The sequence below is a fragment of the Microbacterium sp. 2RAF4 genome (genome assembly GCF_052115285.1).
Lineage (GTDB): Bacteria > Actinomycetota > Actinomycetes > Actinomycetales > Microbacteriaceae > Microbacterium > Microbacterium oxydans.
Genome location: NZ_JBFRGI010000002.1, coordinates 564,410 through 670,953, shown reverse-complemented (window position 1 = coordinate 670,953; position 106,544 = coordinate 564,410). Strand labels below are relative to the sequence as shown.

General features: G+C 66.3%; 130 protein-coding genes, 4 tRNA genes and 1 pseudogene (2 of these 135 running past the window's edge). 87 read left to right on the top strand and 48 right to left on the bottom strand.

Annotation, left to right across the window (positions count from 1 at the left end):
* The 9 genes from AB4070_RS07600 to AB4070_RS07560 form a co-directional block, all read left to right on the top strand.
* A protein-coding gene (locus AB4070_RS07600) for a DNA polymerase III subunit gamma and tau (protein ID WP_441979570.1) crosses the window boundary here: on the top strand, window positions 1-1,187 show its 3' portion. Its footprint begins 1,087 nt before the window's first position; the window shows 1,187 of its 2,274 coding nt (coding positions 1,088-2,274); its start codon lies off the left edge, out of view; its stop codon occupies window positions 1,185-1,187.
* Complete coding sequence (gene recR, locus AB4070_RS07595; RefSeq protein ID WP_046747905.1) at window positions 1,187-1,780, top strand: recombination mediator RecR; 594 nt, start codon at window positions 1,187-1,189, stop codon at window positions 1,778-1,780. The genes AB4070_RS07600 and recR overlap by 1 nt, the downstream gene beginning before the upstream one ends.
* Window positions 1,777-2,694 carry a DMT family transporter gene (locus AB4070_RS07590; protein WP_441979569.1) on the top strand — a complete coding sequence of 306 codons (918 nt, stop codon included), beginning with the start codon at window positions 1,777-1,779 and terminating at the stop codon, window positions 2,692-2,694. Before recR ends, AB4070_RS07590 begins: the two co-directional genes overlap by 4 nt.
* Before the next feature lie 100 nt (window positions 2,695-2,794).
* Window positions 2,795-4,075: an aspartate kinase gene (locus AB4070_RS07585; protein ID WP_046747949.1), complete on the top strand. Its 1,281-nt coding sequence runs from the start codon at window positions 2,795-2,797 to the stop codon at window positions 4,073-4,075.
* Between the two features lie 180 nt (window positions 4,076-4,255).
* A complete protein-coding gene (locus AB4070_RS07580; protein ID WP_441979568.1) occupies window positions 4,256-5,326 on the top strand; it encodes an aspartate-semialdehyde dehydrogenase in 1,071 nt (356 codons plus the stop codon).
* Between the two features lie 82 nt (window positions 5,327-5,408).
* On the top strand, window positions 5,409-6,881 hold the full coding sequence (locus AB4070_RS07575) for a malate:quinone oxidoreductase (RefSeq protein ID WP_046747908.1): 1,473 nt from the start codon (window positions 5,409-5,411) through the stop codon (window positions 6,879-6,881).
* A 9-nt stretch (window positions 6,882-6,890) separates the two neighbouring features.
* Window positions 6,891-7,544, top strand: coding sequence for a thymidine kinase (locus tag AB4070_RS07570; RefSeq protein WP_282847329.1), 654 nt, complete (start codon window positions 6,891-6,893; stop codon window positions 7,542-7,544).
* A gap of 104 nt (window positions 7,545-7,648) precedes the next feature.
* Complete coding sequence (locus tag AB4070_RS07565; protein ID WP_441979567.1) at window positions 7,649-8,371, top strand: FadR/GntR family transcriptional regulator; 723 nt, start codon at window positions 7,649-7,651, stop codon at window positions 8,369-8,371.
* A gap of 10 nt (window positions 8,372-8,381) precedes the next feature.
* Window positions 8,382-9,641, top strand: a complete 1,260-nt coding sequence (locus AB4070_RS07560) for an alpha-hydroxy acid oxidase (protein WP_441979566.1) — start codon at window positions 8,382-8,384, stop codon at window positions 9,639-9,641.
* Between the two features lie 38 nt (window positions 9,642-9,679).
* On the opposite strand, the gene AB4070_RS07555 is transcribed toward AB4070_RS07560, so the two are convergent.
* The 8 genes from AB4070_RS07555 to AB4070_RS07520 form a co-directional block, all read right to left on the bottom strand.
* Window positions 9,680-10,522, bottom strand: a complete 843-nt coding sequence (locus AB4070_RS07555) for a DUF1295 domain-containing protein (protein ID WP_441979565.1) — start codon at window positions 10,520-10,522, stop codon at window positions 9,680-9,682.
* A gap of 52 nt (window positions 10,523-10,574) precedes the next feature.
* Entirely contained in the window at window positions 10,575-11,330 is a 756-nt protein-coding gene (locus tag AB4070_RS07550) for an HAD-IIB family hydrolase (protein ID WP_441979564.1), read from the bottom strand.
* A complete protein-coding gene (locus AB4070_RS07545; RefSeq protein ID WP_441979563.1) occupies window positions 11,327-11,803 on the bottom strand; it encodes a VanZ family protein in 477 nt (158 codons plus the stop codon). The genes AB4070_RS07550 and AB4070_RS07545 overlap by 4 nt, the downstream gene beginning before the upstream one ends.
* A 66-nt stretch (window positions 11,804-11,869) precedes the next feature.
* Window positions 11,870-11,946 (bottom strand) — tRNA-Pro (locus tag AB4070_RS07540).
* Window positions 11,947-12,001: 55 nt separating this feature from the next.
* On the bottom strand, window positions 12,002-12,286 hold the full coding sequence (locus AB4070_RS07535; RefSeq protein WP_441979562.1) for a hypothetical protein: 285 nt from the start codon (window positions 12,284-12,286) through the stop codon (window positions 12,002-12,004).
* Window positions 12,287-12,570: 284 nt separating this feature from the next.
* Window positions 12,571-13,158 (bottom strand): hypothetical protein, encoded by a 588-nt coding sequence (locus AB4070_RS07530; protein WP_441979561.1) that lies wholly within the window; start codon window positions 13,156-13,158, stop codon window positions 12,571-12,573.
* Between the two features lie 35 nt (window positions 13,159-13,193).
* Complete coding sequence (locus AB4070_RS07525) at window positions 13,194-14,129, bottom strand: metallophosphoesterase (RefSeq protein WP_441979560.1); 936 nt, start codon at window positions 14,127-14,129, stop codon at window positions 13,194-13,196.
* Window positions 14,120-16,681, bottom strand: a complete 2,562-nt coding sequence (locus tag AB4070_RS07520) for a transglycosylase domain-containing protein (RefSeq protein ID WP_441979559.1) — start codon at window positions 16,679-16,681, stop codon at window positions 14,120-14,122. Before AB4070_RS07520 ends, AB4070_RS07525 begins: the two co-directional genes overlap by 10 nt.
* 89 nt (window positions 16,682-16,770) lie before the next feature.
* Here AB4070_RS07520 and AB4070_RS07515 point away from each other — a divergent pair, with 89 nt between their 5' ends.
* Complete coding sequence (locus tag AB4070_RS07515; protein ID WP_021199127.1) at window positions 16,771-16,995, top strand: hypothetical protein; 225 nt, start codon at window positions 16,771-16,773, stop codon at window positions 16,993-16,995.
* Window positions 16,992-17,450, top strand: coding sequence for a RidA family protein (locus AB4070_RS07510; protein ID WP_378874324.1), 459 nt, complete (start codon window positions 16,992-16,994; stop codon window positions 17,448-17,450). Before AB4070_RS07515 ends, AB4070_RS07510 begins: the two co-directional genes overlap by 4 nt.
* Before the next feature lie 91 nt (window positions 17,451-17,541).
* Here AB4070_RS07510 and AB4070_RS07505 read toward each other — a convergent pair.
* Window positions 17,542-17,826, bottom strand: a pseudogene (locus tag AB4070_RS07505) (AMP-binding enzyme); the annotation flags it as partial.
* Window positions 17,827-17,855: 29 nt separating this feature from the next.
* Between AB4070_RS07505 and AB4070_RS07500 the strand changes: the two are divergent.
* From AB4070_RS07500 to AB4070_RS07490, 3 genes are all read left to right on the top strand, one after another.
* Window positions 17,856-19,460 (top strand): recombinase family protein, encoded by a 1,605-nt coding sequence (locus AB4070_RS07500; protein WP_441979558.1) that lies wholly within the window; start codon window positions 17,856-17,858, stop codon window positions 19,458-19,460.
* Between the two features lie 195 nt (window positions 19,461-19,655).
* Entirely contained in the window at window positions 19,656-20,783 is a 1,128-nt protein-coding gene (locus AB4070_RS07495; RefSeq protein ID WP_441979557.1) for an ImmA/IrrE family metallo-endopeptidase, read from the top strand.
* The gene (locus tag AB4070_RS07490) at window positions 20,780-21,241 is read left to right on the top strand and encodes a DUF4411 family protein (protein ID WP_441976497.1); all 462 of its coding nucleotides are present in this window, start codon (window positions 20,780-20,782) and stop codon (window positions 21,239-21,241) included. Before AB4070_RS07495 ends, AB4070_RS07490 begins: the two co-directional genes overlap by 4 nt.
* A gap of 36 nt (window positions 21,242-21,277) precedes the next feature.
* Here the strand turns inward: AB4070_RS07490 and AB4070_RS07485 are convergent, their stop codons facing one another.
* Entirely contained in the window at window positions 21,278-22,090 is an 813-nt protein-coding gene (locus AB4070_RS07485; RefSeq protein WP_441979556.1) for a restriction endonuclease, read from the bottom strand.
* A gap of 82 nt (window positions 22,091-22,172) precedes the next feature.
* Between AB4070_RS07485 and AB4070_RS07480 the strand changes: the two genes are divergently transcribed.
* Window positions 22,173-22,976 carry a hypothetical protein gene (locus AB4070_RS07480; protein ID WP_441979555.1) on the top strand — a complete coding sequence of 268 codons (804 nt, stop codon included), beginning with the start codon at window positions 22,173-22,175 and terminating at the stop codon, window positions 22,974-22,976.
* Window positions 22,977-23,033: 57 nt separating this feature from the next.
* Here AB4070_RS07480 and AB4070_RS07475 read toward each other — a convergent pair whose 3' ends face one another.
* Complete coding sequence (locus AB4070_RS07475) at window positions 23,034-23,969, bottom strand: recombinase family protein (protein WP_441979554.1); 936 nt, start codon at window positions 23,967-23,969, stop codon at window positions 23,034-23,036.
* A 240-nt stretch (window positions 23,970-24,209) separates the two neighbouring features.
* Between AB4070_RS07475 and AB4070_RS07470 the strand changes: the two genes are divergently transcribed.
* The 4 genes from AB4070_RS07470 (at window position 24,210) to AB4070_RS07455 (ending at window position 27,599) form a co-directional block, all read left to right on the top strand.
* Window positions 24,210-25,031, top strand: a complete 822-nt coding sequence (locus tag AB4070_RS07470) for a hypothetical protein (RefSeq protein ID WP_441979553.1) — start codon at window positions 24,210-24,212, stop codon at window positions 25,029-25,031.
* A 62-nt stretch (window positions 25,032-25,093) separates the two neighbouring features.
* Window positions 25,094-26,185, top strand: a complete 1,092-nt coding sequence (gene arsB, locus AB4070_RS07465; protein ID WP_441979552.1) for an ACR3 family arsenite efflux transporter — start codon at window positions 25,094-25,096, stop codon at window positions 26,183-26,185.
* Window positions 26,182-27,177: a metalloregulator ArsR/SmtB family transcription factor gene (locus tag AB4070_RS07460; protein ID WP_441979551.1), complete on the top strand. Its 996-nt coding sequence runs from the start codon at window positions 26,182-26,184 to the stop codon at window positions 27,175-27,177. The genes arsB and AB4070_RS07460 overlap by 4 nt, the downstream gene beginning before the upstream one ends.
* A gap of 14 nt (window positions 27,178-27,191) precedes the next feature.
* Window positions 27,192-27,599 (top strand): arsenate reductase ArsC, encoded by a 408-nt coding sequence (locus AB4070_RS07455; RefSeq protein ID WP_441979550.1) that lies wholly within the window; start codon window positions 27,192-27,194, stop codon window positions 27,597-27,599.
* Window positions 27,600-27,650: 51 nt separating this feature from the next.
* Here AB4070_RS07455 and AB4070_RS07450 read toward each other — a convergent pair whose 3' ends face one another.
* Window positions 27,651-28,979, bottom strand: a complete 1,329-nt coding sequence (locus tag AB4070_RS07450; RefSeq protein WP_441979549.1) for an NAD(P)-binding domain-containing protein — start codon at window positions 28,977-28,979, stop codon at window positions 27,651-27,653.
* 75 nt (window positions 28,980-29,054) lie between these two features.
* On the opposite strand from AB4070_RS07450, the gene AB4070_RS07445 reads away from it, so the two are divergent.
* Window positions 29,055-29,411, top strand: a complete 357-nt coding sequence (locus AB4070_RS07445; protein ID WP_441979548.1) for an ArsR/SmtB family transcription factor — start codon at window positions 29,055-29,057, stop codon at window positions 29,409-29,411.
* Window positions 29,408-29,917: a GNAT family N-acetyltransferase gene (locus tag AB4070_RS07440; protein WP_441979547.1), complete on the top strand. Its 510-nt coding sequence runs from the start codon at window positions 29,408-29,410 to the stop codon at window positions 29,915-29,917. Before AB4070_RS07445 ends, AB4070_RS07440 begins: the two co-directional genes overlap by 4 nt.
* 1,426 nt (window positions 29,918-31,343) lie before the next feature.
* On the opposite strand, the gene AB4070_RS07435 is transcribed toward AB4070_RS07440, so the two are convergent.
* Entirely contained in the window at window positions 31,344-31,649 is a 306-nt protein-coding gene (locus AB4070_RS07435; protein WP_441979546.1) for a hypothetical protein, read from the bottom strand.
* Window positions 31,650-31,738: 89 nt separating this feature from the next.
* Window positions 31,739-32,014: a hypothetical protein gene (locus AB4070_RS07430; protein WP_441979545.1), complete on the bottom strand. Its 276-nt coding sequence runs from the start codon at window positions 32,012-32,014 to the stop codon at window positions 31,739-31,741.
* 97 nt (window positions 32,015-32,111) lie between these two features.
* On the opposite strand from AB4070_RS07430, the gene cmtR reads away from it, so the two are divergent.
* Both cmtR and AB4070_RS07420 read left to right on the top strand, forming a co-directional pair.
* The gene (gene cmtR, locus AB4070_RS07425; RefSeq protein WP_441979544.1) at window positions 32,112-32,471 is read left to right on the top strand and encodes a Cd(II)/Pb(II)-sensing metalloregulatory transcriptional regulator CmtR; all 360 of its coding nucleotides are present in this window, start codon (window positions 32,112-32,114) and stop codon (window positions 32,469-32,471) included.
* A complete protein-coding gene (locus AB4070_RS07420) occupies window positions 32,468-33,160 on the top strand; it encodes a cation diffusion facilitator family transporter (RefSeq protein ID WP_441979543.1) in 693 nt (230 codons plus the stop codon). The genes cmtR and AB4070_RS07420 overlap by 4 nt, the downstream gene beginning before the upstream one ends.
* A 313-nt stretch (window positions 33,161-33,473) precedes the next feature.
* Here the strand turns inward: AB4070_RS07420 and AB4070_RS07415 are convergent, their stop codons facing one another.
* The 3 genes from AB4070_RS07415 to AB4070_RS07405 all read right to left on the bottom strand — a co-directional run bounded on the left by AB4070_RS07415 (window position 33,474) and on the right by AB4070_RS07405 (window position 35,858).
* On the bottom strand, window positions 33,474-34,448 hold the full coding sequence (locus AB4070_RS07415; protein ID WP_441979542.1) for a hypothetical protein: 975 nt from the start codon (window positions 34,446-34,448) through the stop codon (window positions 33,474-33,476).
* A gap of 190 nt (window positions 34,449-34,638) precedes the next feature.
* On the bottom strand, window positions 34,639-35,580 hold the full coding sequence (locus AB4070_RS07410; RefSeq protein WP_441979541.1) for a hypothetical protein: 942 nt from the start codon (window positions 35,578-35,580) through the stop codon (window positions 34,639-34,641).
* Window positions 35,580-35,858, bottom strand: a complete 279-nt coding sequence (locus tag AB4070_RS07405) for a hypothetical protein (RefSeq protein ID WP_441979540.1) — start codon at window positions 35,856-35,858, stop codon at window positions 35,580-35,582. The genes AB4070_RS07410 and AB4070_RS07405 overlap by 1 nt, the downstream gene beginning before the upstream one ends.
* 1,191 nt (window positions 35,859-37,049) lie before the next feature.
* Here AB4070_RS07405 and AB4070_RS07400 point away from each other — a divergent pair.
* Complete coding sequence (locus AB4070_RS07400; protein ID WP_441979539.1) at window positions 37,050-38,210, top strand: hypothetical protein; 1,161 nt, start codon at window positions 37,050-37,052, stop codon at window positions 38,208-38,210.
* Between the two features lie 245 nt (window positions 38,211-38,455).
* Here AB4070_RS07400 and AB4070_RS07395 read toward each other — a convergent pair whose 3' ends face one another.
* Entirely contained in the window at window positions 38,456-38,755 is a 300-nt protein-coding gene (locus AB4070_RS07395; RefSeq protein WP_441979538.1) for a hypothetical protein, read from the bottom strand.
* A gap of 136 nt (window positions 38,756-38,891) precedes the next feature.
* Here AB4070_RS07395 and AB4070_RS07390 point away from each other — a divergent pair, with 136 nt between their 5' ends.
* Together AB4070_RS07390 and AB4070_RS07385 are read left to right on the top strand one after the other, a co-directional pair.
* Window positions 38,892-39,131 (top strand): hypothetical protein, encoded by a 240-nt coding sequence (locus tag AB4070_RS07390; protein WP_441979537.1) that lies wholly within the window; start codon window positions 38,892-38,894, stop codon window positions 39,129-39,131.
* A gap of 67 nt (window positions 39,132-39,198) precedes the next feature.
* Window positions 39,199-39,363 (top strand): hypothetical protein, encoded by a 165-nt coding sequence (locus tag AB4070_RS07385; protein ID WP_441979536.1) that lies wholly within the window; start codon window positions 39,199-39,201, stop codon window positions 39,361-39,363.
* Window positions 39,364-39,556: 193 nt separating this feature from the next.
* On the opposite strand, the gene AB4070_RS07380 is transcribed toward AB4070_RS07385, so the two are convergent.
* From AB4070_RS07380 to AB4070_RS07365, 4 genes are all read right to left on the bottom strand, one after another.
* Window positions 39,557-39,745: a hypothetical protein gene (locus AB4070_RS07380; RefSeq protein WP_441979535.1), complete on the bottom strand. Its 189-nt coding sequence runs from the start codon at window positions 39,743-39,745 to the stop codon at window positions 39,557-39,559.
* 45 nt (window positions 39,746-39,790) lie between these two features.
* Window positions 39,791-40,066, bottom strand: a complete 276-nt coding sequence (locus AB4070_RS07375) for a hypothetical protein (RefSeq protein WP_441979534.1) — start codon at window positions 40,064-40,066, stop codon at window positions 39,791-39,793.
* A complete protein-coding gene (locus tag AB4070_RS07370; RefSeq protein ID WP_441979533.1) occupies window positions 40,063-40,545 on the bottom strand; it encodes a hypothetical protein in 483 nt (160 codons plus the stop codon). The genes AB4070_RS07375 and AB4070_RS07370 overlap by 4 nt, the downstream gene beginning before the upstream one ends.
* Before the next feature lie 71 nt (window positions 40,546-40,616).
* Window positions 40,617-41,069 carry a hypothetical protein gene (locus tag AB4070_RS07365; RefSeq protein WP_441979532.1) on the bottom strand — a complete coding sequence of 151 codons (453 nt, stop codon included), beginning with the start codon at window positions 41,067-41,069 and terminating at the stop codon, window positions 40,617-40,619.
* Window positions 41,070-41,583: 514 nt separating this feature from the next.
* On the opposite strand from AB4070_RS07365, the gene AB4070_RS07360 reads away from it, so the two are divergent.
* Complete coding sequence (locus AB4070_RS07360) at window positions 41,584-42,087, top strand: Lsr2 dimerization domain-containing protein (RefSeq protein WP_441979531.1); 504 nt, start codon at window positions 41,584-41,586, stop codon at window positions 42,085-42,087.
* 161 nt (window positions 42,088-42,248) lie between these two features.
* Here AB4070_RS07360 and acs read toward each other — a convergent pair whose 3' ends face one another.
* Window positions 42,249-44,228 (bottom strand): acetate--CoA ligase, encoded by a 1,980-nt coding sequence (gene acs / locus AB4070_RS07355; RefSeq protein ID WP_441979530.1) that lies wholly within the window; start codon window positions 44,226-44,228, stop codon window positions 42,249-42,251.
* A gap of 415 nt (window positions 44,229-44,643) precedes the next feature.
* On the opposite strand from acs, the gene AB4070_RS07350 reads away from it, so the two are divergent.
* From AB4070_RS07350 to AB4070_RS07290, 13 genes are all read left to right on the top strand, one after another.
* Window positions 44,644-45,651 carry a TadA family conjugal transfer-associated ATPase gene (locus tag AB4070_RS07350; protein WP_441979529.1) on the top strand — a complete coding sequence of 336 codons (1,008 nt, stop codon included), beginning with the start codon at window positions 44,644-44,646 and terminating at the stop codon, window positions 45,649-45,651.
* A complete protein-coding gene (locus tag AB4070_RS07345; protein ID WP_441979528.1) occupies window positions 45,651-46,547 on the top strand; it encodes a type II secretion system F family protein in 897 nt (298 codons plus the stop codon). Before AB4070_RS07350 ends, AB4070_RS07345 begins: the two co-directional genes overlap by 1 nt.
* A 62-nt stretch (window positions 46,548-46,609) precedes the next feature.
* Window positions 46,610-46,807 (top strand): DUF4244 domain-containing protein, encoded by a 198-nt coding sequence (locus tag AB4070_RS07340; protein ID WP_046746461.1) that lies wholly within the window; start codon window positions 46,610-46,612, stop codon window positions 46,805-46,807.
* Window positions 46,808-46,827: 20 nt separating this feature from the next.
* Window positions 46,828-47,202 (top strand): TadE family type IV pilus minor pilin, encoded by a 375-nt coding sequence (locus AB4070_RS07335; protein ID WP_441979527.1) that lies wholly within the window; start codon window positions 46,828-46,830, stop codon window positions 47,200-47,202.
* The gene (locus AB4070_RS07330; RefSeq protein WP_441979526.1) at window positions 47,202-47,528 is read left to right on the top strand and encodes an Rv3654c family TadE-like protein; all 327 of its coding nucleotides are present in this window, start codon (window positions 47,202-47,204) and stop codon (window positions 47,526-47,528) included. The genes AB4070_RS07335 and AB4070_RS07330 overlap by 1 nt, the downstream gene beginning before the upstream one ends.
* An 80-nt stretch (window positions 47,529-47,608) precedes the next feature.
* Entirely contained in the window at window positions 47,609-50,455 is a 2,847-nt protein-coding gene (gene topA / locus AB4070_RS07325; RefSeq protein WP_441979525.1) for a type I DNA topoisomerase, read from the top strand.
* On the top strand, window positions 50,452-51,081 hold the full coding sequence (tmk, locus tag AB4070_RS07320; RefSeq protein ID WP_441979524.1) for a dTMP kinase: 630 nt from the start codon (window positions 50,452-50,454) through the stop codon (window positions 51,079-51,081). The genes topA and tmk overlap by 4 nt, the downstream gene beginning before the upstream one ends.
* Before the next feature lie 59 nt (window positions 51,082-51,140).
* The gene (locus AB4070_RS07315; RefSeq protein ID WP_441979523.1) at window positions 51,141-52,298 is read left to right on the top strand and encodes a DNA polymerase III subunit delta'; all 1,158 of its coding nucleotides are present in this window, start codon (window positions 51,141-51,143) and stop codon (window positions 52,296-52,298) included.
* Entirely contained in the window at window positions 52,295-53,848 is a 1,554-nt protein-coding gene (locus AB4070_RS07310; RefSeq protein ID WP_441979522.1) for an alpha/beta hydrolase, read from the top strand. Before AB4070_RS07315 ends, AB4070_RS07310 begins: the two co-directional genes overlap by 4 nt.
* 69 nt (window positions 53,849-53,917) lie before the next feature.
* Window positions 53,918-53,990 (top strand) — tRNA-Thr (locus tag AB4070_RS07305).
* A gap of 67 nt (window positions 53,991-54,057) precedes the next feature.
* Window positions 54,058-54,639, top strand: coding sequence for an isochorismatase family protein (locus AB4070_RS07300; protein ID WP_282847347.1), 582 nt, complete (start codon window positions 54,058-54,060; stop codon window positions 54,637-54,639).
* A complete protein-coding gene (locus AB4070_RS07295; protein WP_441979521.1) occupies window positions 54,636-55,169 on the top strand; it encodes a DUF1697 domain-containing protein in 534 nt (177 codons plus the stop codon). The genes AB4070_RS07300 and AB4070_RS07295 overlap by 4 nt, the downstream gene beginning before the upstream one ends.
* Window positions 55,170-55,399: 230 nt before the next feature.
* On the top strand, window positions 55,400-55,915 hold the full coding sequence (locus AB4070_RS07290) for a CGNR zinc finger domain-containing protein (protein ID WP_441979520.1): 516 nt from the start codon (window positions 55,400-55,402) through the stop codon (window positions 55,913-55,915).
* Window positions 55,916-55,923: 8 nt separating this feature from the next.
* Here the strand turns inward: AB4070_RS07290 and AB4070_RS07285 are convergent, their stop codons facing one another.
* The 3 genes from AB4070_RS07285 to AB4070_RS07275 form a co-directional block, all read right to left on the bottom strand.
* A complete protein-coding gene (locus AB4070_RS07285; RefSeq protein WP_441979519.1) occupies window positions 55,924-56,469 on the bottom strand; it encodes a type 1 glutamine amidotransferase domain-containing protein in 546 nt (181 codons plus the stop codon).
* A 141-nt stretch (window positions 56,470-56,610) separates the two neighbouring features.
* Window positions 56,611-56,683, bottom strand: a tRNA-Lys gene (locus AB4070_RS07280).
* A 136-nt stretch (window positions 56,684-56,819) separates the two neighbouring features.
* Window positions 56,820-57,482, bottom strand: a complete 663-nt coding sequence (locus AB4070_RS07275; protein ID WP_441979518.1) for a fasciclin domain-containing protein — start codon at window positions 57,480-57,482, stop codon at window positions 56,820-56,822.
* A gap of 172 nt (window positions 57,483-57,654) precedes the next feature.
* On the opposite strand from AB4070_RS07275, the gene sigK reads away from it, so the two are divergent.
* The 4 genes from sigK to AB4070_RS07255 all read left to right on the top strand — a co-directional run bounded on the left by sigK (window position 57,655) and on the right by AB4070_RS07255 (window position 60,777).
* Window positions 57,655-58,242, top strand: coding sequence for an ECF RNA polymerase sigma factor SigK (sigK, locus tag AB4070_RS07270; protein ID WP_045262427.1), 588 nt, complete (start codon window positions 57,655-57,657; stop codon window positions 58,240-58,242).
* Window positions 58,239-59,027: an anti-sigma factor gene (locus tag AB4070_RS07265; RefSeq protein WP_441979517.1), complete on the top strand. Its 789-nt coding sequence runs from the start codon at window positions 58,239-58,241 to the stop codon at window positions 59,025-59,027. Before sigK ends, AB4070_RS07265 begins: the two co-directional genes overlap by 4 nt.
* Window positions 59,028-59,056: 29 nt before the next feature.
* Window positions 59,057-59,686: a DNA-directed RNA polymerase subunit beta gene (locus tag AB4070_RS07260; protein ID WP_441979516.1), complete on the top strand. Its 630-nt coding sequence runs from the start codon at window positions 59,057-59,059 to the stop codon at window positions 59,684-59,686.
* Between the two features lie 206 nt (window positions 59,687-59,892).
* Window positions 59,893-60,777, top strand: coding sequence for an aminodeoxychorismate lyase (locus AB4070_RS07255; protein WP_441979515.1), 885 nt, complete (start codon window positions 59,893-59,895; stop codon window positions 60,775-60,777).
* 232 nt (window positions 60,778-61,009) lie between these two features.
* Here the strand turns inward: AB4070_RS07255 and AB4070_RS07250 are convergent, their stop codons facing one another.
* From AB4070_RS07250 to AB4070_RS07215, 8 genes are all read right to left on the bottom strand, one after another.
* Window positions 61,010-61,861, bottom strand: coding sequence for a type IV toxin-antitoxin system AbiEi family antitoxin domain-containing protein (locus AB4070_RS07250; protein WP_441979514.1), 852 nt, complete (start codon window positions 61,859-61,861; stop codon window positions 61,010-61,012).
* 271 nt (window positions 61,862-62,132) lie between these two features.
* The gene (gene pstB, locus AB4070_RS07245; protein ID WP_028503355.1) at window positions 62,133-62,912 is read right to left on the bottom strand and encodes a phosphate ABC transporter ATP-binding protein PstB; all 780 of its coding nucleotides are present in this window, start codon (window positions 62,910-62,912) and stop codon (window positions 62,133-62,135) included.
* A gap of 28 nt (window positions 62,913-62,940) precedes the next feature.
* Window positions 62,941-64,044, bottom strand: coding sequence for a phosphate ABC transporter permease PstA (gene pstA, locus AB4070_RS07240; protein ID WP_441979513.1), 1,104 nt, complete (start codon window positions 64,042-64,044; stop codon window positions 62,941-62,943).
* Window position 64,045: 1 nt separating this feature from the next.
* Window positions 64,046-64,996, bottom strand: coding sequence for a phosphate ABC transporter permease subunit PstC (pstC, locus tag AB4070_RS07235; protein ID WP_021199103.1), 951 nt, complete (start codon window positions 64,994-64,996; stop codon window positions 64,046-64,048).
* Window positions 64,997-65,088: 92 nt separating this feature from the next.
* Window positions 65,089-66,195 carry a phosphate ABC transporter substrate-binding protein PstS gene (gene pstS, locus AB4070_RS07230; RefSeq protein WP_441979512.1) on the bottom strand — a complete coding sequence of 369 codons (1,107 nt, stop codon included), beginning with the start codon at window positions 66,193-66,195 and terminating at the stop codon, window positions 65,089-65,091.
* Window positions 66,196-66,365: 170 nt separating this feature from the next.
* The gene (locus tag AB4070_RS07225) at window positions 66,366-67,355 is read right to left on the bottom strand and encodes an NUDIX hydrolase (protein WP_441979511.1); all 990 of its coding nucleotides are present in this window, start codon (window positions 67,353-67,355) and stop codon (window positions 66,366-66,368) included.
* A complete protein-coding gene (locus AB4070_RS07220; RefSeq protein WP_046746479.1) occupies window positions 67,352-69,517 on the bottom strand; it encodes an RNA degradosome polyphosphate kinase in 2,166 nt (721 codons plus the stop codon). Before AB4070_RS07220 ends, AB4070_RS07225 begins: the two co-directional genes overlap by 4 nt.
* A gap of 49 nt (window positions 69,518-69,566) precedes the next feature.
* Window positions 69,567-70,250, bottom strand: coding sequence for a winged helix-turn-helix transcriptional regulator (locus tag AB4070_RS07215; protein ID WP_441979510.1), 684 nt, complete (start codon window positions 70,248-70,250; stop codon window positions 69,567-69,569).
* A gap of 71 nt (window positions 70,251-70,321) precedes the next feature.
* Between AB4070_RS07215 and AB4070_RS07210 the strand changes: the two genes are divergently transcribed.
* From AB4070_RS07210 to ygfZ, 3 genes are all read left to right on the top strand, one after another.
* Window positions 70,322-70,612 carry a hypothetical protein gene (locus AB4070_RS07210; protein WP_282847361.1) on the top strand — a complete coding sequence of 97 codons (291 nt, stop codon included), beginning with the start codon at window positions 70,322-70,324 and terminating at the stop codon, window positions 70,610-70,612.
* A 183-nt stretch (window positions 70,613-70,795) separates the two neighbouring features.
* Window positions 70,796-71,398, top strand: coding sequence for an FABP family protein (locus AB4070_RS07205; RefSeq protein WP_282847362.1), 603 nt, complete (start codon window positions 70,796-70,798; stop codon window positions 71,396-71,398).
* Window position 71,399: 1 nt separating this feature from the next.
* Window positions 71,400-72,530 carry a CAF17-like 4Fe-4S cluster assembly/insertion protein YgfZ gene (gene ygfZ, locus AB4070_RS07200; RefSeq protein ID WP_441979509.1) on the top strand — a complete coding sequence of 377 codons (1,131 nt, stop codon included), beginning with the start codon at window positions 71,400-71,402 and terminating at the stop codon, window positions 72,528-72,530.
* A gap of 20 nt (window positions 72,531-72,550) precedes the next feature.
* Here ygfZ and AB4070_RS07195 read toward each other — a convergent pair whose 3' ends face one another.
* The gene (locus AB4070_RS07195; protein ID WP_441979508.1) at window positions 72,551-73,378 is read right to left on the bottom strand and encodes a class I SAM-dependent methyltransferase; all 828 of its coding nucleotides are present in this window, start codon (window positions 73,376-73,378) and stop codon (window positions 72,551-72,553) included.
* A gap of 59 nt (window positions 73,379-73,437) precedes the next feature.
* Between AB4070_RS07195 and AB4070_RS07190 the strand changes: the two genes are divergently transcribed.
* Window positions 73,438-74,187 carry a phosphoglyceromutase gene (locus AB4070_RS07190; protein ID WP_046746485.1) on the top strand — a complete coding sequence of 250 codons (750 nt, stop codon included), beginning with the start codon at window positions 73,438-73,440 and terminating at the stop codon, window positions 74,185-74,187.
* Between the two features lie 72 nt (window positions 74,188-74,259).
* Here AB4070_RS07190 and phoU read toward each other — a convergent pair whose 3' ends face one another.
* Window positions 74,260-74,970 carry a phosphate signaling complex protein PhoU gene (gene phoU / locus AB4070_RS07185; protein ID WP_045263357.1) on the bottom strand — a complete coding sequence of 237 codons (711 nt, stop codon included), beginning with the start codon at window positions 74,968-74,970 and terminating at the stop codon, window positions 74,260-74,262.
* A gap of 216 nt (window positions 74,971-75,186) precedes the next feature.
* Here phoU and AB4070_RS07180 point away from each other — a divergent pair, with 216 nt between their 5' ends.
* Together AB4070_RS07180 and AB4070_RS07175 are read left to right on the top strand one after the other, a co-directional pair.
* Window positions 75,187-76,410: a sensor histidine kinase gene (locus tag AB4070_RS07180; RefSeq protein WP_441979507.1), complete on the top strand. Its 1,224-nt coding sequence runs from the start codon at window positions 75,187-75,189 to the stop codon at window positions 76,408-76,410.
* Complete coding sequence (locus AB4070_RS07175) at window positions 76,407-77,090, top strand: response regulator transcription factor (RefSeq protein ID WP_045263359.1); 684 nt, start codon at window positions 76,407-76,409, stop codon at window positions 77,088-77,090. Before AB4070_RS07180 ends, AB4070_RS07175 begins: the two co-directional genes overlap by 4 nt.
* An 87-nt stretch (window positions 77,091-77,177) precedes the next feature.
* On the opposite strand, the gene AB4070_RS07170 is transcribed toward AB4070_RS07175, so the two are convergent.
* Window positions 77,178-77,711 carry a restriction endonuclease subunit M gene (locus AB4070_RS07170; protein WP_046746524.1) on the bottom strand — a complete coding sequence of 178 codons (534 nt, stop codon included), beginning with the start codon at window positions 77,709-77,711 and terminating at the stop codon, window positions 77,178-77,180.
* Window positions 77,712-77,848: 137 nt separating this feature from the next.
* Here AB4070_RS07170 and AB4070_RS07165 point away from each other — a divergent pair, with 137 nt between their 5' ends.
* The 6 genes from AB4070_RS07165 to AB4070_RS07140 all read left to right on the top strand — a co-directional run bounded on the left by AB4070_RS07165 (window position 77,849) and on the right by AB4070_RS07140 (window position 83,386).
* On the top strand, window positions 77,849-78,331 hold the full coding sequence (locus AB4070_RS07165) for a CarD family transcriptional regulator (RefSeq protein ID WP_017201416.1): 483 nt from the start codon (window positions 77,849-77,851) through the stop codon (window positions 78,329-78,331).
* 69 nt (window positions 78,332-78,400) lie between these two features.
* Window positions 78,401-79,582, top strand: a complete 1,182-nt coding sequence (gene ispD / locus AB4070_RS07160; RefSeq protein WP_441979506.1) for a 2-C-methyl-D-erythritol 4-phosphate cytidylyltransferase — start codon at window positions 78,401-78,403, stop codon at window positions 79,580-79,582.
* 68 nt (window positions 79,583-79,650) lie between these two features.
* The gene (locus AB4070_RS07155; protein ID WP_441979505.1) at window positions 79,651-80,241 is read left to right on the top strand and encodes a short chain dehydrogenase; all 591 of its coding nucleotides are present in this window, start codon (window positions 79,651-79,653) and stop codon (window positions 80,239-80,241) included.
* Between the two features lie 71 nt (window positions 80,242-80,312).
* Window positions 80,313-81,713 carry a cysteine--tRNA ligase gene (gene cysS / locus AB4070_RS07150; RefSeq protein ID WP_441979504.1) on the top strand — a complete coding sequence of 467 codons (1,401 nt, stop codon included), beginning with the start codon at window positions 80,313-80,315 and terminating at the stop codon, window positions 81,711-81,713.
* Window positions 81,706-82,707 (top strand): 23S rRNA (guanosine(2251)-2'-O)-methyltransferase RlmB, encoded by a 1,002-nt coding sequence (gene rlmB / locus AB4070_RS07145; protein ID WP_441979503.1) that lies wholly within the window; start codon window positions 81,706-81,708, stop codon window positions 82,705-82,707. Before cysS ends, rlmB begins: the two co-directional genes overlap by 8 nt.
* 37 nt (window positions 82,708-82,744) lie before the next feature.
* The gene (locus AB4070_RS07140) at window positions 82,745-83,386 is read left to right on the top strand and encodes an NAD(P)-dependent oxidoreductase (protein ID WP_441979502.1); all 642 of its coding nucleotides are present in this window, start codon (window positions 82,745-82,747) and stop codon (window positions 83,384-83,386) included.
* 26 nt (window positions 83,387-83,412) lie between these two features.
* Here AB4070_RS07140 and AB4070_RS07135 read toward each other — a convergent pair whose 3' ends face one another.
* Entirely contained in the window at window positions 83,413-84,717 is a 1,305-nt protein-coding gene (locus AB4070_RS07135; protein ID WP_441979501.1) for a DUF4032 domain-containing protein, read from the bottom strand.
* Window positions 84,718-84,801: 84 nt separating this feature from the next.
* Entirely contained in the window at window positions 84,802-85,905 is a 1,104-nt protein-coding gene (locus AB4070_RS07130) for an ABC transporter ATP-binding protein (protein WP_441979500.1), read from the bottom strand.
* A gap of 230 nt (window positions 85,906-86,135) precedes the next feature.
* Between AB4070_RS07130 and AB4070_RS07125 the strand changes: the two genes are divergently transcribed.
* Together AB4070_RS07125 and AB4070_RS07120 are read left to right on the top strand one after the other, a co-directional pair.
* Window positions 86,136-87,080 (top strand): thioredoxin domain-containing protein, encoded by a 945-nt coding sequence (locus tag AB4070_RS07125; protein ID WP_441979499.1) that lies wholly within the window; start codon window positions 86,136-86,138, stop codon window positions 87,078-87,080.
* Window positions 87,081-87,125: 45 nt separating this feature from the next.
* Window positions 87,126-87,198, top strand: a tRNA-Thr gene (locus AB4070_RS07120).
* 81 nt (window positions 87,199-87,279) lie between these two features.
* Here the strand turns inward: AB4070_RS07120 and AB4070_RS07115 are convergent.
* Genes AB4070_RS07115 through AB4070_RS07105 form a run of 3 tightly spaced genes read right to left on the bottom strand, consistent with a single transcriptional unit; the run spans window position 87,280 to window position 89,493 of the window.
* A complete protein-coding gene (locus AB4070_RS07115) occupies window positions 87,280-88,443 on the bottom strand; it encodes a tyrosine-type recombinase/integrase (RefSeq protein WP_441979498.1) in 1,164 nt (387 codons plus the stop codon).
* Entirely contained in the window at window positions 88,436-88,933 is a 498-nt protein-coding gene (locus AB4070_RS07110; protein ID WP_441979497.1) for an ImmA/IrrE family metallo-endopeptidase, read from the bottom strand. The genes AB4070_RS07115 and AB4070_RS07110 overlap by 8 nt, the downstream gene beginning before the upstream one ends.
* A gap of 14 nt (window positions 88,934-88,947) precedes the next feature.
* Window positions 88,948-89,493 carry a helix-turn-helix domain-containing protein gene (locus AB4070_RS07105; protein ID WP_441979496.1) on the bottom strand — a complete coding sequence of 182 codons (546 nt, stop codon included), beginning with the start codon at window positions 89,491-89,493 and terminating at the stop codon, window positions 88,948-88,950.
* 111 nt (window positions 89,494-89,604) lie between these two features.
* On the opposite strand from AB4070_RS07105, the gene AB4070_RS07100 reads away from it, so the two are divergent.
* The 8 genes from AB4070_RS07100 (at window position 89,605) to AB4070_RS07065 (ending at window position 93,665) form a co-directional block, all read left to right on the top strand.
* Entirely contained in the window at window positions 89,605-89,832 is a 228-nt protein-coding gene (locus AB4070_RS07100) for a helix-turn-helix domain-containing protein (RefSeq protein ID WP_441979495.1), read from the top strand.
* Window positions 89,833-89,873: 41 nt separating this feature from the next.
* The gene (locus tag AB4070_RS07095) at window positions 89,874-90,056 is read left to right on the top strand and encodes a helix-turn-helix domain-containing protein (protein ID WP_441979494.1); all 183 of its coding nucleotides are present in this window, start codon (window positions 89,874-89,876) and stop codon (window positions 90,054-90,056) included.
* Between the two features lie 119 nt (window positions 90,057-90,175).
* On the top strand, window positions 90,176-90,373 hold the full coding sequence (locus tag AB4070_RS07090; RefSeq protein ID WP_441979493.1) for a hypothetical protein: 198 nt from the start codon (window positions 90,176-90,178) through the stop codon (window positions 90,371-90,373).
* Window positions 90,370-91,155: a phage antirepressor gene (locus tag AB4070_RS07085; RefSeq protein ID WP_441979492.1), complete on the top strand. Its 786-nt coding sequence runs from the start codon at window positions 90,370-90,372 to the stop codon at window positions 91,153-91,155. Before AB4070_RS07090 ends, AB4070_RS07085 begins: the two co-directional genes overlap by 4 nt.
* Window positions 91,156-91,218: 63 nt before the next feature.
* Window positions 91,219-91,542, top strand: a complete 324-nt coding sequence (locus AB4070_RS07080; protein WP_441979491.1) for a hypothetical protein — start codon at window positions 91,219-91,221, stop codon at window positions 91,540-91,542.
* Entirely contained in the window at window positions 91,539-92,528 is a 990-nt protein-coding gene (locus tag AB4070_RS07075; RefSeq protein ID WP_441979490.1) for a hypothetical protein, read from the top strand. Before AB4070_RS07080 ends, AB4070_RS07075 begins: the two co-directional genes overlap by 4 nt.
* Window positions 92,521-93,234 (top strand): hypothetical protein, encoded by a 714-nt coding sequence (locus AB4070_RS07070; protein ID WP_441979489.1) that lies wholly within the window; start codon window positions 92,521-92,523, stop codon window positions 93,232-93,234. The genes AB4070_RS07075 and AB4070_RS07070 overlap by 8 nt, the downstream gene beginning before the upstream one ends.
* Complete coding sequence (locus AB4070_RS07065; RefSeq protein WP_441979488.1) at window positions 93,231-93,665, top strand: hypothetical protein; 435 nt, start codon at window positions 93,231-93,233, stop codon at window positions 93,663-93,665. The genes AB4070_RS07070 and AB4070_RS07065 overlap by 4 nt, the downstream gene beginning before the upstream one ends.
* 4 nt (window positions 93,666-93,669) lie before the next feature.
* Here the strand turns inward: AB4070_RS07065 and AB4070_RS07060 are convergent, their stop codons facing one another.
* The gene (locus AB4070_RS07060) at window positions 93,670-94,146 is read right to left on the bottom strand and encodes a hypothetical protein (RefSeq protein ID WP_441979487.1); all 477 of its coding nucleotides are present in this window, start codon (window positions 94,144-94,146) and stop codon (window positions 93,670-93,672) included.
* Between the two features lie 27 nt (window positions 94,147-94,173).
* On the opposite strand from AB4070_RS07060, the gene AB4070_RS07055 reads away from it, so the two are divergent.
* From AB4070_RS07055 to AB4070_RS07035, 5 genes are read left to right on the top strand one after another with little or no spacing between them, the layout of a single operon-like run.
* Window positions 94,174-94,572 carry a hypothetical protein gene (locus tag AB4070_RS07055; protein WP_441979486.1) on the top strand — a complete coding sequence of 133 codons (399 nt, stop codon included), beginning with the start codon at window positions 94,174-94,176 and terminating at the stop codon, window positions 94,570-94,572.
* Window positions 94,569-94,781, top strand: coding sequence for a hypothetical protein (locus AB4070_RS07050; protein WP_441979485.1), 213 nt, complete (start codon window positions 94,569-94,571; stop codon window positions 94,779-94,781). The genes AB4070_RS07055 and AB4070_RS07050 overlap by 4 nt, the downstream gene beginning before the upstream one ends.
* Window positions 94,778-95,239, top strand: coding sequence for a hypothetical protein (locus AB4070_RS07045; protein ID WP_441979484.1), 462 nt, complete (start codon window positions 94,778-94,780; stop codon window positions 95,237-95,239). The genes AB4070_RS07050 and AB4070_RS07045 overlap by 4 nt, the downstream gene beginning before the upstream one ends.
* Window positions 95,236-95,538 (top strand): hypothetical protein, encoded by a 303-nt coding sequence (locus AB4070_RS07040; RefSeq protein ID WP_441979483.1) that lies wholly within the window; start codon window positions 95,236-95,238, stop codon window positions 95,536-95,538. Before AB4070_RS07045 ends, AB4070_RS07040 begins: the two co-directional genes overlap by 4 nt.
* Window positions 95,535-95,777 (top strand): hypothetical protein, encoded by a 243-nt coding sequence (locus AB4070_RS07035; protein ID WP_441979482.1) that lies wholly within the window; start codon window positions 95,535-95,537, stop codon window positions 95,775-95,777. Before AB4070_RS07040 ends, AB4070_RS07035 begins: the two co-directional genes overlap by 4 nt.
* 91 nt (window positions 95,778-95,868) lie before the next feature.
* Here the strand turns inward: AB4070_RS07035 and AB4070_RS07030 are convergent, their stop codons facing one another.
* On the bottom strand, window positions 95,869-96,003 hold the full coding sequence (locus tag AB4070_RS07030; RefSeq protein WP_441979481.1) for a hypothetical protein: 135 nt from the start codon (window positions 96,001-96,003) through the stop codon (window positions 95,869-95,871).
* Between the two features lie 95 nt (window positions 96,004-96,098).
* Between AB4070_RS07030 and AB4070_RS07025 the strand changes: the two genes are divergently transcribed.
* Genes AB4070_RS07025 through AB4070_RS06975 form a run of 11 tightly spaced genes read left to right on the top strand, consistent with a single transcriptional unit; the run spans window position 96,099 to window position 100,573 of the window.
* Entirely contained in the window at window positions 96,099-96,719 is a 621-nt protein-coding gene (locus AB4070_RS07025; protein ID WP_441979480.1) for a hypothetical protein, read from the top strand.
* Window positions 96,703-96,879 (top strand): hypothetical protein, encoded by a 177-nt coding sequence (locus AB4070_RS07020; RefSeq protein WP_441979479.1) that lies wholly within the window; start codon window positions 96,703-96,705, stop codon window positions 96,877-96,879. The genes AB4070_RS07025 and AB4070_RS07020 overlap by 17 nt, the downstream gene beginning before the upstream one ends.
* Window positions 96,876-97,175: a hypothetical protein gene (locus AB4070_RS07015; RefSeq protein ID WP_441979478.1), complete on the top strand. Its 300-nt coding sequence runs from the start codon at window positions 96,876-96,878 to the stop codon at window positions 97,173-97,175. The genes AB4070_RS07020 and AB4070_RS07015 overlap by 4 nt, the downstream gene beginning before the upstream one ends.
* Window positions 97,176-97,177: 2 nt before the next feature.
* Entirely contained in the window at window positions 97,178-97,447 is a 270-nt protein-coding gene (locus AB4070_RS07010; RefSeq protein ID WP_441979477.1) for a hypothetical protein, read from the top strand.
* Window positions 97,447-97,917: a single-stranded DNA-binding protein gene (locus AB4070_RS07005; protein WP_441979476.1), complete on the top strand. Its 471-nt coding sequence runs from the start codon at window positions 97,447-97,449 to the stop codon at window positions 97,915-97,917. The genes AB4070_RS07010 and AB4070_RS07005 overlap by 1 nt, the downstream gene beginning before the upstream one ends.
* A 52-nt stretch (window positions 97,918-97,969) precedes the next feature.
* Complete coding sequence (locus AB4070_RS07000; protein WP_441979475.1) at window positions 97,970-98,233, top strand: hypothetical protein; 264 nt, start codon at window positions 97,970-97,972, stop codon at window positions 98,231-98,233.
* Window positions 98,226-99,167 carry a hypothetical protein gene (locus AB4070_RS06995; protein ID WP_441979474.1) on the top strand — a complete coding sequence of 314 codons (942 nt, stop codon included), beginning with the start codon at window positions 98,226-98,228 and terminating at the stop codon, window positions 99,165-99,167. The genes AB4070_RS07000 and AB4070_RS06995 overlap by 8 nt, the downstream gene beginning before the upstream one ends.
* Window positions 99,164-99,376, top strand: a complete 213-nt coding sequence (locus AB4070_RS06990; RefSeq protein ID WP_441979473.1) for a hypothetical protein — start codon at window positions 99,164-99,166, stop codon at window positions 99,374-99,376. The genes AB4070_RS06995 and AB4070_RS06990 overlap by 4 nt, the downstream gene beginning before the upstream one ends.
* A 3-nt stretch (window positions 99,377-99,379) precedes the next feature.
* The gene (locus tag AB4070_RS06985) at window positions 99,380-99,760 is read left to right on the top strand and encodes a hypothetical protein (protein WP_441979472.1); all 381 of its coding nucleotides are present in this window, start codon (window positions 99,380-99,382) and stop codon (window positions 99,758-99,760) included.
* A complete protein-coding gene (locus AB4070_RS06980; RefSeq protein WP_441979471.1) occupies window positions 99,757-100,173 on the top strand; it encodes a hypothetical protein in 417 nt (138 codons plus the stop codon). The genes AB4070_RS06985 and AB4070_RS06980 overlap by 4 nt, the downstream gene beginning before the upstream one ends.
* Window positions 100,166-100,573 (top strand): hypothetical protein, encoded by a 408-nt coding sequence (locus AB4070_RS06975; protein ID WP_441979470.1) that lies wholly within the window; start codon window positions 100,166-100,168, stop codon window positions 100,571-100,573. Before AB4070_RS06980 ends, AB4070_RS06975 begins: the two co-directional genes overlap by 8 nt.
* Window positions 100,574-101,120: 547 nt before the next feature.
* Here the strand turns inward: AB4070_RS06975 and AB4070_RS06970 are convergent.
* The 4 genes from AB4070_RS06970 to AB4070_RS06955 all read right to left on the bottom strand — a co-directional run bounded on the left by AB4070_RS06970 (window position 101,121) and on the right by AB4070_RS06955 (window position 102,594).
* On the bottom strand, window positions 101,121-101,300 hold the full coding sequence (locus AB4070_RS06970) for a hypothetical protein (RefSeq protein WP_441979469.1): 180 nt from the start codon (window positions 101,298-101,300) through the stop codon (window positions 101,121-101,123).
* 79 nt (window positions 101,301-101,379) lie between these two features.
* Window positions 101,380-101,916, bottom strand: coding sequence for a hypothetical protein (locus tag AB4070_RS06965; RefSeq protein WP_441979468.1), 537 nt, complete (start codon window positions 101,914-101,916; stop codon window positions 101,380-101,382).
* Window positions 101,917-102,046: 130 nt separating this feature from the next.
* Window positions 102,047-102,235, bottom strand: a complete 189-nt coding sequence (locus tag AB4070_RS06960) for a hypothetical protein (protein ID WP_441979467.1) — start codon at window positions 102,233-102,235, stop codon at window positions 102,047-102,049.
* Between the two features lie 59 nt (window positions 102,236-102,294).
* A complete protein-coding gene (locus AB4070_RS06955; RefSeq protein WP_441979466.1) occupies window positions 102,295-102,594 on the bottom strand; it encodes a hypothetical protein in 300 nt (99 codons plus the stop codon).
* Window positions 102,595-103,028: 434 nt separating this feature from the next.
* Between AB4070_RS06955 and AB4070_RS06950 the strand changes: the two genes are divergently transcribed.
* The 5 genes from AB4070_RS06950 to AB4070_RS06930 all read left to right on the top strand — a co-directional run.
* Complete coding sequence (locus AB4070_RS06950; RefSeq protein WP_441979465.1) at window positions 103,029-103,334, top strand: hypothetical protein; 306 nt, start codon at window positions 103,029-103,031, stop codon at window positions 103,332-103,334.
* 16 nt (window positions 103,335-103,350) lie between these two features.
* Window positions 103,351-103,716, top strand: a complete 366-nt coding sequence (locus AB4070_RS06945) for a hypothetical protein (RefSeq protein WP_441979464.1) — start codon at window positions 103,351-103,353, stop codon at window positions 103,714-103,716.
* Between the two features lie 166 nt (window positions 103,717-103,882).
* Entirely contained in the window at window positions 103,883-104,326 is a 444-nt protein-coding gene (locus tag AB4070_RS06940) for a hypothetical protein (protein ID WP_441979463.1), read from the top strand.
* The gene (locus AB4070_RS06935; RefSeq protein WP_441979462.1) at window positions 104,256-105,845 is read left to right on the top strand and encodes a hypothetical protein; all 1,590 of its coding nucleotides are present in this window, start codon (window positions 104,256-104,258) and stop codon (window positions 105,843-105,845) included. Before AB4070_RS06940 ends, AB4070_RS06935 begins: the two co-directional genes overlap by 71 nt.
* A 15-nt stretch (window positions 105,846-105,860) precedes the next feature.
* A protein-coding gene (locus AB4070_RS06930; RefSeq protein ID WP_441979461.1) for a phage portal protein family protein crosses the window boundary here: on the top strand, window positions 105,861-106,544 show its 5' end (the start). The gene runs 744 nt beyond the window's last position; only the first 684 of its 1,428 coding nucleotides appear in the window; the start codon lies at window positions 105,861-105,863; its stop codon lies off the right edge, out of view.

The window sequence follows — 106,544 nt, the reverse complement described above, 5'->3', positions numbered from 1 at the left end:
TCATGGTCGCGCGCGTGCTCGCCGGAGCGACCGACACCGTCGCGTCGACGCCCGTGCAAGGAGGCGAGCGCGCGGCGATGGCGTCCGCCCGTCCGACCGCGGCAGCTCCAGCCCCGGTAGCACCGTCTGCACCCGTGGCAGCTCCGGCTGCTCCGGCACCGGAGCCTGCCGCAGCACCGGACCCCGCCACAGCCGACCCCGCCACAGCCGACCCCGCACCCGTCGAGCCCGCCCCCGCCGAAAAGCGCCCGGCAGGTGCGCAGGGAGGAGGCGAGCAGGGCGCGGGCGAGACGGCCGGCGTCGCTCCCGAGGCAGCAGCCCCCGAGCCCGCTGCCCCGCAGGGGCCGGTCACCTTCGAACGGATCCGTGCAGCGTGGCCGGCTGTGCTCACGCGTCTCGAGAGCATCAGCCGCACGTCCTGGTTGCTGGCCACGGCCGTGCAGCCGCTGGCCTACGTCACCGAGACCGAGGTGTTGACCCTCGGGTTCACCAGCCAGCACGACGTGGCGAAGTTCAAGGGCACGACCCCCGGCTCCGGTCCCTCCGATCACCTGCGGTCGGCGATCGAGAACGAGCTCGGCGTACGCGTGAAGTACCTGCCAGCACCCATGCCGGCGGGAGGTGCTCCGCGTCAGCCCTCGCCGTCCGGGGCGTCGACGCCGGCGGATGCCGCTCCCGCATCGGAGCCTGCGTCAGCGGGTTCCCCCCGTCCGCAGGTCCGCAGCGCCTCCGCCTCCACGGTGACGGAATGGGCTGTCGCGCCGATCCCGACCGCGACCGAGCGGCCGGTGCACGAGGCTCCGGTTCCGACGGCGCCCCTCGCCGTCGACGACGAGCCCGAAGAGGTCGAGGCTGCCGCTTCGGCTCCCGCGCCCCCCTCCGACGGTGCGGTGGACCGAGACGAGCCCCCGTTGCCCGGCGATGACGAGGCTCCGGCCTTCGACGACGAGCCACCGTACGACCCCTCGTACGAGCCGCCCGCAGAGTCGCCGCTCCCGCGGCAGGCGTCTCCCGCGCGGTCCGCACCGCAGACGCCGCGCACCGCTGTCGCCGCCCCGCCGGTCGTCGTCGAGCGCCAGCCCTCCGCCGGGGGAGTGCAGCGCTACGGTGAGGCCGTGATCCGCCAGGTGCTCGGCGCGACGTTCGTGCGCGAAGAGCCCTACGAGCCCCCGACGAGGTTCTCCTGATGTATGACGGCATCGTCCAAGAGCTGATCGACGAGTTCGGACGGCTTCCCGGTATCGGGCCCAAGTCCGCCCAGCGCATCGCATTCCACATCCTGCAGACGCCGACGTTCGATGTCGCGCGTCTCGCCGAGCTGCTCGGCGAGATCCGCACCCGCGTGCGGTTCTGCGAGGTCTGCGGCAACGTCGCCGAGCAGGAGCGCTGCGCCATCTGCCGCGATCCGCGCCGCAGTCAGGCGCTGATCTGCGTGGTCGAAGACGCGAAAGACGTCGCGGCCATCGAGCGCACCAGGGAGTTCCGCGGGCTCTACCACGTACTCGGCGGAGCGATCAGCCCCATCGCCGGCATCGGTCCGGACGATCTGCGCATCGCCCAGCTGATGACACGCCTCGCCGACGGCACGGTGCAGGAGGTCATCCTCGCCACCAACCCGAATCTCGAGGGGGAGGCCACCGCGAGCTACCTCAGCCGTCTGCTCACGACGATGCAGATCACGGTCTCGCGCCTCGCTTCCGGGCTGCCCGTCGGCGGCGACCTCGAGTACGCCGACGAGGTCACCCTCGGCCGTGCCTTCGAGGGCCGGCGCATCCTGTGAGCCCGAACGCGGGCTTCTCGCGGCGCGGCTGGCTCCTCTTCGGGGCCATGGCGCTGCTGTGGGGAGTGCCGTATCTGTTCATCAGCGTCGCGGTCGAGTCGTTCTCCCCGCCGGCGATCGTGGCGGGGCGCACTCTCATCGCGGCGCTGCTGCTGCTGCCCTTCGCGATCCGCAGCGGAGCGCTGCGAGCTGCTCTGAAGCACTGGCCGTGGGTGCTCGCCTTCGGTGCCGTCGAGATGGCAGGGCCTTTCGTGCTGCTCGGGCATGCCGAGATGACGCTGCCCTCAGGCATGACCGGTCTGCTCGTGGCGACGGTGCCGCTGTTCGCCGCCCTGATCGCCCTGGGCGGCGGTGACCGCGGAGTGCTGCGGCCCGCCCGCGGCATCGGACTGCTGGTGGGCTTCGTTGGCGTGGCGGTCGTGGTCGCCGGTCCTGGACTCTTCGGCGGCGAGGTCAGCCTTCTCGCCGCGGGCGAGGTGCTCCTGGTCGCCGTGCTGTACGCGATCGCGCCGTTCATCGTGGCGCGCAAGCTCAACGACGTCCCCTCGCTCGGCACCATCACCCTGTCCCTGCTGATGATCGGGATCTTCTACCTGCCGATCGGAGCGCTCACCCAGCACGAGGTGCCCACACTGCCGTCGATCGCCGCTCTTCTCGCACTCGCAGTGATCTGCACGGCCGTGGCGTTCCTGGCGTTCTTCGCGCTCATCCGCGAGGTCGGCCCGGTGCGCGCCCCGCTGTTCACCTACGTGAATCCGGTGGTCGCGATCGTCCTCGGTGCCATCGTCCTCGCCGAACCCCTGACTCCCGGTCTGCTGCTCGGCTTCCCTCTGATCATCATCGGTTGCTGGTTCGCTGCCACCGGCGGCCGCCTCCGTCCGGTCTCGCCCCAGGCACTCCCGCCCTCGCTCTAGCCGCCGGGCTCGGGCGTCCGCCGTCACATGCGCGGCGGGGCATACGCGCCGATCGTAGAATGAGCGTGGGCGGATCCGCCCGTCATCCCAGGGAGTGATCGTGGCCCTCATCGTGCAGAAGTACGGCGGCTCGTCCGTCGCCGACGCAGAGAGCATCAAGCGCGTCGCCAAGCGCATCGTCGACACGCGTCGGGCAGGACACGACGTCGTGGTCGCCGTGAGCGCCATGGGCGACACCACAGACGAGCTGCTCGACCTCGCGAACGAGGTCGCACCGATCCCCGCTCCGCGCGAGCTGGACATGCTGCTCTCCAGCGGAGAACGCATCTCGATGGCGCTGCTGGCCATGGCGATCCACTCGATGGGCTTCGAGGCGCGCTCCTTCACGGGCAGCCAGGCGGGCATGATCACCGACTCGCAGCATGGTGCCGCCCGCATCGTCGACGTGACGCCCGTGCGCCTGCGTGAAGCCCTCGACGAAGGGGCGATCGTGATCGTGGCCGGGTTCCAGGGCTTCAACCGCGACACCCGCGACATCACGACCCTCGGCCGTGGGGGATCCGACACCACCGCCGTCGCGCTCGCCGCCGCGCTCGACGCCGACGTGTGCGAGATCTACAGCGACGTCGACGGCATCTTCACCGCCGACCCGCGTGTAATCCCGAAGGCGCAGAAGCTCGATCACGTCTCGAGTGAGGAGATGCTCGAGCTCGCAGCCAACGGGGCCAAGGTGCTGTATATCCGCGCCGTCGAGTACGCACGCCGCCACGGGGTCCTCATTCACGCCCGGTCGACGTTCTCGTCGTCCGAGGGCACGTACGTTCTGGGCGAGGGCATGAAGAACCCTCGCGAAGCCGAGGGAGCAGTCATGGAAGAACCGATCGTCGCCGGCGTCGCCACCGACTTCAGCCAGGCCAAGATCACGGTCGCGGGTGTGCCCGACGTGCCGGGCAAGGCCGCCGAGATCTTCAAGATCGTCGCGAAGTCGGGTGCCAACGTCGACATGATCGTGCAGAACGTGTCGGCGACCGGACGCACCGACATCTCCTTCACCGTGCCGAAGGCGGATGCCGCCGGCGCCCTCAAGGCCCTCGCGGGGGAGCAGACCGAGGTCGGGTTCCAGAACCTGATCCACGACGACCAGATCGGCAAGCTCTCGGTCGTCGGGGCGGGCATGCGCACGCACTCCGGTGTCTCCGCGACGCTCTTCGAGGCGCTCTCCGCCGGAGGTATCAACATCGAGATGATCTCGACCTCCGAGATCCGCATCTCCGTCGTGCTCCGCGACACCGACCTCACCGAGGCCGCTCGCACCGTGCACACCGCCTACGGGCTCGACGGCGACGCCGAGGCCACGGTCCACGCCGGCACCGGCCGCTGATCTCTGCCGTTCCCCCTCGTTTTCCTGCCGACCACTCGAGTGCGGGGAGCGTAGGGCCGGCACTCCTCCCGGTCGCGGTAGACTCACCGCAACCCTGACACCGGCGCCAGGCGCAGCCTCAGCACCCCGACGCCGCGCCCGAAGCCTCGTACGCAGTACCGCACGACGCCAAGGAACATCATGACCCGCATCTCCGATTCAGGACTCTCCGTCGCCATCGTCGGCGCCACCGGCCAGGTGGGCACCGTGATGCGCGAGATTCTCGCCGAGCGGTCGTTCCCGATCCGCGACCTGCGGCTGTTCTCCTCCGCGCGCTCTGCCGGAACGGCGATCGAGTTCGGCGGTGCGACGGTCATCGTGGAAGACGTCGAGACCGCGGACCCTGCAGGCATCGACATCGCCCTGTTCTCGGCAGGCGCCACGGCGAGCCGTGCCTACGCGCCCCGCTTCGCCGCAGCCGGCGCCGTGGTCGTCGACAACTCCAGTGCCTGGCGCATGGATCCCGAGGTGCCGCTCGTGGTCAGCGAGGTCAACCCGCACGCGATCGACGAGCGCCCCAAGGGCATCATCGCGAACCCGAACTGCACCACGATGGCCGCGATGCCCGTGCTGAAGGCGCTGCACGCCGAGGCCGGTCTCGAGCGTCTGATCGTCTCCACCTACCAGGCCGTCTCCGGGTCCGGTCTCGCCGGTGCCCAGGAGCTCCTCGGCCAGGTCGAGGGGGTGCTCGCCCAGGGCGACACGCTGCGCCTCGTGCACGACGGATCCGCGGTCGACTTCCCCGAGCCGGAGAAGTACATCGCGCCCATCGCGTTCGACGTCATCCCGTTCGCCGGCAACCTCGTCGATGATGGCGACAACGAGACGGACGAGGAGAAGAAGCTCCGCAACGAGAGCCGCAAGATCCTCGAGCTCCCCGATCTCCGCGTCGCCGGCACCTGCGTGCGCGTCCCCGTCTTCACCGGGCACTCGCTGTCGATCAACGTCGAGTTCGCCGACGACATCACGCCCGAGCGTGCACGCGAGGTCTTGAGCGCTGCGCCCGGCGTCGTGCTCGATGAGGTGCCGACGCCGCTGCAGGCTGCAGGGCAGGATCCGAGCTTCGTGGGTCGCATCCGTGCCGACCAGTCCGCCCCCGAGGGCAAGGGGCTCGTGCTGTTCCTCAGCAACGACAACCTGCGCAAGGGCGCCGCACTGAACGCGGTGCAGATCGCCGAGATTCTGGCCGAGCGCCTGGCGGTCATAGCCTGACGGTATCCCCGTCATGTGGAAGCGGTCTGGTCGAACGGGCCGCATGGTCGGCGGCAGCGCGCCCGCGAACTAGACTGGCTCGGTGACTGAAAACGTCGATGTCGTCCTGATCGGCGGTGGCATCATGAGCGCCACCCTGGGTACTCTCCTGCACGAGCTGCAGCCGGAGTGGAAGATCGTCGCCTTCGAGCGACTCTCCGAGGTGGCTCAGGAGAGCTCCAACCCGTGGAACAACGCCGGCACGGGCCACGCCGCCCTGTGCGAGCTGAACTACATGCCCCAGCAGGGCGACGCTCCGCTCGATCCCGCCAAGGCGGTGTCGATCAACGAGCAGTTCCAGCAGAGCCGTCAGTTCTGGTCTTCTCTGGTGGAGAGGGGCGTGCTCGACGAGCCGTCGACCTTCATCAACGCGACACCGCACATGACGTTCGTGCGGGGCGAGAAGGATGTCGCCTATCTCAAGAACCGCTACGAGGTGCTGAAGAAGCAGCCGCTGTTCGCGGGCATCGAGTACAGCGAGGACTCTCGCGTCATCAACAAGTGGGCTCCGCTGCTCATGCAGCAGCGGCGCAAGGGCGAGCCCTTCGCCGCGACGCGTGTGCCCGCCGGTACCGATGTCGACTTCGGCTCCCTCACGCACCAGCTCTTCGACCACCTGACCGACGCCGGCGTGTCGTTGCGCACGAATCACGAGGTGCGCAGCCTGAAGAAGCAGAAGGACGGCACCTGGCTGGTCAAGTACCGCAACAGCATCGGTCACACCCCGAGCGAGGTCAGGGCCCGCTTCGTGTTCGTCGGTGCGGGGGGCTGGGCTCTCAAGCTGCTGCAGAATTCCGGTATCCCCGAGATCAAGGGCTACGGCGTCTTCCCGATCGGCGGGCAGTTCCTCAAGACCACGAACCCGACCATCGTCGCTCAGCACAAGGCGAAGGTGTACTCGCAGGCGTCCGTCGGCGCTCCGCCCATGTCGGTCCCGCACCTCGACACCCGTGTCGTCGACGGCGAGGCCTCGCTCATGTTCGGACCGTTCGCGACCTTCAGCCCGAAGTTCCTGAAGAACGGCTCGATGCTCGACATCGTCACCCAGGTGCGTGCGCACAACCTGCTGCCGATGCTGCAGGTGGCGGTCAAGAACCCCGACCTCATCACGTATCTCGTGAGCGAGTTGCTGAAGAACCATGCCAAGAAGGTCGACAGCCTCCGCACCTTCATGCCCACGGCGAAGGATGAGGACTGGACCCTCATCGACGCCGGTCAGCGCGCCCAGGTGATGAAGAAGGACCCCAAGAAGGGCGGCATCCTGCAGTTCGGCACCGAGGTCGTCGCGGCGGCCGATGGTTCCATCGCGGGCCTGCTGGGGGCGTCGCCCGGAGCATCCACCGCCGTCCCGATCATGCTCGACCTGCTCAAGAAGTGCTTCCCGGCGGAGTACCCGGGGTGGGAGCCGGAGCTGCGTGCCCTGATCCCCACATTCGGTGAGAAGCTGAACGAGAACCCGGAGCTCGCGGAGAAGTCGACCGAAGCCACGGCAGCCGTCCTCGGCATCAACGTCTGAGATCGTCCCGTGGCGAAGCTCTACTTCCGCTACGGCGCGATGAACTCGGGCAAGTCGACTGCTCTGCTGCAGGCTGCCTACAACTACGAGGAGCGTGGGCAGCGGGTGCTGCTCGCGAAGCCGGCGATCGACACCAAGGGCGCGTCCGAGATCGAGAGTCGGCTGGGCGTCACACGCGCGGTCGACTTCCTCATCGCCCCCGACGACGATGCACGCAGGGTGTTCGCGAAGCATCGTGAGCGGATGCAGCATGCGACCGACGACGAGCTGCTTCCCGAAGGCCCGCGCGACGTGGCGTGCCTGCTGATCGACGAGGCGCAGTTCCTCACCCCGACTCAGGTCGACGATCTCTTCCGGATCGCCGTCGTCGACGGCATCCCGGTGATCGCCTACGGCATCCGCAACGACTTCCTCACCCACGCCTTTCCCGGTTCGGCGCGGCTGCTCGCGATCGCGCACTCGCTGGAGGAGCTCAAGACCATCTGCCGGTGCGGACGGAAGGCCGTGTTCAACGGCCGCGTCGTGGGCGGGCGCTTCGTGTTCGACGGCGATCAGGTCGCCATCGACGAGGGCGCGACCGGGTCGGCGTCGCCCGAGCTGACCACGTACGAGTCGCTGTGCGGCACCTGCTACCTCGAGGAGTCCGGCGGACGCCTGGGCTGAGCCCGCCGCCCTCCACCCGCGCCCGGCGCAGCGGGTGCGTCGGCGACCCTGTTTGCGTGGTCTGACCACACGCGATACTCTGTGGTCAGACCACAGGAGGATCGATGGCGGACCAGCCGGCACGCGCATGGCGCCTCGTGCTCGAGCACATCGAACGCGACCTGCTCGACGCGCGCCTCGGTCCGGGTGACCGACTGCCGTCCGAGCGGGATCTCGCCACCGAACTCGGGGTCGGGCGCTCGAGCGTCCGTGAGGCCTTCCGAGTGCTCGAGGTGATGGGACTCATCCGCACCGCAACCGGTTCCGGTCCGCAGTCCGGGGCGATCGTGATCGCGACGCCCACGGGAGGCATGTCAGCGCTGCTGAGGCTTCAGGTCGCGGCGCAGGGCTTCCCCCTTGACGATGTGGTCCGCACTCGCCTGGTGCTCGAGGACGCGGTCGTGGCGGCGATGGCCGGCGCACCGGAGCGTGACACGAGCCGCGCGCGGGAACTGCTCGCCGCGATGGACGAACCCCTGCTCTCGCCATCGGAGTTCCTCGCCCTCGACGCTCAGCTGCACCTCTCGCTCGCGGAGGCCAGCGGCAACACGGTCATCGCCGCGATGATGGCAGGCCTGCGTTCCTCGATCGAGTCCTACGTGCAGGCGGGGGTCGCCACCATCCCGGATTGGGAGGCGATGTCGACCCGGCTGCGTGCCGAGCACCGCGCACTGGTCGCCGCGATCGACGCCGGCGACGTGGATGGCGCGCGGTCCCTGATCCACACACACATCACCGGCTACTACACGTCCACGGGCCTCACCCGTGAGATCCACCCCCAGATCTGAGAGGCACATCATGGTGCAGCGCCAGTTCCCGAACCCCGCCGAACTCCTCGAGCTGATGAAGTTCAAGAAGCCGGAGCTCGACGGCCGCAAGCGACGGCTGGAGGGGGCCCTCACCATCGATGACCTGCGCCTGATCGCCAAGCGACGCACGCCCAAGGCGGCCTTCGACTACACCGACGGAGCTGCGGAGGGCGAGCTGTCCCTCACCCGGGCTCGTCAGGCTTTCCGGGACGTGGAGTTCCACCCCGGCATCCTGCGTCCGGCTCCCACGATCGACACGACCGTCGACATCCTCGGCGGTCGGTCCGCTCTGCCCTTCGGGATCGCGCCCACCGGCTTCACACGCCTGATGCAGACCGAGGGGGAGACCGCCGGTGCGGGAGCCGCCGCGGCCGCAGGCATCCCCTTCACGCTCTCCACACTCGGCACCACCTCGATCGAGGGCGTCAAGGCCGCCAATCCGCAGGGGCGCAACTGGTTCCAGCTCTACGTCATGCGCGACCGCGAGATCTCCTACGAACTCACCCGTCGTGCGGCGGCGGCGGGCTTCGACACTCTCCAGTTCACGGTCGACACCCCGGTCGCCGGCGCACGCCTTCGTGACAAGCGCAACGGTTTCAGCATCCCGCCCCAGCTCACGCTCGGCACGATCATCAACGCGATCCCGCGGCCGTGGTGGTGGTACGACTTCCTCACCACGCCGAAGCTCGAGTTCGCCTCCCTCAGCACCACAGGGGGCACGGTGGGGGAGCTGCTGGATGCGGCGATGGACCCGACGATCAGCTACGACGATCTCGCGGTCATCCGCGACATCTGGCCGGGCAAGATCGTCATCAAGGGCGTGCAGAACGTCGAGGACTCGGTGCGTCTGCGTGACGCCGGAGTCGACGGCATCGTCCTCTCGAACCACGGAGGACGCCAGCTCGACCGCGCGCCGATCCCCTTCCACCTGCTGCCGGAGGTGCGTCGGGCGGTCGGCGACGACTTCACCGTCATGATCGACACCGGCATCATGAACGGCGCCGACATCGTCGCCGCGGTGGCGCTCGGCGCGGACTTCACGCTGATCGGGCGGGCCTACCTCTACGGTCTGATGGCGGGCGGACGTCAGGGCGTCGACCGCACGATCGCGATCCTGCGCAGCGAGATCGAGCGCACGATGCGCCTGCTGGGCGTCGCGTCGCTCGCCGAGCTCGAGCCCGCGCACGTGACCCAGCTGACCAGGTTGGTCCCCGTCGCACGGGCCGCGGCAGAGGCCCGCGTGAGCTGAGATCCTGCCGGATCGTCAGTATCCGGTGGGCGCCGGCTTCAGGACTGCGTGGCCACGGATCGCGCGCGTGGAGGCCACGGCACGAGCATCGATGTCGTGCGGCGGTAGTCGGCGTATGCCGGGTACTTCGACGCGGTGATCGACTCGGTGAAGATCGTCGAGCCGATGAACAGCACGGTGAGGAGCGCGGGACCGATGATCGTCGGGTTCAGCACGCCCCCGATGACTCCGGCACCGCCCGCGACAGCTGCCGTCGCACCGATCGCGTAGAAGGCCCACCACTGCGCCTGCTCGAAGAAGAAGTTGGGGTGCCTGCTGTACCGGAACAGTCCGGTCGTGGCAAAGCCGGGAGGGAGGGTGCCGCCCGCCTTCTTCTTCCGCTGATGGAACACCCACTGCTGCTGGTCGGCGATCGTCTCGCCGACCAGGAACGCGAGGAATGCGGCGATGAACAGTGCGTCCCATCCGGTGAGCGCCGACGGATTCTGGGCGGCGAGGGCGGCCGGCAGAGTGATGAGCACGAGCAGCGTCATCTGGTAGCAGATGATGAACAGCAGGTTGAAGATCTGGAACTGCCAGGGACGCATGCGACCTCGGAGGATCGCCCAGCGGTAGTCCTCCATCCCGGTGTAGCCGCCCTTGCGGGCGAAGTTGAAGGTCAGCCGGGCTCCCCACGCCGTCGCCAGGACACCCATCAGGACGACGCGTGCCGAACCCTCGCCGTTCACGAAGGCGCCGGCGACGAAGATCCACACATAGGCGACGGGGACGATCGACCAGGCGCGATCGACCCAGGAGGTGTCACGGGTGATCAGGGAGAGCACCCAGCAGACCGCACTGGAGACCGCGGCGACGACGATGACGATCAGCAGGGCATCCATGACGCCATGCTAGGACCATGCGGCGGTGGCGGGCCGCACGACACCATGCGGATCAGAGGGTCAGCAGCAGTGCGTCGAGTCTGTCGGCCGTGTCTTCCCAGCCTTCAACGGCGATGGAGGGCACGCCGATCGCGAGCACCGGATAGTCGTTCCCGCCCTCGTCGAGCCGGTCGCCGTAGAACAGCATGTCGGTGAGGGCGATGCCGGTGTGTTCGGCGAGCTGCCGCATGCCGAAGGCCTTGTCGATGCCCGCCTGGGTGATGTCGATGGAGGTCGATCCACCGGAGCGGACCTCGAGGCCGGGCAGACGCGCGGCGACGGCGTCTCGCAGAGCACTCCGCTTGGCGCCCGTCGGGTCCCAGTCGTGCTTCGCCTCGCGCGGTGCGCGCTGTCCGAGTGCTGAGAACGTGATCTGGGATCCGCGGTCTTCGAGGATGTCACCCCACGGATCGGCCTCCCACAGCCCGAGGCGCTCAGCCTCCTCGCGCAGAGCCGTGAGAGCCGCCTGCTTGTCTGCGTCGCTGAGATCGTGCGCGTAGACCGGTGCGAAGTCCGTGCCGTCGTGGCGGAGGTAGCGGGTGCCGCAGGTGGGAAGGAGGTGCAGGCGCGCGAGGTCAGCGGCATCCGCATCGCCGAGTCGGGCGACGACCTGCGAGCGGAACTGCGCCTCGTTGCCGCCGGAGATGATGGCGACGTCGACCGTGCGCAGGAGTGCGCGCAGCAGATCGGCGATCCTCGGGTCGATCAGACCCTTCGAAGGGGCGAGCGTGTCATCGAGATCGAAGGCGACGAGTGTGGGCGTGGTCATGATGTCTCCAGCCTAGAAGGTGGACGCTGAGAGGATCTCGGGGCGAGCAGCAGGGTGACGGCGACCGCGACGACGACGCCGAGGATCGCGCCCGTCGAGTTGGCCACGACATCGTTCACCGTCGCCGCGCGGTGGGGAAGAGCCACGCGCTGAGCGGTCTCGATCATCGCGGACAGCAGCGGTCCCACCAACAGCGCGAGGAACCACACGCGACGGGGGAGGAGCAGGAAGGCGAGGATGCCGACCGGCACGAAGACCAGCACGTTCGCGATGATCTCGAGCCGCGTGAAGTCGAGCCACTCCCAGCCGAGACGGTGTGTCGTCGTGAGGATGACGTCGAGCAGATTCGGCATCGAGTCCTCGACCTTCGACGGCGTGAGGGTGAGGGCGGCGAGGCCGATCAGGAAGGGGACGCTGAGGGCGAGCGCCCATACCCGGGTGAAACGGCGCGGCGGTGGGAGCAGAGAGCTCATGCGTTCCCTTCGTGCACGGTCCCGGTACAGAGAAGGCCGCCCCTGAGGGCGGCCTTCCGGTGTTACTGGTCGGGGTGACAGGATTTGAACCTGCGACCTCTTCGTCCCGAACGAAGCGCGCTACCAAGCTGCGCCACACCCCGTTTGCAACCCTCCGAGTCTACAGGGAAATGTTCCCCGCGCCGAATCGAGGCCGGATCACACCTGTGCGGTGATGCGTACGGTGATGAGCGCGACGATCAGGAGCAGGAGCCCTCCGCCCGTGGAGGCCGCGAGCGTGATGAGGCGCGCACGCCCGCGTGGCAGAGCTATGCAACTGGCGGTGACCAGGATGGGCCAGACATTCGACGTCGTCAACACCCACACGGACAGCATCCTGACGGCACTTTCGCTGTTCCCTCCGCTGGCGCCCAGACCGATGGCCCACGCGACGATCACACCCCAGATCAGCGTGAACAGGAATGCGAGAGTGGCGAGAAGCACGCGCGCAGGGGACGCACGAGCGAGCGGATTCCGCGGAGGAGGGCCATCGCGGGCAGCAGTACACCGATGATGAACACAGCGAGCAGAATAAGGGCGGATCGAGGCCAATCTGCCAGTCCGAGCGGGGGACGCGTGGCCTCACTGACGAGGGGCAGAGCGAGCACCGAGAACGTCAGCGGGACCAAGAGATACATCGCGCTCGCCCCGAAGGCCGCGGTCCGTGACGTCTTCGCCTCGCCCGGCTGAACCATCTGCGTCACCCGCTCTCCGTCCGTTGCGAATGACTATGTTCGACTTAGTATTGCCGCTTCGAAGCCGAGGCCGATCTGCTTAGCCTCTTCGGCGGTGGGGGCCGGGCGGCCGTCCAGGAAGTGACTGAGCGGATAGCTTAGCCCGACGAACCACGAGACGAACACGTGCTCCGCGGCCTTGGCCGCTTTGCCTGGGCTTGCCCCGAAGCGCTCAACGTAGAACTGGCGGTATCTCCAGTTCGGGTCGGACCTGCAGGCGACTTCAATCTCTCGCACGCAATCGGCGATCGGACGGTAGCCGGGGCGTGCTCGGTTGTATGTGAGATATGCGTCGACGTCGCAGACTAGATCGAGTTCGTCGAAGCGCTCGTTGGTTGAGGTGGAGCCGATATGTGCGAGGAACCAATCAGAAATGCTGCCAGCGAATCCAGAGCTCGCGCGATAGTCCACGAATTGGCACCACAGGTTTATCAGGTCCCCGGCCCAGCCCGTGAGTTCGCCCACCTGGGCTTCGGCGTTGTTAACGGCGGGAAGAAACCACGTGGTGTGACCGCGCAGAGCGGCCGCCCAGTGTGTCAACCGGGAGAAGTTCCGCGTCCCTGACACAAGCGCGGGTGTCACGGTGCTTGCTTCCGTGTAGAAGCTCGTCCGAGCGCCTATGCGGTGAGCGTGAGAAGCGTCGCTTCCGGTCGGCAGGCGAAGCGGACCGGCGCGTAGATGGAGTGTCCGCACCCCGCGCTCACGTTGAGCGGCACGGTACGGCCGTCGTGCGACCAGGTGCTGAGCCCCTTGGCCTGCTTGAGCGGGATGTCGCAGTTCGCCACGAGAGCCCCGTACCCGGGAAGACACACCTGACCGCCGTGTGTGTGGCCTCCGAGGATCGCGTCGGCGCCGAGATCGGTGAAGCCGTTGAGCACCCGCTGATAGGGCGCGTGCGTGACGCCGAGGACGGGCGTCGCCGCGTCACGAGCGCCGAGTGCCGAGATCGCGTCGGGAAGCTCGTCCAGCCGGTCCCAGTCACGGTGGGCGTCGTCGACGCCGAAGAAGTCGACGTCGGTGCCTGCGATTCGCAGCCGTGCTGCGGCATTGTTCAGGTCGGTCCAGCCCAGCTCATCCGTGAAGTACCGGTCCATCGCGTCGGTGTCGAGCAGCTCGGGTTTGTGGTTCTTCTTGGAAGGACCGAGGAAGTAGCGGAAAGGGTTCCGCGGAGACGGCGCGGCCACGTCGTTCGAGCCGTGCACGAACACGCCGGGGATACCGGCGAAAGGAGCGAAGGCACGCCGGATGCCGTCGAGTCCCTTCTCATGGCCGAGATTGTCCCCGGTGTTCACGATGAGGTCGGGCTTCAGCTCGGCGAGGGAGGCGAGCCAGTCCTGCTTGCGATGCTGCCACGGTGCCATGTGCGCATCGGAGATGTGCAGGATGCGCAGGGGAGCTGTGCCGGGCGGGAGGGCCACTGCTGAGGCCTCGCGCACCGTGAACAGGTACCGCTCGATGCCGATGCCCCAGATCGCAGCGCCGGCACCCACGGCCCCCACCGCGCCGAGCGCGATGAGGGCCGGGTGTGCGCCGCGGCGTGCCGCTACTGGCACGTCACACGCACGGCGGTGGACTTGCTGGCCGCAGTGCCCGGCGCAGGATCGGAGCTGCCCACGACGGATGTCGGCGGATTGCACGAGTTGTCGAACTCGATGTCCGTGAAGCCGGCGGCACCGAGCGCAGCGGTCGCCTGAGCTCTCGACATCCCCACGAGGTTCGCGGGGACGGTCGTGCCCTGGCCGTTGCTGGTCGTGAGCGTGACCGTCGCGCCGTTCGCAGCTTCCCCTGTGGGGTCCTGACCGGCGACCAGACCGGCAGCGAGATCGCTGTCGACCGCCCCTCCGACGGAGACCTGGAAGCCGGCGTCGGTCAGGATGCCGGTCGCCTCCTCGACAGACTTGCCCACGACGCTCGGAACCGTCGTCAGCTGCTGTCGGGTCAGCTTGCCGTCCGGCTTCGGGAAGGCGTCTCCGCCGTACGCGGCGTTGGCTGCTCCCTGCGCTGCCCTGGCCAGGGGGTATCGCATGTCGTTGAGGTTCCAGCCGTTGGCCCGCTTCTGGTAGATGTTGGCCTGACCCTGCCAGCGACCCGCCCAGACGGCGGTGGTGACCTTGGTGCTGGACTCGATCATCATGGTCGACCAGCGGTCGTGCGTACCGGTCTTGCCGATGAGGGGAGTGCCGTCGTTCGGGTTGGCGCGGGATCCGGTGCCGCCGCCGCCCATCACGCTCTGCAGCGCGAAGGCAGCGGTCGCGGCGATCTCGGGCTGAAGGACCCCATCGGTGCAGGACGATGCCGGCAGCTCGCGGTCCTTGCCGTCAGCTCCGACCACACGGTCGATCGCGCGCGGCGAGCAGTACTTCCCACCGCTCGCGACGGTCGCGTAGGCGTTCGCCATCGCGAGGGGGGAGATGTTCTTCGGGCCGAGCACGTCGAACGGCACGTTCTCGTCGGTGACCTTGCCGCCGTTCGCCAGCGTGACGCCCATGCGGTCGGCGACCTTGTTGATGTCGCAGACATCGAGCTTCGACGCCATCGCGAAGTACCCACTGTTGAGCGAGTTCTTCGTGAAGTTCAGCACCGAGCTGGTCCCGCCGCCGCCGCCGCCGAAGTTGCCGATCTTCTTCGTGTCGGTGCTCTGCTTGGCGCCGCACACGGGGATCCTCAGATTCGTCTGGACGCTTCCGTTGAGCACCTCGTTGACGGAGTGGCCCTTCTCGAGCCAGTCGATCAGCGTGAACAGCTTGTAGGTCGATCCGACCTGGAAGCCCCCCGAGTTGCCGTGGTCCTTATCGCCGGCGAACACCAGCGATGTGTAGGCCTGGTCGTCGGTGGGCGTCTCGGTGAACATGGTGTTCTGCGTCATCGAGAGGATTCGTCCGGTGCCGACCTCGACCGAGACGCCGGCGGCGCCGAAGTTCTGGTTGTCGGCGTTGGCGGGCACGATCTCGGACATGCTCTCGGCTGCCGGGTTCTGGATGCGGTAGTCCAGCGTCGTGTAGATCTTCAGGCCACCGCGGCGGAGCAGGTCCGTCCGCTCCTGCTGCGTCTTCCCGAAGGCCTCGTCGTTCAGGACGATCGACTTCACGTACTGGCAGAAGTACGCGCTGGTTCCTGCGGATGCACACCCCTGCGTCGGGGGGTTGAGCGCGGGCGTGATCTCCGATGCGTCGGCCTCGTCGTACTGCGCCTGCGTGATCTTGCCGTCGGCGAGCATGCGGCCGAGCACGTAGTGACGGCGATCCTTCGTGAGCGCGTACCCATCCGCTGCCGTGTTCAGCGCCACGCCCTCGGAGTTGGTGATCGTGCCTTCCGGCTTGTCGATCCGGTAGGTGTTGGGGTTCTGCACGATGCCGGCGAGAGTCGCCGACTGCGCGACCGTGAGGTTCGCGGCCGTCGTGGAGAAGTAGTAGTTCGCGGCCGCCTCGATGCCGTACACGGTTCCACCGAAGTTGGCGATGTTCAGGTAGCCGAGGAGGATGTCGTTCTTCGAGAAGTCCTTCTCGATCTGGATCGCGTAGCGCATCTCCTGCAGCTTGCGCTCGATGCCCTTCGCCCCTGTCGCGTTGGTGGCGTCGAGCCAGCACTGCTGGAGGTCTTCCGAGTAGGTGTCAGACGTGGTGTCGACGTCCTGCTCGCATTTCTGGATCAGCACGTTCTTCACGTACTGCTGGCTGATCGTCGATGCACCACGGCTGGAGGTGCCTCGTACGTTGTCGACCAGGGCCTTCACGGTCGCGCCGATGTTGACGCCGCCGTGACTGTAGAAGTTCTTGTCCTCACTCGACAGGATCGCGTCGTAGAGGGTGGGGGAGACCTGCTCGTAGGTCACCGGCACGCGGTTCTGCTCGTAGAACGACGCGAGCTCGACCTGCGAACCGTCGGGGGCGGTCGCGTAGATGGTCGACTGCTCCATCGGCGTGCTCGGGTCGAGGCTCTCGGGGAGCTGATCGAAGAGGGTGAGAGCCTGGGTGCCTGCGAGGCCGGTCATCGCGAGCACCGGGGTGACGCTGGCCGTGACGAGGAGACCGGCGACGGCGCTCAGGCCGACGAGCCCGACGAGACCGCCGAGCACGCCTCTCACCGTGCGATTCTTTTGGGGCATACGCTTGATCGTAGGGGAGTTCCCTGAATACCGCCTTTGACGAGCCCGCCCCGGATTTCGGGTGCCGCGCCCCGATCGACAGGAGTGCCATGACCACGTGGGAGTACCTCACCACGCCGCTGCTGATCCACAACACGGCAGCCATCCTCAACAACTGGGGCAAGCAGGGCTGGGAGCTCGTGCAGGTCGTGCAGGGGCCCGAAGGCGGGCTCGTCGCCTACCTGAAGCGCCCCGTCACGTCCGACGCGTCGACGAATGCCGGCCTCGCCGCCGCAGAACAGGCCGCCCGTCAGTTCGAGGGAGGCCAGGCATGAGCGTCTCCGCCCGCCTCGCCGAGCTCGGCATCGAGCTGCCTGCGGTCGCCGCCCCGGTCGCCGCCTACGTCCCTGCGGTCGTGCACGGGGGCCTCGTCTACACCTCGGGCCAGCTGCCGTTCGTCGACGGTGCGCTGCCGGCCACGGGCAAGGTGGGCGCCGACGTCTCCGCCGAGGATGCGAAGACCTACGCCCGCACGTGTGCGCTGAACGCTCTGGCCGCGGCGGCGGATGCCGCGGGTGGCGTCGACCGCATCGGTGGCGTGCTCCGCGTCGGCGGGTTCGTCGGATCCGCGGACGGCTTCACGGGGCAGCCCGCCGTCATCAACGGCGCGAGCGAGGTGCTCGGTGAGATCTTCGGTGATGCGGGGCGCCACGCACGCGCGGCTGTCGGCGTCGCGGAGCTCCCGCTCGGCAGCCCGGTCGAGGTCGAGGTGACGTTCCTCCTCGCCTGAATGCGTCCCGGCGGCGTCCTCCGTCGTGTCCGCAAGACAAACGCGCCTCCCCGGGAAGGGGAGGCGCGTTTTCTCGTCCGTGCTGCTCGTCCTACTTCACCTGCGCCGAGATGATGCTCATCACGGCGGTGTCGGCGAGCGTCGTCGTGTCTCCCACCTCGCGGCCCTCGGCCACATCGCGGAGGAGGCGACGCATGATCTTGCCGGAGCGGGTCTTCGGCAGTTCGCCGACGATGTAGACGTCGCGCGGACGGGCGATGGCGCCGATCTGCTCGCCGACCCACAGGCGCAGCTGCTGCGCGAGGCCCGCGGGCTCGTGCGCGGCGAGGTAGCTCTCCTTGATGATGACGAACGCCACCACGGCCTGGCGCGTGGTTGTCAAATCATGCATTACGATGTGGGCGTATGGATGTCAGTGCCAATAGTGTGCCCAGGGAACAGCTCTGTGCGATCTATACCCGGATCAGCGACGACCGGGAAGGGGACGAGCTGGGCGTCCAGCGTCAGCAGGAGGACTGTGAGGCGAAGGCCGCCGAACTGGGGCTAACGGTCTTCCGGAGCTACTCGGACAATGACATCGGAGCTTCGGACAGGACTTCGAAGCGAAAGGTTCGCGAAGAGTACTTGGAGATGCTTGCCGCAGCGCGGGCCGGTTCCTTTCAGCACATCATTGCTTACTCGAACTCCCGGATCACCCGACGCCCACGGGAGCTTGAAGATCTCCTAGAACTCCACGCCGAGACTGAGAGGAAGTTCGGGAGGAAGAAGGGGGTGATCGTCCAGACGGTCGTTTCTGGCCATAAAGACGACCTCTCTTCGGCAGACGGGCGCATGGTCGCCCGCATCAAGGCCGGAGTGGACGCGGGTGAGGTCGAGAGGCTCGCCGAGCGCGTACAGCGTAAGAACCTTCAAAAGGCCATGCAGGGGGAGCCAGCGAAGCAGCATCGCCGTCCCTTCGGCTTCGAAGATGACCACATCACCCATAGGTCGGAGGAAGCCGCCGCAATCAGGGAAGCTGTGCTGGAGATTATTGGGGGAGCGTCGATCACCAGCATTCGGCGGAAGTGGAATCAGCAGGGGATCAAGACATCCGACGGGAAGACCAACTGGGGGTGGGCGCCCGTCCATCGCGTTCTTCTCGGGTGGCGAACCGCTGGGGTGCGGGTCTATCAGGGCGAACCCCTTTACGGAGAGGACGGAGAGCTCGTCAGGGGGAGCTGGGAGCCAATCATCTCCTTGAAGGAGCGGGAAGCCGCGCTCGCCAAGCTGGAGGAACGGAGCAGAAGAGGGGTGCGAGAAGGGAAGTGGCTGCTTCAGGGCCTTCTCCAGTGTGGGATCTGCGCGCGAAATCTCTACGGTGCACTGCAGTCAAAGGACGGCAAGCGGCCGAGTTCCTACACCTGCACCGGCAGCGGCACCACTCACCTCGGGATCTCTGCCGAACGAGTCGAGCACTACATCGAGCGTGTCGTTCTGCGCTATCTCCTCGATAAGGCGATCCACGGTGTGCCGGTAGAGACGCCAGCGGAAAGTAAGGTCTGGCCCGGCGAAGATCGGCTCAGAGATGTGGCTGAGCGGATCGGCGAACTGATGAACGCCCACAGCTCCGGGGAACTCGACAGCCGCGAGGTCTTCCCGCAGGTGCGGAAGCTTCGGCGGGAACGAGACGAGTTGGAGCGGGAACGGAGTAGATTCAACGCCGATCAGCTCGCTAGGCCGACCAGGGTGTCCACGATCGACGATGCGTTGGGTTGGTTCACGGGCAAGCTCGAGCGGAGCTTCGAGGAGCGCCAGCAGGCGCTCCGGGAGGAGATCGAGTTCATCGTGATCTCCAAAGGCAGCAAGGGCTACGGAGGGAACACCCCGGAGGTCGCGCGACAGGCCGGTATCGAGAAGCGGATATCCATCGTGTGGAAAGAGCCGCACTACGAGTACAACGGGCTCACCTCGGAAGAGGCCGTCGAGACTCCGTTCAAGCTTCCGGGACATCTCATGGCTGACGCCGACTAACCGCGTCGGCTTCGAGGGATTGATTGCGGGGATTGAATCAGTGCATTGAAGGTGGAGCGGATCGAAGACCAGATGCAGTGTCGTGCGCGCCTCGAATCGCGTAGTCGACCTGGCGAACGAGAGGGTCGGGGGCTACCCCTAGAATGACAATCATTCGGCGGCGCGCACCGCGCCCGGGGGCCAGGAGGTGGAGCGATGGCGAGAGCGCCTATCAATCCGTTGGCTCTGGCTTGGGCTCGCGAGGTCAATCATGTGACCAAGGAAGACCTCGCCCATGCTGTCGGTGTCAAGCCTGACCGCGTCGAGGAGTTCGAGAGCGGCGACGCGCTTCCGACTTTCCGACAGCTGACGCTGCTCGCCACCAAGCTGGATCGGCCCCTCGGATTCTTCTTCGCTGCCCCTCCAGCGGTTCCCGATGTTCCCGACACCGCCGACTTCCGTGGACGAGCCCACGCCAACCTCCCTGCAGATCTGGCGAAGGAGATGCGCCGGGCGGAGCAGCATCGCGACGCCATGCTGGACCTCGGCGGCCGACCAGAACGGCGGCTCAAAGGAGGGTCCATCGGGTGGAGCAACATCCCAGTTCGAGCGCGGGAGCTGCGGAAGCAGTTCGGGCTAACAGATGTGTTCGTGCCTCCTGAGTCCGCGAATAGTCAGGTCTTCAACTTCTGGCGCGGGTTGCTCGAAGATCATGGCGTGCTGGTCTTCCAAACCACCAAAATCTCCCTGGACACTTTCCGCGGTCTCTCCGTCCACCACGACGAACTTCCAGTTGTGATGGTCAACGGCGGCGACAGCCCAGCTGGCCGAACATTCACCTTGTTCCACGAAGTCGCCCACCTCATCAACCGGACAAGCGGGCTGTGCGCTCTTCGGGAGACGGTCGATGAAGAAGCTATTGCCAACAACTTCGCGGCGAACTTCCTCATGCCGGAGGCCGCTGTGCGAGCGAACTTGAAGTTCGCAGATGACCCCTTCGCGGCATCTGAGCACCTGGCTCGACACTTCAAGGTGAGCAACCTCGCCGCGGCCGTCCGACTTCGTCGCCTCGACTTCATCGACGACGAAGATCTCGACGAAGTTCGAGCAGCCAGCGAAGAGACCTGGGAGCGGGCAAGAGAGGCACTCAAGCAGAAGGATGGCTTCGTGCCGCCTTGGCGACTGCGCTATCGAGATCTAGGCTCCACCTACATCGGAACAGTTGCTCGGGCGCTTGAAGACCGCCGTGTCGACCTTGTCGACGCTACATATCTGCTCAATGCACGGCTTCCGATGGTGGAGCAAATGCTCAGCGAGTACTACCGGACAGGTGGTGCTGAATGAGCTACACCCTCGACACCAACATCCTGATCGGGCTGGTGCAGCGCTACCCGCGTGACATCTTCCCTGCGATGTGGGACAACATCGAAGCGACGGTCGCTGCCGGTGAAAGTTGCATCTGTGAGGCCATCCTTCGCGAGGTTCATCGCGGTGGAGACGAGCTTCACGATTGGGCGAAGAACCTGCAGGGGTTCGTATGTCCGATCACAGACGAGGAGCTGATCACCGTCGCTGAGATCGGCGTAGCTCACCCTGGCTGGGTTCAGGGCCAGCTCAATGAGGCCGACCCCTTCGTGATCGCACACGCAAAGTCGGAGCGGTCCACCATCGTGTCCGAGGAGAACCGCAAGGGACCGGGGACCGAAGACAAGAACCAGAAAATCCCGAACATTGCCGATGAGCACCGGGTGCGAACCATCAAGTTCTTCGACTACATCCGGGCCTATGGCTGGCAGTTCTGAGAACTCGCTCGCGGCCGTGCGAGGTCAGGGATGAACCTAACTGTCGAGGTTGTGCCAGTCGTCACCGAGCACCCAGCGGATAGCTGAAGCCCGCCCGGATAGATATCCCCAGTCCCAGTCGGACGCGACATCTTTCTCGAGGACATCCACGCCATACTCCTTCTCTGCCATCCGCTTGCCCTCGCGGACTGCCGCTTTGATGTCCTCCGACCAGTCGTTGGCGGCAAGATCTTCATCCGTGGGCTTTCGCCCGTACCAGAGGCGTTCAGTGAGCTCGGACTCCGCCGCGAGGATCTCCGACACTCGCCGGAGAGTGCTCGTGCCTACATCGTGTTTGAAGGCGAGATCCAGGTGCTTCTCGACCAGCTTGAGGAGTTGAGGCTTCTCCCACACCCTGATTCGGAACGGCGGGCGATTGGTGCGCTCGTACTCTGCGATCCAGTCCTTAGCTCCATTGGTGAGGTAGCCGGAAGCGATGAACAGCACGACCGCGGGGCGGTCGGCGCTAGCCCAGGCAAGGGTGCCCTGGAGCGCGTCGGGTGGAACACCTCGCTTGTAATGCTTGCAATCGACAAACCAACGCTCTTCGTACTCGTGGCCATCTATATCTGTGAGCGTCTTTCGCGCCACGATGTCCCGGCCTCGGTCTGAGGGTGAGGACGAGAGAGGGGTTCCCTTTCTCCAGTCCACATTGGAGAAGCCGGTCCCCGACATCAGATCGAAGCAGAACTCCTCAAAGTCGGTGGGGGAGAGTCCGTCGAAGTCCAGAGAGCCGAGCGCGAAGTCGTCTTCTGCATCCTGCGGTTCGGGGATCTGCTCTTCCGATGGCTCCGCAGGCTCGTTCTCCATGCCCCGAGTATAGGGATGACAAGATCCGGGACTGGCCCGGGCGTTCACATACCCAGGCGCGCTCCACGGAGAGAATGGCGTCATGCATCTGTATCTCGTAGACGAGGTAAATCCGGAGTATGCCGAAGGGAAGTTTTTCCTTCTCGGTGGCCTTGTGCTCTCCGCCGATCAGATTCCCCAGGTCGACGCCGCGGTGAAAGCACGACGAGACGCAGCGGGATACGAAAACGGCGACAGCTTTAAGTTCCACACGAGGAGCTACCCGAAGCATGTGGGGCAGGAGAACTTCCGCGTCGCCAAAGCCGGACTACTTGAAGACCTCGCCGAGATCGGCGTGCGCTTCATCGCGACCGCCGTCTTGCATGACATCGCAGTCAACGATCACTCGAAGCTGATGTCTTGGGGCCTCCCCAACATTGGGGAAGCGTACCGGCGGCTATTGATTCAGGATGATGCGCAGGGCTTGATGCTGATGGATCGGGATACGAAGCAGTTCGACCTCATGGCCGACTTCCACCAGCACGGATTCAAGTATCCGAGCGGCGGAACGACGCAGGTGCAGGATCGGATCGTGCTCTTCGGCATGACGAACAACAACGCGTCGCATCTCTCGTCTGCGACGGACATCGCCATGGGAGCTTTCAGCTTCTGTGTCGAGGCCGCACTGGGAAATGCCAAGGAGGAGATCGCGATCGAGATGTTCCGCAGTTTTCGGCGGATGGTCTGGATGGATGTACCTGAGATCGGCAGGCCGAAGGCGATCGGCTATGGCTACCTTCCGTCCCCGAGGCCTGATCGTGTTCTCTCGACCGCATACAAGGCGCAGTACACGAAGCTCAGCGACGGCCTCGGCAGGTTCTCGAAGGCAGCAAAAGAGGTGGAATAGAGGAATGGTGGCCGGGGTCAAGACTGAACCGCGGCCACCGTCGTGTCGCACACCCGCTCAAGTGTTCGCGGACACCTTGGCTGCTTCCCATTCGTCCAAGGTGATGTACGGCGGAAGTGAGGGGTAGATCCCAAGCACGCGGCCGACGAGCGACTTCGACACCTTCCAGTCCTTCGCGAGCTGGTCAGGCGTGGCTCCCGTGGCGTAGGCAGCCCGGATGGTCTCAACCGCGACCTTGGTGAGCTTCGGCTTCTTGCCGACCTTCAGCCCCTTTGCTTTCTTGGCGGCTAGCCCTTCGTCCATCCTGCTTCGAATGAGAGAACGCTCAAACTCTGCGAGCAGCCCTAGGAGGCCGAGGAAGAGTTTGCTCATCGCGCTGTTGGCGTCATAGACGAAGGCCTCATCGATCGCGCGGAAGCTCACGCCAAGTTCACCCAGCTCCTTAACGCTGATGAGCAGGTCCTCGAGGGAACGGGAGAAGCGATCGAGCTTGGACACGCAGACTTCGACCTCATGGCCTTCAGCCCTCAGCTCCTCCGCTCGCTTCATCAGAGCCACGAAGCCAGGTGCGGTTCGGTTGCCGGCGCCCGAGGTTGCGGGATCCTCGAAGATCTCGATGCAGCGAGCCTGCTTGAGCTTTTCCATCTGGAGTTCGGTCTTCTGGTTTGCTGTGGAGACTCGGGCATAGCCGAGCCGGTAAAGATCGAGCGCACCGTCAACTTCGAGCTTGGTGAAGAAGTAGCCGTCTGCGGGTACCTTCGCAGCATGCTCTGCCTTCAGCCCCGATAGCCGAGCTTGGAGCCCGCCGATGCTCGGCGTTTGGCCGGTTGGCAGCAGCTCGTTCCACTCGAAGGTGAAGTATGCGGCGCAGTACTCACACCCGTGGCACGGGCCGCAAGCGGCTCGCAGCCAGCCCTCCAGAATGTCTATGCCTCGTCTGGACTTCCGGATCAACGCTTCGAGTTCTACGACTTCATCGAGCTTCGATGGCATCACTGCCTCCTTCTTTTCGGTGCCGAAGTGCTCGGCTCAAGCACCAATATCAAAACGCGGTTTTGAAACTGTCGACGGGGCAGCGAACGGAGGAGTTCGGAAACTGTAGATAGCGAAATGCGGGGACCGCGCGCTACCTGGCGCCCGGGACGCTCAAGAGCGCGGGTGTGCGACACCACGAGTCACAGGACAGGCCGAGGGGCCAGAATCAGGGCCCTGAAGCTGAGATACCGTCAATGCATGGATCTGCAACAAGTGCTCGATACCCGCGAGGGGCCACTCGCGGAGCGCTGGGCCCAACAGCACATCGAGCACTCCCGTGTGCTGCTCTTCCACACGATGAAGCGCAGCAGAGCGCTACCGCCGCCGACACCGGCGAGCTGGCTCGGGAAGCTGGACACGCGCACAGAGCCCTTCGAGACATCTCAACAGGTTCGCGTGTTCGCCCAGGTCGCTGCTGAGAACCTCCAGGAAGTGAACAACGCGCTTAAGAAACGGCTCCCGCTCTACTCGCTGTACTCGATGATCCGTGCCGCCATGGAGTCGGCTTCACTCGGCCTCTGGATTCTTGACTCCAAGAACGATCAGATCGCGGCGAGCAGGACGCTGAGGATCTATCGGCAGAACATCGAATCAGATCGAACGCTCTGGAAAACCGTCGTCGGTCGGAACTCAGGGCAGCACGACAAGCTCTCTGAGAAGGCTGAAGAGGCTCACCGGAAGCTGAAGGGCATCAACCCGGCGGATTTCGAAAAGGCCGTGAAGTCTACCGATGTGATCGCCGCCGTTGATCGACTGCACCCCGCGCAAACCACCGAGTTCGATGTCTTCACCGGGCTTGAAGTCTGGAGGATCTGTAGCGCGGTAACACACGCTAACCAGGTCTCTCTTATCAACATCATGGAGCGGCACCCGGAAGGAGCCCTCGGGGAGTCAGTGACCCGGACCTCACGGCTGAGCTTCGTGGCGTCGTTCTACTCGACGGCGCTGTTCCGAGCGAAGGCGCTTCTTGACAGCTTCGAGGAAAGAAGCCTGCCGCCGAAGCCGCCGCTTCGAAGTTGAACATGCGGTGAACGCCCTTCGTAGAAGTTGCGGTTTGATTCGATGGCATTCAATATAGAAGAATGTCGATACAGGCCGAGACGGCACAACCCCCAGCAACTCGACGGCTGTCGACGCTCGACCGGTGGCTTCCCGCGTGGATAGGCCTGGCTATGGTGGCCGGTCTTGTTCTCGGGCGCTTCATCCCCGGGCTTGCTGATCTCCTCTCTCGACTTGAGGTCGGCGGTGTCTCGGTGCCCATCGGCCTCGGCCTGCTCGTCATGATGTACCCGGTGCTCGCGAAGGTTCGGTACGACAGAGTGGCCGCGGTCACGGGCGATCGGAAGCTCCTGATCTCCTCGCTCTTGCTTAACTGGCTGGTCGGGCCTGCCGTGATGTTTGCCCTCGCTTGGATGTTCCTGCCGGATCTGCCGGAGTATCGGACGGGACTGATCATCGTGGGCCTTGCACGCTGCATCGCCATGGTGGTGATCTGGAACGATCTCGCGTGTGGTGACCGGGAGGCGGCCGCAATCCTGGTGGCGATCAACTCTGTCTTCCAAGTAGTGGCCTTCTCGCTTCTCGGCTGGTTCTATCTCAGCGTGCTCCCCGGATGGCTAGGCCTCGACGCCCAGGGCCTCGAGGTTTCTGTCTGGCAGATCGCCCTCAATGTGCTCGTGTTCCTAGGGGTACCTCTCGTCGCAGGATTCGCCTCGCGGTGGATCGGTGAGAAGCGCCGCGGACGGGACTGGTACGAGGAGAGCTTCCTTCCTAAGATCGGCCCCTGGGCTCTCTACGGCTTGCTCTTCACCATCGTCTTGCTCTTCGCGCTCCAGGGCGATGCCATCGCTTCGCGACCACTCGATGCCGTGCGGATCGCTCTGCCCCTGCTGGTCTACTTCGGGGTGATGTGGTTCCTCGGTCTGCTGCTCGGGAAGGGGCTGGGCCTCAGCTATGCCCGGTCCACCACACTCGCCTTCACAGCAGCGGGCAACAACTTCGAGCTCGCCATCGCCGTAGCGATCGGCACCTTCGGCGCTGCGTCCGGCCAGGCGCTCGCCGGAGTAGTGGGACCGCTCATCGAGGTTCCGGTACTCGTTGGCCTCGTCTATGTTTCGCTCTGGGCTGCCAGAGCCTGGTTCGACACCGACCCCTACGAAGGGACCGCACCGTGACCACCACCCTGAGTGCAGAGGACTGCGCTCCGACCGCGACTCATGCCATCGGCTCGGAGGCTGCCTCCACCCTGTCGGATTCGCTGAAGGCTCTCGCTGATCCGCTCAGGATTCGGATGCTCTCGGCTATCGCGACGGACCCCCGGGGGGAGTGCTGCGTCTGCGATCTCTCCGAACTTGCGCAGGTTTCTCAGCCCACGATCTCCCATCACCTCAAGGTGCTCAAGGAGACGGGAATGCTCCTCTCCGAGCGGCGCGGAACCTGGGTTTACTACCGGATCGCCCCCTCCCGTCGAGCGGCAACGGCAGCTCTCCTTGATGCCTTCGCTCCCGCAGTGGTGCTCGAATCTCCCGAGCAGCCCGCCGATCGGGAGGAAGCCCTACGAACGATGGATGCTCGCGTCTCGCGGCTTGCCGACGAGCTCGCGGATGAGCTGACCGATGTCAGCAGGGATCTCGTCGTGGCAATCGTTAGGGAGTCCTACGCTGGCCTCGTCCGCTCCGCCAAGCTCACTCAGCACATGATTCCCCTGACTGAGCGCTTCGCCAGGCAAAGGCTCACGGATCTCAATCGCGATCGGAAGGCCGGAGTGCCGCAGGTACTCTTCGTCTGCGTCCAGAACGCAGGACGGTCCCAGCTCGCTGCGGCCATCGTCAATCAGCTTTCGGGTGGCAAAGTCATCGCCCGTTCCGCAGGCTCGACACCGGCCACAGATGTCCACCCCCATGTGCGCTCGCTGCTCTCGGAGATCGAGGGCAGCGAGCAGGCCGGCGAGGCCTATCCGAAGCCCCTGACTGATGATGCGGTGCGAGCCGCTGATGTGGTCGTCACTATGGGTTGCGGCGATGTGTGTCCGATCATCCCAGGGGTTCGCTACGAAGACTGGGCTGTCGGCGATCCGGCGCTCGCCTCTCGCGAAGGCGTCGAGGCGATTCGGGGAGACATCGAGGTCCGGGTCCGAGACCTCCTGGAAACACTCGCAACTCACTGAGCAAAGGAACCCCAATGACAACAACGCAGAAGCCTTCGGTGCTCTTCGTCTGCGTCCACAACGCTGGTCGCTCCCAGATGGCTGCGGGCTATCTTCGCCATTTCGGTGGAGACCGCATCGAGGTGCGCTCCGCCGGGTCGATGCCCGCCGAACAGATCAACCCCATCGCCGTCAAGGCAATGCGGGAGGAAGGGATCGACATCACCGCAGAGGAGCCGAAGGTGCTCACCACTGAGGCTGTCGAAGCTTCAGATGTGGTCATCACCATGGGCTGTGGTGATGCCTGCCCGTTCTTCCCCGGCAAGCGCTACGAAGACTGGAAGCTCGACGACCCTGCAGGGCAGGGCATCGATGCTGTCCGCCCGATCAGAGACGAGATCAAAGCCCGGATTCAAGCCCTGGCTTCTGACCTCCTCGATTGAGCACTACGCGCAGAGGGGGTCAAGGAGCATCCTTGACCCCCTCTCTCGCTGTTAGCGAGACGCTGGCGCCGTGCCGAGCTGGATGAGCTGCGGCGCAGGTGCGCAGCATGAACCCGCGCTGTCCTCCGGGGCATCAAAGACACCGGCCCCACCGCACACGCCCGTATCTGGAAGCGTCAGCTCCACCCGAGCAGCGGCGTCCCTGTCTCCGGCGAGTTCCGCGACCACGCTCCGAACCTGCTCGAAGCCGGTGAACGCAAGGAAAGTAGGCGCCCGCCCGTAGGACTTGGCCCCCACGATGTAGAACCCAGGCTCAGGGTGAGCAAGATCCGCTGCGCCCGTCGCCCGCACCGAACCGCAGGAATGAATGTTCGGGTCGACCTCTGCAGCGATCCGCGCAGGAGCCTGGAGCCTCACATCGAGATCAAGACGGACCTCCGAGAGGAACGAGAGGTCAGGGCGGAAACCAGTGAGCACGAAGACCTGATCCGCCGGGGCGAGTTGGCGGCCATCTTCGGACACGAGCACAGCCCGACCATCCTCCGTGCGGACGCTCTCTGTGCGGAAGCCAGTGACGAGATCCACCGCCCCGCTTTCAACGGCTTCCTTCGCCCGCTGACCGAGCAAGCCGCGCTCGGGAAGCTCATCCGCCGCGCCACCACCGAAGGTATTGCCGACTGCTCCACGCCGAAGAACCCAGGAGACCCGGGTGCCTGGCTCTCGTTTAGCGATCCGGGCGAGGGCATTCACAGCCGTTGCCGCCGAATGGCCGCTGCCGACCACGACTACATGCTTGCCCGCAAGCTCGGACGCATCCGCGGTGCTCGGAATCCTGTAGTCGAGGAGGCCTGCTTCTCGGGCTTGCGTCTCTCCAAGTGCCGGAAGTCCATCAGCGCCCGCGGGGCTCGGCCTACGCCAGGTGCCGGAGGCATCGATCACTGCGGAGGCTTCGATGCGCTCCTCGGAGCCGTCGGCGTTCTGCACATGGAGCACGAACGGCTGTTCCCCCCGGCCCGCGTCGACCGAAAGATCCCGGCCCTTTCGGCCGACCCCGACCACAGGGGAGCCGTAGACGACTCGACTTCCAAGCTGCTCCGCGAGAGGGGCGAGGTAGCCTTCGATCCACTGCGCCCCGGTGGGGTATCCGCTGGTGGGTGCCGTCCAGCCGGTCGATTCGAGCATCCTTCGGGCCGCCGCGTCCGTCAGCTCCGGCCAGGGCGAGAAGAGGCGCACATGACCCCAGTCAGCAACGGCGCTGGCCGGGCCCGCTCCCGCCTCCAGCACCAGCGGATTCATGCCCCGCTCCAACAGGTGAGCTGCGGCAGCAAGGCCCTGGGGGCCAGCACCGATGACGGCAACGGGATACATCCCAACCTCCATAGATTGATGATCTTCGATGTGTCACAGCATGATGGATAGATCGACAGATGTCAATGTGTCGGGCACAATAGATCCATGACTACTCTCCCCGTCATCGTCGAACCTGCCAGCAGCGGCGCATCATGCTGCGATCCGGCGAGCGGCGGCGCTATCGATGACGGCACGGCACAGAACCTCGCCAGAGTGTTCAAGGCGCTGGCGGATCCCGCGCGAGTAAAGCTGTTCTCGCTCATCGCCGGGAGCCCGCAGGGTGAGCTGTGCGCTTGCGATCTCACCGAACCCGTCGGCCTTTCGCAGCCGACTGTTTCCCACCACATGAAGCTCCTCGTGGAAGCGGGACTCGTGAGCCGCGAGCAGCGTGGGCGCTGGGCCTACTACAGTCCCACGACCGGTCCCCTCGTGGACGCGGCGAAGAGCCTAACTGCCCGATGATCGAGCTGGAGTTTCGGCCGATGGCTCCCGAGGACTGGCCCGCCGTCGAGGAGATCTATCGAGCCGGTATCGCCACGGGACAAGCGACATTCGAGGCTGCGCCGCCAGCGAGCTGGGCTGATTTCGATAACAGCAAGCGTCCTGATCTTCGTCTCGTAGCGGTGGAGCCCAGCGGCAAGCTCCTTGGATGGGCCGCAGCCTCGCCCGTCTCGGCTCGGACGGTCTATCGCGGAGTCGTCGAGCACTCGATCTACATCCGTCCGGAAGCGTCGGGTCAGGGCGTCGGAACGCGTCTCCTCAGAGCGTTCCTTGAGCTGGCCGACCGTGCTGGCGTCTGGACAGTTCAATCCTCGATCTTTCCGGAGAACGCCGCGAGTCTTCGGCTCCATGAGTCTGCGGGGTTCCGGGTAGTGGGCCGGAGGGAGCGCATCGCCCAGATGAGCCATGGACCGCATCAGGGCGACTGGCGAGACACTATCCTCATCGAACGGCGAGCGGAGAGGTAGGTGCGCGCACACCTCTGGCCGCTATTCTCCCGTCCGAGGAGAAGGTCGGTGCGTGATCGCACCGATGTGTGACACCACGGCGAGGGATTCGCCGCGCCACTCTCCGAGGGCCGCTCCGCGCGGCCTCCCGGGGACCTAATCCGGCCCCCGAGCCCCCGGCTCTTCTGGAGCGCTCCGGGCTTCGCCCTCCGGCTTCAGAAGGAGAGCAGCACCCTCGGGTGGGGCGGAGAGTCCTGCCCGGCGGGCCATCCGATGGAAATACCTCAGCGCCTTCGGCGCAGCCCCTCCGGGGCTCCCTCAATCGAAATCCAGAGGAGAGCCCCTCGTTAGCCGCGGTAGTTGAGATGCAGGTCCGGAATCCACCGCGGCCTCGGTGCTGAACCTCTCGCGTGGTAGGGGTGAGTCAGCGCCAGCTGCTCCGGGAGAGGAGAGGGAGGCGCTTCTTCCAACAGAGATCCAATCTCAAACCCGTGAGGGGCGCCGAGGCCCGGGGGCCGAGGCTTGAGTCTGGCGGGTGTGCACCCGAGCAGGAGGCGTCGAGCCGGAGGCAGATCTGCGTGAGCGGCAGCGAGCGTTTCTGCCCGATGGCGTTCTCGCCAGAGCTCAAGGTGATCCAACGCACCTGCGTTGGCAGCCTCGCTGCAAGAGCCCTCGGAGAGCCCTCGGAGAGGCGGGGGAGCAGCAGGCGGATGATCGCCTCAGCGCGCGGGTTGTTTCCGTCGGCCTGGCGATCCTGTAGTCATCTGTTGAGCAGCGGCTGTTGGCAGGGGAGTCTTCTCCCAGTTCTTCCTCAATGCTCCAGCTCCGGGAAGAAGCCGGAGATCTGCTCTCCGTCCGCATCAGGAACTCAGTCATCCAGCTGTCTAGCCTGCCCAGCAGGGGCGCTATTTCGGCGTCTGGATTGGAAGCTGTATCTGCGACCGGTTCCCACTCACAGTCGTTTCTACCTCGTGAGTGCCCCACTCTTTTTCAGCGGTGGGGTACATATAGCTGAGGACCATCTGAGCTGGGGCAGAAGACTTGCTGCCCGGCCTCTCGCGCTTCCAGTTGGTTTTCCTCTTGGGGCTGGTGAACCCCCGCACGCTTTTCTCCGGATCTCGACACCCGGCAACCCACCTACTGGGACCTTGTTTATTTGGAGATCCTGGGCGGCAAGCAAATCGAGGCCCGGCGATCTGAGTCTCCAGGCCCGAGATTCAGATCACCGGGCCGAGCGATTCGTAGTGCTATATCAAAGCGGCGGCGGTCGGTGGACGGTGCGGCAGTTTCTCGGGCGTGTCTTTCCGGCGTTCATTGCCGGGGTCACTCCCGTCCGTCAAAGCCTTGTTTTAGTCCCGCTCCCCAACGCCTTGTTCTTGTCTCGAGGCTCGACGCCATGGAGTGAGCGAGACGGCGAGCTTAGATCGACGACTCGTGGGCCTCAGGCTCACTGATCGAAGTCGAGCAAATCGGGACCGTAGGTTGTCGCAGACAGGTCGATGGCGTTGATCTTGTTGGCCACATCCTTCCCAGCCTTCGAGATGTTTCCGTTCTTGCCGAAGAGGTCGCCGCCGAAGAAGACGAAGAGAGCGGCGAGCACGGCCATCGCCGCGAAGGTCAGGAAGCCAGCAAACTGCCGCTTCCAGAGCAGGACGACGGCGACCACAGCGATGATGCCGACGAGCACGGGTCCGATCCAGTCGGCGATGGCCGAGTTAACGAGTTCGCCGAGGGCGAGAGTAGGTAGAGACATGCTGATTCCTCCAGATGAGTCCTGTCCCGGTGGGGACATGGCTCATATCGAGGAGCATCGCTACCCGCCCGTCTCAGCGTCGATGATTGTCAGGCGGTCAGCATGTGCGCAGGATCGCTGTTGGCGTCTGAGATCGCAGTCTCGGGCGAGCCGACAGATGTTCCTGCCTGTGCTGCCAGGCGCGCGGCCTTCAGCGCGTAGAAGATGTCAGCGCCTTCAGGTGGCCTGGCCGTATCGCGAAGCTCACGCCGCCAGTCGTACTCTCCCTTTGCCGGTTCAACCCAGCCGGGGATCTTCGCTCTTCGTGCTGCTGCGATCTCGGCTGAGCGTCGAGCTGCAGCCTGGGCCTGCTCAAGTCTGTTCACGGTTCCTCCTTGCTCGAAGGTTGTTCTAACAAGAGGCGCCGGCTGTTGGTGTCGCACACGCTTGCCCATAGGTCAGCACTCACTGTATGGTCATCCCATGCTGACCATTGCTTCGAAGCTCGATGCCATGAACCGCCTCGGGCGAGCCATGGCCGATCCGACCCGGTCTCGTATCCTTCTTGCGCTCCTCAACGCTCCTGGATATCCAGCCCAGCTTGCGCGCGAGCTGGAGCTGACACGGACCAATGTCTCGAACCACCTGTCCTGTTTGCGGGGCTGCGGCATCGTCGTGGCTGAGCCAGAAGGCCGTCAGACTCGCTACGAGATCGCAGATCCGCATCTGACAGCGGCGCTCACGGGGCTAGTGAACACAACGCTGGCTGTTGATGAAGCTGCCCCGTGTTTGGACCCGAGCTGCACGGTACCGGGATGCTGTGGATCGGAGGCCCAACGATGACGGCCATTGCGCCGGCCTCAGAGAGGGTCGGTGTACTCCGTCGGCGGATCAGAATCGTCGTAGCGATCACCATCACCTGGAATGTGATTGAGGCGGTCGTGGCGCTAATCGCTGGAGGCATGGCTTCCTCTGCGGCGCTGATCGGCTTTGGCCTCGACTCCATCGTTGAGGTGCTTTCTGCCGCTGCTGTCGCCTGGCAGTTCGCTTCTCCAGATCCCGAGAAGCGGGAGAAGGTCGCGCTACGCATCATCGCCGTTTCCTTCTTCGGGCTCGCGGCATATGTGAGCGTGGATGCAGTCCTTTCGCTCGCTGGCTTGAGAGATCCGGAGCACTCGCCCGTGGGGATTGCGATCGCTGCCTTGAGTCTCGTCGTCATGCCCTTCTTGAGCTGGTTCGAGCGGCGCACGGGCAAAGAGCTGGGCTCTGCCTCTGCCGTCGCGGATTCGAAGCAAACACTGATCTGTACATACCTCTCGGCCGCCTTGCTCGTTGGTCTACTCCTCAACAGCCTTCTCGGCTGGGCCTGGGCAGACTCAATAGCAGCTCTAGTGATCGCCGTGTTTGCGGTACGAGAAGGTATTGAAGCGTGGAAGGGCGATGCTTGCTGCGCCGCTCCCGTCGCTGTTCTCACTGGAGAACGCGAGGCGGACGGGTGCACAGATGGTTGTTGTGCACCGACGCCTCGGTGAGCTGTTGTGTCACACACCCCCCCGCGCGAGGAGGGTCAACAATCGCCAGGAGATCGATGTCCATGTATCGTCATGCGCGCTGGACGAATCTCACCCGAGGTCGCAGGCTACGGGCTGAGATGCGCGCTACAGCGTCGAGGGGATCGATGCTCTGGGCTGCGCGCTGAGACTGCGATTTCAGCATCATTCAGCATGCTCCGAAAGCAGGCATCTGGGGTGCTGCTTTCAGGAACAACAAACCGCCCGGCACTGTGGGAGTGCCGGGCGGTTTCTCTTGCCGGAGCTGGAGGCATCCGGGGGCTTCAGCTGATGGTCAGCGGCAGTTCGCGAGGTCAGTCAGACCCGTTGCTGCCAGGGAGCTGACTACGCTGCCATCGGTTCCATTGACGATCTGGATGCCAGCCGAGGTAGAGATAGCAAGGAGATCGCCCGGGAGGTAGGTGATGCCGTTCGCCACTGTTGCCCGGTCAAGGTCCCATTCCTTCACAATGGAGGAGGGAAGCGTGGTCTTGGTGTTCACTTCCAGCTCAGCGAACTCAGAGAACTTGACGAGGCCGATGGCTGCCTTACCGCCACCTGAGACGAGGAAGCGCAGATCGCCGTTGCGGTCGAACCCGAAGTCTCCGTTGCTGCCCCAGGTGTTGTGAGTCTCTACCGTCGCGATGGGGCCTGATCGATCAGCCGTGGGCGAGTAGCGGTAAATCTCAAGGTCGCCGTAGGTGTAGAGGCCGTAGTAGTGCTCAGAAACCCCGTTGTAAACCATTGCTTCTCCGGCGACATAGCGCTGGGGGACTGTCGACTTCGGTGAGATAGCATCCGGCGTTCCGCCGTAGATGCGGTTCGTGTCGTTGTAGTAGAACTCCCCGGAGCGTGTGAGGCCGAGAGCGTTGCCGGTGGCCGTAGGGATGGCGTAGCTCTTGCCGGTGGCCGTGATCGTGCCGTTCTCAGCTACGGAATACTCCTTGATGCCACCCGCGCCGATGGAGTAGATAGCCCTGTCGGCTCCTGGAGCGGCGCAGATTCCAGCAGCGTTGTAGTCAGGGAGGGGAACGCTGGGAGTAGCTGGTGCCTCGTCGCAACCTTTCGCGCCAGCCATGCCCTTGATGTCGGGATCGCCCCGGTCATAGGCGGGGACGCAGAAGCCTCCGTTGGAGAGAGCTGCTGAAGGATTGGCGGGAGTGAGCCAGCCCGTCAGGAGGGATGCAAGCAGAGCGAAGGCTGCCGCGGAGGCGATGAGGAACGGGAGCCGATCCTTCTTGGTTCTAGTCTGTCGGATGTTCGTGGACATGTGTTCTTCCTCCTAATGTGTGAGAACACGGACCCATATCAATACGACGGCAGCGGTGCAGATAGAACACCTCCCCGGACACAAGGAAGGGGCCGTAAACGGAAAACTGCATCTGCTTACGGCCCCGGATCACATTAGGAGGCGATGCCTGCCCGACTCCCCGCAGGCATCACCGACTCATATCACTAGGTCACCAACCGAAGCCGAGCTGCTTCGACAGGCTCTTCGAGCTGAAGGGCTTCTCCGCTACCGCGACGAACATCTCCACCAGGAATCCGAGGACTCCCTTACGGCTCAGATCGCGAGCCACCCTCCTCGGGAGTGAGACCATCTTGACTCCATCAGATCCGATGGCGACCTTCCAGGCCGCACGGTTCACCCAGCCAGCGAACTTCACTGACACCTTGAGCATTCGCGCCAGTTGCTCGAAGGCCTTGCCGATGAGCGAGCGCCGCTCGGTCGGAGTCTTCCTCTGGAATGTGGGTTCGGGCATGGCGGACAGAACGGCGGCAGCCGGAGCCTTGAGAGCGAGCTGTCGATCGATCTCGAGTTCGCGAGCATCTTCTACATCCTGGTAGCGGAAGCCCAGCTCCTCGAACGCCGCGAGCCGGTAGACCTTCCAGCCCTGATCCTCGCTCATGGCGAGCTGCTCCAGGGTAGATGTAGCAACCGCTGGATTGCGGAGCACCACGAGCCGAACAGCCGGATCGTTCGAACCGGCAAGCATCGAAAGAACTCCCGGGTCCGTGGTTGTCTCGGCTAGCTCGAACTCCTTGATTCGAGGACCGAGATCGATAGTCGCCGCTCCCGCTTCCCCGGCCTCAGCCTTCGCCTGTTCGGCTCGCTTCGCCAGCTCCCGCCGCCTCCGTCGAGCTTCAACGGGAGTGAGCTTCCGGCCCTCCTTCGTCCAGGTCTGCGTCCTGTTGGGGGTGCCGACTGTGTAGTGGCCGTCGATCATCGGGCTGACATCGAGCGTCCGTCCATTGGGCACAGCCCGCCCACCGCCAGCGTCTGCGATCCCTGCCACATCGGTGTGCGCGTCACCGTAGGGACAGCTCTCCAGGGCGACACAGCGCATGTACCTGCCGAGTTCCGGGGAATAGTGGAGCCTGGTCCTTGTTGCGGTAGCCATCACCAGCCCTCCTTGCGTAGCTCGAAGATTGATCTGCCGGTGCGCTCGCTCTCGCGGAGCATCGGGAGATCCTTCTTTGTGAACGATGGCAGTAGCTTGGCTGCGGCCGCGTCTCGGTTCGGTCGCATCTGTTCTGCCGCTTCGATCCCGACCACATGGCCGCCACCGAGCGAGCATGTCTCTGGGTGTTCGCACCACTCGGGCTCGGCGGCTCCCCAGGGTAAGTGAAAGACCAGAGTCGCCAGAGTTGCTTTCTCTGCCGGTGTTAGGTGATCCATGATCGATTCCTCCTTCTCGTGTTGAGTCGGGAGGCATATCAACACCATCGGTGCAGATAGAACATCAGCGCCGAAGCTCTGCGAGTGCCCTTTCGGCTTCCTCTTCGTCCTCGTAGCGGATCATGCCCGAACGGCAGTCACTACAGGGCGGCCAGCATACTGTTGGCTCGGGCCAGTCGGGATCGGCGTGGTAGCCGACCCACTCACCCAGTGGTTCTGCTCTTTTCATGGTGAATCACCCCAGCGGCTACTATCAGCCGACGACGCGCCACCATCGGTGCAGATAGAACATCGGTGAGCGTCATCCTCCTAGTCCAGGCCTGACCGTTCCCAACAACTCCTGTTGCCATGGGCTAAGGATGAAGCAGGAGACGCCACCTAAGCCTCACGATCGAAAAAAGACCACTGGATACTGCCCGCCGCTGCTGCTCCCGCTTCCGCTGGCTTGGAAGATCTGAGGGTCTTGTTAGCTTCGCGGCTCTCTGGAGGCGAAGTGAGGCTGTTAGTAAAGTTCTGCCAGTCTCTGTTGGCAACTTTCAGCACCCCATGTGCTGTGGCAGTGGTTCTCGTCCAGGGAGAAGGGTCAGCAGTGGTGCGACACCGATGCGCAGTGCATCCGGCGTATGGCTACCTGGGCGGGTTCGCAGGTAGTCAGTGAGTGCAGACTGCTGGCGCAGTCTTCAGCGGGGTCTCGGAGTGCTTACGCACTGAGGACAGGTTGGAAGGGTGTCAACACCTTCCAGCGGGATACCGAAGAGTGCTTACGCACTTCGGCTGGGAGCGTAGCTCCTAGGCCCGCGCAGCGCTGGCGGGATACCGAAGATGCCTCAAGGCATTCGGCTGGGAGCATCGCTCCCAGGGCGCTGCCCACGGCAGTGCCTGACGACGAGCGAAGCTCGGCGTTGCTTTTTCCCCCCTGGCGGCAAGGCCGCCTCTTGCTGTTCTCCGAGGCGATTCTAGGAGCGCGATCCTAAGGCGAGATCTCAAGAGAGTTGGAGATCAGGAGCCATGCAGGAGCGGGCGAAACTCGTTTCGCGCCCACATTTCCCGCTGTTTCGATATAGGACTGAGACCCGCGCTCCAAAGCGCGAAACGGTCAGGAAAAGCGTCTCCTAAGGCCAGGAGAGCTGTTCTAGCCCCGATCTCAGCAAGGAGCAGAGAGAAATGAGTACACCAAGCAGCAGCTCTGTCATGGACTTCCTCGCCAACGAGGACTACGACGAAGATGAGCATGGCACGCCGGAACTGATGCCAGATGTAGAGAAGACGGTCGTTCACTTAGTGCAGCGAACGGACGAGCTGGATGCCGAAGAAGACACCATCGGTGCAGATAGAACCAGCGAAGCCGACCTCATCCCAGACACTTTCCGCTCTGAGGCGCGTCGAAATCCGAATGCGCCGAAGTACGGGAGGACCTTCTTCACGGATAAAGATCGACTCGGCCTCTGGTTCCTCTGGAAGTTTCCGCTCGCTACTTCGAAGCAGCTCGGCATCGTTTGGGGCATCAAGAAGGCGAGTGCTCACAAGCGAGCGCTGGCACTGAAAGAGCTTGGACTGGTCAGTTCCGAGAAGATCATCGGCATGACTCAGCTCTGGTTCCTGACCAAGCGAGGTTATGATCTACTCCACTTCCACGGCGTGACCGACGAGCGAGTGCCTGGACTTTACAAGCTCGGAAGCGTCAGGGTCTTCAACCTCGAACACCGGTTAGCCATCACTCAAGTGGCCGCTCAGCTCGTCGGCGGGGTCTCAGAGATTCAGAAGAAGAGCAAGATTCCGATCCCTAGCGGACTTGAAATCCTCCCTCTGCTCATCCCTGAGCGGTACATGAACAGCACCTACGGAACCATGGCAAGCCGCTATGACAAGGTCGAGAAGAAGTCTGTTATCGATCCGGATCAGGCTTGGAGGGATCAGGAGCGCATGGCTCACGAGGTCGAGTCAGGTCGATTGAAGGTGTCTGAAGCGCTCGCGAAGAACCCCGGACACTGGACGCTTACGACCGACTACGCGAGCCGAAGCTATGGCAATCAGAACCACCCCGTCGACCTGGCGATCGATCTTGAGGCTCACCGAACAGACATCAAGCGACCCGTTTCCCTCGGCATCGAGATGGAGCTAACGCTGAAGAATCCTGACGATCTGACGAAGGTAGTCAGCACCATGGCCCGCCAAAGGGAGCGTGGAGTCTTCCCGGTGTTCGGCACCTACATCTACATGGGACATAAGCAGGGCATCTTTGACGCTGTTAAGGCCGTCGCGAAGAAGATGGGTTCTGAGCGGTTCTTTGCCTCAATGACTCTCAAGGATGCGGATGGGAACAAGTACAGCGGGGAGGCCTGGCGCCTTTGACAGGTGCGCGCACACCAACGGCGGCGAGGATCTACCACCCTCGCCGCCGTTCTTCTTGTCTGCTGAGAGTCGCCATGTTCCTTTGAGAATCGATGCGCCCCCAATCGTCATCCAGGATGACCACCCTCAGCCCACGGTCGCCCGTCTAAGGCTGGACTACAGCCTCCGCGATCGATCCCATCGGGGGATCCCATCGGGGCTGTAGCGGGCGCGCTCAGAACAGCCTTTCTGCATCCTGCCGATGGTCAGTCTCGGCGCGGCTTGAAGGCGTTGCCCCGGTAAAGATCGCCCTCCACATAGCTGATGAGCTCGCCCGTCTGTGAGGTTCCGAGCCAGAGGTAGTCTCCCTCCCTCCAGTCGATTCGCCAGCCAGCCTTGGAGAGAGAATCGCCGAGAGTCTCATCAGCACCGCCGGGGAAGAAGGCCTCTCCAGAGGAGGGCGGTTCGAAGAGATCAAGGATGGCTTTGACCCCATCGAAGGTCTGTGGCTTCTCCTTCTCGATCCGGTCGAGCGTGAGTTGATACTGCTGCCAATATGCTTCCATGCGGCGACGATACGCGGATGCTGACGAGAGGGAAAACCCAGTTCAAAAGTATTTTTGCAGAGGAGTTGACTCCTATCGGGAGTCCAATCATTGTTGGCCATGTCACACCACATCCACTGCTCGAAAGGCAAACATCATGGCTACCACCACCGCTCCCCAGACGACCGCTCCCAAGGCTTCCGAGTTCGACCGTAAGGACCTGACGCGCCTCTTCGCTCGTCTCCGCCACGAGGTCGGCGGCCTCGTCGACGACGCGAACCGCAACCGTCCCTTCTACGCGAAGAGCAAGGAGGAGGCCGTGGCCAAGCGCGATGCAGCGCTGAAGGTCATCGGAGAGCTGGCCGACCGGATCGATGTCCTGAAGAAGCAGGACTGATCGAACTCAGCAGGGCCGGGGACCATCCCCGGCCCTTCCTCATTTCTTCCAGGCGAAAGGAACAACCGTGGCAACCTACGATGCAACCGAAGCACACAAGCACATCAAGCCCGAGCTGATGGAAGAGTTCAAGAAGTCCCTGGCCGACGCTGAGGCTCAGGGCCAAGAGGTCTACTCGGTGATCGTCGGCAACGGCGTGCCGCTCATGTACTCCGTCCGGGACAGGTCATGACCTTCTTCGAGCTGATGGAACTCCTTCGGCAAACTGTCGAGATCATGCTTCAGGCGATCCAGGACGGCTGGGACATCAGCCGGCCTTGGCTCCACGATGGCGCACAACGGATCGCTGACCGGCTCGCACGGTAACCTTCAGCACCAACGCAAAGAGCCCCCGGCCAATGGCCGGGGGCTCTTTCTTGCTCCTCCTAGATTGCATACTTGGTCAGGCCTAGTTCTTCGATCAGCCCGTCGAGCTTGCCCGTATCCTCGATCCTTGCTTGGGCGGGTATCGCGCCGTCGACCTGCCACTCCTCGATCGGCGCAAAGACGGTCATCCAGCGCGGGCCTTTACTGCGAGGATCCGAGCACAACGCAATGGCATCCTCCTGGGACATGCAGCGCTTTGGGGCGGCTGAGCTTCCGAGCGATCAGGATTACCTTCATGCGGCGGCCGCCTTCCCCGTCCAGCGAAGGTATACCCGACCCAGGCGGGTGTAGCTGATGCGACCAGATACCGGGTTCATATGGCGATGAGCAGCTTCCACAGCCCACCCGATCTCGAACCCATCGTCCATCTCCTCGATCTGAGTGACAAGCCGCGGGAGGTACGACTGAGAGACATACCGCCCCTCGCCGAGGAGGACCGAGAAACCGGGGTTCTGTCGAGCGGCCTCGACGGCCTCTTCGGTCAGGTACACGCGCTGCTTGGTCGTCATGCGGCCAGCGCCTGAGTCATCTGCCAGAAGCGGTAATCGATCTCGACGAACTCAGCGCACTCGACCATCTCCAGGGCCTCCTCAGCGATTGCCTGGAGCATGGGCTTTCCCAGTTCGAACAGCGCTGCGTATGTGTGGAAGCGAAAAAACAGCTCATTCTCAGAGATATTCAGAGCCTGCCCTCGGTCCCAGAAGCCCATGGAGAACTCCCGGAGAACCATGTAGCAAGCCGGTGCTTCGTCCTGCTCCATGATGTCTTGTGCGAGCCCTGAGATCGCATTAGCCGCCCAAAGTCGCAGAAGCCCCCAAGGCTGGGCATCGGGCTCCCATCCGTTTTGCGTCCAGATCTTGAGCACGAGCTCCTTCGGGCCGAGCTCACACAACTCTCCCTCTGCCGGGAACCCTGGATCAATGACGAGGAGCTGGATCCTCTCAGCCAGCGCCTGATCGATCTCTGCATACATCTGCTTCTTGTTCATGGTCGTTCCAATCTGTAGTCATGGGAGGGGCCGCTACCCGAAGTGGATAGCGGCCCCAGTTGCTGCTCGGATCAGGCGGCTGCCTGCTCGGCCGCGGCCTGCCTCTTGGCTTTCTTGCGAGCCTTCTTCTCGGCCTTTGCTACGGCCTGCTCGATGGAGACGACCTCGGCCGGAGCTTCGTCCTCACCTGAGATCGGATCACCGGTGTAGGTCAAGAAGACCCAGCCCATCTGGGCATTGGTGATCTTGCCCGTCGTGGCGCTCTCGATCTCTCGATCCTCCTGATAGACCCAGTCGATCTTGAGATTGCTGCCGAGCTCGATTGCCTGCGCCTTGAGGGTCGGAGCGTAGGCCTTGTCCACGAGCTTGCCCTGCGCAAGGCGTACCGGAACACCCGGATTCTGCTTCGCTGAACCGATGCAAGGTGTCGTCAGGTAGATGCTCCGGTTGTGAATCTTCTTGGTGCGAGGCTTCGGAGCCGGAAGTCCGTCGACGAAGAGATCCTCAGTGTTGATGTTGTTCATGTTGTGTCCTTTTAGTTCACCCGATCAAGGGCATTCGATGGTGGCTCGGTTGAGCCGATTTCTGTGGGTCGGTCGGAGCTGGCGCCCCGCCGAGGTCTAGTGCTGCGCCCGAGTAGGCGCACTACGAGATAAGCCCTGCCGGGCTGTCTCGGATTTTTTCTCAGATTGAGTTTTCAGTGTTCGAGCGTCAGGCCGGTTCCTCGTTTCCTCCCCGGCCTGCCTTGTGTTCACAACACTAGCCGGAGTCTCCGAAGACTGTCAAGCGAGTCATGCGTGACTCCCGTTCAAGTTGGTGCCCCAATCGCCAAATACCCGCGGAATCACGGGCGTCTCATCGCTCCAAAAAAGTATGAAGACTCGGCGTGTCGCGGTATGCGAACTGCACGCTTTGAGTCGAATACGCCGCCTCTGCCACTGCAATGTCACGCGAGTCATCAGACTTGTTGACGAAGTGTGACGGCTAGTCATCGATGACTCGATGGCGAGTGTTGGCGACAAAGAGTAGGATGGGGCCATGGCAGACATCCTGATGAAGGTCGATGACCTCGATGGCACGCCGATCGCACCCGGCGAGGGCGGTTCGGTGAGCTTCGGCTTCCTCGGCAGACACTTCGAAATCGACCTGACCGATGCCCATGAGGTGGAGCTGGCCAAGCTGCTCGCGCCCTACATCGAGAAGGCGCGGGAAGTGGATCTGGCCCAGGCCCACTCCCAGCAGTTGACTCCAGAGCAGGTAAAGAATCTGGTCTTCGAATCACTGGATTCGGAACAGGTAAAGAAACTGGCCCTTGAGGCATTGGATTGGGAGCAGGGCGCTGCGCTCCGGGCCGAGGCGGCGAGGCTGCTGGCAGAAGGCAAGAAGCCCTACGACACCATCGCAGCCCGGGCCTGGCTCCAGGAGCAGGGCATCGAGCACAATCAAATGGGGCCGCTCAAAAAGGAGTTCCGGGAGATCTACGAGCAGCACTTCGGGCTCCCGGGGTACGACACTGCGCCGCAGCACCCGGCCAAGGGCTGACTGATCGTCTTATCGACCGCGGAAGGCCATCTCAGCGCAGAGATTGCCTCGTTGATGTGATCGCTCGATCCCGGAGCGCAAGACGCAGCAGCGGGAAGCTACGACGAAGGCCACGCACTCATTTGAGCGCGTGGCCTTCCTGCGTCTTGGGGCAGCGAGCGCTACTTCTTGCTCGCTACATTCGACTGGATGGTCGACATGACCATGGTGTCGGCCAGGGTGGTGGTGTCACCCACTTCTCGGCCCTCTGCCACATCTCTCAGCAGCCGACGCATGATCTTGCCTGAGCGCGTCTTGGGCAGTTCCGTGACGATGTAGATCTCGCGGGGGCGTGCGATTGCCCCGATCTGGCTGGCGACCCAAGCCCGTAGCTCCTGGGCGAGGTCCTGAATGTTCTCGTGTGATGACAGGTAGCTTTCCTTCAAAACACAATAGGCAACAACCGCCTGTCCGGTGGTCTCGTCCGATGCTCCGACCACGGCGGCCTCCGCCGTCGCCTCGTGCGCGACCAGAGAGGACTCGATCTCGGCGGTCGACAGGCGGTGGCCGGAGACGTTCATCACGTCGTCGACGCGGCCCAGCAGCCACAGGTCGCCGTCGTCGTCGAGGCGCGCGCCGTCGCCCGCGAAGTAGTAGCCCTGGTCCTCGAACTTCTCCCAGTAGGTCTCGCGGTACCGTTCCGGGTCGCCCCAGATACCGCGGAGCATGCTCGGCCACGGCTCGGTGATCACGAGCAGTCCGCCGCTGCCGTTGCCGACCTCGACGCCCTTCTCGTCCACCACGTCGATCGAGATCCCGGGGAGCGGCACCTGCGCCGAACCGGGCTTGGTCTCCGTCACGCCGGGGAGGGCGGACACCATGATCGCGCCGGTCTCGGTCTGCCACCAGGTATCGACGATCGGCGTCTTGCCCGCGCCGATGACCTCGCGGTACCACATCCACGCCTCGGGGTTGATGGGCTCTCCCACCGAGCCGAGCAGTCGCAGCGAAGAGAGATCGAACTTCGCGGGGACGCTGCGGCCGATCTTCATGAACGAGCGGATCGCGGTCGGCGCGGTGTAGAAGATCGACACCCTGTACTTCTCGATGATCTCCCACCAGCGACCGGGGTGCGGGGCGTCCGGAGTCCCCTCGTAGAGAACCTGGGTCGCACCGTTGGCCAGCGGGCCGTAGGCGACGTAGCTGTGCCCGGTGATCCAGCCGATGTCGGCCGTGCACCAGAACACGTCGGTATCCGGGTGCAGGTCGAAGACGTACTTGTGCGAGTACGCCGCCTGGGTCAGATACCCGCCCGAGGTGTGCAGGATGCCCTTGGGCCTCCCGGTGGTGCCGGACGTGTAGAGGATGAAGAGGGGATTCTCGGCGGGGAAGGCCTGTGCCGTGTGCTCAGCGGAGGCTGCGGGGACGGCGTCGTGCCACCAGATGTCGCGCCCTTCGACCCAGTCGACCTCGTTCTCGCCGCGCTTGACGACCAGGACGTGCTCCACGGTCTGCTGCTCGCCGTCGCCGCGGTCGGCGAGTGCCTGATCGACGGCGGGCTTGAGGGCGGAGACGCGTCCCTTCCGGTAGCCGCCGTCCGCCGTGATGACGAGCTTGGCGCCGGCGTCGTCGATGCGCGAGCGGAGGCTGTCGGCACTGAATCCGCCGAACACCACGGAGTGGATGGCGCCGAGGCGCGCGACGGCCAGCATGGAGGCGATGGCCTCGGGGATCATCGGCAGGTAGATCGCGACGCGGTCGCCCTGACCGATGCCGAGTCCTTCCAGCACGTTCGCGACGCGCTTGACCTCGTCGGTCAGCTCGGCGTAGGTGATGCGGCGGGAGTCGCCGGGCTCGCCTTCCCAGTGCAGCGCCACGCGGTCGCCGTTGCCTGCCTCGACGTGGCGATCGAGGCAGTTGTACGCGACGTTCAGCTCGCCGTCGTCGAACCATTTCGCGAAGGGCGGGTTGGTCCAGTCGAGCACCTGCGTGAACGGCTTGTGCCAGTGCACCAGCTCACGGGACTGTTCGCCCCAGAAGCTCTCGCGGTCGGCGGCAGCCCGCTCGTAGAGCTCGGGCGACGAGATGGTTTGGGCGACGAACTCCTCCGACGGTGCGAACTTCCGGGTCTCGTCGAGAAGATGGTCGATCTGGCTGCTCATCGGCAGGCGCTCCTTTGCGGCATACGGGTCTTGCGAGCATGGTCGTGGGGGGTGGGCGACCAGGTCACGGCGAATCTATCCCTGCGGCCCCGCCCCGCATACTGCCGAAAGTCGGTAGTGTTGCTGGTTTTGTCAGGACGGTCGCCTTGCGTACACTCGACGACAGCCGAATTCTCATTCCGGCCTTGGCGTGCCCGATTCCCCCAATCGTGGAACGTCGTGGGCGGCATCTCATTCCCCCCGTGAGATGCCGCCCATTCCTTTGGGAGCGCTCTCTGCATCGCAGGGGCATCCTCGGGTCAGGTGGTCATCCACGCACTGCACCACTGGGTGACGAGTCGGCTTCTCCACAGGTGCTGGAGGATCCGGATCTCTCGGGACTTCCCCCACCGCGACGGCGCATAGCGTCGCCGTCATGCCTGATTCCTTCGTCATCCAGCCCAGGGGAGTGCGCTCGCTCGCGTCTGAGGAGACCGCGTCGCCGGAGCCCCTCCGTCTGGATCCCGTGTTCGGACCGCTTCTCCCTCACATCGACGACGCTGTGACCGATGTGTTCGTGAACGGTGCGGGCGGGCTCTACGTCGACCGGGGGAGCGGCGCCGAGCCGGCTGTTGCCTGGAGGGCCTCGGAGCGTGAGGTGCGTGATCTCGCCGTCGCACTGGTCGGGCTCGGCGGACGCCATCTCGACGACCAGGCGCCCTGCGTCGACGTCCGTCTCGACTCCGGCGTCCGTGTGCATGCCGTGCTCTCTCCGGTGTCGACGACAGGAACCGCGCTCTCGATACGGATTCCCCGGGTGCGCGCCGCGGATCTCCGATCCCTCGCTGCGCTCGGCGCGTTCGACGCGCGCCAAGAAGCCTGGCTTCTCGGCCTGGTGGCCGAGCGGGCGAACATCCTCATCACCGGGGGAACGGGAACGGGCAAGACCACGCTGCTCTCCGCTCTGCTGTCCGAGGTATCGCCGGGGGAGCGCATCGTGACGATCGAGGACGTCGCAGAACTGCGGCCGCGGCACCCGCACCACGTCGCCCTCGAGGCGAGGCAGCCGAATCTCGAGGGCGCGGGCGGCATCACGCTGAGCCGCCTGGTCCGTGAGTCTCTGCGCATGCGACCGGATCGCCTGGTGGTCGGCGAGTGTCGCGGAGAAGAGGTCCGCGAGCTGCTCACCGCACTCAACACCGGACACGATGGCGGCGCAGGCACCCTGCACGCCAGCGGGCTCCGTGACGTTCCCGCCCGCCTCGAAGCCCTGGGTGCCCTCGCCGGGATGGATGCGGTGGCACTCGCGCGACAGGCCGTGAGCGCATTCACCGTCGTCCTCCATCTCGACCGTGCCCCCGGAGGCATCCGTCGGATCCGCCAGGCGGGCCGACTCGTCATCGCAGCGGATCGGCTCGACATCGAGGAGGTGCAGCCGTGGTGATGCGATCTCCTCGCGCGGCGCAGCGGCGGGACGCGACCGCAGCGGACGCTGCAACGTCGGTGCAGACGCTGGCCGTGCTGCTGCAGGCGGGTGCGGTCCCCGTCGTCGCGTGGCGGCATCTCGCCGAGACCGAGGACGCGCCGGCACGCGCCGTCGTCGATCGGGTCGATCGTGGAGTCCCGCTCCTCGACGCCATCGAGGCGGAGGGCGGGGCCTGGGTCGATCTCGCGGCCGCCTGGGAGATCGCGACGACGGTGGGCGCACCACTCGCCGAGGTCCTCCGCATGATCGCGGAGACGTTGCGAGATGCTGCAGCTGCTGCCGATGACGTGCGCATCGCTCTCGCGGAGCCGGCGGGGACGGCGCGTCTGCTGCTCTGGATGCCGATGGCCGGGCTGCTCCTCGGCTTCGCGCTCGGCTTCGACACCCTCGGCGTCGTCTTCGGGAGCGTGCTCGGGGCGGCCTGCGTGGTTCTCGGCCTCCTCCTCGTGGTGACGGCGCGGCTGTGGACATCGACGCTGTTGAAGAGGGCGGCGCCTGGGCCCGGCACCCCCGGCATGCGGGCAGAACTGGTCGCGATCGCGCTCGCCGGTGGCGCCTCCATCGACCGCGCACTGCACCTGGTCTCGCAGACATCCGTTTCCGGAGGTGGCGACGAACGTGTCGCCGCCGTGCTCGAGCTGTCCCGCGCCGCAGGGGTGCCCGCCGCAGAGCTCCTCCGGGCGGCGGCAGCCCAGGACCGGCATGCCGCGAGGGTCCAGGGGCGGCTCCGTGCGGCGAAGCTCTCGACACGGCTGCTGTTTCCGCTCGGCATCTGCACGCTGCCCGCTTTCCTGCTGCTCGGCGTCGCGCCTCTCCTGCTCAGCGTCCTCGCATCCACTCCCATGCCCCTGTGACCGCCAACGGTTCATCAACACCACCCGATGCCCACGCATCGCCCAGAGAGAGAAGGAACACCATGAAGAACATCCCTGCGCTCGACCGCCGACGCGCGGCCATGCTGTTCGGCGACGACACCGGGGCGGCCACAGCCGAATACGCGATCACCACGATGGCCGCAGTCGCCTTCGCCGGGCTCCTCGTCGTCATCATGCGCTCCGATGAAGTCCGCGGCATCCTCACGGACCTCGTGCGGCGCGCGCTCACGGTGTCGTGATGCGGGCGAGGAGACCCGCGATGAACGGGCCTGGCGGTGGTGATGCGAGACCGACGCCGCGACATGCGGATGAGCGCGGATCCGCCGCAGCGGAGCTGGCACTCGCGCTTCCCGCCGTCGTGCTCGCGCTCCTTCTCGGTGCAGGGGCGCTCGGAGCAGCGTCTCGCCAGGTGGCGCTGCAGGACGCCTCCGCGGACGCGGCTCGTCTTCTCGGACGTGGCGAGGGACACGGTGCGGCAGAGCGGGTGGTCCAGGCGGCCGTGCCGGGGGCGGGGATGTCGTCCTCGCCCCTGGGCGATCTCGTATGCGTCACCACCTCCGTCGATGTCTCCATCGGCGCGCTGATCCACATGCCGCTGCGGGCCTCGAGTTGCGCACTCGAGGGAGGACTCTGATGGCCGGCTCGGCATTGGCGGCAGGGATGCTCGCGGTCGCCGCCACCCTCTCCCTGGGTCTCGCCGCCGTCGGAGGTGCGGCCGTCACGGCGCAACGAGCGGCGGGTGCGGCCGATGCTGCGGCGCTCGCCGCCGCCGATGCGGCGAGCGGTGCCGTGACCACATCCGAGCAGCCCTGCGCACTCGCCGAGAGGGTCGCGCGTGCTGCCGGGGCGACCCTCACCGGCTGCGTCCTCGAGGGCTTCGTGGCGACCGTGGAGGTGCAGGCGGCGTACGCTGGACTCGCAGCCGTCTCCCGAGCCCGTGCCGGGCCCCCCGAGGGATAGCGACGGCAGCGCGACCTCGCTCACTGTGAACGACCCCACACAGTGGTGTGTATGGTGTGCTTCGAAGAAAGGACGCACCCTTGGCTGAAGGCAAGAAGCTCGTCATCGTCGAGTCCCCGACGAAGATGCGGTCTATTCAGGGATACCTCGGCGACGGCTATGAGGTGCTCAGCTCCGTCGGCCACATCCGCGACCTCGCTGACAAGAAGGACATCCCGGCTGCGGACAAGCAGGCGTACGGGAAGTACTCCATCGACATCGACAACGGGTTCGACCCGTACTACGTCGTCTCCGATCGGAAGACCAAGACGGTCGCCGAGCTCAAGCGTGCGCTGAAGAGCGCCGACGAACTCCTGCTCGCCACTGATGAGGACCGCGAAGGCGAGGCCATCGCCTGGCACCTGCTGGAGACCCTCAAGCCCAAGGTGCCGGTCAAGCGCATGGTGTTCCACGAGATCACCAAGGACGCGATCCAGGCCGCCGTCGGCAACACCCGCGAACTCGACCACGACCTCGTCGACGCGCAGGAGACCCGCCGCATCCTCGACCGCCTGTACGGGTGGGACGTCTCGCCCGTGCTCTGGTACAAGGTCAAGACCGGGATCTCGGCCGGTCGTGTGCAGTCCGCCGCGACGCGCCTCATCGTCGACCGTGAGCGCGAGCGCATGGCGTTCACCTCGGCCGAGTACTGGGACGTCGATGCGGCTGCCGCGGCGACCGGTACCTCGTTCAAGATCCGGCTCGTCCGCGTGGACGGCGGTCAGCTGGCACGCGGCTCGGACTTCGACGACGACGGCAAGCTCAAGAAGGCCGTCGTCATCCTCGACGAGGCCGCGGCCACCGCGCTCGCCGCGGCTGTGGACGCCGTCGGCACCGGGAACGTCACCAAGGTCGAGGCCAAACCGGGAACGCGCAGCCCCTACGCGCCGTTCACGACCTCCACGATGCAGCAGGAGGCGGGCCGCAAGCTGTCGATGGGAGCCAAGCAGGCCATGGGCGTAGCCCAGCGTCTGTACGAGAAGGGCTACATCACCTATATGCGTACCGACTCCACGTCGCTGAGCACCCAGGCGGTGCAGGCGGCACGGAGCCAGGCGGTCGCACTCTACGGCGATGCAGCGGTGCCGCTGAAGCCGCGCGTCTACAAGTCGAAGAGCAAGAACGCCCAGGAGGCCCACGAGGCCATCCGCCCCTCGGGTGACAACTTCCGTACGCCGGCTTCTCTGTCGTCCGAGCTGGATCGCGATGAGCAGCGCCTCTACGACCTCATCTGGAAGCGCACCGTCGCCAGCCAGATGTCCGACGCCAAGTACGAGACCACCACGGTCACCATCGCCGTCGACGCGGGGGAGAAGAAGGCCGAGTTCACGGCCTCCGGAACCGTCTACACGTTCAAGGGCTTCCTGGAGGCGTACGAGGAGGGTCGCGATGAGAAGCGCGGAGATGCCGACGCTGCGGAGAACCAGTCGCTGCCTGCCGTAGCGGTCGGCGACCAGCTCGCCGTGTCGGATGCCGAGGCCAAGGGTCACCGCACAACGCCGAAGCCGCGCTACACCGAGGCCTCGCTCGTGAAGGTCCTCGAGGAGAAGGGCATCGGACGTCCTTCGACGTTCGCCTCGATTCCCGAGACGATCCTCGACCGTGGATACGCGGTCAAGCGCGGGCAGGCCCTCGTGCCGACGTGGCTCGCGTTCAGCGTGGTGCGTCTGCTCGAAGAGCATTTCGCCGACCTCGTCGACTACGACTTCACGGCTGCGCTCGAAGACGACCTCGACACGATCGCCCGTGGCGAGCAGAACCGCGTCGAGTGGCTCAAGTCGTTCTACTTCGGCTCTGACGCCCACGTCGGACTGCGCCAGGTCGTCGACAACCTCGGTGAGATCGATGCCCGCGCGCTGAACTCCACGCGCATCACCGACACCGCCACGCTGCGCTTCGGCAAGTACGGCCCGTACCTCGAGGTGGCCGACCCGGCGAACCCCGAGGCCAAGCCACGCATCGTCAACGTCCCGGAAGACCTGGCGCCGGACGAGCTGACCGCCGAAAAGGCGCAGGAGCTCATCGACGCTCCCGTCGCCGGTGACCGCGTGCTCGGCGAGAACCCCGAGAACGGCAAGATCATCGTCGTGAAGGACGGCCGGTTCGGACCGTACATCCAGGAGAACGATCCCGTGTCGGAGGACGCCGCCGTCGATGAGGCGACCGGCGAGGTGGTCGACAAGCCGAAGCCGAAGCGGGGCGCGAAGAAGGAAACGGCCCCCAAGCCGCGCACCGCGTCGCTGTTCCGTTCGATGTCCGTCGACGAGATCGACCTCGAGACGGCGCTGCAGCTGCTGAGCCTCCCGCGCGTCGTGGGTGTCGACCCCGAGTCCGGCGACGAGATCACGGCGCAGAACGGACGGTTCGGACCCTACCTGAAGAAGGGGACAGATTCGCGTTCGCTCGAGTCGGAGTCGCAGATCTTCGACGTGACGCTCGAGCAGGCGCTGGAGATCTACTCCCAGCCGAAGTACGGTGCCGGACGCAGGGCCTCCAGTGCGCTCGCAGAGTTCGAGGCCGACCCGGTCAGCGGCAAGCCGATCCGGATCCGTGACGGCCGCTTCGGTGCGTACGTGACCGACGGCGAGACGAACGTCACGATTCCGCGAGGACAGAAGGTGGAAGACATCACCTTCGAGATCGCGGTGCAGATGCTCGCCGACAAGCGTGCCAAGGGCCCCGCCCCCAAGCGCGGCGCTGCGAAGAAGGCACCGGCGAAGAAGGCGCCCGCGAAGAAGCCCGCCGCGAAGAAGGCACCGGCCAAGAAGCCCGCCGCGAAGAAGACGACCGCTGCCACATCCGCCGCTCGGTCGGCAGCGGCGAAGAAGGCCGCCGCGACGCGTGCCGCGAACGCCGCGGCGAAGGCAGCGGAGAAGGCGGACTCGTGACCTCAGGCCACGGGGTCTGGATCACGCTCGAGGGCGGCGACGGCTCGGGCAAGACCACACAGTCGAACCTGCTCGCGGACTGGCTCGAAGGGGTCGGGCGGACGGTCGTCCGCACCCGTGAACCCGGCGGCTCGGAGGTCGGTCAGCTCATCCGCGACATCGTCCTGCACCATCGGGGCGACATCGCACCGCGCGCGGAGGCTCTGCTGTACGCCGCGGATCGAGCGCACCATGTCGCCACCGTGGTGCGTCCCGCGCTCGGTCGGGGCGACATCGTGCTGCAGGATCGCTACCTCGATTCATCCGTGGCGTATCAGGGCGCGGGTCGGGTGCTCGATGCGACGGAGATCCGCGACCTCTCGCTCTGGGCGGCCGAGGGTGCACTGCCCGACCTGACGATCCTGCTCGACCTCGCCCCCAGTGAGGCGCGGGCCCGGCTGGACTCCGCCGACAAGCCGTTCGACCGGCTCGAAGCCGAGCAATCGGACTTCCACGGCCGCGTCCGCGACGCCTTCCTCGACCTCGCGAGAGCCGAACCGGACAGGTTCCTCGTCGTCGACGCCGCAGCGGCTCCGGATGCCATCGCGGAGCAGATCAGGGCGAGGGTCGGCGCTCTTCTCGACTGACCAGCACCGCGGTATCCCTCCGTGCTTCCGACGTCGGCGGTCACGATTAGGCTGAGTGCATGCCCCAGACCGTTCCGGCCCCTTTCCCGTGGGCGGATGTGTGGGGGCAGGACGCTGCCGTCGACACGCTCCGTGCTGCGGCAGCCGATCCGTCGGCGCTCTCGCACGCCTGGCTGATCACGGGGCCGCCCGGCTCCGGCCGTTCGACTCTGGCGTACGCCTTCGCGGCTGCACTGATCGCGGATCGACCTGACGACGAGACCGTCATGCGGCAGGTGCTCGCAGGCACTCATCCCGATGTCACCGCCTTGCGCACCGACAAGGTCATCATCACGATCGCCGAGGCTCGCGCTCTCGTCGAGCGCTCCTACTTCGCGCCGTCCGCCGGCCGCTATCGGGTCATCGTCGTCGAAGACGCCGACCGCATGGTCGAGCGCACCTCCAACGTGCTCCTGAAAGCGCTCGAAGAGCCTCCGGAGCAGACGGTGTGGATCCTGTGCGCGCCGAGCGAGGCCGATCTGCTGCCCACGATCCGATCGCGCGTGCGATCGCTGCGGTTGCGGGAGCCCGATGTCGCCGACGTGGCCAGGCTCATCAGCCTTCGCACGGGGGTGGATGAGGCCGTCGCCGAGCAGGCGGCACGGCATGCGCAGCGCCACATCGGCATGGCCCAGCGACTCGCCACCGACGATGCGGCCAGGCGTCGGCGCGAAGAGACGCTCCGCTCGGTCCTCGGCGTCAGAGGCGTGGGGGATGCGGTCGAGGTCGCCGGACGCATCATCCAGGCGGCCACGGAGGACGCGAAGGCTCTCACCGCCGAGCGCGACGCCCAGGAGCGCGCTTCGCTGCTGCGCACGATCGGCATCGCCGAGGGACAGGCGGTGCCGCCGGCGCTGCGGACACAGCTCGCGGCGCTCGAAGACGATCAGAAGAAGCGGGCCACGCGAAGCCTGCGCGACGGGATCGATCGTGTGCTCACCGACCTTCAGTCGCTGTACCGCGACGTCGTGATGCTGCAGTTCGGGCAGAGCGACGGGCTCATCAACAATGAGTTGCGCACCGAGCTGTCCGACCTCGCTTCCGCCTGGCCCGAGACCCGTACTCTTGTCGTACTTGACCACCTTGCCGAGACGCGGCAGTCGCTGGAGCGCAACGTCGCCCCGCTGCTCGCCCTGGAGAGCTTGCTCGTGACGATCACGAGCGGGAGGAAACCGTGAACAACCGATCGACTTCCCGCCTGCGCCGCGCCGCCGCGGTCATCGCAGGGCTCGCCGCCGCATCCGTCGCCCTCTCGGGATGTCTGTACGCGATGATTCCCGAGCAGTCGTCGCGGCCGTCGACGACGAGCACGCCGGACACCGAGGGGGTCGCCGAAGACCTGCTGCCCTTCTACTCGCAGGAACTGACCTGGACGGAGTGCGGTGTCGGCTTCGACTGCACCGACGTCACCGCTCCGCTCGACTGGGAAGACCCGGGCAAGGGCGAGATCACCCTCTCGGTCGTCCGACACCGCGCCGAGGGCACCCCGGTCGGCTCGTTGCTCACGAACCCGGGCGGTCCGGGTGCCAGTGGTGTCGACCTGGTCCTGAACAGCCTCGACTTCGCGGTCGGCGCCGACCTCATCGAGAACTTCGACGTGATCGGGTTCGACCCGCGCGGTGTCGGAGATTCCACCGCGGTCACCTGCTACGACGCACCGCAGATGGACGACTACCTCTACGGCATTCCCTCGGCAGCACGAGGCACGGCCGAGTGGGAGGCCGAGCTGCTCGACTCCCACAAGAAGTTCGCCGAGGCGTGCGACGCCAACAGCGGGGGGATCCTGCCGTACATCACCACGGTCAACGCCGCCAGGGACATGGATCTGATCCGCGCGGTGCTGGGCGACAAGCAGCTGAACTACCTCGGCTACTCCTACGGCACGTTCCTCGGTGCGACCTACGCGAAGCTGTACCCCGAGAAGGCCGGCCGTCTGGTGCTCGACGGCGCGATCGATCCCGCCGTCCCCGGGCTCGAGGTCGGCGCGACGCAGGCGCTCGGGTTCGAGTCCGCGCTGCGCGCCTACATGCAGGACTGCCTCGACTCGGGGGAGTGCCCGTTCAACGGCAGTGTGGATGAGGCGATGGCCGATCTGGGGGCGCTGCTGGCGAGCGTCGACAGCACCCCGCTGAAGAGTGGAGACGGCCGCATGCTGGGCGCGGACTCCCTGATGACCGCCATCATCGCCGCGCTCTACTCGCAGGACAGCTGGGGCTACCTCACGCAGGCACTCGATGAGGCACTGCAGGGCGACCCGACCTCGGCACTGTTCCTCGCAGACTTCTACAACGGGCGCGAGAACGGCACCTACACCGACAACTCCACCGAGGCCTTCCGGGCCTACAACTGCATGGACTACCCGGTCGAGGACGACCCGGCGGCGGAAGCGGCGACGAACGCGAAGATCGCCGAAGGCGCGCCCACGATCGCGCCCTACTGGGCGGGACCTGACTCCTGCGCGGTCTGGCCCTACCCGCCCACGGGCACGCGGGGTGAGATCAAGGCCGAAGGCGCGGGTCCCATCCTGGTGATCGGCACGACGAACGACCCGGCGACCCCTTACGAGTGGTCGGAGTCGCTCGCGAACCAGCTTGAGGAAGGTGTCCTCATCACACGTGTCGGCGAGGGGCACACCGGATACAACAAGGGCAACGCCTGCGTGGACGATGCTGTCGAGGCGTTCCTGCTCGACGATGTCGTACCGGAAGACGGGCTCCGCTGCGAATGAGGAGGCCTCGATTCGCGAGCGAGCGCGAGACAGGGTAATATCGGTGATCGCGCCGCTCACGCGTCGCACGCCGCTTTAGCTCAGTCGGTAGAGCATTTCACTCGTAATGAAAAGGTCGTCAGTTCGATTCTGACAAGCGGCTCCGAAGGCCCCGTGATGCGAAGAACATCACGGGGCCTTTCCCGTTCCTCACCGCGTACCCTCGAAGCATGAGCAGAGCGCTTCTCATCGTCGATGTGCAGAACGATTTCACCGAGGACGGCGCCCTTGCCGTAGCGGGCGGTGATGCGGTGGCCGCAGCCGTCACCGAATTCCTCGCCCTTCACGCGGCCGATTACGAGGTGATCATCGCGTCGAGGGATTGGCATGATGCCGATGGCGACAACGGCGGGCACTTCGCGGAGGACCCCGACTATGTCGACTCCTGGCCTGTGCACTGTGTCGCGGGGACCGATGGCGCCGAGTACGACCCGCTGTTCGAGACCGCTGCCGTCACGCACCATGTCCGCAAGGGCCAGGGGGAGCCGGCGTACTCGATGTTCGAGGGACAGACGGAGGCGGGGGAGACGGTCGGCGCGATACTGGCGCAAGCGGGCGCGCTGAGCGCCGACGTGGTGGGCCTCGCGACCGATCATTGCGTGCGGGCGAGCGCCCTCGACGCCATCGCTCACGGTGTGCGGGTCCGTATCCTCACCGACCTCGTCGCCGGCGTCGCGGTGGAGCCCAGCGAGGCGGCCCTCGCTGAACTCGTCCATGCGGGCGCGGAGCTGGTCGAGAGCGCCGACGCGTGAGCCGCAGCGTCTTGCTGCTGCGGGCCGTAAACGTCAGCGGCCGCAACAGCGTGCCGATGGCGCGCCTCCGCGAAGTGCTCGCGGCCGAAACCGACCTGTCGGATGTCTCCACATACATCGCGAGCGGCAACATCGTGTGCGCGACACCGGACGACCCCGACATCGCGTGTGCGGCGGTGCGGGTGGCCATCCACGACGAGTTCGGGGTCGACACGCCCGTCATCCATCGCACGCACGCGCAGCTGCTCTCCTCCGAGTCCGCGCAGCCGTTCCCGGAGGGGGATCTGAAGTTCGTGCACGCGATGTTCCTGGAGGGGGCACCCGCTGCAGGCGCGATCGAGGCGTTGCAGCACCGCCTGCTCCCGGCGGAGCGCATCGCGCTGATCGGGAACGATCTGTGGATCGACTACGGTGAGGGCGGCGTGCACTCGACCAAGCTCACGAAGGCGGCGCTGGACCGTGCATTGGGCGTCGCGGGGACGGCTCGAAATCTGCGTACGACGCGGAAGCTCATCGAGCTGACGGGGTGATGCTTCGCAGCTCCGTACTCAGCGCCATCGGCGGCGTGTGTGGGTGCGGCTGCACGTCGACGCGGTGCGTGCGGCAGCTCGCGCATCGCACGTAGAGCACGATGCCTTCGCTCGTCTGGTGCCGGGATTCCACCGACCAGGCGTGTTCGTGGCTATCGGTCGACGGGTGGATGCGAGGGGTCGGAAGCGTGTTCTGCGAGGTCATGCATCCAGCGTGATGTAATGGTCTTATGCATCTCAACCCTTACGGTGAGTACGCGGTCCGGCTCGCCGCTTCTCTCGCCAACGACTGGCCGGCCGACCGCGCCGGGATCGAGGAGCGCACACTCGCGCAGGGGATGACGATGACCTTCCCTCCGGCCCCTGACGACTATGAGCGGGTCAGGGACGTCATCGACGAATGGCTCGCGATCGTCGATGAGCCCGACCCCGATGCGCGAGCAGTTCTCCTCAACGCGCAACTCGCCGTCGCGGCCGCCTACCCCCGGTTGACGAACCACGACGGCGAGGGGTGGCATCTGCACTATCGGGACGATGTGCCTTCGCTGCCCTTCGTGCTCAGGGCGATCATCAGCCTCGGTACCTCGCTGCACCTGGTCACCCGCGGTATGGATCGCTTGAGCCGCTGCCAGGCCACGCCCTGCACCAACGTCGTCGCGGATGTGACGCGCAACGGGCGCCAACGCTTCTGCTCCGTGCGCTGCGCCAACCGTGCGGCGGTGCGCCGGCACCGGGCGCGGGCCTAGCCCTGTCGTCAGGCGGTCTGCCCGGCGTGCTTGCCTTCGCCGATCTCCTCGACCAGCTTCGCATTGAAGGCCGGGAGGTCGTCGGGGGTGCGGCTGGAGACGAGCCCCTCGTCGACCACGACCTCCTCGTCGACCCACGTCGCGCCTGCGTTGCGCAGGTCGGTGGTCAGACTCGGATAGCTGGTGAGCGTCCGCCCATCGACGACGCCCGCCTCGATGAGGATCCAAGCGCCGTGGCAGATCACGCCGACCGGCTTGTGCTGCTCGAAGAAGGCCCGTGCCAGTTCGATGGAGGGCTTGTCCATGCGCAGGTGGTCCGCATTGACGACGCCTCCGGGGAGGACCAGGGCATCGAACTGATCCGCGGTCGTCTCCGACGCGCGCAGATCCACGGCCTGCTCGTGCCCGTTCTTGCCGGTGATGGCTGCGCCGTCCGGGGCGATCATGGTCGCGCTCGCGCCCTCCGCCGTCACCGCTTCCCAGGGACTGGTGAGTTCGCTGTCCTCGAATCCGTCCGTTGCGAGGAATGCCACGCGGCTGCCGCTGAGGGTCATCGTTCATCCTTTCCTGGAGTGTCGTCCGCCGTTCGGGGACGACTCGACGATCTCTCAGGTCAGACGGAGGCGAAAGGGGGTGGCCGATGCGAAGAGCCGGTGGTACAGGGGAGGTCATCGGTCGGATACGACGACGCGCGGTGGGCCCCGTGGGGCTCGAACCCACGACCCGCGGATTAAAAGTCCGATGCTCTGCCAACTGAGCTAGAGGCCCCTCCCTCAAGTCTAGTGCGCACGACGAGGGGCCGTCGGCGACACAGCACCGCCGACGGCCCCTTTCCTTCCCGGGTTCCTCCCCCTGCCCCGAGAAGGGCGCGTGCCGGGTGTCCTCCCACCCGGCTGTCCCAGGCTCAGGAAGCCGGGGGCATCAGAACCGTGTCGATGAGGTACACGGTCGCGTTCGCGGTCTTGACTCCACCGCAGATCACCTTGGCGTCGTTGACCATCAGGTCGTCGCCGCTGCCCGTGACCTCGAGGTCAGCACCCTGGACCGTGGTGTGCATGCCATCGATGTCGGAAGGATCGATCTGGCCGGGGACCACGTGGTACGTCAGGATCGAGCTCAGCGTCGCGCTGTCGGTCTTGAGTCCCTCGATGGTGGCCGGGTCGATCTTCGCGAAAGCGTCATCCACCGGAGCGAAGACGGTGAACTCGCCGCCGTTCAGGGTGTCGACCAGGTCGACGTCGGGGTTGAGCTTTCCGCTGACCGCAGCGACCAGCGTGGTCAGCAGCGGGTTGTTGGAGGCGGCGACCGCCACCGGGTCCTCAGCCATACCGGCGACCGAGCCCGCGCCGTCCGGCACGGCGTCGGCGTATGCCGCGCAACCGGGGCCGACCAGGTTGGCGGCCGGGTCCATCTCCATCGGCGTCGACTCCGACGTCTCCGGTGCCTTCGGCTCGGACGACGAGTCCGAGGTGCTGCTGCCGCTGCCCATGGAACAGGCGGAGAGCAGGAACGCGCTCGCCAGGCCGAGGGTGATTGCCGCGGTGACCTTCTTCTTGGTGCTGAACATGTCGAGCTCCTTCAGAACTGAGCCACGGCCTCTCCGTGGCGTCGAGTGCTGTTCGGAGCCCCATCGGGATCGGATGGGACGAATCTGAGAAAACTTCGATCGGTGCTCCGATCCGTCACATTCAGGTGACGCCTGTGCGCGATAGGGCCTCTGATGGGGCATGCTGTGAGAGATGGTCATCGATGGTTTCGACGTTCCCGACGAAGGAGCGACGCAGGATGCTGTCGCCGACCTCCTCGTCCGCGTCGCGTCCGGTGATCAGGCTGCCTTCGCGACTCTCTACGACACCCTCTCCTCCCGCGTGTTCGGCCTCATCCTCCGTGTGCTGGTCAACCGCTCGCAGAGCGAAGAGGTGCTGCAAGAGGTTTTCCTGGAGATCTGGCAATCCGCTTCGCGCTTCGCTCCGAACAGAGGTCAAGGACGAGCGTGGATCATGACGATCGCTCATCGCCGGGCCGTCGATCGGGTGCGAGCATCGCAGTCGAGTGCCGACCGGGATGTACGGGCAGGATTCAAGGACATCGGCATCGCGCACGACAGTGTGGCGGAGCAGGTCGAATTGGGGATCGAGGGAGGGAAGGTCGTCGAGGCGCTTTCGGGGCTTCCGGAAGCGCAGCGGGAAGCACTCGTCCTCGCTTACTACGGCGGTTACAGTCAGAACGAGATCGCGGCCCTCGTCGGGGCGCCGCTGGGGACGATCAAGACACGGATGCGAGACGGGCTCAGCCGTCTGCGCACGGCGATGGGGGTGACGGCATGAACGAGAAGGACTTCGAGGAGCTCGCGGCAGGTGCCGCCCTGCATGCGCTCTCCGCTGACGACGAACGTCGCTATCGAGCCGCCCTCGCAGAGCACCCCGAGTGGGAGGAAACGGTGGATGCGGATATCGCGACGGCTGCACTCCTCTCAGACTCCGTGGAGCCCGTCACGCCCCCCGCGCACATCCGTTCCGCGCTGCTCGCCCAGATCGCCGGCATGCCCCAGGACGGGGACGTTCGAACCGATCCCGACGTCTCGGATGATGCGCCTCGGCTCGAGCCATCGAACGGGTCAGCGGCTGAGGGGCAGCCCGAACGCGACAAGCCGCGCCGTTGGACACGCACCATCTTCGCCCTGGCTGCATGCCTCGCTCTGCTGGTCGGAGTCGGCGTCGGCGCGATCGCCCTCAACCAGCAGCTGAACCCCCCGGCGAGCGTGGTCGCTCTGCAGGAGATCGAGGCGTCTGGAGACGCCCAGCAGGCGACGGTGGAACTCGACGGCGGCGGAACCGCGACCGCGCACTGGTCCGGCTCTGCGGGCAAGGCCGTCCTCGTGGCCGACGGTCTGCCGAGCGCCGGCGACGGCAAGACGTACGAGCTGTGGTTCGTGCGCGGGGACGCGCCGGTCTCCGCCGGTGTCTTCGATGTCGACGGTGGTGACGCCACGGCACTGCTCGCCGGCGACATGCAGGCGGGCGACGCGATCGCTGTGACGGTCGAGCAGGCCGGCGGATCACCCACAGGCCAGCCCACGACCGACCCCGTGATCGTCATCCCCACGGCCTGAGCTGCTCCGATCGCGCGTACCCTGGAGGGATGCCCGAGCAGCACCATCGCCCCGTGCGTCGTCCGACGAGTGCCTTCGACAACATCGTCGGCGCGCACGATCCCGCCGAAGAGACTCGTATCGCGCACGCCACGGCGTCCGCCCTCTTGACGCGCGTCCGTGCGGATGAGAGCGGTGCGAGTGCTGAACGCCTTGTGGCCTTCACTGCCGAACACGGCATCGACGAGATCGCCGAGCTCTGGTCGAAGGCGCCGTCGCGCACGCTGCCCGGCGCGCTGTGGCGGCTCTACGTCCTGCAGCTCGCGATCCATGGCGACCCGCATATGGCGGCCCTCCTGTACGACCGTGGGCGCGTGGAGCTGCCGTCGGCGGATGCGGTGATCGCCGGGGCGCCTGTGCCGGCGAGCCCTGACGAGTTGGTCGTGCTGATCGACACGATCCTGCGCGGAGCGTTCCGCGGTGACTTCGCCGTCGCGCTCGACCGCGCCGCGGCGTTCTGCCGGGTGCAGGCATCAGGTGCGACTCACACCGCGGACGACTACGAGCCGACCGAGCCGGCTCGGGCCAGCGAGCTGACCACCCGGGCTCTTCGCCTCAGCAGCTACGGGCAGGATCTGGCGGCCGCTGCCGTGCTGTGGCGCACGGACGCTCTCGCCTGAGCCGATCTCAGCACGCAGGATGCTCAGGAGCTGAGGAACCCGGGCAGGAAAAGACCGGCCCGGATATGAAAAGACCGGGCCGCAAGAACGCCTCTCGGCGGAAGGCCGCTCGCAGCGGCAAAAATTGGAGCCCGGGGTTATGCGGCCCGGCCATTCAATTGTAACGCGATGAGGCGGTGGGTATTCCCGCCCTCTAGGCTCGGATCATGACCGGGCGCTTCGCACTCATGATCGATCCCGTGGCTGCCGACGTGCAGCGCTCCGACTTCGCGGACACGTTCACGCAGGTGGACGCCGCTGCGCCAGCGCTCAGCGTCGGGGAGCTGAGCACGCAGCGCGGTGACGGCGTTTTCGAATCCATCGGCGTGATCGATGGACATGCCCAGGAGGTGGTTCCGCACCTGGAGCGTCTCGCGCACTCCGCTCGGCTGTGCGACCTCCCGGTGCCGAATCTCGCGCAGTGGCGACAGGCGATCGATCATGCGGCGTCACAGCTCGGGGCGGGCGAGTCCGTCATCAAGCTCATCCTCAGCCGAGGAGTCGAGCACGGACCCACTCCCACCGCGTGGGTGACCGCTGCGCCGGCCGCCGACTTCACCGCCGTGCGGGAGAACGGGGTGCGGGTGATCACTCTCGACCGTGGGTACGACCTGGACGTGGCAGAGCGGGCTCCCTGGCTGCTGCTGGGAGCGAAGACGCTGTCGTACGCCGTGAACATGGCAGCTCTCCGTGAGGCACATCGACGGGGAGCGGACGATGCGATCTTCCTCTCGAGCGACGGCTTCGTGCTCGAGGCTCCGACCGCCTCGCTGATCCTCCGGTTCGGAGACCGCTTCCTGACACCGGCTCCGACCGGCGGCATCCTGCACGGGACGACACAGCTCAGCGTGTATGAACATCTCGCCGCTCAGGGCTTCGAGACCGGCTACGACCGCATCCCCGCGGAGGACCTCACACGGGCTGATGCTGCCTGGCTCGTGTCGAGCGTGCGCCTCGCGACGGCCATCACATCCGTCGACGGCACGCCTCTCCCGGTCGACCGCACCCTCACGTCCGCCCTGAACCGCTACCTCCTCTCCCCTCGCACCTGACCCCTCCGTCCCACTCTCCCTCCCCACCCCCCCTACGCTCCCTCCCGCCTCCCTCCTCCTCCTCTTCCTCCGCTCCCTCCACCTGCGCTGCCTCCGCTCTTCCACCTGCCAAAACGGAGAGCATCCGGCAGCGGGATGGCGTGTCGAGGTGAGACGCGCCATCACTTTCGTAACTGGTCTCCGTTTTGGGGGAAGAGACGGGGGCGGAAGAGACGGGGGCGGGGTGATGGCATCACACCGCCGGCGCGAGGTGAGCCCTGCGTGCGAGGGCGCCGCGGATCGCGGCCTCGACGAGATGCCACTCGTCGACGATCAGCTCGTAGGTGAAGCGCAGAGTCGTATACCCGGCAGCGGCGGCCGCGGCGTCACGCCGTAGGTCCTTGCTCCGCTCCTTCTCCCTGGCATGGTTCTCCCGACCATCGGCTTCGACGATGAGGAAGTCGCCGATGACGAGGTCGACCTCCCCGACACCGGAGACGTGCACCTGGGTCCGGACCGAGATCCCGATCCGGTGCAGCCGAAGCCGGATGAGTGACTCGAGTCCGCTGTCGGCATCCGCACGAGCGAAGGCGACGAGCCACCGCATCGACGTCGGAAGATGGCGGCGAAGCCAGATCAGCCCAGCGGGGGAGAGCAGTGACTGTCGCAAAGCTGACTCGAGCGCGGCGAAGAACGTGTCCTCGCCACAGCACCTCGCGATCTGAAGGAGCGCGTTCCGCACCGGCGCAGCCTCTCCGACGCGAACGAGGCCCTCATCCCAGTGCAGCACACAGGCGTCGCACGTCGAGCGGGGCGTTCCCGCAGCTCCCATCCAGACGTGATTCTTCGACGGAAGCCCGAGCACCCACAGCCCATGCGCCGATGCCGCGCGGGCACATCCGATCGTCCCTCCGTGAGAAGCCGCATGGATCCAGGCCTCCGCCGTGTCGGGCAGTGCATAGACGCCCTGACGCGGTCGCCGCACCTCGCCGGATCGCACCGCGCGCGAGAGCTCATCGCGGCTCACACCCCTCCGGCGAAGCTCCGATGTCCGTGCCATCCGCCCGAGCACACCCAGCACGGAAGCGGCGCGCACGAAGGACATCGCTCGATACTGCCCTGAGCACGCCGTCGGTCGAGGCCGAAACCGCACGAGCTATGGACAACTCCCTGCATTGCGCGCCGGTGCAGGGGGAGTGCACCTCGTTCGGGTAGGCCGAAACCCAGACCATCGGACGATGCGACGGCGAGTCAACAGCTGACACGCCGGCAACGACTCACCTGGTCTGGGTTTTGGGGGAGGCAGCAGCAGGGGGAGGCAGCAGCAGGGGGAGGCAGCAGCAGGGGGGGAGCAGCAGCAGGGGGAGGCCGCAGGCTCAACCGAAGCGGCCGGAGACGTAGTCCTCGGTGGCCTGTACGGACGGAGTGGTGAAGATGCTCGTGGTGTCGTCGTATTCGATGAGCTTGCCGGGCTTCCCGGTGCCGGCGATGTTGAAGAACGCCGTCTTGTCGGAGACTCGGGATGCCTGCTGCATGTTGTGCGTCACGATCACGATGGTGAACTCGTTCTTGAGCTCGCCGATCAGCTCCTCGATGGCGTATGTCGAGATCGGGTCGAGCGCGGAGCAGGGCTCGTCCATGAGAAGCACCTGCGGCGACACGGCGATCGCGCGGGCGATGCACAGACGCTGCTGCTGACCTCCGGACAGGCCGGAGCCGGGCTTGTCGAGGCGGTCCTTGACCTCGTTCCACAGGTTCGCACCCGTGAGCGACTTCTCGACGAGGGCGTCCTGGTCGCTCTTCGACATGCGGCTGTTGTTGAGCTTCACACCGGCGAGCACGTTCTCCTTGATCGACATCGTGGGGAACGGGTTGGGGCGTTGGAAGACCATGCCCACCTGCCGACGCACCAGCACCGGGTCGATGCCGGGGCCGTAGAGGTCCTTGCCGTCGAGCAGCACCTCTCCCTCGACGCGGGCGCCGGGGATGACCTCGTGCATGCGGTTGAGCGTGCGCAGGAAGGTGGACTTGCCGCAGCCGGAGGGGCCGATGAACGCGGTGACGCTGCGCGGCTGGATGTCGAGGGAGACGCCTTCCACGGCGAGGAAGTCGCTGTAGTAGACGTTCAGGTCGTTGACTTCGATGCTCTTGGACACTGCAGTTCCTTGCTTTTCGGGTCGAGGCTCAGCGGCCGGTCTTGGGGGCGAAGATCTTCGCGACCAGCCGCGCGATCAGGTTGAGCAGCATGACGATGATGATGAGCGTCAGGGCGGCGGCCCATGCTCGTTCCACGTATGCCTCAGCGGGAATGCCCTGGTACGCGTACTGCGAGTACGTGAATACCGGGAGGGTCTGCATGCGACCGCTGAACAGGTTGTAGTTCATGGCGTCGGTGAATCCGGCAGTCAGCAGCAGCGGCGCGGTCTCGCCGATCACGCGGGAGATGGCGAGCATCACACCCGTCGTGATGCCGGCGATCGATGTCGGCAGGACCACCTTGACGATCGTGAGCCACTTCGGCACCCCGAGCGCGTACGACGCCTCGCGCAATTCGTTCGGCACCAGCCGCAGCATCTCCTCGGTGGAGCGCACGACGACCGGGATCATGAGCACGGCCAGGGCGACCGAGCCCGCGATACCCATGCGCACACCGGGCCCGAAGATCAGCGCGAACACCGCGTAGGCGAAGAGACCCGCGACGATCGAGGGGATACCCGTCATGACGTCGACGAGGAACGTGATGGTGCGTGCCATCCGTCCGCCCTTGCCGTACTCGACCAGATAGACGGCCGTCATGAGGCCGATGGGGATCGAGATGATCGCAGCGGCCAGCGTGACGAGCAGCGTGCCGATCACCGCGTGGAGCGCGCCGCCTCCCTCGCCGAGCACACCGCGCATCGACGAGGAGAAGAAGAGTCCGTCGAAGCGGGCGACGCCGTTGGCGACCACGGTGATCGCCACCGACACCAGCGGCACCATGGCGATCGCGAACGCCGAGGTGACGATTCCGGTGATCAGACGGTCGAGCGCCTTCCTGGAGCCCTCGACGATGCGTGACATCACGTAGATGAGCACGAGGTAGATCACGGCGCCGAGCACGACGGAGCCGGCGATGTTGAGGTCGGATCCGCTGGCGACGGCTTCGAGGGCGAACGGTGTGAATCCGACCAGGAGCGAGAGGGCGAGCAGGGCCCACGGCGCCCAGCGGGGGAGGTGTCCCGAGCTGAGCGAGAGCTGGGAGGGGGCCGCGCTGGCTGTGCGAGCGGACTCGGGGGCGGTAACGGTCATGTCAGTTCGCTCCCGAGAATTCCTTGCGGCGGTTCACGAACCAGCGTGCGAGAGCGTTCACCGCGAACGTCACGACGAACAGGATCAGACCGGTCGCGATGAGGATGTTGATGTTGACCTGGTAAGCCTCCGGGAACGTCAGCGCGATGTTGGCGGCGATCGTGGAGGGGTTCGTGGAGGTGAGCAGTTCGAACGTGACGGCCTTGCTCACCGAGAGCACCATCGCGACGGCCATGGTCTCACCGAGCGCGCGGCCGAGTCCGAGCATCGAGGCGGACACGATTCCGGAGCGGCCGAAGGGGAGGACCGCCATCCGCACCATCTCCCAGCGGGTGGCTCCCAGGGCGAGGGCGGCCTCCTCGTGGAGACGAGGGGTCTGCAGGAAGATCTCGCGGCAGATGGCCGTGATGATCGGGACGACCATGACCGCGAGCACCATGGCGGCGGTGAGGATGGTGCGGCCCGTGGGCGAGACCACACCGTCGAAGAAGGGGATCCAGGAGGCGTTCGTGTTCAACCAGACGTAGATGGGCTGAACCGCGGGCGCGAGGACCAGGATTCCCCAGAGGCCGAACACGACCGAGGGGACGGCGGCCAGCAGATCGACCACGTAGCCGAGGCCCTGGGCGAGGCGACGCGGGGCATAGTGCGTGATGAAGAGCGCGACCCCCAGCGAGAGGGGGACCGCCAGCAGAAGGGCGAGGAAAGCGGCCCACACGGTCCCGAACAGGAGCGGGCCGACGTAGTCCCAGAAGTTGGTCTTGAGGAGCGAGGCGTCTTCAGCGGTCGCGGTGAAGGCGGGGATCGACTGAACGATGAGGAAGATCGCGACCGCGGCCAGCGTGATCATGATCATGGATCCGGCGGCGACCGCCGTTCCGGAGAACCAGAGGTCACCGGCGCGCTTCTTCGCGACGATGCGCGTCGACGCCGGCGAGGTCGTGGCTGTCATGGGAGCTGCTTCCTGCTCAGTGGAGATCGGGTGTCTGACGCGAGCAGACGGTCTCCGGGATGCCCTGCGGCATCCCGGAGACCGTCATCGGCTCACTTGATGAGGTCGATCGCAGCCTGGGCCTGCGTGCGCAGGTCGTCCGAGATCGGGGCGCTGCCGGCGTTGGTCGCGGCGGCGTCCTGGCCCTCGGCGCTGATCGCGGTCGTGAAGAACGCCTTGGTCAGTGCGGCGACGTTCTCGTCCTCGTACTCGGCGCAGCCGATGAGGTAGCTGACGAGGAGCACGGGGTAGGCGCCCTCGGCCGTGGTGGTGCGGTCGATCGCGAAGGCGAGGTCGCCGTCGGTGCGGCCTTCCTCGATCTTCGAGGCGTCGAGCGTCGCTGCGGCACCCTCGGCCGAGTGCGGCACGAACTCGTCGCCGACCTTGACGTTGACCGCCGAGAAGTCGGCGGCCTGCGAGGAGTCGATGTAGCCGATGAGGCCCTGACCGCCCTTGACGGCGTTGGCGACGCCCGAGGTCTTCTCCGCGGACTCGCCGGCGAGGTCGGCCGGCCACTCCTCGACGCTGCCTGCGGTCCACACGTCGCCCGCGGTCTGCGCGAGGTAGTCGGTGAAGTTGCCCGTGGTGCCCGACTTGTCGGAGCGGTGCACCGGGGTGATGGCGAGGTCGGGGAGGGTCGCGTCGGGGTTGTCCTTGGCGATCGCCGGGTCGTTCCAGTTGGTGATCTTGCCGCTGAAGATCGACGCGATGGTCGTCGGGTCGAGGTTCAGCTCGTCGACGCCGTCCAGCGAGAAGACGATGGCGATGGGCGAGACGTAGGCCGGGATCTCGATGAGGTCGGAGCCGTCGACGCAGGCGCCGAAGCCGCCGGCCGAGATCTCGTCGGTCTTGAACGCGCGGTCGGAACCGGCGAAGTTGACCGCGCCCTGCTGGAAGGACTCGCGCCCACCACCGGAACCCTGCGGGTCGTACTCGACCTGGGCGTCGGGGTTAGTCTTCTGGAACTCCGCGGTCCAGGCCTGGATGGCGACCTGCTGCGACGAGGCGCCGGCGCCGACGAGCGAGCCGCTGACCGCTGCGCTGTCGGAGGTGGGAGCGTCGGTGGAACCGGTGCCTGCTTCGTTCGCGGCACAGCCGGCGAGTGCGAGAGCGGCGACGGCGCCGATGGCGCCGATTCGTGCGATTCGGGAGATCTTCACTGTGGATCCTTCGATCTGGAATGGGTGGGGCCCGGTGCAGGGCACACAGTGACGCTAAGGGCGACGGTTAACGAGACTCTCCCGAGCAGGTGAACGGCAGGTGAACGGCGGGCGACTCTCTGGGGGGCTCCCGCGGGATTCCGGGGCTGGCCGCTGCGGCCGTCGAGGCGTCAGACCTTGGGGACGTGCGTCTCGATCGCGATGATCCCCGAGCCGGGGTTCGTGGCGGAGAGGTGGACGACCGAGAACGCCGCAGGCTCGAGGTCGGCGGCGCTGCTCAGGTACGACCCCTGGATGGTGCCGGTCGCCAGCGCGATCTCCGAGAGCAGGCCGGGCAGCACGGGGCCGTGACTGCACACCACGGCCGGCTTTCCGGCGCGGATCCGGCGGCCGACGACGGAGCGCAGATCGGAGTCTCCGTCCTCCCAGGCGTCCTGGCTGATCTTCTCGGTCTTCACGATCTTGCGATCGAGCGCGCGCGCGAGTGGAGTGACCGTTTCGACGCAGCGCACCGCATCGCTCGTCACGATCCGGCGCACGCCGAAGGCACGAAGCGGTCCGACGATCGACTTCGCCTGCTTCCGTCCGCGATCGGTCAGGGGCCGGGACGCATCGGATCCGTCCCACTCCGAGCGGGGAGTGGCCTTCGCATGGCGCAGAGCGATCACCGGGAAGGTGCGCAGCACACCGTCGTCGACGAGGTTGGAGAAGAAGTCAAGGATCTCCAGGTCGACCGGGTAGCTGAGGCGCGCACGCGCCTTCTTCACGCTGACCCACTCGAGCGCGGCGATCTCCCGGTTCGGCACGAAGGTCGATTCACGGATGGCCGCGTCCGTCGCCTCCGCTGCCCAGTAGTGCACGACCTTCTGCTTCTGGGAGGCGAGCAGGTACCGGCTCACACCGACCGAGACGCCCAGCGACACCCGGATGCCGGTCTCCTCGTGCACCTCACGGACGGCGGTCTCGGCGAGCATCTCGCCGGGGTCGACCTTCCCCTTGGGCAGCGTGATGTCGCGGTACTTGGTGCGGTGGATCAGCAGGATGCGCAGTTTGCCGTCGACCAGACGCCACACGACGGCGCCCGCCGCATAGACCGCCTTGTCCGTCCACTTCGCGCTCGTCGTCGTGTCGGCCGGGAGCTGCAGCTGCCGGCCGCTCATCGAACCGCCCGCGCCCGACGGCGTCGCTGGATCAACCCCATGGTCTTATCCTGCAGGTCGATCAGGGGCTTGCCGTCCGCATCCGTGGCGTGGCGCGTCCAGACTCCCTCAGGGCCGAGGTGCCACGACGAGGTGCCGTCGTCCATCGCCAGGTCGAAGAACGTGCTGAGCTCCTTGAGGTGGGCAGGGTCGGTGACGCGCACGAGGGCCTCGACACGACGGTCGAGGTTGCGGTGCATCATGTCTGCGCTGCCGATGTACACCTGCGGGTCGCCGCCGTTCTCGAACGCGAAGATGCGCGAGTGCTCCAGGTAGCGCCCGAGGATGCTGCGAACCGTGATGTTGTCGCTGATGCCGTCGAGGTCGGTGCGGAGACTGCAGATGCCGCGCACCCAGACGTCGACCTTCACTCCGGCCGCGCTCGCCCGATAGAGGGCGTCGATGATCTCCTCGTCGACCATCGAGTTCACCTTGATGCGGATGTGCGCGGGGATGCCGGCCTCGGCGTTCTTGCGCTCCGCGTCGATCTGACGCACCAGCCCCTTGCGCAGGTGCAGAGGGGCGACCAGCAGGCGCTTGAACTTCTTCTCGATCGCGTAGCCGCTGAGTTCGTTGAACAGACGAGTCAGGTCTTTTCCGACCTGCGCATCCGCGGTGAACAGTCCGAAGTCCTCATAGATGCGGCTGGTCTTCGGGTTGTAGTTTCCGGTGCCGACATGCGAGTAGTGCTGGAGCTTGCCGTCTTCCTCGCGGATCACGAGGGCGAGCTTGCAGTGCGTCTTGAGTCCGACCAGGCCGTACACCACGTGCACGCCGGCCTTCTCCAGCTTGCGCGCCCAGACGATGTTGTTCGCCTCGTCGAATCGCGCCTTCACCTCGACGAGCGCGAGCACCTGCTTGCCTGCCTCGGCCGCGTCGATGAGCGCCTGCACGACGGGGCTGTCGCCGGAGGTGCGATACAGCGTCTGCTTGATGGCGAGCACGTGCGGGTCGCGGGCGGCCTGCTCGAGGAACGCCTGCACGCTCGTGGTGAACGACTCGTACGGGTGGTGGACGAGCACGTCGGACTTGCGGATGGCCTTGAAGATGTCGGCCCGGGTGCTCGATCCCGCGGGTTGGAACGCGACGGCGGTGGTGGGCAGGTGCGGCGGGTACCGCAGGTCGGGGCGGTCGATCCGCGACAGGTCGAAAAGCCCGCGCAGGTCGAGCGGCCCGGGGAGGCGATAGACCTCCAGGTCGGTGATGTCGAGTTCCCGGACCAGCAGGTCCATGGTGACATCGTCCATGTCGTCGGTGATCTCGAGCCGGATCGGAGGTCCGAACCGACGACGCAGCAGCTCGGCTTCGAGCGCCTGGATCAGGTTCTCGCTCTCGTCCTCCTCGATCTCCACGTCTTCGTTGCGGGTGAGACGGAACGCGTGGTGGTCGAGGACCTCCATGCCGGGGAAGAGGTCGCCGAGGTGGTTGGCGATGAGCTCTTCGAGCCGCAGGAAGCGCTTGATCTCGCCGCCGCCAGGTACCTCGACGAAGCGGGGGAGCATGGGCGGCACCTTGAGACGCGCGAACTCCTGGCGTCCGGTGCGGGCGTTGCGGATGCGGATCGCGAGGTTCAGCGACAGACCGGAGATGTACGGGAACGGGTGGGCGGGATCCACGGCGAGAGGCATCAGCACCGGGAAGACCTGTGCGGAGAAGTACTCGGAGAGCGCCGTGCGCTCGTCGTCGGTCAGCTCCGACCAATCGGCGATCTCGATTCCGGACTCGGCGAGAGCGGGTCGCACCAGCGACGTCCAGGCGTCGGCATGGCGCAGCTGCAGCGCGTGTGCCTCGCGAGAGATGTCGGCGAGGGCGTCGACGGGGGAGCGGCCGATGTTGGTGGGCACGGCGAGGCCGGTCATGATGCGTCGCTTGAGGCCCGCGACGCGCACCATGAAGAACTCGTCGAGGTTGCTCGCGAAGATCGCCAGGAAGTTGGCCCGCTCGAGCTCGGGGAGCGACGGATCCTCGGCGAGCTCCAGCACGCGCTGGTTGAAGGCGAGCCAGCTCAGCTCGCGATCCAGGTAGCGGTGGTCGGGGAGCTGGGCGTCGTAGGACTCGATGGCGTCGAAGTCGTCGTCTTCGGCGTCACCCAGCCCGGCGTCGGCGAGTGCGGGATCGATCATGGGGTACATCTAAGCACCGAGAGGTGACGCGCGTGTGAACGGAGTCGCCTCATCCCGCGCTGGCCAGGCCCTCGTCCTCGTTGACGTTGAAGCGGTAGCCGACGTTGCGTACGGTTCCGATGATCTGCTCCTGGTCGCCGAGCTTGGCCCTCAGCCTTCGCACGTGCACGTCGACGGTGCGGGTGCCCCCGAAGTAGTCGTAGCCCCAGACCTCGCTCAGCAGCTGCTCCCTGGTGAAGACGCGAGCCGGGTGGGTCGCCAGGAAATGCAGTAGCTGGAACTCCTTGTAGGTGAGGTCCAGGGGTCTGCCGCGCAGCTTCGCCGAGTAGGACTGCTCGTCGATGGTCACGCCGGACGCCTGCACGCGTGCGGGTTCGGCGACCTCATCGCGTCGTGCCAGCACGAGACGCAGCCTGGCGTCGATCTCGGCCGGACCCGCGGTGGAGAGGAGCACATCATCGATGCCCCAGTCGCCGGAGAGGGCGCTCATCCCGCCCTCCGTGACGACGAGCAGCAGCGGGGAGTCCTGTCCTGCCGTTCGCAGCAGTCGGCACAGCGACTTCGCCCCGACGAGGTCGTGACGGCCGTCGACGATCACGACATCATGATCGGGCGCACTGATCAACTGCGAGGTCTCTGCGGGGATCTGGCGCGTGCGGTGGCTCAACAGCTCGAGCGCGGGGAGCACCTGCTCGGAGAGCGGAGCGTTGGTCAGAACCAGGACCTGGGCCACACGCACTCCTCACAGACGCGGATCGACGTCGTGCCGCCATGATACCGGGAGCGATAGGTCACAATGGAGACATGACGGATCCCGCACTCGCACCGCGCAACGCGTTCGTCGGTGTGCTCGTCGTCTGGGCCGCGGCCTTCCTCGCGACCGTCGCCATCGGAATCTTCGTGCCGGAGGAGTGGCGTGTGCCGTGGCTCCTGGTCGGCTTCGGCGGCGTCGTGCTCCTGTCGTTCGCCGTGCAGCTCTGGTACGGGCGCACTCAGGGCTTCATCTTCCGGGTGGCAGGAAGCGTGATCGGCGCTCTGCTGCTGATGGGGATCATCTCGGTGGGGTTCGGCCTCGCAGCGCTGATCCCGACCTGATCCCGACCTGATCCGCACCTGATCCCCGTCGGACGTCGGTGCGGCGCGGTAAGGTGGAGCACATGGACCTCATGGCGCTCGAAATCTTCTTCATCGGCCTGCTGGGCCTTGCGAGCCTCGCTATCGTCTTCGTCTCGGCGGTGGTGCTGCGCAACCTCTTCCGCGGCCAGCGCTGACGCGACGATGCTCGAGCTGCCCGTCGACCTTCCGGCCGATCTCGTCCCCTTCGCATGGCTGATCGGCGTCTGGGAGGGCACCGGCGTCATCGACTATCCGGTCGGCGACGAGCGTCTGCAGGGGGAGTTCACGCACCGGGTCAGCTTCAGCCATGACGGCGGTCCTTTCCTGAACTACTCCGGAACAGCGACCTTCCTGACCGAAGAGGGCGCTCCGGCGGCCGCGCTGCTCGCCGAGACCGGATTCTGGCGACTCGCCCGCCCGGCGACGGCGGCTGATCCCGGCCCCGCCCTGCTGCCTCCCACCGCCCCGGCCGTGACCCGCACGGTCGACGATGTGGAGGAGCTGCGCGCTCCGAGCGGCGGATTCCCGATCGAGGTCTCGCTCGCACACGCCGACGGGGCCCTCGAGCTCTACATCGGCGAGATCAACGGTCCGCGCATCGACATCGGCTCCGATGCCGTCGTGCGCAGCGCCGGTGCGAAGGTCCACACCGCTTCTTCCCGTATGTACGGCCTCGTCGACGGTCATCTGCTGTGGGCGTGGGACATCGCCGCCCTCGGCACGCCTTTGCGCTCGCATGCGTCGGCCCGGTTGGCCAAGGTCTGACGTGTCCGCCTTCCACCAGGTCGACGGCGCGGTCTCCGACGGCGAGGTCATCACTCATTTCGGTGATGCCTTCCGCGAGCAGCGGCGTCTCGCCGACGGCGCGGCCCTTGCGCCGCTCGGGGATCGCACGCTCATCGAGGTGGCCGGCCCCGAGCGCCTCACCTGGCTCGACTCGATCACCTCGCAGTCGGTGGGGCGTCTCGCGCCAGGGGACAGCACGGAGCTGTTGATCCTCGACCCGCAGGGTCGCGTCGAGCACGCAGCCGGAATCCTCGACGACGGTGCATCGGCGTGGTTGATCGCCGACAGCGGTGATGCCGATGCGCTCGCCGCCTGGCTGACGCGCATGAAGTTCCGTACGCAGGCGACGGTCGAGGTGCGCTCCGACCTCGAGCTGGTCGGGTACATCGACGGCGGGACCGTCGGAGCGACAGTCACCGCTGCCGCATTCGCCCCGAACGGCGTCGCCCTCGTCTGGGCTGACCCGTGGCAGCGCATCAGCGTCGGAGGCCATCAGTACGCGGAGGTCGCTGAGCATCCCGCCGCCGACTTCGCGTGGCGGGTGGCCGTCCTCACGGAGGAATCCGCTCGTGCTCTCGCCGGTTCGCTCGATCGGGAAGCCCTCGCAGGGACTCTCGCCGCCGAGGCGCTGCGGGTCGCGGCGTGGCGCCCCCGCTGGACGACCGAGGTGGACGAGCGCTCGCTGCCGCACGAGTCCGACTGGATCCGCAGCGCGGTCCATCTGAACAAGGGCTGCTACCGCGGTCAGGAGACCGTCGCGAAGGTGCACAACCTCGGGCATCCGCCTCGGCGGCTGGCCGCACTCCACCTCGACGGCAGCGATGCCGTCCTGCCGGAGCCCGGTGCGCCGGTCTTCGCGGGCGATGACGAGGTCGGGCACCTGACGTCGGTGGCCCGGCACCACGAAGACGGCCCGATCGCGCTCGCGATCCTCTCCCGGCGCGCACCGGTCGGCGACCTCGTGGTGCGTGCGGACGGCATCGACATCGCCGCATCCCAGCAGGTGATCGTCCCGGCGGATGCCGGTGCCGTGGCCGACATCCCGCGCCTCACGCGGCTGTCGCGACGACCAGCGGCTCCCGACCCGCGCGACGCACGCGCCGCTGACTGAGCCGACGTCGCCGGCCGGAGTCAGTCCGCGCGCGGAGCGACCGCCGCCCATGGCAGCGTGAGCTCGCCGAGACGCCAGCGCGTGCGCCCGCCGATCACGGGCCAGCCCTGATCGCGCATCGACCCGACCGCGGCGAGGAAACGCTGCGTGGCCCCGAAGGTCGACAACGGCGCGGCACGGTCCCATTCGCGATCGAGGTCGACCAGGAGCGCGTGGATGCGCTCGCCGGCGACGTTGCGGTGGATCAGCGCCTTGGGCAGGCGTTCGGCGACGATGCTCGGGTGCTCGAGGTCCGCGAGCCGGAGCGAGAGCGTGAACCGCAGCGGGGTCGCGTGTGCGTCGACGTCGATCCAGCTCGAGACGCGGCCGATCTCGTCGCAGGTGCCCTCGAACAGCAGGCCGTCGGGAGCAAGGCGGGCGGCCATCCGGGACCAGGCGCCGGGGACATCCTGCTCGTCGTACTGGCGCAGCACGTTCATCGCGCGGATCACGGCTGCCCTGCGCCCATCGGGGAGCGGAACCTCGAAACCGCCGCGTGCGAACGACACCGGGAGGTCGGACGCGAAGGAGGTTCGGCCCGCGCGCACCTCGTCGAGCTGCGCATCGGCCGTTGCGACGCGTGCGGGGTCGATCTCCAGACCGCGCACCTCGACGTCGTCACGCACCCGGACCAGGCGTGTGGCGAGCTCGAAGGCGGTGACCCCGCTGGCGCCGTAGCCGAGGTCCACGACCAGCGGGTCTGATGCCCGGCGCAGAGCTTCGCTCGCGGCGATCCAGCGGTCGTTTCGCCGAAGGCGGTTCGTCCCTGTGGTGCCGCGGGTCGGCCGACCGAGGGGAGATGACGCCATGTCTCCATCCTCCCAGCATCCGACTCGGGTGCTCCGCCCCGGACGGATAAACTGACGGCATGACTGCGACGCGCACCCTCATCCTGCTCCGCCACGGCCGAAGCGAGTGGAACGAACTGAACCTGTTCACCGGTTGGGTGGACGTCCGCCTCAACGCGCAGGGCGAGAAGGAGGCGCGCCGCGGTGGCGAGCTGCTGGCGGAGTCCGGCATCCTGCCCGACGTGCTGCACACCTCGCTGCTGAGCCGTGCCATCCAGACGGCGAACATCGCCCTGGATGCCGCTGACCGTCTGTGGATCCCGGTGACCCGCTCCTGGCGCCTGAACGAACGTCACTACGGCGCGCTGCAGGGCAAGGACAAGGCGCAGACGCTGGAAGAGTTCGGCCCGGAGCAGTTCCAGCTGTGGCGTCGTTCGTTCGACGTTCCGCCGCCCGTGCTCGACGACGAGAGCGAGTTCAGCCAGGTGAACGACGTCCGCTATGCGCACATCGACGGCGAGGTGCCGCGCACCGAGTCGCTCAAGCTCGTCATCGACCGCCTGCTGCCCTACTGGGAGAGCGCGATCGTCCCCGACCTCGAGGCCGGCAAGACCGTGCTCGTGACGGCGCACGGCAACTCGCTGCGTGGTCTCGTCAAGCACCTCGAGGGCATCAGCGACGACGACATCGCCGAGCTGAACATCCCGACCGGCATCCCGCTGGTGTACGAGCTGGACGAGAACAACGTCCCCACCGGACCCGGCCGCTACCTCGACCCCGAGGCCGCTGCCGCCGGTGCCGCCGCCGTCGCGGCGCAGGGCAAGAAGTAGGACTCCCCACTCGATACGAAGGAGCCCCCGATGCGATGGCATCGGGGGCTCCTTCGTATCCGCGAGTGGGTGTCAGGCGTGGCCGAACTCCTGCTGGCCGAGCTCCTGCTGCTCGACGGCGAGCGGGATGTCCTGCTCCTCGACCGCCCAGTCGCCCGTGGCGAGGTAGACGACCTTCTTCGCGACGGCCACAGCGTGGTCGGCGAAGCGCTCGTGGTACCGGCTGGCGAGCGTGGCGTCGACGGTGGCCGTGGCCTCGCCCTTCCAGTTGTCGCTGAGCACCTTCTCGAAGACGGTGGCGTGCAGCTCATCGACGTCGTCGTCCGCGTTGCGGATGGCGTCGGCGAACCGCAGGTCCTGCGTGCGCAGCAGCTCGGACAGTGTGCGGGCCACCTCGACGTCGAGCTCGCCCATCTTCACGAACGTGCCCTTGAGGCCCTTCGGGATGGCGCGCTCGGGGAAGCGGAGGCGGGCGAGCTGAGCGATGTGCTCCGACATGTCGCCCATGCGCTCGAGCGAGGCGCTCACGCGGAGGGCGGTGACGACGATGCGAAGGTCGCGGGCGACCGGCTGCTGGCGCGCGAGGATCTCGATGGCCTGCTCGTCGAGGGCGACGGCCAGCTCGTCGATCTTCGCGTCATCGGCGATGACCTCTTCGGCCAGGGCCACGTCGCTCGTCGCGAACGCCCTGGTGGCCTTGTCGATGGACACCGTGACGAGGTCGGCGATCTCGACGAGGCGGTTCTGCAGGTCCTCGAGGGACTGGTGGAAGACTTCGCGCATGTTGGGGCGCAACCTTTCATTCGGATCTCGGCTGGATCAGCGCGAGGCGGCGGGTCGTCCGCACGAGAGCAGGTCTGTGCTCCCGCACAGGCCCGAAGCGATTGTCTGCTTCGAAGGTTAACGAACGGTGCCCAGCACGTGAATAGTACTTCTCCTGTTCCCGCCAGGGCGCGGAAACCCGCCGGACGGACGGTGAACGCACTCTACGCTGGAGTCATGACCCTGCCGCAGCTCGCGCTGTCTTCGCTCGCCATCGGGCTCGTGATCGGCGTCGGCCTGTCGCTTCTCGTGGTGTGGGCGTACCGAGCGCGGGCCCGGGTGCAGGAGGAGACGTCCCTGGCGATCCCCGCCGGCATCACCGATGTCCTGCACAGCATGGACGATGCGGCTGCGATCGTCGACACCTCCGGGCTGGTGCTGGCCGCATCGCAGGCCGCGACGCGCTTCGGGATCGATGTCGGCTCGACTCTCGACAACCCCGAGCTCCGTCAGCTCGTCCGCGGCGTCAGAGAGGCCGGCGGCTCGGTCACCGAGTCGATGCGCATCACCCGCGGCGGATTGAGCCTCGACCCTCGCCTGGTCTCGGCTCGGGCCAGTGTGATCGGCAGCCGCCTCGTCCTGCTGATCATCCGCGATGTCACCGAGCAGGAGCGACTGGACCAGATGCGCCGCGACTTCGTGGCGAACACGAGCCACGAACTGAAGACGCCGGTCGGCGCGGTGAGCCTGCTCGCCGAGGCGATCGAGTCGGCGGCCGACGATCCCGCCCAGGTGCGCATCTTCGCCGCGCGGATCTCGGCGGAGGCGGGTCGTCTGGGTCAGCTCACCGGTCGCATCATGAGCCTGTCCCGGCTCCAGGCCGAGGACGGGCTGTCCACGGTGGGACCGGTCGCGATCGACGAGGTCATCGCCTCCTCCATCGAGGCCCACGTCGTGCAGGCCGATTCCGCCGGTGTGGAGCTCGCCAGGGGCGGGGACCGTGGTGTCTGGGTGCGCGGCGATGCGCAGATCCTGATCGAGGCGGTCGGCAACCTGATCGCCAACGCGATCGTGTACTCGCCGCGCGGCTCCCGCGTGGGCGTGGGAGTACGGGCGGAAGACGGCGTGGTCGAGATCGCGGTGTCCGATCAGGGCATCGGCATCGCGGAAGCAGATCGCGAGCGCATCTTCGAGCGGTTCTATCGGGCCGACGAAGCCCGGTCGCGGCGCACGGGTGGCACGGGCCTCGGCCTCTCCATCGTCAAGCACGCCACCCAGCGTCACGGCGGCGAAGTGCGGCTGTGGTCCCGTCCCGGTCGCGGGTCCACTTTCACGATCCGGCTTCCCCGGATCGATGCCCCCGACAATCGCGACGCGGGCAAGAAGAGCAAGAAGAAGCGGGCGCGCAAGGCGGCCAAGAACGCCGCGTCCACCCGCGTGCGAAACGGAGAGAGAGCATGACCCGAATCCTTCTCGTCGAAGACGAGCCCGACCTCGCCGACCCGCTCGCCTACCTGCTCCGACGCGAGGGGTATGAGGTGGAGATCGCGGAGGACGGCCCCGGCGCACTCGCGGCTTTCCGGGAGCGCGGTGCCGACATCGTGCTGCTCGACCTGATGCTGCCGGGGATGCCGGGCACCGAGGTGTGTCGGCAGATCCGCTCGACCTCTGCTGTGCCGATCATCATGCTCACCGCCAAGGACTCCGAGGTCGACATCGTCGTCGGCCTCGAACTCGGAGCGGACGACTACATCACGAAGCCCTACTCGTCCCGGGAACTGCTCGCCCGGATGCGAGCCGTGCTGCGCCGCGTGGTCCAGGCGGACGGCGAGCTGGACGAGCGCGTGCTGGACGGTGGACGGGTGTCCCTCGACATCGACAGGCACACCGTCTCCGTAGCGGGTGCGCAGATCAACATGCCGCTGAAGGAGTTCGAGCTGCTCGAGGTGCTGATGCGCAACTCCGGACGCGTCCTGACCAGGGGCCAGCTCATCGACCGCGTGTGGGGGAGCGACTACTTCGGCGACACCAAGACGCTGGACGTGCACATCAAGCGCATCCGCTCGCGCATCGAGGAGAATCCGAGCGAGCCCGTCATGCTCGTCACGGTGCGTGGTCTGGGGTACCGCTTCGAGGGGTGAGCGTCCGATCGGTGGCGCATGCTGCCGGTGAGACGCAGAGAGGCCGGCACCCCGCGGGGTGCCGGCCTCTTCTCGCTGCGTGTGGCGTCAGTTCGAGGGCGCCGGGGCTGCCGTATCGGTCGGCAGCGGGGTCGGCGACGATGTGGGCGCCTTCTCGCTGGGGACCAGATCCGAGTAGTAGGGGAGGGTGCCGTCGAGCACCGGCACCTGGGTCTTGACCCCGGTGGAATCTCCCGACTGGAAGTGGATCTCGACGGTAGCGCCGGGCTTGGTGTCGAGGCCCACGATGCGCACCGGGTCGGCGTCCGAGCCGAGGCTCACGGTGTCGTTCGCCGGGACCGTGATGGCGAAGGGGTCGACACCCTCGACGGTGACGGTGAGCGTGGCCTTCTCGTCGGTCGGGTTCACGATCGCGGCGACGAAGTTGCCGACCGAACCGTCCTCCGTGGCGACCACGAGGGCGTTGCGCACGTCGATGGGCCCGTCTTCGTCGGAGACGTTGACCCCGTCGGAGGCGGCGTACTCGGTCTTGGTGGACTGCGGGGTGATGAACGTGCACCCGGTCGCACCGAGCAGAACGAGGGCGCTGAGGGCTGCAGACGCAACAAGGCGCGATTTCACGGGTCCTCCTGAGGTCCGGCGGGGATATCCGAAACCATTCTATGCGTAAGTCGTGAGGGCTCCTGCGGCCCTGGGGGCGCGAACCTTAGCGCATGTCCCCTGTGGTATCCTTGAGGTTGCCGAAAGGACACGTTTTTATGCTTTTTGAGGTTGGCGAGACCGTCGTCTATCCCCACCATGGCGCTGCGACCATCATCGAGGTCAAGGAGCGCATCATCAAGGGTGAGGCGAAGAAATACCTGAAGCTCAACGTCACCCAGGGAGATCTCATCATCGAGGTCCCCGCGGAGAATGTCGACCTCGTCGGCGTTCGCGACGTGATCGGCAAGGAGGGCCTCGATCATGTTTTCGAGGTGCTGCGAGCACCCTTCACGGAAGAGCCCACGAACTGGTCGCGCCGGTACAAGGCGAACCTCGAGAAGCTCGCCTCCGGCGATGTGATCAAGGTCAGCGAAGTCGTGCGCGATCTGTGGCGCCGTGACCAGGACCGCGGCCTTTCCGCGGGAGAGAAGCGGATGCTGGCGAAGGCTCGCCAGATCCTCATCTCGGAGCTGGCGCTCGCCGAGAAGACCGACGAGGACAAGGCGGGCGCACTGCTCGACGAGGTTCTCGCTTCCTGAGCTCTTCCACGACGAAAGGCGGGTGCTGAGGCACCCGCCTTTCGTCGTCTCGGCCGGTAACGTGAAGCCGTGACCATCCTTCCCGTTCCACGCACAGCGATCATCGTCGTGGCCGCAGGCTCCGGCACCCGACTGGGTGCGAGCGCTCCGAAGGCCTTCGTCGGCGTCGATTCCCGTTCCGTTCTCCGCCATGCGCTCGACGGGGTGTTCGCCGCGGCGCCGGCCCAGGTCGTCGTGGTCGCTCCCGCCGGCTGGGAGGGCGATGCGGAGACCGAGCTTCGCGAAGCTGCGGGGGATCGCGCCGACTTCGGCCGCGTTGTCACCGGCGGCGAGACGAGGCAGCAATCGGTGGCCGCCGGTCTGCGCGCGCTCTGGGGCGGCATCGAGACGGTGCTGGTGCATGACGCCGCACGCGCGCTCACCCCTCCCTCGCAGATCGATGCCGTCGCAGCGGCTGTGACCGCAGGGGTCGGCGTGATTCCGACGCTGCCCGTCGTCGACACGCTCAAGAGGGTGGTCGATGGAACCGTGGTGGCCGCCGTGGACCGTTCCGAGCTCGCAGCGGCGCAGACACCACAGGGCTTTCCGCGGGCAGCGCTGGAGGCCGCGTACGCGGCCGCGCGTGAGAGCGGGGTGGAGTACACCGACGATGCGGCGCTGTTCTCGGCGGCAGGCCACCCCGTGCGGCACATCGACGGCTCCGAACGCGCGTTCAAGATCACCACGCCGGCCGACCTCGAACGCGCGAGACATCTTCTGGGCTCGCACACCGCGGGCGCCGGCATCCCGCGGGTGGGAATCGGCACGGACGTTCACGCGTTCGGCGGCGAGGGCAACCTCTGGCTCGCCGGTCTGGAGTGGCCGGGCGAGCAGCCTCTGTCCGGCCATTCGGATGGAGACGCGGTCGCCCATGCCATCGTCGATGCGCTCCTGGGAGCGGCAGGCCTCGGTGACATCGGTGAGCACTTCGGAACCGCCCATCCCGAGTATGCGGGGGCCCATGCCGAGGTCTTCCTGGCCCGCACGCGCGAGCTGCTCCAGGAAGCCGGCTTCGCGGTCGGGAACGTCTCGGTCCAGTTCCAGGGGAACCGCCCGAAGTTCAGCCCGCGACGGTCGGAAGCCCAGGAACGCCTCAGCGAGATCCTCGGCGCGCCGGTGTCCGTGACAGCCACCACGACCGACGGGCTGGGATTCGCCGGACGGGCGGAAGGCATCGCGGTCACCGCGATCGCGACCGTCTTCTCGCTCTGACTCGGACGGGAATGCGCGGTCCGTGCGGATCGTTTCCTGTCAACGAGACCATCACAGAAGGAGCCGCAGTGAAGATCCTCATCATCGGAGCGAGTGGGCACGTCGGACGAGCGGCAGTCGGAGCGCTCGAAGGGCACGACATCGTGGCGGCCTCGCGGAACGGTGATCCGTCCGTCGACGTGACGGATCCGGCATCCATCGAGCGCCTCTTCGACGAGGTGGGCCAGGTGGACGCGGTCATCGCCGCTGTCGGCAGCGTCCCGTTCGCCCCGCTGGCCGAACTCGGGCGGGACGACTTCGATTCCGCGCTCCGTGGCAAGGTGCTGTCCCAGCTCGACATCGTCCGCATCGGCACGCGGTTCGTGCGTGACGGAGGCTCTTTCACCCTCACCTCCGGCATCCTGGCCCGCGAGCCGATCGCCACGGGTGCCGCGGCCTCGCTCGCGAACGGAGCGGTCGAGGCGTTCGTCCTCGGTGCAGCCGCCGAGCTCCCGCGCGCGATCCGCATCAACGCCGTCAGCCCCTCGGTGCTCGAGGACGCGCCTTCCTACCACTCGTCGTTCCCCGGGTTCGTCCCGGTGTCCTCCTACCGGGTCGGCATGGCGTACGCGAAGAGCGTCCTCGGCGTGCAGACGGGGCAGATCTTCCCCGTGGACTGAGTTCGCCCGTCAAGGACGACGCATTCGCACGCGCCCAGGCTCCGGAACGACGCTCCCGGTAAGCTTGAGCGGTGACAGTCCGCCTCTACGACACCCGCGCGCAGCAGTTGCGCGACTTCGTGCCTCTCGATCCCGAGAACATCACGATGTACGTGTGCGGACCCACCGTGCAGTCCGGCCCGCACATCGGGCACGTCAGAGCGGCCCTCAGCTTCGATCTCCTGCGACGCTGGCTCGAATACCGCCACGGTCGCGTCACGTTCGTCCGCAACGTCACGGACATCGATGACAAGGTGCTCGCCAACGCGACGGAGTCCGAGCCGTGGTGGGCGCTGGCGTACCGGATGGAGCGCGAGTTCACCGCTGCCTATGCGGGAGTCGGCATCCTGCCGCCGACCTACGAGCCCAGGGCCACAGCGTCGGTTCCGCAGATGCAGGAGCTCATCGCGCTGTTGATCGAGCGCGGCCACGCCTATCCCGCGCCGGACGGATCGGGGGACGTCTACTTCGACGTGCGTTCCTGGTCCGACTACGGTTCGCTCACCCATCAGTCGCTGGACGCGATGGAAGCGGCGGAGGACGCGGATCCCCGAGGCAAGCGGAACCCCCAGGACTTCGCGCTCTGGAAGGGGAGCAAGCCCGAGGAGCCGTCCGATGCGACCTGGGCGTCCCCCTGGGGCGCCGGCCGTCCCGGATGGCACATCGAATGCTCCGCGATGTCGAAGCGCTATCTCGGGGCGGAGTTCGACATCCACGGGGGCGGACTCGATCTGCGTTTCCCCCATCACGAGAACGAGCTCGCACAGTCGACCGCAGCAGGAGACGGCTTCGCCCGCTATTGGGTGCACAACGGCCTCGTGACCGTCGACGGACAGAAGATGTCGAAGTCGCTCGGCAACTTCACGTTGGCCGCAGACGTCCTCGCCGCGCACGACCCGCTCGTGGTGCGCTACGCGCTCGCTTCGGCGCACTATCGGTCGAGTCTCGACCTCACGGAGTCGTCGTGGGCGGAGGCGGAGGCTGCGCTCGGTCGCATCGCGACGTTCCAGCAGCGTGCCGCACGCGTTGCAGGAGGGGGCATCGGATTCTTCGTGTCGCAGAGTCTTCCCGAGGCCTTCGTGGCCGCGATGGATGACGATCTCGGTGTGCCGGAGGCGCTGGCCGTGCTGCACGAGACGGTGCGCGCGGGCAACTCGGCGCTCGATGCGGGAGAGACGGAAGCTGCGCTGGATGCCCTTCGGGCCGTGCTGGCGATGACGTCCGTCCTCGGCCTCACCACCCCATCCGGCGCGGGCTCTCACGCGTCGGAGTCTGTTCTGGACGCTCTCGTCCAGACGATGATCACCCAGCGCGCGCAGGCACGCGCTGACAAGGACTGGGCGGCGGCCGATCGCATCCGAGATGCGATCGCCGCCGCAGGAATCACGCTGGAGGACACTCCGGCCGGAACTCATTGGAGTATCGATGGCTAAGCCAGGGCGCCCCGGCGCGAGCAAGGGAAACAAGAAGGGCCCGACCAAGGGCACCGGCGGACTCGGGCGCAAGGCGCTCGAGGGTCGCGGACCGACGCCGAAGGCGGAGGACCGTGCCTGGCACCCGGCGGGCAAGCGCAAGGCCGCGGCCGAGCGCTACGCCGCGGCGACCGGCGGCAAGGGTCGGCCGGGCGGTGGACGTCCCGGGGCTGGCAGCAATCGTGCACCGAAGGCCAAATCAGGGGACGACACCGAGAATGTCACGGGTCGCAACTCCGTCCTCGAGGCCCTGCGGGCGAAGATCCCGGCGACGGCGTTCTACATCGCGCAGCGCGTCGAGATGGATGACCGCGTGAAGGAGATGCTCTCGATCGCGACGCACCGCGGCATCCCCGTGCTCGAGGTCACGCGTCCCGAGCTCGACCGGATGGCCGGCTTCGACGGTGTGCATCAGGGCGTCGCGATCAAGGTGCCGCCGTACGAGTACGCGCATCCGCAGGATCTTCTCGAGCAGGTCATCGATCGGGGTGAGGTCCCGCTGTTCGTGGCGCTCGACGGCATCACCGACCCCCGCAACCTCGGCGCGATCATCCGCTCCACTGCGGCGTTCGGCGGACATGGTGTCATCCTTCCTCAGCGTCGCTCGGCGAGTGTCAACTCCGCAGCCTGGAAGACCAGCGCCGGAGCGGTCGCCCGCACCCCGGTGGCTCTCGCGAGCAACCTCACCACGCAGCTCAAGGAGTTCAAGAAGCAGGGCGTCTTCGTGCTCGGGCTCGACGGCGACGGCGACGTTTCGCTTCCGGAACTGCAGCTGGCCGATCGCCCCGTCGTGATCGTGGTCGGCTCCGAGGGCAAGGGGCTGTCCCGTCTGGTCTCCGAGACCTGCGACCAGATCGTCTCGATCCCGATCTCCGCGGCCACCGAGTCGCTGAACGCCGGCATCGCGACGTCCGTCGCGCTGTACCAGGTCGCGTCGCTCCGCGCCGCGAAGTGATTCCATCGCCACGTACATCTGACTAGGGGAGAACCGCATGGCTCGCATCGTCGTCCTCGGAGGAACCGGCTACGCCGGCCGTCACATCGTCGCCGAGGCGGTGTCGCGCGGTCATGCGGTCATCGCCCTGTCACGCTCGGAACCGACGGATCCCGTCGCCGGAGCTGCGTATCTGCAGGGCACGGCGCTCGACCTCGACTCGTTGGCCCCGGCGCTCGAGGGAGCGGATGCGGTCGTATCCGCGCTGTCTCCTCGCGGCGACATGGAGAACAGGGTCCTGGAGGCGTTGAGCGGGCTCGCCGATCGACTCACCGGGACGGAGACGCGCCTGGGGGTGATCGGCGGTGCCGGGGGCAGCCTCATCGCTCCGGGTGGGCCGCGTCTGTTCGATCAGGATTTCCCCGAGGAGTACAAGCACGAAGCGCAGGTCGGCATCGACTCGCTCGCACTGCTCGAAGCCACCGATCCGCGTCTGGACTGGTTCTTCGTGCACCCCGCCGAGGTGTTCGGTCCGTGGGCAGAGGGCGAGCGCACCGGACACTACCGCGACGGCGGTGATGTGATCGTCCGCGACGACGAGGGCAAGTCCTTCATCTCCGGTGCCGACTTCGCGGTCGCGGTGGTCGATGAGATCGAGCAGGGCAATCACCATCGCGAGCGGTTCACCGTCGGCTACTGAGTCGCGGCCCCGACGCCTCGGAGCGGTCAGACCAGATCGCGCCAGTCGACGTCATCGTCGTCGTCGGCGGTCGGCGTCATGCCCGTGATGACGGGGAGGCTCATCGTCTCGGTGGGCGGGCCCATGATCGTGGCCTCGTCGCGTCGATGGCGCAGCACCTCGTTGATGTAGCTCGTGAGCACCTCGGCGAGGGGGATGGAGCGTCCCTCCGCCTGGGACAGGTACCAGCGGTGCTCCAGCACCTGGTGGAAGACCTCTGCCGGCTCGAGCTTGGCTCTCAGCTCGTAGGGGATCGCCCGGACGACAGGCTCGAAGACGCGGGTGAGCCATTCGTGGGCGTACATCTCCTCGTCCGCCCACTGCTTGGTCGAGCGGGCGCGGAACTCGTCGAGGTCGTTGAGCAGGCGGCGGGCCTGGTTCTCCTCGACGTCGAGACCCGTGAGGCGGATCAGGCGCCGCTGGTGATGCCCTGCGTCGACGACCTTCGGCTGGATCTCCACGACCGTGCCGTCGGCTGTCGTCGACATGGACATCTCGTCGATGTCGAAGCCGAGCGCGTTGAGGCGCTCGACCCGTTCCGTGATGCGCCAGGTCTCGGCCGCGGAGAACGACTCCTGAGCGGTGAGCTCTGCCCACAGCGACCGGTACGACGACACGATGCCGTCGGCGATCGCCACGGCATCCACTCCGTGCTCCAGTCGTCCGCCGGCCGCGAGGTCCATGATCTCACCGGCGATGTTGGTGCGGGCGAGGTCGAGATCGTACGCGCGCTGGCCGTCGGTGAGGCCCTCCTCGTGGAGCTCCCCGGTCTCCGCGTCGACGAGGTAGGCCGCGAACGCACCGGCATCGCGACGGAAGAGGGTGTTCGACAGCGAGACGTCGCCCCAGTAGAAGCCGACGTTGTGCAGGCGCACCAGAAGCAGGGCGAGCGCGTCGACCAGACGGTTCGCGGTGTCAGGGCGCAGCACCCGCGTGAACAGCGCGCGGTACGGCATCGAGAAGCGCAGGTGCGATGTGACGAGGGCGGCGGGGAGCGGGTCGCCGTGGGAATCGGTCCGGCCGGCGATCACGGCGACCCTGTCGACGCACGGCACATCGAGGCGCGCCAGGTTGCCGAGCATGTCGTACTCGCGCTGGGCCATCTCCGCAGTGGTCTCCTTGACGGCGACGACGCGGCCGGAGAGATCGGCGAATCGCACGAGGTGGCGGGAGAGCCCCTTCGGGAGCGACACGATGTGTTCGGAGGGCCACTTCGCGAGGCTGGTCGACCAGGGGAGCGCGAGCAGCCCTGGATCGATCTTGCTGGCGGTGATCCGCAGCGAGTCCTGCATGTTGCTCCCTGATGGCGGGCGGTGAGGAAAAAGAGACGCGGCGCAGGTGACCGAAGTCAGCCCGCGCCGCGTCTGTGGATCCGATCAGGCGGAGACGACCGGCTTGTCGTTCAGTCGCACGCCGGACTCGATGTCGAACGCGTGCACGTGACCCGCGTTGGCAGCCAGCGTGACCGTCTCGCCGGCGTTCGGGTGGCTGCGGCCGTCGACACGGGCGACCAGGTCGGTGCGCTTGCCGTTGATGTCGGTGTGACCGTAGAGGTAGCCGTCAGCGCCGAGCTCCTCGACCAGGTCGACGACGACCGAGAGGCCCTTGCCGTCTGCCGGGCCGACGGTGATGTCCTCGGGGCGGACGCCGACCGTGACCTGCGAGCCGTTGGCGCGACCCACGGTGTCGCGGTCGAGCGGCACGACCTCGGTGCCGAAGCGCACGCCGCCGTCGGCCAGGTCGGCCGAGAACAGGTTCATCGCGGGCGAGCCGATGAAGCCGGCCACGAAGACGTTCTCGGGCTTCTCGTACAGGTCGCGCGGCGAGCCGACCTGCTGGAGCAGGCCGTCCTTGAGCACGGCGATACGGTCACCCATGGTGAGCGCCTCGGTCTGGTCGTGGGTGACGTAGACCGTGGTGACGCCGAGGCGACGCTGCAGCGACGCGATCTGCGTACGGGTCTGGACGCGGAGCTTGGCGTCGAGGTTCGACAGCGGCTCGTCCATGAGGAAGACCTGGGGCTGACGGACGATCGCGCGGCCCATGGCCACACGCTGACGCTGACCACCCGAGAGAGCCTTCGGCTTGCGCGTCAGGTACTGCTCGAGGTCGAGGAGCTTGGCGGCCTCGAGGACGCGCGACGCACGCTCCTCCTTGCCGACGCCGGCGATCTTGAGCGCGAAGCCCATGTTCTCGGCGACGGTCATATGCGGGTACAGCGCGTAGTTCTGGAAGACCATCGCGATGTCGCGGTCCTTCGGCGGCACGTCGGTCACGTCGCGGTCACCGATGAGGATGCGGCCGGCGTTGACCTCTTCCAGGCCGGCGAGCATGCGGAGGGACGTCGACTTACCGCAACCGGAAGGTCCGACGAGGACGAGGAACTCGCCGTCACCGACCTCGAGGTTCAGCTTGTCGACCGCGGGACGGGTTCCGCCGGGGTACAGGCGGGTGGCCTCGTCGAAAGTCACAGATGCCATTGTCGTTTCTCCTTCACCGGCAGGTACGTGCCGGACGATCCGTAGTGATGAAGCGGTGGGATGAGCCACCGTGACCCGTCTTTGGGTCGAAGTCAGTATGACATGAACAGCGGTACCTGGGTATTTCTCAGCCTCACTGGCTAGCATCGAACTCGGCCGCGCCCAGCGGCGATCGTCGCCGAGCGGCGGTCGGGGCCAACCCGGACCCCCTCAGACTCACAAGAGGAACGATGTCGAGCGACGAAACGCCGAACGTCCCCACACCTCGCAATTCTCGCGAGGTCGTGCGGGAGAAGGCTCAGAAAGTGCACGCCCAGCAGTCGAGGGCGCGCCTCATGCGACGGATCATCATCGGTGCCGTCGCGATCGTCGCCGTAGGGGCGATCGGCACTGCGGTGACCCTTGCGGTGTCAGCACAGGTGTCGAAGCCGAAGCTCACCCCCACCGGAATGGAGTCGGACGGCGTTGTCGTCACCGACATCACCGCTGTGGCGGGGTCCGATGAGGTGCCGGTATCGCCCTCGGAGGAGCCGTCCGATGCTGCAGCCCCGGTGGAGCCGACCCCCGAGGCGACCGCATCCGAGAAGGTCGACATCCACGTCTACGTCGACTACCTCTCGCCGGACGCGGGCAAGTTCGAGCGGGCGAACGCCCGCCAGCTGGCCGGCTGGATCAGCGAGGGAGCGGTCACGGTCAGCTATCACCCGGTCGCTCTGCTCACCGCGAGCTCGAACGGCACGAAGTACTCGCTGCGGTCCGCTGCGGCTGCCGCCTGCGTGGCCAGCCACTCGCCTGCACAGTTCTATGCGTTCAATCACGACCTGCTCGACAAGCAGCCCGACGTGGGCAGCGACGGCATGTCCGATGAGGATCTCGCCAACCTCGCAGCCGCCGTCGGCACCGATAACACCAAGGCCGTCCGCTCGTGCATCGAGAACGGGGACTTCGTCAGCTGGGCGAAGGAGGCGACCACCCGTGCGCTCGAAGGACCGCTGTCCGGTTCCACGGACCTCAAGCTGAACGCGTCGCCCATGATCGTCGCGAACGGCGAGGCATACGTCGGTGCGTTCGACGATCCCGCCGAGTTCTCGCAGTTCGTGCTCAGCGTGGCCAGCGACGCCTCTCGCGAGACGCCGACCCCCACGCCGACTCCGACCACCACGCCCGCCTCCTAGGTCGAGGCATGGTCGATGCCATCGCTAAGCTGATGGATGGCATCCGCCGACTTGGCGCAATTGGTAGCGCACCGTACTTGTAATACGGGGGTTACGGGTTCGAGTCCCGTAGTCGGCTCAAGAAACACCAGGTCAGAAGGAATAAAATCGCCCCGCCTCCTTCGTGGAGTCGGGGCGATTCGTTGTTTATCCATGGTTTTCAGGTGAACAGCTTCGACAGAACAAGTCCGGCAGCGGGGCCGCGGTGGACCTCGTCGGCATAGTGCTTCAGGGTTGTGCGCTCCGATTCATGCCCGAGCTGATCCTTCGCCGCCTCGACGCCGAGCTCATCGCGCAGCACGGTCGCGACGGTCTTCCGGAAGCTCTTCGGCGTGGTGCCTTTCCAGTCGGTGTCGCGCAGCGCGTCACGCCAGGTCGTGCGGTAGTTGTTCGGGTGCCGGAAGGTGCCGACGCTGGACGCGAAAACGAACGCCGAGTACGACGCAATACGGCGTCGCAGCAGCATGTCGACGACGTGATCGGGCAGCTCGAGCTCGCGATAGCCGGCGTCCGTCTTGGTGAACTCCTGGACGAAGAACTTCCCGTCGCGGTCTTGCGCGATCGTCCGTCGGATCGTGGCGAGCTTCGCGTCGAGGTCGAGTTGGTCCCATTGCAGGGCGAGGAGCTCTCCGGTGCGGACGCCGGTGCCGATAATCATGTCGGTGGTGTCGAGCAGCTCGCTCGCGCGTGGCCGTCGACGCCGACGATCATCTGCGGGTCGGGGTTCGGAGCCGGCATCCCACTCCTCGAAGCGCGTTCGCATCGCCCGGACGACTTCGAGGTTCGGGGCAGCCCGTCTGGTCGTGCGCTTCGTCTTCTCGGGGGCGGGGGCATCGGTCATCGGGTTGGGCCGTACTGCTCCGTGGCGGGCGGCGAGTGTGAACATGCCACGCAGCACGACGTGCGCCGTCGTCGCGGTGCCGGGCCCGGATGACTTCGTGAGGGCCGTGATGAACCTGTCGAGCCTCGGCACGCTGATCTCGCTGAGCCGTACTGCGCCGAGCCCGGGCGTGATGTGCTTCTCGATCGCGTTCTTGTAGATCCGGATCGACCCCTCTGCGAGCCTCGCCTTCGAGTCGAGCCACGTCGTCGCGAGATCCCCGATGGTGGAGTCCGGTGTGAGCATCTCGCTCGCCGGTGCGAGGCGCTTCTTCAATGCCTTGATGAGCACGCGCTCGGCCTCCGGTGCCGTGCGCCCCTGGCGTTGCATCAAGCGGGTGATGCCGTCTGAGTCCCGGTAGTACGCGATTGCAGTCGGCTTCCCCTTCACTGTGGTGCGGCGGATGCGACCCCACGTCTCTAGCTCGAGCGGCGGCCTAGGCATAGCGGCTGATCCGACCTTGCCGAATCAGCCGCATGTAGACGCGCATGATCTTCTCGGTGACGTTGAGCTCGAGGGCGACGACTGCGGGGTCATCAGTGACGCCGGACAGTTCTTCGATGCGCCGAGGCCGGACGAGCCTGCGCGCCGCGATGCGGTCTGCGCGCTCCTCTTGGAGGTCGTCTGTGCCGACGTCCTGGTGCTCGAAGTGGACGATCTCGTGCGCGATCGCGCAACGCTCGGTCGCGGCATGCAGATTCGTCCGGACGAAGACGGCTTCGTGCTCCTGGGAGTAGCAGGCCACCATGTCCACGTCGGGAAGGTCGTCACGGAAGACGATAGGCAGGTCAAGGATCTCGGCGTGCACCCACGGGTCGTAGTCGTAGGCGCAGGGCCCGTCTTCGAACCCGTTGACTCCGAACATGAACGCGGTGCTGCTCATAGGTGCTTCGATGTGGCCCTCGTACTCGATCGCGTCCAGAATGCTGCTCACGTTCGCCCTCCCCCTTACGCCTCGCCCCGGTCGGGGGAAATCGGCGTGTTGTCCTTCGTTGCGGCGATCTTCGTGGTATCCAGTGGCGCCTTCTCCAGATCTTGGTGCAAGCCACCGACACGGGCTCGCCGACCGCCTCCGATCGGGATGGGCGCCGCAACCCCTTCGAGGTTCGGGTTCGCCCGCACAGCATCCGAGAGCACGGGGATCACCTGGCCGACGGCCGCGAGGCGGTGGTCGGGGTGGATTGCCTGGATCAGTGGGGCGATCATCGCGATGTACGAGTCGACCTCGAGGCGGGAGTCGCCGTCGAGATCCACGCCGAGCGCGATGAAGAGGCGGATCAGCTTGTCGGCTTGGCCCGCGACCGACCCTGTCTCGATGTTGCGGATGGTCCGCGAAGTCACTCCCGACCGCTCCTCAAGCTCGCCCTGCGTTACGCCCTTATCGGAGCGGAGCTGCGCGAGTAGGCCGCCGTATGACAAGCGCTCTTGCTGTGTGGCGCGCTCAATCGAAACTCGGTTGAGAGGAAGGTCTTTCCGGTTGATGTCCGTAACCATAGGCATGATGTTAGCGATGTTTCCGCTAGTCGTCCAATATTCGGAAGTTTCTTCTTAACTCATTCCGATCCGGACTTGTGTTGATAGGAAAGAATACGTACAGTCTTTCCCATGAGCGCATCACCAGCAGGCCCGGCACTTCGGGTCCTTCGAGAGCAGTCGGGTCTCACCGCCCGCGAGGTTGCGTCGCGTGCCGGCGTCTCCGAGTCGTACCTCTCCCGCGTCGAGAACGGAAAGGTCATCGCCGAACCGGCGTGGATTGGCAACGTTGCCTCCGCGATCGCTGCGGCACTCGTCGAGACCGCATCCGCGCCACAGCGCATGGCGGTGGCGTCGTGAGCTGCGGCGTCCCGGTCCACACGGGCGAGCGACGAGGGCCGGTGTTGACGACGCGCGACGCGGCGAAGTACTCCGGTCTTGCCTATCAGACGTTCCGGAACCTTCTCGCTGCAGGTGACGGGCCGAAGCGGTTCAAGCAGGGAAGCCTCAACGTCTTCTACTCGGTCGACCTCGACGCGTGGCTCGCTACGCGGGTCACCGATCCCGAGGCGGTGGCATCGTGACCGCTCACATGAACTCCCGGTCTGGGGGCCGGGTGCCCGCTGGGGTATCGGGTCAGGCGGGTCGGGGCGCCGTGGGGACGGCTGCTCCGACCACGTCGGACCGCTCGAACGCTCGAGCGGTGGCGTTGCTCAGCCCCGTGCTGTGGGTGGTCGCGGTCGGGTATGCCGCGGTAGGCGTGACGCTCGTCTATGTCGCCTGCGCGCTCGCCCCCTGGGGTCTGCTGCTCCTGATCCTCGCTCTCGGCGCGCTCGCCGCCGCCGTGCTCTGCGGCTTCGTCGCGTTCGGGATCTCTCGCCTTGAGGCGGATCCGGCATGAGCGCGCTCGAGGTGTTCGGCTTCGACGGCGCCGACGTGCGGGTCGTGGTGCTCGACGGCATGCCCCGCTTCGTGGCACGCGACGTCGCGGCCGCGCTCGGCTATGCCGACACGACCAACGCGATCAAGCAGCACTGCCGTGGGGTGGCGATTCACCACCCCATCGAGGACAGCATGGGCCGGGCGCAGCTGGCCCGCGTGATCGGCGAGCCGGATCTGCTGCGCATGATCGCGGGTAGCCGACTTCCGGCGGCGGAGCGGTTCGAGCGGTGGGCGTTCGAGGAGGTGCTCCCGCAGGTCGTCCGCACCGGCTCCTACGCGCCGGCGCTCAGTGAAGACGAGATCGTGCACCGGGCGTTCGCGATCACCGCACGCCGCGTCGAGCAGCTCGAGACGCGCGTCGCCGAGCTCGAGCCGGTCGCCGCGCACGCCGAGACGTTCCGCCAGGCCGACGGGCTGCGCACGATCGGGGATCTCGCGAACGACTTCAAGGCGCACTGCGCGGAGAAGTTCCCCGGCGTGAAGGTCCGGCACCAGGACGTGTTCGACCACGCCGGCCGTCTCGGCATCATCATCCGCACAGCGTCCGTCCGCCACAACCAGCCGACCGCTCAGGCGATCGAGGCCGGATGGGCACGCGCGCACCGCACGACGTTCGGCACGAACACGCGCGGCAATCAGACCGCCGTCTCTACCCGTCTCACGCCGAAGGGTGAGGCGCGTCTCTGGGACGGCCTCGCGGCCTGGCTCGGCGCGCACGGCAACCTCGCCATCCCGAACTGACCCACACACGAAAGCGGGGCGCCCGTTGCACCGGACGCCCCACCAGAAAAGAAAGGCAAGCACATGCCTCAGACACAGGATACCGACGGCACCGTCGAACCGGTGGGCGACTTCGCACCGCTGTCCGCTGACATGCACCTCAGCGTCATCGAGCGCACCGAGCCCGCCATCGTGGGCCCGATCGCCACCGACTCCCGCAGCTTCTGGCCCCTCGCGCCGTGGCGCATGGCCCTCGTGGTCGTCGCCCTCCTCGGCGCCGCGGTCTGCGGCCCGCCTGCAGCCGACCCGACAACCGGATTCAACGGCGCCGACCTCGGCGTCCTCATCAGCCTCGCGACGTTCGCCGCCGCATTCCTCATCCGCATCCCGAAGAAGGACCAGCCATGACCACGACGATCCCGAGCCTGGACACGAAGACGACTGCGCGGCTGATCGTTCCTGAAGACGCTCCCCGCACAGTGTGGATGCTCGAGCGCGGCGAGGGCGTCACAGCCTCAGAGGTGTGGGCGATCGCGACGGGCGGGATCAAGACCTGGCGCCGCATCCTCGAGCAGAAGATGAACGGGTCGACCTTCGGCGGCACGAAGTCCACTCGCGCCGGATCCGCCCGTGAGGCCGCGCTGATCGCGGAGGCCATCGACGAGCTCGACTGGATCACCGCGAACGGGGGACTCTGGGCGGCCGCCGAGAACGACCGCCACCGCGCGACCCCGGACGGCATCGGCCTCCTCGCTGGCGGACTCTGCACCGTCGAGGTCAAGTCGCACGAGCACGGCTACAAGGGTGACGCGTTCCCAAAGGACCACAAAGCGCAGGCCGTCTGGCAGCGGTACGTGCTCGGCGCGGAGTTCGGCCTCTACGGGTCCGAAATCCGCGACGAGGACGACATGCCGCCGGTCGAAGGCGCTGACTGGCAGTTCGTCGACGACCCCGACGACGAGCTCCTCGCGTTCCTCATCTACCGGGCCGACAAGTTCCTCGCCTGGCGTGATGCCGGGTGCCCCGACTTCGACGAGCTGCCCGAGGAAGTCGCTGCCGCGCAGGCGAGGTGGTCGCCGCTGAAGCGCCAGCTCGACGCCGCGGCCGCCGCCGAGAAGGAAGCGAATGATGCCGTGAAGAAGGCGATCGCGAAGCTCCCGCACGCCGAGCGATTCGGCGCGGTCGGCATGACCGAGGACGGCGGCTTCCAGAGCATCGTCACCGAGTCCACGTCGATCGACGAGGCCGCATGGAAGGCCGCGTCTCCCGAGGTGCACGGACATGTCGAGATGCTGCGCGTCGAACTCGCACTACTCGAGGCGTCAGCGAAGCAGTACTACCCGAAGACCACGCGCCGCACGTCGCTGCGCTTCCAGGAGGCCGAGAATGTCTGACCCCAACGCGATCCCCGAGGTGAAGACGATCGCCGAGGTCGAGCGCATCGTTAACGGTTCCGGACTCTGGGACGGCACCGGAGTGATCGAGTTCTCCGACGACGGGGTCACCTGGACCCCGGCATGGTCGCCGACCGACGACATCGCGCATCCGCAGTTCGCTCGAGTCGCGGTGCACCGCAAGGACGTGCGCATCCCCACGACAGCGATCATCCGCTGGGATGAGCAGTTCCCGGAGGCATCCGAGGAGTGGGCGGGGAAGTGGCTTCGTTCGCCGATGCGTCACTTCGGCCGCACCGTGCGCATGGTTGCCTACCGCCAGACATTCCGTGAGCTGCTCGGCAACGTGCGCATCGAAGATGAAGCCGACGACCGGGTCGCCGGACCCGTCGCGGCGGAAGCCACGGCTCCGACAGAGGATCGCGACTGGGCGGCGGAGTTCGCCGCCGCCGAGACCCGTGAGCAGCTCGACGACCTCGACAGCGAGGCGCGTGCCGCGAAGGTCTTCAAGCCGAACGCGGCAGGAACGGCACTGCATCTCGCGCTCACCACGCGCCGCCGTGCGCTCACCGCGACCGAACCAGCAGACGCATGGACGCCAGCCGAGCATGTCGCGCCGCAGCGTCCCGCACCGCGCGACTACCTGCCGCCGGCGAACCGTGCTGAGCGTCGCAAGGCCGCACGCAAGAAGGGCGGGAAGCGATGATCGTCGACGACACCACGGGCGCCGTCGCAGAGAGTGGTGTCGAACTCGTGCCGCTGGATCTCGCCGCGCTGAACGAGGACGAGCTGATCCAGCTTTTCCCGACTCCGGTGCAGTGCGCGGGTGCGCTCCTGAAGGCACGGGGCATGATCGCCCACGCGCCAGCCGTGCTCGCCGCCCGCTCGAAGGCCGTGAAGGACGCGAAGCGGAACCTCATAGTCGCCCGCGGTTACGCCCGCCAGGCCGCGATCGGCCGCGACGCCGAGACTCGCCGCCTCGTCGCCGAAAGCGACGCCGACGTCCTCAAAGCGTGGGAAGCCATCGACGTCGCTGAACTCGCCCTCGAGTACGCCCGCGAGATGCGTAAGACCCTGAGTGAAGACATCGAGATCCTGCGCTCGCTCAACGCCAACTTCCGAGGAGAGCACCGATGAGCCGTCAGGATTTGGCTGCAGCCCTTGCGTGGATCTGCGCAGCGGTCGCAGTGCCGTCGAACCAGTCGTCGATTTCGGAGAGCATGCCTGATTCGAGCGACATGAGGTCATCGGCGATCGTCGAGCCCGCCCAGTGGCTCGCACGGATGGCGAACCACTCGTGCAGATCCCTGCGATCCTCCCGCCCGGAGAGCCTGATCACTCGTGCGGTCTTCGCCGTGGCGACGGTCACACTCGTGGGTACCGTAGATCGCGATTCCTGGGGCACGCTCGCAGCGGACATCAACGGGCCGACTGAGTCGTACACGGCCTCGATTACGGCCTCGCGTCGGCGTTCGAGATCAGCGGCCTCTCGTGCCGCGCGTTCGTCATCGAGCTCGACTCGCCGCGCGCGCAGCTGTACCACCGTGACGACGATCGTGCCGCCGATTCCGAGCAAGGCAAGGATCAGCGGCAACCAGAAGTCTTTGAGGGATTCCACGATCCGCACTCTATCGGGGGTGATCCGATGAGCGCGCCGACGACGGAGACGCGCAACGCCGTCTACCAGCGGGATGAGCGTCGCTGTGCCGCGTGCGGTGTGCTGGTGCTTACGTTCCAGCACCGCCGCGCGGTCGGCATGGGCGGCTCGAAGAACGTCCCGTCCCCCGTCGACGGCCTCTCGCTCTGCGCGTTCTGCAACGCGGCCTGCGAGGGTGCACTGCAGGCGCAGGCGCTGCGCTTCGGCTGGAAGGTCCGCCGTTGGGTGACTCACCCCGAGCGCGTGCCGGTGTTCTACCCGCTCGAAATGGCCTGGTACCGCTTCGAGGGCGTGGTCCGCATTCGGATCTCGCGCGCCGTCGCGATGGAGATGGGCTGCAGCGTCTACGGCGCTGAATGGCTGGCCTGGCATGAGGCGATCGCATGAGCCGCCCCACTGTGCTGCCACCGCGGCCCGCCGACAAGCGCAGAGGAATGACGAAGGCCGGTGCGCTGCGTGACGAGTACAACGCGGTCGTCGAGGGTCGCCCCACTCGATGGGTGAAGACGCCCCTCGGCTACGAGCCGAACCCGGCGTTCACCGAGTGGGTGAAGCGCGCCAACGCTTGGGCCGCGGAACGGGAGGCGATCGCATGAACATGATGACGACGGATGAGATGCGAGCAAAGCTCGCGTACTCGCGCGATCGGCTCGAGGTTGCCCAGCACGCCAAAGAGCAGGCCGAGCGCTTGTCGGCTTCCGCGCACCAGATGGGAGGCGGCATCCCGGGCTTCGGTGGATCCGGTAGTCAGCGGGCCGCAGGTCAGGTTCGCGGTGCCCATGATCGTGCTCACCGTGCCCACCAGGAGGCCGACGAGCGTATCCAGAAGTGGTCGCACCGAGTCCGGTCGCTCGAGCGGCGTATCGCCGAAGCGGAGCGAGTGCACTTCACGCGCGACGACCTGGCCGGCGCTGAGTTCATCCACGACGGGATCTCGTGGCGCCAGGTGCGCAAGGTCAACGCGAAGACCGTGTCCGTTGAGACCGGCTACTCCTGGGTCGACCGGGTTCCCTTCGAGAAGATCCGAAGCGTGCGACGGGCGGTGAAGCGGTGAGCATCATCAGCGAGGCTTTCAACGCTTGGCGGGAATGCCGCGCCGAGTACGACAACACCCTCTACGCGCAGTACGTCGCCGCGGAAGAGGCCACGCGCGGCGCCATGCTCAACGCCCGAGGCCGTGAGAAGGGCATCGACCCGTTCACTCTGTTCATGGGGAACGAGACCCGTGCGCTCGCGTACGCCTCAGAGGAGCTGGTCGAGCACTGGGAGACCCGCCCGCGGGTCACGTTCGCGAAATTCGAGAAGCAGTGGCAGCGCGACCGCGAGGCCGAACTCATCGAGGACGCCGCATGAGCGCCGTGCTCGCCGTCGCGCCCACGGAGGCCGAGGAGAAGGAGTGGACGCCGAACCGTGAGGTCACGCTCGAGCGTCTCCGCATCGTCGCCATGATGCACGAGGGCTGGCCGCAGTGCCGCCTCTGCGGTCAGACGGTGAACCGCCTCGACGCGTTCGGCCTCTGCTCCAAGACGACCGAGTCGCATAGGCAGCGCCGCGGCGACTTCACGCTCACGAAGAAGGCGAGGAAGCGATGAAGCGCCCAGCGTTCGGCACGGTGTACGCCGTGTATTGGCCTGCCGAGCAGGTGTTGAAGGTCGGCATTATGTGGCGGGACTCCCGTATCCGTCAGATGGTCGACACCGGCGGCGAGGTGCTCATGATGATGCGCGACAGCCCCGCGGCCTGGGAGCCGTACGCGCTCCGCGAGCTCGCGAAGACCTGGCCGCGCGCCTTCGCCACCGCCGACGATTCCGAGATCATCCTGCGCCGCGGCCGCGGGTACACCGAGTGCTACCGAGTTCCGCTCAACGAACTCCCGGCAGCCGTAGACGCAATCCTGAGGGGCACGATTCGCCATGACGCTGAGCAGACCAAGAACGTTGACGGTCGAGGCGTTCCGGCAGATCCGACGCTTGCCGCCGGCGCTGAGAGCGACGGCCGAGGGGCTTCGGATGCATGCCGACGATCACGGCCGCGGCCGCGTCGAGTTGCGGCAGATCCTGGCCGACGTGTATCCGGAGCAGTCCGACGTGACGGAGTCCGTGCTGGTGGATCACCTGCTCGAACTTGCCGAGGCGGACGTCCTGACGCTGTACGAGGAACGCGGTGTCTCGCTTTACGTCTTCACGCACTGGGGTCGCATCGACCGTCCGACGAAGTCCGAGCTGCCGGAACCGCCACCGTTCGCGAGGCGCTCGCGAGAGCCTCGCGAGTCACGCCTGGCGGGGGAGAGAGGGAGCGAGCGGGAGAGCGAGAGCGAGGGTGCGCGGGAGGGCGAGCGTGCGAGCGAGGCTCCCTCAGCCCGCATGTCGCGAGAAGTGCTTCCACCGAATCCATTCTGCGAAGACCATCCCGGGGGAGTGCTGGAACCCTGCATCGCCTGCCAGAACGCACGGCTTCGCAACAAGCACTTCCTCGATATTCGCCGCTGGGACATGAGACAGGGAGAGGAGATGTGGGGTGGAGATCCATTCTGATGCCCTCGCTGACTTCATCGAGATGACCGTCACGAGGTTCACGAAGGACCAGCGGTTCCGCTTCCGCCTGATGGGCGAGGCCGATGAGACCCCGCGGGAGACCGCGCACAAGATGGCCGCCGAGGCGCACGCCGCGGCACGGAGGAGGACAGCATCATGAGCGACACAGTCAAGGCCACCGTCTACCTGCAGGTGCAGCCGGAGTACAGCTACTGGGCGAAGCAGCGCCGCGAGATGGATACGCCCTCGGCGATCGAGGGCGCGAAGGTCGTCGGCTACACGCAGAACAAGGCGCAGAAGCCGAAGCCCGGAACCGTCGAGGTGAAGATCACCGTCGAGCTCCCCAAGGGCGCATTCCTGCCCCTGCGTCCCGAGGCGATCGTCGTGATCCCCGAGACGCTCACCCAGCCACACCCAGTCACGGTCGAAGCGGCCGACGCGAACGAGGAGAACTGACCATGAGCACCGAACAGACCGAGCCTGAAGTGACGGCCGTGACTGGCAAGCCGCTGGCGGAGTATGAGCGCTATGTGGAGCTGCTGTCGCACGTCATGGCGAACGGCTTGGCGCTCGCGACCGAGCGTGACTTCCTGCTCAGCCTCGACCGCTCGCTGCCGCTTCACGAGGCGATGCGCGAGCAGGCACGGGAGGCGATCCGGTGGCGATTTGCATTCGATATCGATCGACTCGAAGAGGTCGGCCGCGAGCACGCCGAGGCGAGCGCCTGATGGTCGGCGAGACCGTCATCACCGTCGTCGGCAACCTGACTGCCGACCCCGAGCTGCGATACACGCAGAACGGCCTCCCGGTGGCGAACTTCACGATCGCGAGCACGCCGCGCAACTTCGACCGTGCCGCGAACGAGTGGAAGGACGGCGACGCCCTGTTCCTCCGTGCCTCGTGCTGGCGGGAGTTCGCCGAGCATGTCGCCGGGTCGCTGACGAAGGGCATGCGCGTCATGGCGCAGGGTCGGCTCCGTCAGCGGACGTTCCAGGATCGCGAGGGCAATCAGCGCACGGCGATCGAGCTTGAGGTCGATGAGATCGGTCCGAGCTTGCGGTACGCGACGGCGCAGGTCACCCGAACCGCCAAGAGTGCCGACGCGAAGGGGCCAGCGGCGCAGCCGTCGAACGAGGAGCCTTGGGCAACCACGGAACCGCCAACAGAGGGGGCATGGGGCGATGACACACCGTTCTGAAATCTACGGGACCGCCGTGCGGATGCTGGACGCTCTGGCCGAAGGATCGATCGTGCTCGATTCCGATGGGGACGCATGGCAGAAACAGGATGTCCGCTGGACGAGCGTTGCCCGCGGGACGAACACGGAACTGATGGACTCGAGTTCACTCGCGATCCTGACGCCGCTAAGCATCGTGTACCGACCTGATGCTGATGACGCATTGGACGAGGTGCCGCGCATCACGATCCGCCACGAGGGCGGCAACACCCTCACGGGGACGGTCGAGCAGGTGCTCTCCACGCATCTCGCGAAGGGGTGGTCGCTCGATGTCTGACCGCTACTGCATCCGTGGCTGCCTCCGGCGCGGCGAGCACTTCGCCATCTGCGACCGGCACGGCGAGGACTACAAGGGGGACAACCCGTGCTCTGGGTGCGCGCAGGTCGACGCTCGTGACGGGGTGCTGATCTGTGAGCGCTGCTACCGGAGTCTGCGCCGGCACCTCGAGGACGCTGCGGACATCGTCGGTCACCTGCGGTCGATCGCGGACCCGACGAAGGCCGCCGTCTTCGACCGGATCCGGGTGCAGTCGTCGGCGATCGAGATCCCGGCACCGGTGGCTGCCGATCTCATCGACGCCTCGAACGACATCACGACGACATTGAACATGTGGGCGAATCACGCAGCGGGGGAGGACCGGCCCGGTGCTGGCCTTCCCGCCGGGGCGATGGCGGATGCCGCGCATGATGTCGTGCAGCTCGCCGTCGACGTGATCCTCGATGAGCTCGACCGTCTGGCGAACGACTCGCATCAGGTCTACTCGCTGTGTGAGGGCGTGATGGTCGTGCATAAGGATGCCCCGGACATGTGGACGGTCGCTGATGCCGCGGTGCGGTGGCCGCTCGAAGACTCACCCAGGTGGGCGCAGGCGGCCTGCCCGGTGTGCGACCTGATGGCCGTGAGGATTCAGCCTGGCCGCAACGGTCGCCCGTCCCGGTATCGGTGCACGACGGCGGACTGCGAGTGGGAGGCGAACTCGAAGGACGACGGCGGCCTGTGGGCATCGGTGTTCGCGGAGCCGGCACCGGCCGAGGTGCGACCGCATGACCCGCGCTGGCTAACCCTCGCGGACGCTGCACGCCTCGTGGAGCGCACTACGGGCACAGTCCGCAACTGGGTGACGCAGAACCTCCTCGCTCCGCAGCTTGGCCGGTACTGGCAGGACGACGTGCTCGCCGTGGCGGCACAGAAGAGGGGAGAGGCTGCATGAGTACCTGGCTGACTCTCACGGAGGCCGCGCAGCGCATCCAGGGTGATGCGGCGCTCGCGTCTGCTGAGCGCCGCATCCGCCGGTGGGTGGAGTCCGGTGACTTGAAGCCGCTCGCCGGCCGATTCCGTGCGGCGGATGTCCTCGCCACTGAGAAGAAGATGCGGTCGCGCCGCGGCCGCCCACGCAAGCATGCACAGATTGGGAATTAACCCGTGACTATTCACTCTGAGGGAATTAACCCGACCGACAACGAGAAGATGCAAGAGATCCAGGACGCGTCCGACATGCACGACTGCGAGTTCGAGTGCGCATCTGACGAGGAGCACCTGAAGCTCGCCTATGACACGCTGCGCTCAGAGTACGAGGGATACCGGCAGTGGGTGAGGATCGCGTTCACACACAACATCGCTGAGGCCGACGCGAAGAAGATTGCATCCCGGTACGTCTGGCACATGACGCCCAGCGGTGGCGGGCTCCGCAACTCGGCCAAGGCGATGCAGGCTGCACTTTCGGAGTTCATCAAGCTGCGCGTCGAGGCTGCGCACGCTGCGCAGGCTGCTGGTGTCGTCGGACAGGAAGGGGAGAAGCGATGAGCGGGTACACGCCGACAACGCTCCAGGTGGAGGTCGCCTTTCTGGCGGCGGCGGGCCACTCCACCCACGCCGGATCGCGAAAGGAAGCGTTCGACCGCTGGTTGGCTGCTCATGATGCCGAGGTGCGGGCTGGTGTCGTAGCCGAGGAACCGGAATGGGAGTACGGAATCCACTTCGATACCTCCCCGAACGGCCCAGTCCTACTTGTAGCGAGTGAGGCGCGGGCGATGGCTGAAGCGGCCATGGGAGTGATGTCCGGCGGAGTAACGGCTATGCGACGCACCGTCCGGACCGGCGAGTGGGTGCCTTTGAAGCAGGAAGACCAGACCAAGGTCGAAGCAGCAGCGCGCCGCCTGTTCGGCGCGACCGTCGACTCGATCACCAACCACGAGATTCGGAGAAACGATGCTTGAGTACGTCTGCCCGGGATGCCGAGCGTATGACATGGCCTACGAGTGCTGGCACGACGAGAACATGTGGAAGTTGGCCGAGGCGCTGTCCCTCGGCCTTCCCAGTGGCCCTGCAACGTGGGGCGACCCCATCGAGCGGGCATGGCAGTTCATCGACGACGCCGAGGGGCTGGCTGGATCGGTCGGCGCACCGCCATATGCAGTGTCCATGTTCCACGTCGGAGGGGTGCCCACGGCAGCGACAACAATCGGCCTCGTGAACGGTCGCTACCTGTTCATCGTCGATGAGGAGGCACAGCTGATCGGGGACGTGTGGGACGACGAGGGCCGCGCGCAGCTCGTCATGCCTGAGCTCCCCGCAGATGTCGAGATTCGGAGACACGACCATGCCGTCACGGAGTAGCCGCCGCCGCCGCGTCGACATGCGAGCGCTCGAGTCCAAGCGGCGCGACAAGCAGCGCGCGTCGTGGGCGCAGATGAAGGCGGCAGCTGCCGCAAAGTACCAGATTCGGAGACAGAGCAATGGCTGAACACCGCAGGGTCGAGATGACCGTTGTGCCCTACTCGTGCTCGGAGCGCGACTGTGAACACTGGTCGCCGCTCGGGAGCGGGCAGTGCCCGGAGACCATCGAAGCCGTGTGCGAGGAGTGCACGGAGCGCAACTGGGATCACCACGAGGGCCCGGTGATCCCGTGGGATGAGTGCTGGCTGACCACGCCCGAGGAAGACCCGTGCGGGTGCGGGTGCCTTGACAACCTCGCCCCGGCAGATGTCGAGATTCGGAGCCAGGCCGCGGTGAAACAGGACGGCGGTGCGTGATGGCGATTCAGGTCTGGCATGACGAGGTGCAGCGGTTAGAGCGCACGGGGCGACTCGACCAGGGACCGTGCTGGTGTCCGGAGTGCGTCGAAGCCGAACTCGCCGCGGCGAACGAGGAAGGAGCGAGCCCGTCAGGCTTTCTTGCCGCGGGACTTCCTCACACCAGTGGTGATGCTGACCCCGAACATGAGGATGCTCGACAGCCCGAGCGCGAGCCCGAAGCCGCTCGCGAACGGGTTATCCACCCACCGCGTGACGATGAACACGAGCAGGGACAGGAGGCCGATGAATAGGTACCAGTCGAACTTCACATCGACGACAGTACCCCGGGCCAACGGAATACCGGAATGAAGCAGGAAGGAAGCCCCTGTGTCTCAGCCGATCGTTAGATCAATGAGTCGTGCCTGCGACGCCAGACACATTGCGTTCTTCCCAGAGCGTGAATGGCTGTTCATCGAACGTGACCGGGTTGTTGACCCACTTCGCGACGACCACGGGAACCGTGGCCTTGATATGGAGGGCGTTGATGGCCCGGTTTTCGGGATGGTCACTGCTGGCGGCGCGATCGATCGTCTCGGTGACCCAGGTGAGGAGCCTGTCGCTGTTGACTTCCCCGACCTCCGTCGCCACGGCCTCCGCGGCTTCCGTCCAGTGTGGCTGGTTCCAATTCCGGCCGGTGCGGATATCTTCGTGGCGAGACTCGTAGTACGCGATCACTGCATCGCCAAAACGTCGCCGCTCAGCGCGAAGCGCCAGCTCGGTGTTCTGCTTCGCGATGCGGTTGGCCGCGCGCGCTGCACTCAGAGCGCCCCAACCGAGGAACCCGGTTGCAGCAATACCGAGCGCAGGGATCAAGTAGTCGCGCCAGAGGTCGGGCTTCGCGATCTGCTCGAGCCAGTAGATGATGTCGTCGACCGCGGGACTCATACCCGCACTCTAGCGATTCCTGCCAGTCGGGCAGCAGAAGGCCCCCACCGCCACGGTGAGGGCCTTCGTCACTTCCTGCATCCCATCCCAGCAGGGCGGTCGGATCCGCAACCCGCCGCCCGCACGGGAATCAGCTCAGATCGGTGCGTTTCGCGTCGCTGTAATCGCCAGTGATGATCTTCTCGGCCATCAGAACCGCGTATGCCTTGGTGGCGTAGCCCTGACCTCCGTCGGTCGCGATGATGTCCGACTCGTTGTCCCCGATCAGCCTCCAGGCGTACTGCCCATCAGCTCGCTTGTATATGATGCGTTCTGCCATGCTGAGCTCCTTTGCTCGTTCGTAGTGAGCAGAGCTTATCGGCGCGGCGGAGGGGCCACTCAGCCCAGCCACTCCCGCAGGTCCGAGATAACTTCTTCGCGGCTGACGCCTTGCGACACGGAGACCAACTGGATCAGTCGGGACATCGCGACCATGGTTCCTCCGAGCAGGTGGCCGAGGTCGAGCCTGACCTCGCCCTCGTCGGTCTCGGTCACTCGGTACGCGCCGTCCACCTCGCTCATCCGACGCATGGCGAGGTTCATCGCATCACCGCTGTCGCCTTCGACCCCGTGTGCGATCACAGCGTCAAGGATCACGTTCACCGCTTCACGTGCTGCCGCGGGCATATCAGTCGTCATCCGCTCACCCTACTGACCGCACGGGACAGGTCATGATGTCCTACCGCCGCGATCGATCACGTCCGGGGCTAAAACGCTGCATCCTGACTACAAATAAGTGTCAAACGTGTCCACATCCTGTGTTAAGCTGTGCTTGCACCTGAACTATGACCCGAAGCCTCGCCGATCTGGCGGGGCTTTCGTCGTTCAGCTGTGGCCCCGCCACCACACGCTCACATCCCTCTGCAGAGCGACCGCCGCCGCCATGACCTCGCGCAGCCCGTATGACGTCGGGAGCGTAGAGCGAGCCGCACTGGGCTGGTCGCATGATGCGCACCTCGAGCGGTGATGGGCGGCGGGGCGCAGTCTTCCGGCCTGCCTTCGCCGTGGCGCACCTACCTCGCGCACGGGCTGAGCGGGCCGGGCATCGTCGCTCACTGTCGGAGGTGGTGGCCGTGGGTAGCAGCTCGATCCGCGACGGCAAGGGTCACCGTGCATATCGACGCCAGCAGGCAGCGCTGAAGCGCCGCACGCGCGCGCAGAACCTCCCCTGCGGTCACGGGTCCCCTTCGGGGTGGGGCTGTGGGGAGAGCATCGACACGACGTTGCCGGACAGGCACCGGATGTCGTTCACCGCTGACCACGACAACGCGATCGCGAACGGTGGCAGCCTCGCCGGGCAGGTGCTCGTCCCGATGCACCGCTCGTGCAACAGCCGCAAGTCGAACCACACGGCGACCGAGATCTGGTCCGCGTCCTGACCTGAGGAGATACGCCATGGCCCGCGAGGTAGGCACGAGCACTGTGAGCGACCACACCGAAGCTGCACACCGCAGCGCGTTGGCAGGCCTGCACGTCCTCATCGTTGCCACTCGCCAGATCGAAGCACACGCCGAGTTCGACGCGGTGATGCGACTGGGCGTACGACCGAGGCGCACACTCAGGACGCAGGGTCGCGCGCTCATCGAGTACGAGGGCGGCGGTTCGATCACCTTCGCGTCGGGACGAAGCGCACTCGCGTCGGCGCGGGGTCGCGTGTTCGATGTCCTGGTGTACGTCGGCGTGCCTGAGACTCCCGAGTTGTTCGCCTCTCTGCGCCCCTGTCTCGCGACCAGCTGTCACGCGCACGTCATCAAGGTGTAGAGCCCCGCAGACCCGAACCTCGCGCCGCTCAGCCCCACGCGGGCCGACTCCTGGATCGTCAAAAAATCCAGAGTCGGCCCGGGGCTGCCAGCCTCCCGCACGGTCCTGGCGGCTCTCTCCGCAGGTAAAAACGGCGCATGGGGGAATTCGGCGGAGGGGGAGTGTGATGGGACGACCCAAGGCCCACTGCGGCACCGATGCTGCCTACCGTCGGCATCTTCGCGAGGGCGTCAAGGTCGACGAAGCGTGCCGACGCGCTCACACCGAGGCTGGTCGGAAGTCGTCAGGCCGCACGAAGCCGCGCGCAGCCATGAAGCCCGCGTTCGAACCGACGCCCGATGCTCCGCCGTCCGTGGCCCCTCCGGCTGACGACTCTGCGCAGCCCGACGACATGAAGCTCATCGTCGACACGCTCCGGACCGCGTTCAAGTCGATCGCCGAGTCGGATCCCACTCGACTCGCTCCGATCTCCCGCGAGTTCCGCGCGGCCGTTGAGGCCGTCCGCGGCCCCGCCGAGACGCCGAAGGAGCTGACCTTTGATGACCAACTCGCCCAAGCCCGCGCAGCTCGGGCTGCAAGAGCCGCGAGTAAGGGCGCTACCGCTCAGTAGGACCGCCACGCTCGTCGACGACGTTCTCGATATCTGCGACCTGGCCTCGATCGTGTGCGACCCGTGGCAGGAGGGTGCTCTCGAAGCAATCGCCTCCATCGATGACGACGGCCAGTGGGCGGCGACCGAGTTCGGGATCCTCGTCTCCAGGCAGCAGGGCAAGGGCAACATCCTGCTCCCGTACGAGCTCGCCCACCTGTACCTCTGGCCCCGCGAAGACGGCGCGCCGAAGCTCATCGGACACACCGCACACGAGGGCCCCACTGCCCGAGAGGCGTTCCGCCGCGCTCGCCGCATCATTCTCGCCTCGCCGATTCTTCGCGCTCAGCTCGTCGGCGGTGGCAAGCAGACCGCGCAGGGCATCACCGGCATCTCGACCGGCAACGGCAACATGGCGATCGAGTTGAAGAATGGCAACCGTCTCGTGTTCTTCACGCGCACCGGTGCCGCCGGCGTCGGCGTCTCGTTCGACGTGCTCATCATCGATGAGGCGCAGCATTCGCCCCTGACCATCCTCGAGGCGCTGCTGCCCGCATCGGACGCGAGCCCGAACCTGCAGGTGCTGTTCACCGGCACCGTGCCGAAAGAGGATCAGGACGGTGAGTACTTCGAGGGCCTCCGCGATCGCGGACGCTCCGGCGGCATGGATCGCACCGGCTGGATCGAGCACACCCCGGTCGGCTCGGATGATCCGGACACCGCGGCGAAGATCAACCTCGGCGACCCGCAGGTGTGGCGCGAAGGGAACCCCGGTCTCGGCATCCGTCTGGCGTGGAAGACCGTACAGGATGCTTGGGATCGCATGGGGCAGACCAACCCCGACGCGTTCGCCCGTCAACGCTGCTCGATCTGGCCGAGCCGACGCCCTGAGGCAGCGGCGAAGCTCTCCGAGCTGAACCTCGAAGCGTGGAAGCGTCACGGCGACCCGGATGCCGCGGTCGCAGGCGACGGCGTCGTGCTGTCTCTCGCTCTCGGCCGAGGCGGCGGATACGGCACTATCGGCGCCGCTGTCCGCGTCGACTCCGACCACATCGCGGTCGAGCACATCTGGACCGAGTCCGGGACGCGCTGGATCGCCCCGAAGCTCAAGGAGCTGAAGGCCAAGTTCGGCAACGCGCTCGTCGTGCTCGACTCGAAGAACGCGGCGGCTGTGGTCGGCGCGCTCGACGCTGCCGGGATCAAGTACCTCGCGATGAACCTCGACGAGATCGCCGCGGCGCACACGCTGTTCATCGAGCACGTGAACGCGGGACTCGTTCCGCACCGTCCGCAGGACGAGGTCACAGACTCGCTGCGACTGGCAACGACCCGGAACATTGGCCGCGCCGGCGTGACGTGGGAACAGTCCGACCCGACGAAACCCGTCTCGATGGCGCAGGCCATCACCTGGGCGCTGTGGGGTGTTCTCAAGTCTGAGGCGTCGCCCAAGAAGCCGACCCCGCCGCCGCCTGCCGCACGAGTGATCAAGCGCGATGGCGGCAGCCGCGACGAAGTGAACCTCGCAACAGTGCGGTTCTAGACGAGGAGGTTCTCCGTGGCCGAGATCGGATACCAGACCGACCGAACCGTCAACACGTGGGGCAGCCTCACTTCGAAGTTCACTCACGAGACGAACCCCGACGTGAAGTGGCCGAAGTCCAACAACGTCTACGACAAGATGCGTCGCGAGGACCCGCAGGTGAAGTCGGTCCTCCGTGCCGTCACTCTCCCGATCCTCCGCACGGAATGGGTGATTGACGGTGCCGGATGCCGCCCGGAGGTCGTGGCGCACGTGGCCGCGGATCTCGGTCTGTCGGTGAAGGGCGAGCCGTTCGTCGCGCCGTTGCGCACGAAGGGTCGTCTGTCGTTCAAGGAGGTCCTGCGGCTCGCGCTGCTGGAACTGGTCTACGGTCACTCGTTCTTCGAGCAGGTCTACACGTACGACGAGAACAATCTCGCACACCTCGCGAAGCTCGCATGGCGCCCCCCGCGCACGATCGCGTCGATCGAGGTCGCTCGCGATGGCGGTCTCGTAGGCATCCGGCAGAAGGGCGTCGACAAGCTCATCGGCGTCGACCGGCTGGTCGCGTTCGTGAACGAGCGCGAGGGAGCGAACTGGCTTGGCGAATCGCTGCTCCGAGCGGCGTACAAGATGGCCGTGCTGAAAGACCGAGTGCTGCGCATCCAGGCTCTCACCGCCGAACGAAACGGCCTCGGCCTCCCCGTCTTCACCGCGCCT

What these genes read in the sequence shown, in the direction of transcription:
- recR (WP_046747905.1), top strand. Translation starts at nt 1,187, where the DNA reads ATGTATGACGGCATCGTCCAAGAGCTGATCGACGAGTTCGGACGGCTT.
- AB4070_RS07580 (WP_441979568.1), top strand. Translation starts at nt 4,256, where the DNA reads ATGACCCGCATCTCCGATTCAGGACTCTCCGTCGCCATCGTCGGCGCC.
- AB4070_RS07565 (WP_441979567.1), top strand. Translation starts at nt 7,649, where the DNA reads ATGGCGGACCAGCCGGCACGCGCATGGCGCCTCGTGCTCGAGCACATC.
- AB4070_RS07560 (WP_441979566.1), top strand. Translation starts at nt 8,382, where the DNA reads ATGGTGCAGCGCCAGTTCCCGAACCCCGCCGAACTCCTCGAGCTGATG.
- AB4070_RS07555 (WP_441979565.1), bottom strand. Translation starts at nt 10,522, where the DNA reads ATGGATGCCCTGCTGATCGTCATCGTCGTCGCCGCGGTCTCCAGTGCG.
- AB4070_RS07550 (WP_441979564.1), bottom strand. Translation starts at nt 11,330, where the DNA reads ATGACCACGCCCACACTCGTCGCCTTCGATCTCGATGACACGCTCGCC.
- AB4070_RS07545 (WP_441979563.1), bottom strand. Translation starts at nt 11,803, where the DNA reads ATGAGCTCTCTGCTCCCACCGCCGCGCCGTTTCACCCGGGTATGGGCG.
- AB4070_RS07520 (WP_441979559.1), bottom strand. Translation starts at nt 16,681, where the DNA reads ATGCCCCAAAAGAATCGCACGGTGAGAGGCGTGCTCGGCGGTCTCGTC.
- AB4070_RS07515 (WP_021199127.1), top strand. Translation starts at nt 16,771, where the DNA reads ATGACCACGTGGGAGTACCTCACCACGCCGCTGCTGATCCACAACACG.
- AB4070_RS07510 (WP_378874324.1), top strand. Translation starts at nt 16,992, where the DNA reads ATGAGCGTCTCCGCCCGCCTCGCCGAGCTCGGCATCGAGCTGCCTGCG.
- AB4070_RS07500 (WP_441979558.1), top strand. Translation starts at nt 17,856, where the DNA reads ATGGATGTCAGTGCCAATAGTGTGCCCAGGGAACAGCTCTGTGCGATC.
- AB4070_RS07495 (WP_441979557.1), top strand. Translation starts at nt 19,656, where the DNA reads ATGGCGAGAGCGCCTATCAATCCGTTGGCTCTGGCTTGGGCTCGCGAG.
- AB4070_RS07490 (WP_441976497.1), top strand. Translation starts at nt 20,780, where the DNA reads ATGAGCTACACCCTCGACACCAACATCCTGATCGGGCTGGTGCAGCGC.
- AB4070_RS07485 (WP_441979556.1), bottom strand. Translation starts at nt 22,090, where the DNA reads ATGGAGAACGAGCCTGCGGAGCCATCGGAAGAGCAGATCCCCGAACCG.
- AB4070_RS07480 (WP_441979555.1), top strand. Translation starts at nt 22,173, where the DNA reads ATGCATCTGTATCTCGTAGACGAGGTAAATCCGGAGTATGCCGAAGGG.
- AB4070_RS07475 (WP_441979554.1), bottom strand. Translation starts at nt 23,969, where the DNA reads ATGCCATCGAAGCTCGATGAAGTCGTAGAACTCGAAGCGTTGATCCGG.
- AB4070_RS07470 (WP_441979553.1), top strand. Translation starts at nt 24,210, where the DNA reads ATGGATCTGCAACAAGTGCTCGATACCCGCGAGGGGCCACTCGCGGAG.
- arsB (WP_441979552.1), top strand. Translation starts at nt 25,094, where the DNA reads ATGTCGATACAGGCCGAGACGGCACAACCCCCAGCAACTCGACGGCTG.
- AB4070_RS07455 (WP_441979550.1), top strand. Translation starts at nt 27,192, where the DNA reads ATGACAACAACGCAGAAGCCTTCGGTGCTCTTCGTCTGCGTCCACAAC.
- AB4070_RS07450 (WP_441979549.1), bottom strand. Translation starts at nt 28,979, where the DNA reads ATGGAGGTTGGGATGTATCCCGTTGCCGTCATCGGTGCTGGCCCCCAG.
- AB4070_RS07445 (WP_441979548.1), top strand. Translation starts at nt 29,055, where the DNA reads ATGACTACTCTCCCCGTCATCGTCGAACCTGCCAGCAGCGGCGCATCA.
- AB4070_RS07440 (WP_441979547.1), top strand. Translation starts at nt 29,408, where the DNA reads ATGATCGAGCTGGAGTTTCGGCCGATGGCTCCCGAGGACTGGCCCGCC.
- AB4070_RS07435 (WP_441979546.1), bottom strand. Translation starts at nt 31,649, where the DNA reads ATGTCTCTACCTACTCTCGCCCTCGGCGAACTCGTTAACTCGGCCATC.
- cmtR (WP_441979544.1), top strand. Translation starts at nt 32,112, where the DNA reads ATGCTGACCATTGCTTCGAAGCTCGATGCCATGAACCGCCTCGGGCGA.
- AB4070_RS07420 (WP_441979543.1), top strand. Translation starts at nt 32,468, where the DNA reads ATGACGGCCATTGCGCCGGCCTCAGAGAGGGTCGGTGTACTCCGTCGG.
- AB4070_RS07415 (WP_441979542.1), bottom strand. Translation starts at nt 34,448, where the DNA reads ATGTCCACGAACATCCGACAGACTAGAACCAAGAAGGATCGGCTCCCG.
- AB4070_RS07410 (WP_441979541.1), bottom strand. Translation starts at nt 35,580, where the DNA reads ATGGCTACCGCAACAAGGACCAGGCTCCACTATTCCCCGGAACTCGGC.
- AB4070_RS07405 (WP_441979540.1), bottom strand. Translation starts at nt 35,858, where the DNA reads ATGGATCACCTAACACCGGCAGAGAAAGCAACTCTGGCGACTCTGGTC.
- AB4070_RS07400 (WP_441979539.1), top strand. Translation starts at nt 37,050, where the DNA reads ATGGACTTCCTCGCCAACGAGGACTACGACGAAGATGAGCATGGCACG.
- AB4070_RS07395 (WP_441979538.1), bottom strand. Translation starts at nt 38,755, where the DNA reads ATGGAAGCATATTGGCAGCAGTATCAACTCACGCTCGACCGGATCGAG.
- AB4070_RS07390 (WP_441979537.1), top strand. Translation starts at nt 38,892, where the DNA reads ATGGCTACCACCACCGCTCCCCAGACGACCGCTCCCAAGGCTTCCGAG.
- AB4070_RS07380 (WP_441979535.1), bottom strand. Translation starts at nt 39,745, where the DNA reads ATGTCCCAGGAGGATGCCATTGCGTTGTGCTCGGATCCTCGCAGTAAA.
- AB4070_RS07375 (WP_441979534.1), bottom strand. Translation starts at nt 40,066, where the DNA reads ATGACGACCAAGCAGCGCGTGTACCTGACCGAAGAGGCCGTCGAGGCC.
- AB4070_RS07370 (WP_441979533.1), bottom strand. Translation starts at nt 40,545, where the DNA reads ATGAACAAGAAGCAGATGTATGCAGAGATCGATCAGGCGCTGGCTGAG.
- AB4070_RS07365 (WP_441979532.1), bottom strand. Translation starts at nt 41,069, where the DNA reads ATGAACAACATCAACACTGAGGATCTCTTCGTCGACGGACTTCCGGCT.
- AB4070_RS07360 (WP_441979531.1), top strand. Translation starts at nt 41,584, where the DNA reads ATGGCAGACATCCTGATGAAGGTCGATGACCTCGATGGCACGCCGATC.
- acs (WP_441979530.1), bottom strand. Translation starts at nt 44,228, where the DNA reads ATGAGCAGCCAGATCGACCATCTTCTCGACGAGACCCGGAAGTTCGCA.
- AB4070_RS07350 (WP_441979529.1), top strand. Translation starts at nt 44,644, where the DNA reads ATGCCTGATTCCTTCGTCATCCAGCCCAGGGGAGTGCGCTCGCTCGCG.
- AB4070_RS07345 (WP_441979528.1), top strand. Translation starts at nt 45,651, where the DNA reads ATGCGATCTCCTCGCGCGGCGCAGCGGCGGGACGCGACCGCAGCGGAC.
- AB4070_RS07340 (WP_046746461.1), top strand. Translation starts at nt 46,610, where the DNA reads ATGAAGAACATCCCTGCGCTCGACCGCCGACGCGCGGCCATGCTGTTC.
- AB4070_RS07335 (WP_441979527.1), top strand. Translation starts at nt 46,828, where the DNA reads ATGAACGGGCCTGGCGGTGGTGATGCGAGACCGACGCCGCGACATGCG.
- AB4070_RS07330 (WP_441979526.1), top strand. Translation starts at nt 47,202, where the DNA reads ATGGCCGGCTCGGCATTGGCGGCAGGGATGCTCGCGGTCGCCGCCACC.
- AB4070_RS07315 (WP_441979523.1), top strand. Translation starts at nt 51,141, where the DNA reads ATGCCCCAGACCGTTCCGGCCCCTTTCCCGTGGGCGGATGTGTGGGGG.
- AB4070_RS07300 (WP_282847347.1), top strand. Translation starts at nt 54,058, where the DNA reads ATGAGCAGAGCGCTTCTCATCGTCGATGTGCAGAACGATTTCACCGAG.
- AB4070_RS07290 (WP_441979520.1), top strand. Translation starts at nt 55,400, where the DNA reads ATGCATCTCAACCCTTACGGTGAGTACGCGGTCCGGCTCGCCGCTTCT.
- AB4070_RS07285 (WP_441979519.1), bottom strand. Translation starts at nt 56,469, where the DNA reads ATGACCCTCAGCGGCAGCCGCGTGGCATTCCTCGCAACGGACGGATTC.
- AB4070_RS07275 (WP_441979518.1), bottom strand. Translation starts at nt 57,482, where the DNA reads ATGTTCAGCACCAAGAAGAAGGTCACCGCGGCAATCACCCTCGGCCTG.
- sigK (WP_045262427.1), top strand. Translation starts at nt 57,655, where the DNA reads ATGGTCATCGATGGTTTCGACGTTCCCGACGAAGGAGCGACGCAGGAT.
- AB4070_RS07265 (WP_441979517.1), top strand. Translation starts at nt 58,239, where the DNA reads ATGAACGAGAAGGACTTCGAGGAGCTCGCGGCAGGTGCCGCCCTGCAT.
- AB4070_RS07260 (WP_441979516.1), top strand. Translation starts at nt 59,057, where the DNA reads ATGCCCGAGCAGCACCATCGCCCCGTGCGTCGTCCGACGAGTGCCTTC.
- AB4070_RS07255 (WP_441979515.1), top strand. Translation starts at nt 59,893, where the DNA reads ATGACCGGGCGCTTCGCACTCATGATCGATCCCGTGGCTGCCGACGTG.
- AB4070_RS07250 (WP_441979514.1), bottom strand. Translation starts at nt 61,861, where the DNA reads ATGTCCTTCGTGCGCGCCGCTTCCGTGCTGGGTGTGCTCGGGCGGATG.
- pstA (WP_441979513.1), bottom strand. Translation starts at nt 64,044, where the DNA reads ATGACCGTTACCGCCCCCGAGTCCGCTCGCACAGCCAGCGCGGCCCCC.
- pstC (WP_021199103.1), bottom strand. Translation starts at nt 64,996, where the DNA reads ATGACAGCCACGACCTCGCCGGCGTCGACGCGCATCGTCGCGAAGAAG.
- AB4070_RS07225 (WP_441979511.1), bottom strand. Translation starts at nt 67,355, where the DNA reads ATGAGCGGCCGGCAGCTGCAGCTCCCGGCCGACACGACGACGAGCGCG.
- AB4070_RS07220 (WP_046746479.1), bottom strand. Translation starts at nt 69,517, where the DNA reads ATGATCGATCCCGCACTCGCCGACGCCGGGCTGGGTGACGCCGAAGAC.
- AB4070_RS07210 (WP_282847361.1), top strand. Translation starts at nt 70,322, where the DNA reads ATGACGGATCCCGCACTCGCACCGCGCAACGCGTTCGTCGGTGTGCTC.
- AB4070_RS07205 (WP_282847362.1), top strand. Translation starts at nt 70,796, where the DNA reads ATGCTCGAGCTGCCCGTCGACCTTCCGGCCGATCTCGTCCCCTTCGCA.
- AB4070_RS07195 (WP_441979508.1), bottom strand. Translation starts at nt 73,378, where the DNA reads ATGGCGTCATCTCCCCTCGGTCGGCCGACCCGCGGCACCACAGGGACG.
- AB4070_RS07190 (WP_046746485.1), top strand. Translation starts at nt 73,438, where the DNA reads ATGACTGCGACGCGCACCCTCATCCTGCTCCGCCACGGCCGAAGCGAG.
- phoU (WP_045263357.1), bottom strand. Translation starts at nt 74,970, where the DNA reads ATGCGCGAAGTCTTCCACCAGTCCCTCGAGGACCTGCAGAACCGCCTC.
- AB4070_RS07180 (WP_441979507.1), top strand. Translation starts at nt 75,187, where the DNA reads ATGACCCTGCCGCAGCTCGCGCTGTCTTCGCTCGCCATCGGGCTCGTG.
- AB4070_RS07175 (WP_045263359.1), top strand. Translation starts at nt 76,407, where the DNA reads ATGACCCGAATCCTTCTCGTCGAAGACGAGCCCGACCTCGCCGACCCG.
- AB4070_RS07165 (WP_017201416.1), top strand. Translation starts at nt 77,849, where the DNA reads ATGCTTTTTGAGGTTGGCGAGACCGTCGTCTATCCCCACCATGGCGCT.
- rlmB (WP_441979503.1), top strand. Translation starts at nt 81,706, where the DNA reads ATGGCTAAGCCAGGGCGCCCCGGCGCGAGCAAGGGAAACAAGAAGGGC.
- AB4070_RS07140 (WP_441979502.1), top strand. Translation starts at nt 82,745, where the DNA reads ATGGCTCGCATCGTCGTCCTCGGAGGAACCGGCTACGCCGGCCGTCAC.
- AB4070_RS07135 (WP_441979501.1), bottom strand. Translation starts at nt 84,717, where the DNA reads ATGCAGGACTCGCTGCGGATCACCGCCAGCAAGATCGATCCAGGGCTG.
- AB4070_RS07130 (WP_441979500.1), bottom strand. Translation starts at nt 85,905, where the DNA reads ATGGCATCTGTGACTTTCGACGAGGCCACCCGCCTGTACCCCGGCGGA.
- AB4070_RS07125 (WP_441979499.1), top strand. Translation starts at nt 86,136, where the DNA reads ATGTCGAGCGACGAAACGCCGAACGTCCCCACACCTCGCAATTCTCGC.
- AB4070_RS07115 (WP_441979498.1), bottom strand. Translation starts at nt 88,443, where the DNA reads ATGCCTAGGCCGCCGCTCGAGCTAGAGACGTGGGGTCGCATCCGCCGC.
- AB4070_RS07105 (WP_441979496.1), bottom strand. Translation starts at nt 89,493, where the DNA reads ATGGTTACGGACATCAACCGGAAAGACCTTCCTCTCAACCGAGTTTCG.
- AB4070_RS07100 (WP_441979495.1), top strand. Translation starts at nt 89,605, where the DNA reads ATGAGCGCATCACCAGCAGGCCCGGCACTTCGGGTCCTTCGAGAGCAG.
- AB4070_RS07085 (WP_441979492.1), top strand. Translation starts at nt 90,370, where the DNA reads ATGAGCGCGCTCGAGGTGTTCGGCTTCGACGGCGCCGACGTGCGGGTC.
- AB4070_RS07080 (WP_441979491.1), top strand. Translation starts at nt 91,219, where the DNA reads ATGCCTCAGACACAGGATACCGACGGCACCGTCGAACCGGTGGGCGAC.
- AB4070_RS07075 (WP_441979490.1), top strand. Translation starts at nt 91,539, where the DNA reads ATGACCACGACGATCCCGAGCCTGGACACGAAGACGACTGCGCGGCTG.
- AB4070_RS07070 (WP_441979489.1), top strand. Translation starts at nt 92,521, where the DNA reads ATGTCTGACCCCAACGCGATCCCCGAGGTGAAGACGATCGCCGAGGTC.
- AB4070_RS07065 (WP_441979488.1), top strand. Translation starts at nt 93,231, where the DNA reads ATGATCGTCGACGACACCACGGGCGCCGTCGCAGAGAGTGGTGTCGAA.
- AB4070_RS07055 (WP_441979486.1), top strand. Translation starts at nt 94,174, where the DNA reads ATGAGCGCGCCGACGACGGAGACGCGCAACGCCGTCTACCAGCGGGAT.
- AB4070_RS07050 (WP_441979485.1), top strand. Translation starts at nt 94,569, where the DNA reads ATGAGCCGCCCCACTGTGCTGCCACCGCGGCCCGCCGACAAGCGCAGA.
- AB4070_RS07045 (WP_441979484.1), top strand. Translation starts at nt 94,778, where the DNA reads ATGAACATGATGACGACGGATGAGATGCGAGCAAAGCTCGCGTACTCG.
- AB4070_RS07035 (WP_441979482.1), top strand. Translation starts at nt 95,535, where the DNA reads ATGAGCGCCGTGCTCGCCGTCGCGCCCACGGAGGCCGAGGAGAAGGAG.
- AB4070_RS07030 (WP_441979481.1), bottom strand. Translation starts at nt 96,003, where the DNA reads ATGATCTCGGAATCGTCGGCGGTGGCGAAGGCGCGCGGCCAGGTCTTC.
- AB4070_RS07025 (WP_441979480.1), top strand. Translation starts at nt 96,099, where the DNA reads ATGACGCTGAGCAGACCAAGAACGTTGACGGTCGAGGCGTTCCGGCAG.
- AB4070_RS07015 (WP_441979478.1), top strand. Translation starts at nt 96,876, where the DNA reads ATGAGCGACACAGTCAAGGCCACCGTCTACCTGCAGGTGCAGCCGGAG.
- AB4070_RS07010 (WP_441979477.1), top strand. Translation starts at nt 97,178, where the DNA reads ATGAGCACCGAACAGACCGAGCCTGAAGTGACGGCCGTGACTGGCAAG.
- AB4070_RS07005 (WP_441979476.1), top strand. Translation starts at nt 97,447, where the DNA reads ATGGTCGGCGAGACCGTCATCACCGTCGTCGGCAACCTGACTGCCGAC.
- AB4070_RS06995 (WP_441979474.1), top strand. Translation starts at nt 98,226, where the DNA reads ATGTCTGACCGCTACTGCATCCGTGGCTGCCTCCGGCGCGGCGAGCAC.
- AB4070_RS06990 (WP_441979473.1), top strand. Translation starts at nt 99,164, where the DNA reads ATGAGTACCTGGCTGACTCTCACGGAGGCCGCGCAGCGCATCCAGGGT.
- AB4070_RS06980 (WP_441979471.1), top strand. Translation starts at nt 99,757, where the DNA reads ATGAGCGGGTACACGCCGACAACGCTCCAGGTGGAGGTCGCCTTTCTG.
- AB4070_RS06975 (WP_441979470.1), top strand. Translation starts at nt 100,166, where the DNA reads ATGCTTGAGTACGTCTGCCCGGGATGCCGAGCGTATGACATGGCCTAC.
- AB4070_RS06965 (WP_441979468.1), bottom strand. Translation starts at nt 101,916, where the DNA reads ATGAGTCCCGCGGTCGACGACATCATCTACTGGCTCGAGCAGATCGCG.
- AB4070_RS06960 (WP_441979467.1), bottom strand. Translation starts at nt 102,235, where the DNA reads ATGGCAGAACGCATCATATACAAGCGAGCTGATGGGCAGTACGCCTGG.
- AB4070_RS06955 (WP_441979466.1), bottom strand. Translation starts at nt 102,594, where the DNA reads ATGACGACTGATATGCCCGCGGCAGCACGTGAAGCGGTGAACGTGATC.
- AB4070_RS06945 (WP_441979464.1), top strand. Translation starts at nt 103,351, where the DNA reads ATGGCCCGCGAGGTAGGCACGAGCACTGTGAGCGACCACACCGAAGCT.
- AB4070_RS06940 (WP_441979463.1), top strand. Translation starts at nt 103,883, where the DNA reads ATGGGACGACCCAAGGCCCACTGCGGCACCGATGCTGCCTACCGTCGG.
- AB4070_RS06935 (WP_441979462.1), top strand. Translation starts at nt 104,256, where the DNA reads ATGACCAACTCGCCCAAGCCCGCGCAGCTCGGGCTGCAAGAGCCGCGA.